The organism is Blautia sp. HCP3S3_H10_2 (genome assembly GCF_052122375.1).
Taxonomy (GTDB): Bacteria; Bacillota; Clostridia; order Lachnospirales; family Lachnospiraceae; genus Blautia_A.
The window spans coordinates 230,686-346,028 of the sequence record NZ_JBQKCL010000001.1; the positions used below are offsets into that span (position 1 = coordinate 230,686).

The 115,343-nt window shown below is 43.3% G+C and carries 108 protein-coding genes and 3 pseudogenes (2 of these 111 only partly in view); 96 read left to right on the forward strand and 15 right to left on the reverse strand.

What is annotated here, in order from left to right:
- From ACTQWB_RS01070 to ACTQWB_RS01190, 25 genes are all read left to right on the forward strand, one after another.
- Positions 1 to 754 carry the 3' portion of a DnaJ C-terminal domain-containing protein gene (locus ACTQWB_RS01070; protein ID WP_441499950.1) on the forward strand. Its footprint begins 452 nt before the window's first position, so the window shows 754 of its 1,206 coding nt (coding positions 453-1,206); its start codon lies off the left edge, out of view; its stop codon occupies positions 752 to 754.
- 383 nt (positions 755 to 1,137) lie between these two features.
- On the forward strand, positions 1,138 to 1,869 hold the full coding sequence (locus tag ACTQWB_RS01075; RefSeq protein ID WP_441499951.1) for a nitroreductase family protein: 732 nt from the start codon (positions 1,138 to 1,140) through the stop codon (positions 1,867 to 1,869).
- A gap of 182 nt (positions 1,870 to 2,051) precedes the next feature.
- Positions 2,052 to 3,746: an AAA family ATPase gene (locus ACTQWB_RS01080; protein ID WP_441499952.1), complete on the forward strand. Its 1,695-nt coding sequence runs from the start codon at positions 2,052 to 2,054 to the stop codon at positions 3,744 to 3,746.
- 202 nt (positions 3,747 to 3,948) lie between these two features.
- Positions 3,949 to 4,473 (forward strand): MarR family winged helix-turn-helix transcriptional regulator, encoded by a 525-nt coding sequence (locus ACTQWB_RS01085; RefSeq protein ID WP_441499953.1) that lies wholly within the window; start codon positions 3,949 to 3,951, stop codon positions 4,471 to 4,473.
- A gap of 62 nt (positions 4,474 to 4,535) precedes the next feature.
- Positions 4,536 to 5,864 (forward strand): MATE family efflux transporter, encoded by a 1,329-nt coding sequence (locus tag ACTQWB_RS01090; RefSeq protein ID WP_441499954.1) that lies wholly within the window; start codon positions 4,536 to 4,538, stop codon positions 5,862 to 5,864.
- Positions 5,865 to 6,052: 188 nt separating this feature from the next.
- Positions 6,053 to 7,588: a 4-alpha-glucanotransferase gene (gene malQ / locus ACTQWB_RS01095; RefSeq protein ID WP_441499955.1), complete on the forward strand. Its 1,536-nt coding sequence runs from the start codon at positions 6,053 to 6,055 to the stop codon at positions 7,586 to 7,588.
- Positions 7,589 to 7,697: 109 nt separating this feature from the next.
- Positions 7,698 to 8,162 (forward strand): CYTH domain-containing protein, encoded by a 465-nt coding sequence (locus ACTQWB_RS01100; protein ID WP_441499956.1) that lies wholly within the window; start codon positions 7,698 to 7,700, stop codon positions 8,160 to 8,162.
- A gap of 97 nt (positions 8,163 to 8,259) precedes the next feature.
- Entirely contained in the window at positions 8,260 to 9,054 is a 795-nt protein-coding gene (proC, locus tag ACTQWB_RS01105; RefSeq protein WP_441499957.1) for a pyrroline-5-carboxylate reductase, read from the forward strand.
- Between the two features lie 156 nt (positions 9,055 to 9,210).
- Positions 9,211 to 9,786: a DJ-1 family glyoxalase III gene (locus ACTQWB_RS01110; protein ID WP_441499958.1), complete on the forward strand. Its 576-nt coding sequence runs from the start codon at positions 9,211 to 9,213 to the stop codon at positions 9,784 to 9,786.
- 623 nt (positions 9,787 to 10,409) lie between these two features.
- On the forward strand, positions 10,410 to 11,717 hold the full coding sequence (gene tig, locus ACTQWB_RS01115) for a trigger factor (protein WP_441499959.1): 1,308 nt from the start codon (positions 10,410 to 10,412) through the stop codon (positions 11,715 to 11,717).
- A gap of 71 nt (positions 11,718 to 11,788) precedes the next feature.
- Positions 11,789 to 12,370 carry an ATP-dependent Clp endopeptidase proteolytic subunit ClpP gene (gene clpP, locus ACTQWB_RS01120; RefSeq protein WP_441499960.1) on the forward strand — a complete coding sequence of 194 codons (582 nt, stop codon included), beginning with the start codon at positions 11,789 to 11,791 and terminating at the stop codon, positions 12,368 to 12,370.
- A gap of 252 nt (positions 12,371 to 12,622) precedes the next feature.
- Complete coding sequence (clpX, locus tag ACTQWB_RS01125) at positions 12,623 to 13,945, forward strand: ATP-dependent Clp protease ATP-binding subunit ClpX (RefSeq protein ID WP_441499961.1); 1,323 nt, start codon at positions 12,623 to 12,625, stop codon at positions 13,943 to 13,945.
- Positions 13,946 to 13,964: 19 nt separating this feature from the next.
- The gene (gene lon, locus ACTQWB_RS01130) at positions 13,965 to 16,277 is read left to right on the forward strand and encodes an endopeptidase La (RefSeq protein WP_441499962.1); all 2,313 of its coding nucleotides are present in this window, start codon (positions 13,965 to 13,967) and stop codon (positions 16,275 to 16,277) included.
- 16 nt (positions 16,278 to 16,293) lie between these two features.
- Positions 16,294 to 16,911, forward strand: a complete 618-nt coding sequence (gene yihA, locus ACTQWB_RS01135) for a ribosome biogenesis GTP-binding protein YihA/YsxC (RefSeq protein WP_441499963.1) — start codon at positions 16,294 to 16,296, stop codon at positions 16,909 to 16,911.
- 18 nt (positions 16,912 to 16,929) lie between these two features.
- Positions 16,930 to 17,775, forward strand: a complete 846-nt coding sequence (locus ACTQWB_RS01140) for an energy-coupling factor transporter ATPase (RefSeq protein ID WP_441499964.1) — start codon at positions 16,930 to 16,932, stop codon at positions 17,773 to 17,775.
- Complete coding sequence (locus tag ACTQWB_RS01145) at positions 17,766 to 18,653, forward strand: energy-coupling factor transporter ATPase (RefSeq protein WP_441499965.1); 888 nt, start codon at positions 17,766 to 17,768, stop codon at positions 18,651 to 18,653. The genes ACTQWB_RS01140 and ACTQWB_RS01145 overlap by 10 nt, the downstream gene beginning before the upstream one ends.
- A complete protein-coding gene (locus ACTQWB_RS01150) occupies positions 18,650 to 19,453 on the forward strand; it encodes an energy-coupling factor transporter transmembrane component T family protein (protein ID WP_441499966.1) in 804 nt (267 codons plus the stop codon). The genes ACTQWB_RS01145 and ACTQWB_RS01150 overlap by 4 nt, the downstream gene beginning before the upstream one ends.
- Before the next feature lie 138 nt (positions 19,454 to 19,591).
- Entirely contained in the window at positions 19,592 to 20,332 is a 741-nt protein-coding gene (gene truA / locus ACTQWB_RS01155; RefSeq protein WP_441499967.1) for a tRNA pseudouridine(38-40) synthase TruA, read from the forward strand.
- 328 nt (positions 20,333 to 20,660) lie between these two features.
- Positions 20,661 to 21,791 carry a substrate-binding domain-containing protein gene (locus ACTQWB_RS01160; protein WP_441483014.1) on the forward strand — a complete coding sequence of 377 codons (1,131 nt, stop codon included), beginning with the start codon at positions 20,661 to 20,663 and terminating at the stop codon, positions 21,789 to 21,791.
- A gap of 94 nt (positions 21,792 to 21,885) precedes the next feature.
- Positions 21,886 to 23,424 carry an ATP-binding cassette domain-containing protein gene (locus ACTQWB_RS01165; protein ID WP_441499968.1) on the forward strand — a complete coding sequence of 513 codons (1,539 nt, stop codon included), beginning with the start codon at positions 21,886 to 21,888 and terminating at the stop codon, positions 23,422 to 23,424.
- Between the two features lie 17 nt (positions 23,425 to 23,441).
- The gene (mmsB, locus tag ACTQWB_RS01170; protein WP_441499969.1) at positions 23,442 to 24,599 is read left to right on the forward strand and encodes a multiple monosaccharide ABC transporter permease; all 1,158 of its coding nucleotides are present in this window, start codon (positions 23,442 to 23,444) and stop codon (positions 24,597 to 24,599) included.
- A gap of 286 nt (positions 24,600 to 24,885) precedes the next feature.
- A complete protein-coding gene (locus ACTQWB_RS01175; protein ID WP_441499970.1) occupies positions 24,886 to 25,896 on the forward strand; it encodes a substrate-binding domain-containing protein in 1,011 nt (336 codons plus the stop codon).
- Positions 25,897 to 27,399, forward strand: coding sequence for a sensor histidine kinase (locus tag ACTQWB_RS01180; RefSeq protein ID WP_441499971.1), 1,503 nt, complete (start codon positions 25,897 to 25,899; stop codon positions 27,397 to 27,399).
- Positions 27,400 to 27,470: 71 nt separating this feature from the next.
- Positions 27,471 to 29,066 carry a response regulator gene (locus tag ACTQWB_RS01185; RefSeq protein ID WP_441499972.1) on the forward strand — a complete coding sequence of 532 codons (1,596 nt, stop codon included), beginning with the start codon at positions 27,471 to 27,473 and terminating at the stop codon, positions 29,064 to 29,066.
- Positions 29,063 to 30,118: a substrate-binding domain-containing protein gene (locus ACTQWB_RS01190; RefSeq protein WP_441499973.1), complete on the forward strand. Its 1,056-nt coding sequence runs from the start codon at positions 29,063 to 29,065 to the stop codon at positions 30,116 to 30,118. Before ACTQWB_RS01185 ends, ACTQWB_RS01190 begins: the two co-directional genes overlap by 4 nt.
- Positions 30,119 to 30,414: 296 nt before the next feature.
- Here the strand turns inward: ACTQWB_RS01190 and ACTQWB_RS01195 are convergent, their stop codons facing one another.
- Positions 30,415 to 31,584: a cation diffusion facilitator family transporter gene (locus tag ACTQWB_RS01195; protein ID WP_441499974.1), complete on the reverse strand. Its 1,170-nt coding sequence runs from the start codon at positions 31,582 to 31,584 to the stop codon at positions 30,415 to 30,417.
- A gap of 179 nt (positions 31,585 to 31,763) precedes the next feature.
- Here ACTQWB_RS01195 and ACTQWB_RS01200 point away from each other — a divergent pair, with 179 nt between their 5' ends.
- From ACTQWB_RS01200 to ACTQWB_RS01250, 11 genes and pseudogenes are all read left to right on the forward strand, one after another.
- The gene (locus ACTQWB_RS01200) at positions 31,764 to 31,847 is read left to right on the forward strand and encodes a DUF6783 domain-containing protein (RefSeq protein WP_441500104.1); all 84 of its coding nucleotides are present in this window, start codon (positions 31,764 to 31,766) and stop codon (positions 31,845 to 31,847) included.
- A 331-nt stretch (positions 31,848 to 32,178) separates the two neighbouring features.
- Entirely contained in the window at positions 32,179 to 32,607 is a 429-nt protein-coding gene (gene rplM / locus ACTQWB_RS01205; protein ID WP_117853326.1) for a 50S ribosomal protein L13, read from the forward strand.
- 17 nt (positions 32,608 to 32,624) lie between these two features.
- Positions 32,625 to 33,017: a 30S ribosomal protein S9 gene (gene rpsI / locus ACTQWB_RS01210; protein ID WP_226822858.1), complete on the forward strand. Its 393-nt coding sequence runs from the start codon at positions 32,625 to 32,627 to the stop codon at positions 33,015 to 33,017.
- Positions 33,018 to 33,949: 932 nt separating this feature from the next.
- Positions 33,950 to 34,763, forward strand: a pseudogene (locus tag ACTQWB_RS01215) (VirD4-like conjugal transfer protein, CD1115 family); the annotation flags it as partial.
- A gap of 215 nt (positions 34,764 to 34,978) precedes the next feature.
- Positions 34,979 to 35,114: pseudogene (locus ACTQWB_RS01220) on the forward strand (Maff2 family mobile element protein); the annotation flags it as partial.
- A gap of 722 nt (positions 35,115 to 35,836) precedes the next feature.
- Positions 35,837 to 37,723, forward strand: coding sequence for a group II intron reverse transcriptase/maturase (gene ltrA, locus ACTQWB_RS01225; RefSeq protein ID WP_441499975.1), 1,887 nt, complete (start codon positions 35,837 to 35,839; stop codon positions 37,721 to 37,723).
- Between the two features lie 267 nt (positions 37,724 to 37,990).
- The gene (locus ACTQWB_RS01230) at positions 37,991 to 38,470 is read left to right on the forward strand and encodes a TnpV protein (protein WP_441499976.1); all 480 of its coding nucleotides are present in this window, start codon (positions 37,991 to 37,993) and stop codon (positions 38,468 to 38,470) included.
- A gap of 406 nt (positions 38,471 to 38,876) precedes the next feature.
- Positions 38,877 to 40,865: an McrB family protein gene (locus ACTQWB_RS01235; RefSeq protein ID WP_441499977.1), complete on the forward strand. Its 1,989-nt coding sequence runs from the start codon at positions 38,877 to 38,879 to the stop codon at positions 40,863 to 40,865.
- Positions 40,866 to 40,884: 19 nt separating this feature from the next.
- Entirely contained in the window at positions 40,885 to 42,198 is a 1,314-nt protein-coding gene (locus tag ACTQWB_RS01240; protein WP_441499978.1) for an McrC family protein, read from the forward strand.
- Positions 42,199 to 42,238: 40 nt separating this feature from the next.
- A complete protein-coding gene (locus ACTQWB_RS01245; protein ID WP_441499979.1) occupies positions 42,239 to 43,459 on the forward strand; it encodes a DnaB-like helicase C-terminal domain-containing protein in 1,221 nt (406 codons plus the stop codon).
- 14 nt (positions 43,460 to 43,473) lie between these two features.
- Positions 43,474 to 44,445, forward strand: coding sequence for a hypothetical protein (locus tag ACTQWB_RS01250; RefSeq protein ID WP_441499980.1), 972 nt, complete (start codon positions 43,474 to 43,476; stop codon positions 44,443 to 44,445).
- Between the two features lie 224 nt (positions 44,446 to 44,669).
- Here ACTQWB_RS01250 and ACTQWB_RS01255 read toward each other — a convergent pair whose 3' ends face one another.
- Genes ACTQWB_RS01255 through ACTQWB_RS01265 form a run of 3 tightly spaced genes read right to left on the reverse strand, consistent with a single transcriptional unit; the run spans position 44,670 to position 47,526 of the window.
- Positions 44,670 to 46,124 carry an aldehyde dehydrogenase gene (locus tag ACTQWB_RS01255; RefSeq protein WP_441499981.1) on the reverse strand — a complete coding sequence of 485 codons (1,455 nt, stop codon included), beginning with the start codon at positions 46,122 to 46,124 and terminating at the stop codon, positions 44,670 to 44,672.
- Between the two features lie 30 nt (positions 46,125 to 46,154).
- Positions 46,155 to 47,357, reverse strand: coding sequence for an iron-containing alcohol dehydrogenase (locus ACTQWB_RS01260; RefSeq protein ID WP_441499982.1), 1,203 nt, complete (start codon positions 47,355 to 47,357; stop codon positions 46,155 to 46,157).
- Between the two features lie 10 nt (positions 47,358 to 47,367).
- Positions 47,368 to 47,526 (reverse strand): DUF6783 domain-containing protein, encoded by a 159-nt coding sequence (locus ACTQWB_RS01265; protein ID WP_441499983.1) that lies wholly within the window; start codon positions 47,524 to 47,526, stop codon positions 47,368 to 47,370.
- Positions 47,527 to 47,685: 159 nt separating this feature from the next.
- Here ACTQWB_RS01265 and ACTQWB_RS01270 point away from each other — a divergent pair, with 159 nt between their 5' ends.
- The 6 genes from ACTQWB_RS01270 to ACTQWB_RS01295 all read left to right on the forward strand — a co-directional run bounded on the left by ACTQWB_RS01270 (position 47,686) and on the right by ACTQWB_RS01295 (position 56,246).
- Positions 47,686 to 50,475 (forward strand): NYN domain-containing protein, encoded by a 2,790-nt coding sequence (locus tag ACTQWB_RS01270; RefSeq protein ID WP_441499984.1) that lies wholly within the window; start codon positions 47,686 to 47,688, stop codon positions 50,473 to 50,475.
- Between the two features lie 195 nt (positions 50,476 to 50,670).
- The gene (locus ACTQWB_RS01275; protein ID WP_441499985.1) at positions 50,671 to 51,174 is read left to right on the forward strand and encodes a CarD family transcriptional regulator; all 504 of its coding nucleotides are present in this window, start codon (positions 50,671 to 50,673) and stop codon (positions 51,172 to 51,174) included.
- A 171-nt stretch (positions 51,175 to 51,345) separates the two neighbouring features.
- Complete coding sequence (gene greA, locus ACTQWB_RS01280) at positions 51,346 to 51,846, forward strand: transcription elongation factor GreA (protein ID WP_441499986.1); 501 nt, start codon at positions 51,346 to 51,348, stop codon at positions 51,844 to 51,846.
- A 416-nt stretch (positions 51,847 to 52,262) separates the two neighbouring features.
- A complete protein-coding gene (locus tag ACTQWB_RS01285) occupies positions 52,263 to 54,032 on the forward strand; it encodes a Na/Pi cotransporter family protein (protein ID WP_441499987.1) in 1,770 nt (589 codons plus the stop codon).
- Positions 54,033 to 54,228: 196 nt separating this feature from the next.
- On the forward strand, positions 54,229 to 54,915 hold the full coding sequence (locus tag ACTQWB_RS01290) for a response regulator transcription factor (RefSeq protein WP_441499988.1): 687 nt from the start codon (positions 54,229 to 54,231) through the stop codon (positions 54,913 to 54,915).
- Positions 54,912 to 56,246, forward strand: coding sequence for an ATP-binding protein (locus ACTQWB_RS01295; protein ID WP_441499989.1), 1,335 nt, complete (start codon positions 54,912 to 54,914; stop codon positions 56,244 to 56,246). The genes ACTQWB_RS01290 and ACTQWB_RS01295 overlap by 4 nt, the downstream gene beginning before the upstream one ends.
- Positions 56,247 to 56,278: 32 nt before the next feature.
- Here ACTQWB_RS01295 and nagB read toward each other — a convergent pair whose 3' ends face one another.
- Positions 56,279 to 57,004: a glucosamine-6-phosphate deaminase gene (gene nagB, locus ACTQWB_RS01300; RefSeq protein WP_441500105.1), complete on the reverse strand. Its 726-nt coding sequence runs from the start codon at positions 57,002 to 57,004 to the stop codon at positions 56,279 to 56,281.
- 206 nt (positions 57,005 to 57,210) lie between these two features.
- Here nagB and ACTQWB_RS01305 point away from each other — a divergent pair, with 206 nt between their 5' ends.
- From ACTQWB_RS01305 to ACTQWB_RS01340, 8 genes are all read left to right on the forward strand, one after another.
- Positions 57,211 to 58,134, forward strand: coding sequence for a sugar phosphate nucleotidyltransferase (locus ACTQWB_RS01305; RefSeq protein WP_441499990.1), 924 nt, complete (start codon positions 57,211 to 57,213; stop codon positions 58,132 to 58,134).
- Between the two features lie 233 nt (positions 58,135 to 58,367).
- On the forward strand, positions 58,368 to 59,384 hold the full coding sequence (gene galE, locus ACTQWB_RS01310) for a UDP-glucose 4-epimerase GalE (protein ID WP_441499991.1): 1,017 nt from the start codon (positions 58,368 to 58,370) through the stop codon (positions 59,382 to 59,384).
- A gap of 37 nt (positions 59,385 to 59,421) precedes the next feature.
- Complete coding sequence (locus ACTQWB_RS01315) at positions 59,422 to 60,030, forward strand: HAD family hydrolase (protein WP_441499992.1); 609 nt, start codon at positions 59,422 to 59,424, stop codon at positions 60,028 to 60,030.
- Positions 60,031 to 60,139: 109 nt separating this feature from the next.
- Positions 60,140 to 61,057, forward strand: coding sequence for an NAD(P)/FAD-dependent oxidoreductase (locus ACTQWB_RS01320; RefSeq protein WP_441499993.1), 918 nt, complete (start codon positions 60,140 to 60,142; stop codon positions 61,055 to 61,057).
- Between the two features lie 90 nt (positions 61,058 to 61,147).
- Positions 61,148 to 61,450 (forward strand): thioredoxin, encoded by a 303-nt coding sequence (gene trxA / locus ACTQWB_RS01325; protein ID WP_441499994.1) that lies wholly within the window; start codon positions 61,148 to 61,150, stop codon positions 61,448 to 61,450.
- A gap of 5 nt (positions 61,451 to 61,455) precedes the next feature.
- A complete protein-coding gene (locus ACTQWB_RS01330; protein WP_441499995.1) occupies positions 61,456 to 63,123 on the forward strand; it encodes a B12-binding domain-containing radical SAM protein in 1,668 nt (555 codons plus the stop codon).
- A gap of 132 nt (positions 63,124 to 63,255) precedes the next feature.
- Positions 63,256 to 63,918, forward strand: a complete 663-nt coding sequence (locus tag ACTQWB_RS01335) for an AIR synthase-related protein (protein WP_441499996.1) — start codon at positions 63,256 to 63,258, stop codon at positions 63,916 to 63,918.
- 6 nt (positions 63,919 to 63,924) lie between these two features.
- A complete protein-coding gene (locus ACTQWB_RS01340) occupies positions 63,925 to 64,425 on the forward strand; it encodes a tRNA (cytidine(34)-2'-O)-methyltransferase (protein WP_441499997.1) in 501 nt (166 codons plus the stop codon).
- Between the two features lie 374 nt (positions 64,426 to 64,799).
- Here the strand turns inward: ACTQWB_RS01340 and ACTQWB_RS01345 are convergent, their stop codons facing one another.
- Genes ACTQWB_RS01345 through ACTQWB_RS01355 form a run of 3 tightly spaced genes read right to left on the reverse strand, consistent with a single transcriptional unit; the run spans position 64,800 to position 69,389 of the window.
- The gene (locus tag ACTQWB_RS01345) at positions 64,800 to 66,263 is read right to left on the reverse strand and encodes an ATP-binding protein (protein WP_441499998.1); all 1,464 of its coding nucleotides are present in this window, start codon (positions 66,261 to 66,263) and stop codon (positions 64,800 to 64,802) included.
- Entirely contained in the window at positions 66,260 to 66,961 is a 702-nt protein-coding gene (locus ACTQWB_RS01350) for a response regulator (protein ID WP_441499999.1), read from the reverse strand. The genes ACTQWB_RS01345 and ACTQWB_RS01350 overlap by 4 nt, the downstream gene beginning before the upstream one ends.
- Positions 66,962 to 67,007: 46 nt before the next feature.
- A complete protein-coding gene (locus ACTQWB_RS01355; RefSeq protein WP_441500000.1) occupies positions 67,008 to 69,389 on the reverse strand; it encodes an endonuclease MutS2 in 2,382 nt (793 codons plus the stop codon).
- Positions 69,390 to 69,685: 296 nt separating this feature from the next.
- Here ACTQWB_RS01355 and ACTQWB_RS01360 point away from each other — a divergent pair, with 296 nt between their 5' ends.
- The 3 genes from ACTQWB_RS01360 to ACTQWB_RS01370 are packed head-to-tail and all read left to right on the forward strand — an operon-like array spanning position 69,686 to position 73,904.
- On the forward strand, positions 69,686 to 70,633 hold the full coding sequence (locus ACTQWB_RS01360; RefSeq protein WP_441500001.1) for a 3'-5' exoribonuclease YhaM family protein: 948 nt from the start codon (positions 69,686 to 69,688) through the stop codon (positions 70,631 to 70,633).
- A gap of 5 nt (positions 70,634 to 70,638) precedes the next feature.
- Entirely contained in the window at positions 70,639 to 72,018 is a 1,380-nt protein-coding gene (gene rlmD, locus ACTQWB_RS01365; protein WP_441500002.1) for a 23S rRNA (uracil(1939)-C(5))-methyltransferase RlmD, read from the forward strand.
- Complete coding sequence (locus ACTQWB_RS01370) at positions 72,015 to 73,904, forward strand: DUF6020 family protein (protein ID WP_441500003.1); 1,890 nt, start codon at positions 72,015 to 72,017, stop codon at positions 73,902 to 73,904. Before rlmD ends, ACTQWB_RS01370 begins: the two co-directional genes overlap by 4 nt.
- 29 nt (positions 73,905 to 73,933) lie before the next feature.
- Here ACTQWB_RS01370 and ACTQWB_RS01375 read toward each other — a convergent pair whose 3' ends face one another.
- Positions 73,934 to 74,464, reverse strand: a complete 531-nt coding sequence (locus ACTQWB_RS01375) for a PadR family transcriptional regulator (protein ID WP_441500004.1) — start codon at positions 74,462 to 74,464, stop codon at positions 73,934 to 73,936.
- A 576-nt stretch (positions 74,465 to 75,040) separates the two neighbouring features.
- Here ACTQWB_RS01375 and ACTQWB_RS01380 point away from each other — a divergent pair.
- From ACTQWB_RS01380 to ACTQWB_RS01445, 14 genes are all read left to right on the forward strand, one after another.
- The gene (locus ACTQWB_RS01380) at positions 75,041 to 76,270 is read left to right on the forward strand and encodes an L-lactate MFS transporter (protein WP_441500005.1); all 1,230 of its coding nucleotides are present in this window, start codon (positions 75,041 to 75,043) and stop codon (positions 76,268 to 76,270) included.
- A 204-nt stretch (positions 76,271 to 76,474) separates the two neighbouring features.
- Positions 76,475 to 78,421, forward strand: coding sequence for an oxidoreductase (locus ACTQWB_RS01385; RefSeq protein WP_441500006.1), 1,947 nt, complete (start codon positions 76,475 to 76,477; stop codon positions 78,419 to 78,421).
- 688 nt (positions 78,422 to 79,109) lie between these two features.
- A complete protein-coding gene (locus tag ACTQWB_RS01390) occupies positions 79,110 to 79,775 on the forward strand; it encodes a hypothetical protein (RefSeq protein WP_441500007.1) in 666 nt (221 codons plus the stop codon).
- An 81-nt stretch (positions 79,776 to 79,856) separates the two neighbouring features.
- On the forward strand, positions 79,857 to 80,270 hold the full coding sequence (locus ACTQWB_RS01395) for a sensor histidine kinase (RefSeq protein WP_441500008.1): 414 nt from the start codon (positions 79,857 to 79,859) through the stop codon (positions 80,268 to 80,270).
- A gap of 61 nt (positions 80,271 to 80,331) precedes the next feature.
- Entirely contained in the window at positions 80,332 to 81,351 is a 1,020-nt protein-coding gene (locus ACTQWB_RS01400; RefSeq protein ID WP_441500106.1) for a response regulator, read from the forward strand.
- 172 nt (positions 81,352 to 81,523) lie between these two features.
- Complete coding sequence (locus ACTQWB_RS01405; protein WP_441500009.1) at positions 81,524 to 81,799, forward strand: hypothetical protein; 276 nt, start codon at positions 81,524 to 81,526, stop codon at positions 81,797 to 81,799.
- 103 nt (positions 81,800 to 81,902) lie between these two features.
- Positions 81,903 to 84,056 (forward strand): DUF4135 domain-containing protein, encoded by a 2,154-nt coding sequence (locus ACTQWB_RS01410; RefSeq protein WP_441500010.1) that lies wholly within the window; start codon positions 81,903 to 81,905, stop codon positions 84,054 to 84,056.
- A gap of 152 nt (positions 84,057 to 84,208) precedes the next feature.
- Entirely contained in the window at positions 84,209 to 84,715 is a 507-nt protein-coding gene (locus ACTQWB_RS01415) for a GNAT family N-acetyltransferase (RefSeq protein WP_441500011.1), read from the forward strand.
- A gap of 81 nt (positions 84,716 to 84,796) precedes the next feature.
- A complete protein-coding gene (locus ACTQWB_RS01420; protein ID WP_441500012.1) occupies positions 84,797 to 85,807 on the forward strand; it encodes a LacI family DNA-binding transcriptional regulator in 1,011 nt (336 codons plus the stop codon).
- A 365-nt stretch (positions 85,808 to 86,172) separates the two neighbouring features.
- On the forward strand, positions 86,173 to 87,450 hold the full coding sequence (locus tag ACTQWB_RS01425; protein ID WP_441500013.1) for an ABC transporter substrate-binding protein: 1,278 nt from the start codon (positions 86,173 to 86,175) through the stop codon (positions 87,448 to 87,450).
- A gap of 102 nt (positions 87,451 to 87,552) precedes the next feature.
- Positions 87,553 to 88,440 (forward strand): carbohydrate ABC transporter permease, encoded by an 888-nt coding sequence (locus tag ACTQWB_RS01430; protein WP_441500014.1) that lies wholly within the window; start codon positions 87,553 to 87,555, stop codon positions 88,438 to 88,440.
- On the forward strand, positions 88,437 to 89,279 hold the full coding sequence (locus tag ACTQWB_RS01435; protein WP_441500015.1) for a carbohydrate ABC transporter permease: 843 nt from the start codon (positions 88,437 to 88,439) through the stop codon (positions 89,277 to 89,279). Before ACTQWB_RS01430 ends, ACTQWB_RS01435 begins: the two co-directional genes overlap by 4 nt.
- Positions 89,280 to 89,320: 41 nt before the next feature.
- The gene (locus ACTQWB_RS01440) at positions 89,321 to 90,994 is read left to right on the forward strand and encodes a glycoside hydrolase family 13 protein (protein WP_441500016.1); all 1,674 of its coding nucleotides are present in this window, start codon (positions 89,321 to 89,323) and stop codon (positions 90,992 to 90,994) included.
- 142 nt (positions 90,995 to 91,136) lie between these two features.
- A complete protein-coding gene (locus ACTQWB_RS01445; RefSeq protein WP_441500017.1) occupies positions 91,137 to 93,128 on the forward strand; it encodes a TIM-barrel domain-containing protein in 1,992 nt (663 codons plus the stop codon).
- A gap of 209 nt (positions 93,129 to 93,337) precedes the next feature.
- Here ACTQWB_RS01445 and ACTQWB_RS01450 read toward each other — a convergent pair whose 3' ends face one another.
- Complete coding sequence (locus ACTQWB_RS01450) at positions 93,338 to 94,624, reverse strand: O-acetylhomoserine aminocarboxypropyltransferase/cysteine synthase family protein (protein WP_441500018.1); 1,287 nt, start codon at positions 94,622 to 94,624, stop codon at positions 93,338 to 93,340.
- 242 nt (positions 94,625 to 94,866) lie between these two features.
- Here ACTQWB_RS01450 and ACTQWB_RS01455 point away from each other — a divergent pair.
- Positions 94,867 to 95,676, forward strand: a pseudogene (locus ACTQWB_RS01455) (aldo/keto reductase); the annotation flags it as partial.
- Between the two features lie 9 nt (positions 95,677 to 95,685).
- On the opposite strand, the gene ACTQWB_RS01460 reads toward ACTQWB_RS01455, so the two are convergent.
- From ACTQWB_RS01460 to ACTQWB_RS01475, 4 genes are all read right to left on the reverse strand, one after another.
- Positions 95,686 to 96,306 carry a stage V sporulation protein AA gene (locus ACTQWB_RS01460; protein ID WP_441500019.1) on the reverse strand — a complete coding sequence of 207 codons (621 nt, stop codon included), beginning with the start codon at positions 96,304 to 96,306 and terminating at the stop codon, positions 95,686 to 95,688.
- Between the two features lie 45 nt (positions 96,307 to 96,351).
- Positions 96,352 to 96,708 (reverse strand): stage V sporulation protein AE, encoded by a 357-nt coding sequence (gene spoVAE / locus ACTQWB_RS01465; RefSeq protein ID WP_441500020.1) that lies wholly within the window; start codon positions 96,706 to 96,708, stop codon positions 96,352 to 96,354.
- Between the two features lie 246 nt (positions 96,709 to 96,954).
- Positions 96,955 to 98,040, reverse strand: coding sequence for a stage V sporulation protein AD (locus tag ACTQWB_RS01470; protein WP_441500021.1), 1,086 nt, complete (start codon positions 98,038 to 98,040; stop codon positions 96,955 to 96,957).
- Positions 98,037 to 98,507, reverse strand: a complete 471-nt coding sequence (locus tag ACTQWB_RS01475; protein WP_441500022.1) for a SpoVA/SpoVAEb family sporulation membrane protein — start codon at positions 98,505 to 98,507, stop codon at positions 98,037 to 98,039. Before ACTQWB_RS01475 ends, ACTQWB_RS01470 begins: the two co-directional genes overlap by 4 nt.
- A 220-nt stretch (positions 98,508 to 98,727) precedes the next feature.
- Between ACTQWB_RS01475 and ACTQWB_RS01480 the strand changes: the two genes are divergently transcribed.
- The gene (locus ACTQWB_RS01480) at positions 98,728 to 99,735 is read left to right on the forward strand and encodes a helix-turn-helix domain-containing protein (RefSeq protein WP_441500023.1); all 1,008 of its coding nucleotides are present in this window, start codon (positions 98,728 to 98,730) and stop codon (positions 99,733 to 99,735) included.
- 128 nt (positions 99,736 to 99,863) lie between these two features.
- Here ACTQWB_RS01480 and ACTQWB_RS01485 read toward each other — a convergent pair whose 3' ends face one another.
- Positions 99,864 to 100,283 (reverse strand): stage V sporulation protein AB, encoded by a 420-nt coding sequence (locus ACTQWB_RS01485; RefSeq protein ID WP_441500024.1) that lies wholly within the window; start codon positions 100,281 to 100,283, stop codon positions 99,864 to 99,866.
- A 187-nt stretch (positions 100,284 to 100,470) separates the two neighbouring features.
- Between ACTQWB_RS01485 and murB the strand changes: the two genes are divergently transcribed.
- The 27 genes from murB to secY all read left to right on the forward strand — a co-directional run.
- On the forward strand, positions 100,471 to 101,382 hold the full coding sequence (gene murB, locus ACTQWB_RS01490) for a UDP-N-acetylmuramate dehydrogenase (protein ID WP_441500025.1): 912 nt from the start codon (positions 100,471 to 100,473) through the stop codon (positions 101,380 to 101,382).
- A gap of 14 nt (positions 101,383 to 101,396) precedes the next feature.
- Positions 101,397 to 102,275, forward strand: coding sequence for an RNase adapter RapZ (rapZ, locus tag ACTQWB_RS01495; protein ID WP_441500026.1), 879 nt, complete (start codon positions 101,397 to 101,399; stop codon positions 102,273 to 102,275).
- Positions 102,276 to 102,292: 17 nt separating this feature from the next.
- Positions 102,293 to 103,252 carry a DNA-binding protein WhiA gene (gene whiA / locus ACTQWB_RS01500; RefSeq protein WP_441500027.1) on the forward strand — a complete coding sequence of 320 codons (960 nt, stop codon included), beginning with the start codon at positions 102,293 to 102,295 and terminating at the stop codon, positions 103,250 to 103,252.
- On the forward strand, positions 103,249 to 103,503 hold the full coding sequence (locus ACTQWB_RS01505) for an HPr family phosphocarrier protein (protein WP_118581220.1): 255 nt from the start codon (positions 103,249 to 103,251) through the stop codon (positions 103,501 to 103,503). Before whiA ends, ACTQWB_RS01505 begins: the two co-directional genes overlap by 4 nt.
- Before the next feature lie 31 nt (positions 103,504 to 103,534).
- Entirely contained in the window at positions 103,535 to 104,605 is a 1,071-nt protein-coding gene (locus ACTQWB_RS01510) for a hypothetical protein (protein ID WP_441500028.1), read from the forward strand.
- 466 nt (positions 104,606 to 105,071) lie between these two features.
- Positions 105,072 to 105,389, forward strand: coding sequence for a 30S ribosomal protein S10 (gene rpsJ / locus ACTQWB_RS01515; RefSeq protein ID WP_117852518.1), 318 nt, complete (start codon positions 105,072 to 105,074; stop codon positions 105,387 to 105,389).
- Between the two features lie 80 nt (positions 105,390 to 105,469).
- Positions 105,470 to 106,102, forward strand: a complete 633-nt coding sequence (gene rplC / locus ACTQWB_RS01520) for a 50S ribosomal protein L3 (protein WP_441500029.1) — start codon at positions 105,470 to 105,472, stop codon at positions 106,100 to 106,102.
- A 21-nt stretch (positions 106,103 to 106,123) separates the two neighbouring features.
- On the forward strand, positions 106,124 to 106,744 hold the full coding sequence (gene rplD / locus ACTQWB_RS01525; RefSeq protein ID WP_441500030.1) for a 50S ribosomal protein L4: 621 nt from the start codon (positions 106,124 to 106,126) through the stop codon (positions 106,742 to 106,744).
- A complete protein-coding gene (gene rplW / locus ACTQWB_RS01530) occupies positions 106,744 to 107,043 on the forward strand; it encodes a 50S ribosomal protein L23 (RefSeq protein ID WP_441500031.1) in 300 nt (99 codons plus the stop codon). Before rplD ends, rplW begins: the two co-directional genes overlap by 1 nt.
- 196 nt (positions 107,044 to 107,239) lie before the next feature.
- The gene (rplB, locus tag ACTQWB_RS01535) at positions 107,240 to 108,085 is read left to right on the forward strand and encodes a 50S ribosomal protein L2 (protein ID WP_441500032.1); all 846 of its coding nucleotides are present in this window, start codon (positions 107,240 to 107,242) and stop codon (positions 108,083 to 108,085) included.
- Between the two features lie 15 nt (positions 108,086 to 108,100).
- Positions 108,101 to 108,382 (forward strand): 30S ribosomal protein S19, encoded by a 282-nt coding sequence (rpsS, locus tag ACTQWB_RS01540; protein ID WP_015526921.1) that lies wholly within the window; start codon positions 108,101 to 108,103, stop codon positions 108,380 to 108,382.
- Between the two features lie 98 nt (positions 108,383 to 108,480).
- Positions 108,481 to 108,870, forward strand: coding sequence for a 50S ribosomal protein L22 (gene rplV, locus ACTQWB_RS01545; RefSeq protein ID WP_441500033.1), 390 nt, complete (start codon positions 108,481 to 108,483; stop codon positions 108,868 to 108,870).
- 11 nt (positions 108,871 to 108,881) lie between these two features.
- Positions 108,882 to 109,538, forward strand: a complete 657-nt coding sequence (gene rpsC / locus ACTQWB_RS01550; protein ID WP_117852529.1) for a 30S ribosomal protein S3 — start codon at positions 108,882 to 108,884, stop codon at positions 109,536 to 109,538.
- On the forward strand, positions 109,538 to 109,975 hold the full coding sequence (gene rplP, locus ACTQWB_RS01555; protein WP_117852531.1) for a 50S ribosomal protein L16: 438 nt from the start codon (positions 109,538 to 109,540) through the stop codon (positions 109,973 to 109,975). The genes rpsC and rplP overlap by 1 nt, the downstream gene beginning before the upstream one ends.
- Positions 109,965 to 110,174, forward strand: coding sequence for a 50S ribosomal protein L29 (rpmC, locus tag ACTQWB_RS01560; RefSeq protein ID WP_118581208.1), 210 nt, complete (start codon positions 109,965 to 109,967; stop codon positions 110,172 to 110,174). Before rplP ends, rpmC begins: the two co-directional genes overlap by 11 nt.
- A gap of 21 nt (positions 110,175 to 110,195) precedes the next feature.
- A complete protein-coding gene (gene rpsQ / locus ACTQWB_RS01565; protein ID WP_072521747.1) occupies positions 110,196 to 110,450 on the forward strand; it encodes a 30S ribosomal protein S17 in 255 nt (84 codons plus the stop codon).
- Between the two features lie 14 nt (positions 110,451 to 110,464).
- The gene (rplN, locus tag ACTQWB_RS01570; protein ID WP_022067326.1) at positions 110,465 to 110,833 is read left to right on the forward strand and encodes a 50S ribosomal protein L14; all 369 of its coding nucleotides are present in this window, start codon (positions 110,465 to 110,467) and stop codon (positions 110,831 to 110,833) included.
- A gap of 11 nt (positions 110,834 to 110,844) precedes the next feature.
- Positions 110,845 to 111,156 (forward strand): 50S ribosomal protein L24, encoded by a 312-nt coding sequence (rplX, locus tag ACTQWB_RS01575; RefSeq protein ID WP_441500034.1) that lies wholly within the window; start codon positions 110,845 to 110,847, stop codon positions 111,154 to 111,156.
- A gap of 22 nt (positions 111,157 to 111,178) precedes the next feature.
- Positions 111,179 to 111,718: a 50S ribosomal protein L5 gene (gene rplE, locus ACTQWB_RS01580; RefSeq protein ID WP_441500035.1), complete on the forward strand. Its 540-nt coding sequence runs from the start codon at positions 111,179 to 111,181 to the stop codon at positions 111,716 to 111,718.
- 73 nt (positions 111,719 to 111,791) lie between these two features.
- Positions 111,792 to 111,977: a type Z 30S ribosomal protein S14 gene (locus ACTQWB_RS01585; RefSeq protein WP_117852543.1), complete on the forward strand. Its 186-nt coding sequence runs from the start codon at positions 111,792 to 111,794 to the stop codon at positions 111,975 to 111,977.
- A gap of 202 nt (positions 111,978 to 112,179) precedes the next feature.
- Positions 112,180 to 112,581, forward strand: a complete 402-nt coding sequence (rpsH, locus tag ACTQWB_RS01590) for a 30S ribosomal protein S8 (RefSeq protein WP_117852545.1) — start codon at positions 112,180 to 112,182, stop codon at positions 112,579 to 112,581.
- Positions 112,582 to 112,785: 204 nt separating this feature from the next.
- The gene (gene rplF / locus ACTQWB_RS01595) at positions 112,786 to 113,325 is read left to right on the forward strand and encodes a 50S ribosomal protein L6 (RefSeq protein ID WP_118581196.1); all 540 of its coding nucleotides are present in this window, start codon (positions 112,786 to 112,788) and stop codon (positions 113,323 to 113,325) included.
- A 17-nt stretch (positions 113,326 to 113,342) separates the two neighbouring features.
- Positions 113,343 to 113,711: a 50S ribosomal protein L18 gene (rplR, locus tag ACTQWB_RS01600; RefSeq protein WP_118581193.1), complete on the forward strand. Its 369-nt coding sequence runs from the start codon at positions 113,343 to 113,345 to the stop codon at positions 113,709 to 113,711.
- An 18-nt stretch (positions 113,712 to 113,729) separates the two neighbouring features.
- Positions 113,730 to 114,239, forward strand: a complete 510-nt coding sequence (gene rpsE, locus ACTQWB_RS01605) for a 30S ribosomal protein S5 (RefSeq protein ID WP_117852552.1) — start codon at positions 113,730 to 113,732, stop codon at positions 114,237 to 114,239.
- A 14-nt stretch (positions 114,240 to 114,253) separates the two neighbouring features.
- Positions 114,254 to 114,436 carry a 50S ribosomal protein L30 gene (gene rpmD, locus ACTQWB_RS01610; RefSeq protein ID WP_117852555.1) on the forward strand — a complete coding sequence of 61 codons (183 nt, stop codon included), beginning with the start codon at positions 114,254 to 114,256 and terminating at the stop codon, positions 114,434 to 114,436.
- Between the two features lie 21 nt (positions 114,437 to 114,457).
- Positions 114,458 to 114,898: a 50S ribosomal protein L15 gene (gene rplO, locus ACTQWB_RS01615; protein WP_118581190.1), complete on the forward strand. Its 441-nt coding sequence runs from the start codon at positions 114,458 to 114,460 to the stop codon at positions 114,896 to 114,898.
- Between the two features lie 13 nt (positions 114,899 to 114,911).
- Positions 114,912 to 115,343: the beginning of a preprotein translocase subunit SecY gene (gene secY / locus ACTQWB_RS01620; protein WP_441500036.1), read on the forward strand. Its footprint extends 885 nt past the window's final position; only the first 432 of its 1,317 coding nucleotides appear in the window; its start codon is at positions 114,912 to 114,914; its stop codon lies off the right edge, out of view.

A 115,343-nucleotide genomic window follows, 5' to 3' on the forward strand; every position in this document is an offset into this window, starting at 1 on the left:
TGGTTCCGGAAATAGTTCGGGCAGAGCCGGCTCAGCACATGGATTCAAAGGACATGGATTCAGTAGCTATGGATTTGGAAAGAGCGATTCTTTTGGAGGCGGTTTTAGCGGAAATGCCGGTTTCGGAGAGGATTTTGGCACCAGTGGATTTGGTGGAAACGGATACGGAAATGGCTTTGGTGGCAATCATCAGCAGAAAGGCCAGGATCTGAACGCTGAGATTTCCATCACCTTCAATGAGGCCGCATTTGGCTGTGACAAGCTAATCAATCTTTCTGGTGCAGATGGCAATGGCAAACAGACGTTGAAAGTTCACATTCCAGCCGGAATTGATAATGGTAAGACTGTTCGTCTGAGAGGCAAGGGAAATCCTGGCTATGGTGGAGCCCCGGCAGGAGACCTTCTGCTGAAGGTTCAGGTTGGAGAACGCCCTGGCTTTGAGAGAAAGGGCACTGATGTTTATACTACTGTGAACGTGCCGTTTATTACAGCTGCACTTGGGGGTGAAGCGAGAGTCCAGACCTTGAACGGACAGGTAATGTGCCGCATTCCGGAAGGCACCCAGTCAGGCAGTAAGATCCGTCTGAAAGGAAAAGGAATCCAGCAGATGGGAAAAGCCGGTGTCTATGGAGACCTGTATGTGACCGTACAGGTTCAGGTACCGCGGAACTTAAGCGAGGAATCCAAGCGGAAACTCCGTGAGTTTGATACCAGCACCAGGATGTCAGGTGCAAGAGGCAGCAGAACTGCATAAAACTGCATGAATTTCACCGGTACATCATGAGTGATGCTGATGAACAAAAAAGTGTTTAATGAAAAAAAATCGAAAAAGAGATTCCCTCATAGATGAGATAAATAAAACCCTGGATAGCAGAATGAATCTGTTACTCCAGGGTTATTTTTTGTAGGATAGTCCATTAAATAAAATGTTAAATTGCTACTGGTTGCTTTTGAAACTAAATCGTTATACACTGTTAGATAAAAAAGGAAGTAATTGTTTAGAGCCTACCTTTAAAATATTTTGGGGTTCGATGATATGACTATAAGCAGTTATAAAAAAGTAAGATGGATAACTCTTTACTGACTGCGAGAGATATTAGCTATAAATATATGGTATTAGAAAGAGGAAAAAAGAAAATGAACGAAATTTTACAAAGCCTATACGATCGAAAATCAATGCGTGTGTATGAGGAAAAAACAATTCCACAGAACATGAAAAAAGCAATTCTGGAAGCTGCATTCCAGGCGCCTACGGCAGGATGCCAGCAATTATATACGATTTTGGATATTACCGACGAGAAGCTAAAAACAGCATTGTCAGAAAGCTGTGATCATCAGCCATTTATCGCAAAAGCACCTATGGTTCTGGTATTTTGTGCCGATTGTAAGAAATGGTATGATACCTATATGGAGGCTGGATGCAAGCCAAGAAAACCAGGAGTAGGAGACCTTATGCTTGCTGTGACTGATGCCGTGATTGCAGCCCAGAATGCAGTTGTAGCTGCTCAGAGTTTGGGAATCGGTTCCTGCTATATTGGAGATATTATGGAAAATTACGAAGAGCAAAGAAAGCTTTTAAATCTTCCGGAATATGTATTCCCGGCTGCAATGCTGGTATTTGGATGGCCAACGCAGCAGCAGAAAAAACGTCCCAAGCCCAAGAGAGCAGATGCAAAACATATTGTACATGAGAATACCTACCGCAGCATGGATGGAACAGAACTGCGGGAAATGTTTGCTTACCAGTGTGGCAAAAATACCTTCGAGGATTGGACAAAAGCGTTCTGTGAACGGAAATATAATTCTGATTTTTCCAGAGAGATGACACGTTCAGTGGGCAGGTATCTGACGCAGTATGAAACGGAATAGTCGGGATACTGTTCACAGGCAATATTCCGCAAGGCATGTTGGGGAAACTGTTCGAAGAAAATAGTGTGAAATCAGTAGATAATATCTGCACAGAATGATATAATCAATATACCTATAAATGCAGAAAGTTATAAGCAAATGGAAACATGAAAGGCATGAAAAAAGCAGGAGCGTGAACAGCCATGAACCAGGTAATCAGTATCGGAAAACAGGATTACGCGTCCCTAAGAGAGGAAAACTATTTTTTTATTGACAAAACAGATTTTATAAAAAAATGGTGGGAAGCAGGAGATGAAATTACATTAATTGCCAGACCAAGACGATTTGGCAAAACTCTGAACATGAGTATGCTCAATTGCTTTTTTTCCAATAAATATAAGCAAAGGGCAGATCTTTTTCAAGGTTTATCAATTTGGAAAGAAGAAAAATATCAGAAACTTCAGGGAACTCGTCCGGTAATTTTTCTCAGTTTTGCAGATGTGAAACAGACAAATTATCTGGATGCAGTAGGCAAAATAAAAAGAATAATCGCCACTGTTTTTCAACAATTTAAAGAGCTGTTCCAGACAGAACTTTTATCAGAACAACAGAAGGCGCAGTTTAAAAATGTGACTCCGGATATGGATGATGTGACTGCTCAGAGCGCTTTACAGGATCTTTCCTGCTATCTGTCTCTTTATTATGGAAAAAAGGTGATTATTCTTCTGGATGAATACGATACTCCTATGCAGGAAGCGTATGTAAATGGTTATTGGGAAGAGTTTACTGCATTTATCCGTGGACTTTTTAATTCCACATTTAAAACCAATCCCTATCTGGAAAGAGCAGTTATGACTGGAATTACCCGGGTATCTAAGGAGTCCATATTTTCCGATCTGAACAATCTGACAGTGATCACAACTACTTCTGAACGCTATTCAGATTGCTTTGGCTTTGCCGAAAAAGAAGTATTTCAGGCGCTGGACAATTTTGGAAAAGGCGACCAGAAGGAAAATGTTAAAAAATGGTATGACGGTTTTACCTTTGGAAAGCAAAAGGATATTTATAATCCGTGGTCTATTACGAATTTTTTGAAGGAAGGGTATTTACGCCCTTATTGGGCTTCTACCAGTTCCAATGGTCTTATAAATAAAATGCTTCAAAGTGCATCACCGGAGATCAAAACAGAAATGGAAGTATTGCTGTCAGGGGGAATGATTGAAGCAAATTTTGACGAACAGATCGTGTTTGAGCAATTGGAAAAAGATGAAAATGCAATCTGGAGTCTGCTTCTGGCAAGTGGCTATCTGAAGGTGGAAGAAATCGAATACAGGGGAGAGATGCTGGATCCGTGGTATCATCTGAGTATTACGAATCTGGAAACCATGAGCATGTTTTCTAATATGTTTAAAGGGTGGTTTAGTGGGAGTCTGTCTGAGTATAATGGATTCGTTAAGGCTTTATTAATAGGGGATGTGGAGGCTATGAACCATTATATGAATGAGGTTGCATTGGCTACTTTTAGTTATTTTGATACAGGGAAAAGTTATTCGGAAAAGGAAGCACCAGAGCGTTTTTATCATGGATTTTTATTAGGGCTTATGGTGGAGCAAAGGGAAAATTATATCATACATTCCAACCGAGAGAGCGGATTTGGACGTTACGATATTATGATGATCCCCCGCGAGGGAAAAAGCAGTAAACTGCCAGCTATTGTATTGGAGTTTAAGGTTCATAATAAGAACCGGGAAAAAAGTCTGGAAGATACAGTGGAAGCGGCATTGCAGCAGATCATAGACAAAGCTTATGACCGAGAGCTCATTGAGATGGGATTTGTGAAAGAGCAGATCCGTCACTATGGATTTGCATTTGAAGGAAAAAAAGTACTGATAGGATAGGGGCCGTAAAGGAAGAAAATTATATATCAGCGTTATATATTAGACACACTTGACAATAATCCGAAATCGGACTATACTAACGAAAGTCCGATTTCGGATTATTTTGCGTTGGATCGAAGATACAATATTATGAAAGCGAAAATGAGGTTGGTAATTTTACGCGATCTGAAAACGAAAACACAGAAATGAGGTGAAGAACATTATGAAAGAAAGAGAAAATCAGGAAGAAACTTCAGAAACAATGCGGGCTGAGAAAGAAATAGAACTTTCCGAAGAAATAACTTTTAAAGAATTCTTTAAAGAAGGAAACAATATCTACAAGAAAAACTGCGCGGTCTATTACAAACTGGCTTCCCATTATGGGCTTACAGAAACAATGTTCGATATTTTGTACTTTGTCCGGGAAAATAAAGCAGGCTATACTCAGGCACAGATTTGCGAGAATCTGTACTTAAGGAAACAGACTGTGAATTCAGCATTAAAGAAGCTGGAAAAAGAAGGCTATATTTACCTGGCCAAGGACGCCGGAAATGGGAAGAGCAAAACCATTCATTTTACGGAAAAAGGGGAAGAACTGGCCAGAAATACAATTGATCATGTTTACGAAGTAGAAAAAAGAGCATTTGAAAGACTGTCTCCAGAGGAAAGATGGGGAGTCCTTTATTATGGACTGAAGCAAATTGAGATATTGGAAGAAGAGACAGATCGCTTTATACAAGAAAGCTAAAACTTAAAAAAACGATAAGAAATTAAAGAAAGATAGAATCGAAAAGGAGCAAAAATATATTTATGCAGATCAGATTATCCGATCATTTTACTTATAAGCGCCTTCTGCGCTTCACCTTACCATCTGTGGTTACCATGATCATTGCATCTATTTACAGCGTGGTGGATGGACTGTTTGTATCCAACCTGGTAGGAGCAATGGCACTTTCTGCAATTAATATCGCGTTTCCGGTAACCATGATCATCGGAGCAGTGGGCTTCATGCTTGGAACTGGAGGCAGTGCCCTGGTGGCGAAAACCCTTGGCGAGGGTAAACGGGACCTGGCGAATCAGTATTTTTCCATGCTGATTTACAGCATTATCGGAATTGGTGCGATATTGACTGTTTTATCATTGATTTTTGTACGGCCGATTATGCGTCTGGCAGGGGCAAGCGACCTCCTTATGGAGGACTGTGTCATTTATGGGACTATTCTTCTGGCTGGCAGTGTCCCATTTATGTTACAGGTCAGCTTCCAGAATTTCTTTGTAGTAAATGAAAAACCAACTTTAGGTCTGGTGTTGTCAATTGCTTCTGGTGTTACCAATATGGCACTGGATTACATGTTTATCGCAGTTTTCAAAATGGGGGTAGCCGGAGCAGCACTGGCAACGGTTATGGGATATGTGGTAGGCGGTGCATTTCCGCTGCTCTATTTTGCAAAGCGACGTGAACATGGATTGCAGCTGACCAGAACAAAGTTTTATGGAAAACAGCTTTTGCAGGCCGCATCAAATGGTTCTTCCGAGTTATTAAGCAACATTTCCGCATCTCTGATCAGTATTCTCTATAATATTGAGCTGATGAAGGTAATCGGGGAAATGGGCGTTGCCGCATATTCTGTAATGATGTATGTGGATTTTGTTTTTCTGGCAGCATTCCTTGGATTTTCTTCTGGAAGTGCGCCGGTAGTCAGCTATCGGTATGGAGCCGGAAATCATAAAGAATTAAAAAGTGTCTTCAGAAAAAGCATAACGATCATCGGGATTACGTCAATTGCCATGGTGATTGTTTCCGAGGCGGTAAGCTATCCGCTTTCTGCTGTTTTTGTGGGCTATGATAAAGAGCTTCTGGATATGACAGTGCATGGGTTCCGTATTTTTGCACTTGGCTATCTGCTTAGCGGAATTAATATATATGCATCCTCCTTTTTCACCGCATTGTGTAACGGTGCGCTTTCGGCATTCCTTTCCTTTAGCAGAACCTTGATTTTCAGAGGTGGAATGGTACTTTTGCTTCCAATGATCCTGGGACTGGATGGTATTTGGGGCGCGATTGTAGTAGCAGAGGGGCTTGGACTGATCTGCTCGTTAACCTGCCTGGTGAAAAACAGGAAAAAATATCATTACTAGAGCCTGTTTGAAAAAGGCTCTAAGCCATCTGACTTTGAATAGACAGAAAATGTACTATGTTTCTTGAAAAAGTGATATTGAATTTACACCCTGGTCTGTGGCATCATACATTTATGTATGTTAAACTACGAGAAGTAGAACAATACAGGTTAGAGCCTGTTTTAGGATTTTTGATCAGGGAGGAAAATATGGGAAATCAGAGAGAATGCGGTGTGCTGCTTCCAATCAGCAGCCTGCCGTCCAAATATGGAATCGGTTGTTTTTCAAAAAGTGCCTATGAATTTGTAGACCAGTTAAAGGCAGCAGGGCAGGGCTGCTGGCAGATTCTGCCTCTTGGCCCCACCAGCTATGGGGATTCGCCTTATCAGTCTTTCTCAACTTTTGCAGGGAATCCTTATTTTATCAGTCTGGAGGATCTGATCGAAGAAGGCGTGCTTACGGAAAAAGAGTGTGACGCTGTAGATTTTGGCACCAGGGAAGACGACATTGATTATGAAAAAATTTACAAAGGACGTTATAAACTCCTTCGGAAAGCATATGAGAGAAGTGACATTTCAAAGAATCCGGAATTTGTTAAATTTCAGCAGGAGCAGGCTTACTGGCTGAAAGACTATGCTCTGTTTATGGCTGTAAAGGATCGTTTTGGCGGAATTCCGTGGACAAAGTGGGCTGAAGATATCCGCCTTCGCTGGAACAATGCGCTGGATTATTACAGAAAAGAATTGTATTTTGAAATTGAATTTCAGGAATACATGCAGTTTAAATTCTATGAGCAGTGGGCGAAGCTGAAAGCTTATGCAAACAGAAGAGGTATCCGTATTATTGGAGATATTCCCATCTATGTTGCAATGGACAGTGCAGATACCTGGGCAAATCCGGGGCTTTTCAAGCTGGATGAGAACAATGAGCCTACACAGGTGGCAGGATGCCCACCAGATGGTTTTTCCGCTACCGGCCAGCTGTGGGGCAATCCTCTGTACAGATGGGATGTGCACAAAAATACAGGCTTTGATTGGTGGATAAAGCGCCTGGCTCATTGCTTTAATATGTATGATGTTGTCCGTATCGACCATTTCCGCGGATTTGATGAGTATTATGCCATTCCATATGGCGATAAAGATGCGAAGCGTGGCTGGTGGGAAAAAGGACCTGGCATGGATCTTTTTTGCACAGTTTCCCAGAGACTGGGGCACAAAGATATTATTGCAGAAGACTTGGGCTTTATGACAGATTCTGTAAAGCGTCTTGTGGAGGAAAGCGGTTATCCGAATATGAAGGTAATCGAGTTTGCCTTTGATGAGCGTGATACGGGAAATGCCAGCGATTATCTGCCGCATAATTATACCAATAACTGTGTGGTTTATACAGGAACACATGATAATGAGACCTTGCTTGGCTGGTATGCAGATATCACTCCGGAAGAACGCCATATGGTCCGTGAATACCTGTGGAATTTCCATGATGATGAGAAGGGTATTTGCAGAAATATGATCCGTCTTGTAATGGGAAGTGTTGCGGGAAGATGTATCATTCCGATTCAGGATTATCTACAGCTGGACAATACAGCACGAATTAACCAGCCGTCTACTCTTGGAATCAACTGGAGATGGAGACTGAAAGAGGGACAGTTCAGTAAAGAACTGCAGAAAGAAATGCTGACACTGGCTACCAGATTCGGAAGAAGAAACTGGACTCCCGATCCTGTGGAGGAAGAAACGAAATAATTTAATATGTAAATTTAATATCAAATAGCAGTTGCGGAAAAAGCTGTGTGAGAGTAAAATTGAGGGCAAGGGTATTTGCCCTCAATTTCGTATATATGGAGGAAACAACGTGGAAATTGAGAGAAAGTTTCTTGTAAAAAAAGAAAATCTCCCGGAAAATCTGGAGCAGTATCCGTGTAAGGAGATTGAGCAGGGGTATTTGTGCACAGAGCCGGTAGTGCGGATCCGGAAATCAAATGATAAGTATTATCTGACTTATAAATCAAAAGGCTTGCTTGCAAGGGAAGAATACAATCTGTCGCTGACAAAAGAGGCTTATGAGCATTTAAAATCTAAGGCAGACGGGATCGTGATTTCAAAGGTGCGTTATGTGATTCCGGAGAAAGATGGGCTTTCTATTGAACTGGATGTGTTTAGAGCGCCTTATGAGGGACTTCTTCTTGCTGAGGTGGAATTTCCAACAGAGGAAGCTGCGTTGACTTATCAGCCTCCGCAGTGGTTCGGGGAAGATGTAACGTATTCTACTAAGTACCATAACAGTACTTTGAGCAAGGGCAAAAATGACATATTGTAAGTCACGTGAATGGATGAATTCCGTGATCATAAAGGATGTTGACGCAAAGATTGCGAACAGTAATGTTTGCTAGAAGAGTACGAGAGGAGCCGGAAATATGAAAATCGGATTTATCGGATGTGGAAATATGGGTTCTGCAATGATCGGTGGAATCCTGAAAAAAGGTATATTTGAGAAAAATGAGATTATTGTTTCAAATCTTACAGAAGAGGGAAGCCGAAGAAGCAAGGAAAAACTTGGCGTTGTTACTACTTTGGATAACTGTGAAGTCGTAAAAAATGCAAAGATTGTTATATTGGCAGTAAAACCTCAGTTCTATGAAGAAGTAATAGGTGAGATCAAAGAGTATCTGACCACAGAGCATATGATCGTAGGAATCGCTCCTGGCAAAACACTGGCATGGCTGGAAGAAAAATGTGGACAGCCACTGAAGGTAGTGCGTCTTATGCCAAACACACCTGCACAGGTAGGGGAAGGTATGACTGGCGCATGTGCCAATGAGCGTGTGACGAAAGAAGATATGGAACAGATACTGGCTATTACAAACAGCTTCGGACGCACTGAAGTAGTACCAGAGAGATTGTTGGATGCGGTGGGTGCAGTCAGTGGATGCTCCCCGGCTTATGTGTTTATGTTTATCGAGGCAATGGCAGACGCAGCAGTAGCTCAGGGAATGCCAAGAAAGCAGGCTTACCAGTTTGCTGCCCAGTCCGTACTTGGAAGTGCGAAAATGGTTCTGGAAACAGGCATGCACCCGGGCGAATTGAAGGATATGGTCTGCTCTCCGGCAGGAACTACCATCGAGGGCGTTCGAATTCTGGAGAAAAACGGATTCCGCAGTGCCGTATTTGAAGCACTACAGGGGGCTGCTGATAAAGGTAAAAGAATGTAAAATAAAAAGTTATTAAATTGCACTGAATTAATAAAAATACAGATATAAATGATAACTTTGTTATAAAATTGATGAATGACATAATAAGGAAGAAGTAAGTGCGTAAATGAAAAGTTAAGCAATATAAATAAGCTGCATAAATAAGAAGGAGTTACCATGAGCAAAAAAGTATACATTTTTCTCGCTGACGGTTTCGAGGATATCGAAGGCTTAACCGTCGTTGATCTTATGAGAAGAGCAGGAATCACGATTACCACAGTTTCCATTAAAAATACAAAACAGATCACTACATCCCACGGAATTACCATGCTGACAGATACCACTTTCCGTGAAACTGATTTTTCTGATGCAGATATGCTGGTTCTTCCTGGCGGACAGCCCGGAACTACTTATCTTGGGGACTTTGAACCACTTACAGATCTTATAAGAAACTTCTATAATAATGGTGGTAAAATCGCAGCCATTTGTGCTGCGCCTACCGTTTTTGCAAAAATAGGACTTTTACATGGAAAGAAAGCCACCGCATATCCATCCTGCATGGATGGTCTTGGAGATGCCCTTCGGTTTGAAGATAAGATAGTAATCGATGGAAACATCACAACAAGCCGTGGCCTTGGAACTGCAATTGACTTTGGCCTTTCCCTGATTTCCCAGCTTCTTGGACAGGAAAAAGCAGATCAGATCGCAGAATCCGTAGTATATTACTATGAAAGTCCTGTGCAGCAGCCATGAATCCAGCATGCTTGCATGTTGGATTTATGGATATTGCACAGGCTAGACTGTATGAGTAAGTAGGGCGATAGCCCGGATTACGAATACAGTCAGCGATTGTGGGAGCGCCATAGGCGCGGAGCAATCGACTTTCATTTATGGTGATGTCTGCGTAAGCAGACATGTCCGTTTAGTATGAAAGTCCTGTGCAGCAGCCATGAATCCAGCATGCTTGCATGTTGGATTTATGGATATTGCACAATTTAGTGGAAAATCCATTTGACAGATAGACCATACCAACGAAATGGGGCGCATTTTGGAGGTTGTCTCTGAACAGATACGCTTTTTAGGAATTACATGGAAAACAATAAAAAAACACTGGCGTTTTTTATTTGGTTGTGTTATACTTCTACAATGACTGTAATAATAGGGGGAAACCCTGCGCATTTACAACCGCAGGATAACTGACTTTCACTCATGTGATGCCTACAGAAGCAGACACCATATGAGTGAAAGTCAGAGCAGCCCGGAATTTCCGGGACATGCTGCGGTATCATAAAGAAATGGACAATGTCTATCCGCTATGCACATGCGGCTGCATTGGACCTGACATTTTACCTGAAATATTAAGGAGGAACACGAAAATGAGTTTACAGGTGGAGAAATTAGAGAAAAACATGGCGAAACTTACCATCGAAGTTTCCGCTGAAGATTTAGACAAGGCAATGGAGAAAGCTTACCAGAAACAGAAAAGCAGAATCAGCCTTCCGGGATTCCGTAAAGGAAAAGCTCCTAGAAAGATGATCGAGAGCATGTATGGTAAGGGCGTATTCATGGAAGACGCTGTTAACTCTCTTGTACCACAGGAGTATACAAAGGCTCTTGGCGAGTGCGACCTTGAGATCGTTTCCCAGCCAGAGATCAATGTTACACAGATGGAGCCAGGTAAGGCACTTATCTTTACTGCTGATGTAGCTGTTAAACCAGAGGTTACTCTTGGAGACTACAAGGGAGTAGAGGTTCCGAAGTCTGACATCACTGTAACAGACGAGGAAGTTGACGCAGAGGTTAAGAAAGAGCAGGATAAGAACGCAAGAACAGTTGCAGTTGAGGATCGTGCAGCAGCAAATGGCGATATCACAACAATCGACTTCGAGGGATTTGTTGACGGTGTTGCATTTGACGGCGGCAAAGGAACTGACTATGCACTTACACTTGGATCCGGTACATTCATTCCAGGCTTCGAGGATCAGCTTGTTGGAGCAAACACAGGCGATCATGTAGAAGTTAAGGTTACATTCCCAGAGGAATACCAGGCAAAAGAACTTGCTGGCAAGGAAGCTGTATTCCAGTGTGACGTTAAGAAGATTGAGACCAAAGAGGTTCCGGAGCTTGACGATGAGTTCGCTAAAGACGTATCTGAGTTTGATACTCTTGCAGAGTACAAAGAAGACGTTAAGAAGAAACTGACAGAGAAGAAAGAAAAAGAAGCAAGAACTGCAAAAGAGAATGCAGCTGTAGATAAAGCAATCGAGAATGCACAGATGGATATTCCGGAGCTTATGACAAAAACAGAGTGCCGTCAGATGATGGATGATTTCTCCAGAAGAATGCAGCAGCAGGGATTATCCATGGAGCAGTACTTCCAGTTCACAGGCCAGAGCATGGACAAGATGATGGAAGATATGAAGCCACAGGCTCTTAAGAGAATCCAGACAAGACTTGTTCTTGAGAAAGTAGCTGAAGCTGAGAAGATTGAAGCATCTGAGGAAGAAATCACAGAAGAGATCCAGAAGATGGCAGACGCTTATAAGATGGAAGCTGATAAGATCAGAGAAGCTATCGGTGAGAGCGGACTTGAGCAGATGAAGAAAGATATGGCTGTTCAGAAAGCTGTTACTCTTATCGCTGACGCAGCTGTTGAAGTTGAGAAAGCAGCAGACGCTGAGTAATCAGAAAGAATGAAAGGCTCTCCTGTATCGCAGGATCAGGAGAGCTTACCTGATAAGAAAAGAGGGAATATATGAGTTTAGTGCCTTATGTCATTGAGCAGACAAGCAGAGGGGAGAGAAGCTACGACATCTATTCAAGGCTTCTGAAGGACAGAATCATTTTCCTGGGAGAGGAAGTAAACGATGTAAGTGCCAGCCTGGTAGTTGCAGAGCTGCTTTTTCTGGAAGCAGAAGATCCTGGAAAGGATATCCAGCTTTATATTAACAGCCCGGGTGGTTCCGTGACAGCTGGTATGGCTATTTATGATACCATGCAGTATATCAAGTGCGACGTTTCCACCATTTGTCTGGGAATGGCTGCCAGCATGGGAGCATTCCTTCTTGCTGGTGGTACAAAGGGCAAGAGATTTGCACTGCCGAATTCTACGATCATGATTCATCAGCCTTCTGGCGGAGCCCAGGGACAGGCTACAGAGATTCAGATCGTGGCAGATCACATTGCCAAGACAAAGAGAACATTAAATGAAATTCTGGCCGCAAATACCGGACAGCCGCTTGAGGTTGTTGAGAAGGATACAGACCGTGACAATTATATGTCAGCCCAGGAAGCTCTGGCTTATGGTCTGATCGATGGTGTTGTGATCCACAAATAAGGAATGCTGCCTGATGGCGGTATCCCCCATAACTGAAAACAAAAGAAACCCCTGGTGGAGTTTTCTTTTGCATGCTACTGTAAAAAAAGACTCCTGGGCTAACAGGAGTCTTATCTTGTAAAATGGGATAATTTTGCAAAATAGGTATATTTTAAAGAATAATTCCAAATTTTAATAAATAAAGAAATCTTTTTTCAGAATAGCTCTGAAGAAAAAGAGAGCTTTATGCAAGAAAGGAAAAAGTAAAGATTCATGGCTGAGAAGATAAGAGAGGGAAAAGTAAGATGTTCCTTTTGCCAGAAAACCGAGGATCAGGTCCGCAAGCTGATCGCAGGTCCGGATGGTGCCTATATCTGCGATGAGTGTGTAGGAATCTGCTCGGAGATCATGGAAGAAGAATTTGGAGGATATGATCAGGATGAGGTCTTCGGATCGGAAATCAATCTGATGAAACCTGAAGAAATCCACGCAATTCTGGATGACTATGTAATCGGACAGGATGAAGCCAAGAAAGCACTTTCCGTTGCTGTATATAACCATTACAAACGTGTTACTGCCTCCAGAAATCTGGATGTAGAGCTTCAGAAGAGCAATATTCTTATGCTGGGACCGACTGGTTCCGGTAAGACACTTCTTGCTCAGACACTGGCAAGACTTCTGAATGTGCCGTTTGCCATTGCAGATGCTACTACACTGACAGAGGCCGGATATGTAGGAGAGGATGTTGAGAATATTCTTCTGAAAATCATCCAGGCTGCTGATTATGACATTGACAGGGCACAGTACGGAATTATTTATATAGATGAGATTGATAAGATCACAAGGAAATCCGAGAATGTTTCCATCACCCGCGATGTTTCCGGCGAAGGTGTGCAGCAGGCACTTCTGAAAATTCTGGAAGGAACGGTTGCAAGTGTGCCACCGCAGGGCGGCAGAAAGCATCCTCATCAGGAGTTTATCCAGATTGATACCACAAACATTCTGTTTATCTGTGGCGGTGCTTTTGATGGTCTGGAGAAGATCATCGAGGGCAGACAGGATACCAAGGCAATCGGATTTGGGGCTGAGGTTACTTCCAAGAAAGAGCAGAATGTGGGAGAGCTGTTTAAAAAGGTAATGCCAGAGGATCTGATCCGTTACGGTCTGATTCCAGAGTTTGTGGGACGTGTTCCGGTACTTGTAACACTGGATGGACTTGACGAGGAGGCACTCCTTCGTATCCTTCAGGAGCCGAAGAATGCACTGACCAAACAGTACCATAAGCTGTTTGAGCTTGATGGCGTAGAGCTTGACTTCGAAGATGATGCACTTCGCGTGATGGCGAGAAAGTCCATGGAGCGTAAGACTGGCGCCAGAGGACTGCGCGCGATCATGGAGAGCACTCTTATGGATCTGATGTATAGGACTCCATCTGATGATACCATTCGTAAATGTATTATTACAAAAGAAGCTGTAGAGGGAACTGGTGAACCTCAGATCGTTCACGGGGAAGCTCCTGCGATTCCGGCAACTACGGGAAATGCAGGCAGGAGAAACCAGCGTGCGCGTAAGAAGGGCACTCCTGAAACAGCCTGATGAAGGGATTTAAGAATAAATGAGTGAACCGATCAATGTACTTCCTGCTCTTGCATTACGAGGAGCTACCATCCTTCCGGGAATGATCATTCATTTTGATATAAGCCGGGAACGTTCCAAGAAGGCAATTGAAGCTGCGATGCTGAATGATCAGAAGATTTTTCTGGTCACGCAGAAGGATCCGCAGATAGAAGATCCAGTCCTGACACAGCTTTTTCAGGTGGGAACGATTGCATATATTAAGCAGGTAGTGAAGCTTCCGGATAATCTGATCCGTGTTCTGGTGGAAGGCACCACAAGAGCAGAGCTTCTTGGACTGGAACAGGAAATTCCGTATCTCAGAGCCCAGACGGTTCTGATCCAGGAAGAGAAAGAAGAACTTCCACAGGCAATGCTGGAAGCAATGCACAGGAGCATCAAGGAACTGTTTCACACCTATTGCAGCAAAGGCGGCAAAATCGGAAAAGAACTGGCAGCCCAGATCATGAATACAGAAAAGGCTCCGGAACTGATCAAGCAGGTTGCTGTGAACCTGCCATTGTCATGGCAGAGCAGACAGAAACTTCTGGAAGCTGTGAATTTGTCTGACAGGTATGAGCTCCTTGGAGCTATTCTCAGCAACGAGATAGATGTGCTGGATATCAGCCATGACCTGCAGCAGAAGCTGAAAAAACGGGTGGATAAGAACCAGCGGGAATATATTTTAAGAGAACAGCTGAAGTTGATCCGCGAGGAACTTGGAGAGGATAATACGGCTGATGAGGCAGAGGATTTCCGGCGAAAAGCAAAAGAGCTTACCGCTTCCCAGGAAGTAAAAGACCGTATTTTGAAAGAAATCAGCCGCTTTAAAATAACCAATACAAATGCAGCTGAGAGCAGTATTTTAAGAGGGTATATTGAGACCCTTCTTTCCCTTCCCTGGGATAAGTGTTCTGAGGATTCTGAGGATCTGAAAGCTGCATGGAAAATCCTGGAAGAGGGACATTACGGCCTGAAAGATGTAAAAGAGCGGATCATGGAGTTCTTGTCTGTGCGCAAGCTGACCCATAAGGGAAAATCCCCGATCCTCTGTCTGGTAGGACCTCCTGGAACAGGTAAGACTTCCATAGCGAAATCAGTTGCAGAAGCTACCGGTAAGCGCTATGTCCGTATCTGTCTGGGGGGTGTGCGGGATGAAGCTGAGATCCGCGGACACAGGAAAACTTATGTAGGTGCCATGCCAGGAAGAATCACGGTTGCCCTGCAGCAGGCGAAGGTCGCCAATCCGCTGATGCTTCTGGATGAAATTGATAAGACCAGCAGCGACTATAAGGGAGATACCTCCTCTGCACTTCTGGAGGTGCTGGATCCGGAGCAGAACAGCCATTTCAACGATCATTATGTGGAGCTTCCCCAGGATCTTTCCGAGGTACTGTTTATTGCAACGGCAAATGATATTCAGGGAATCCCAAGCCCCCTTCTTGACCGAATGGAGGTCATTGAGATCAGTGGCTACACCGAGAATGAAAAAGAGCATATTGCGAAAGAACACCTGATTCCGAAGCAGATGGAAGCCAATGGAATTGAAAAAGGCAGGCTTTCCATTCAGGGTGGTGCACTTCGTAAGATCATCAACAATTATACAAAAGAAGCCGGTGTCCGTAATCTGGAACGACTGATCGGGCAGATCTGCCGTAAGACAGCCCGTCTGATCATGGAAGAGGGAAAAGAAAAAGTCACTGTTACAGGAAAGAATCTTGAAAATTTCCTGGGACAGGCGAAATATGATTATCTGATGGCCAATAAGAAGGATGAGGTTGGTATTGCGCGTGGCCTTGCATGGACACAGGTGGGCGGCGATACCCTTCAGATCGAAGTGAATATTATGCCTGGCAAAGGAGAGTTTGTGCTTACCGGTCAGCTGGGAGATGTGATGAAGGAGTCTGCCCAGGCTGGCATCAGCTATATCCGTTCAGTAGTTTCTAAGTATGGAATCAGCCAGGTGTTTTTCCAGGAAAATGATATTCATGTACATATTCCGGAAGGCGCTGTTCCAAAAGATGGCCCGTCAGCCGGAATTACCATGGCGACGGCCATGTTTTCCGCAATTATTGGGAAACCGGTACGTGCAGATCTGGCAATGACAGGTGAGATTACATTGAGAGGCCGTGTCCTTCCAATCGGAGGACTAAAAGAGAAGCTTCTTGCTGCAAAATATGCCAAGATCAAAGAAGTACTTGTACCGAAGACAAATAAGCCGGATATTAAAGAACTGGATGAAGAGATCACAGATGGACTGAAGATCACATTTGTAGAGAATATGAATGAAGTGCTGGAAAGAGCACTTGCCTGAAACGAGAGGACAAAAAATGGTAATTAAAAATGTTTCACTGGATATCGTTTGCGGTATCACCAGCAAGCTGCCGGATACAGGGAGACCTGAGATCGCTTTTGCAGGAAAATCAAATGTAGGAAAATCCTCCCTTATCAACGGCCTTCTGAACCGCAAAGCACTGGCAAGGACAAGCTCCCAGCCCGGTAAAACACAGACTATTAATTTTTATAATGTAAATGATTTTATGTATCTTGTGGATCTTCCGGGATATGGATATGCCAAGGTTCCGGAGACAGAGAAAGCGAAATGGGGAAAGATGATCGAGCGCTATCTTCACACCTCGCAGACTCTGAAGGCAGTATTTCTGCTTATCGATATCCGCCACGATCCTTCAGCAAATGATAAGCTGATGTATGACTGGATCGTAAATAACGGATATAATCCGATCATCATTGCGACCAAGCTGGATAAGCTGAAAAGAAGCCAGGTACAGAAGAATGTAAAGGCGATCAAAGATGGACTGAAGCTGCGCCCGGGAAGCAGGGTCATTCCTTTTTCTGCTGAGACCAAACAGGGAAGAGATGAGATCTGGGCATTGATGGACGAGTTGACCGGTTTTGCACCGGCAGCTACGGCCGAGACTGAAAACTGATACTACGAGGAAAAAAATATGGGAATTATCAAGGCGTTCAAGCTGGGATTTGACTATCTCAAGTATGATGAGGACGGCAACGTAGAGGCAACACAGCGTGCCGTCAATGATGTAAACCTGGACATTGAAGCCGGCGATTTTGTGGCCATTCTGGGGCACAATGGTTCCGGGAAATCCACACTGGCGAAGCACATGAACGCGCTTCTGATCCCTTCGGAGGGAACTTTGTGGGTGGACGATATGGACACAGCCAAGGAACCGGAATTATGGAAAATCCGCCAGAGAGCAGGAATGGTTTTCCAGAATCCGGACAACCAGATCATTGGTACGGTTGTGGAAGAGGATGTAGGATTTGGACCTGAGAATATGGGCGTTCCTACAGAGGAAATCTGGAAGCGTGTGGATGACAGCCTGAAAAAGACAGGAATGACAGCATACCGCTATCAGTCTCCTAACAAGCTTTCCGGAGGACAGAAACAAAGAGTTGCAATCGCGGGTGTTGTAGCAATGCGTCCCCGATGCATTGTTCTGGATGAGCCCACTGCAATGCTTGATCCAAATGGCCGGAAAGAGGTATTGGAGGCTGTTTCCGAACTGAACAAAAAAGAAAACATAACAGTTATTCTTATTACCCATTATATGGAAGAAGTGATCCATGCCAATAAGGTTTACGTTATGGATCGTGGAAATGTGGTAATGCAAGGAACTCCAAAAGAAATTTTTTCCCAGGTAGAGACACTGAAGAAATACCGGCTGGATGTACCACAGGTAACGCTGCTTGCACATGAACTTCATAAGTCTGGCGTTGACATTCCAGAAGGAATACTGACAAAAGAGGAACTGGTAGGTGCATTATGTCGATAGAGCTTAAGAACGTGACTTATACTTATAGTCAGGGTACTGCATACGAAAGTCATGCCCTGAAAGACATTAATCTTGTGATTCCGGATGGACAGTTTATTGGTGTAATCGGTCATACCGGAAGTGGAAAGTCAACCCTGATCCAGCATTTTAATGCATTGATCCAGCCTACCAGTGGGCAGGTCCTTTATAATGGTGAAGATGTATGGGCAGAAAAATATGACCGCCGTGCTCTTCGAAGTGAGGTGGGACTGGTATTCCAATACCCAGAGCATCAGCTGTTTGAGAACACCGTATTGGCAGATGTGTGCTTTGGGCCTATGAACCAGGGACTTTCCAGGGAACAGGCAGAAGAAGAGGCGAAAAAAGCTCTTGCTCATGTTGGTGTAAAAGAAGAAAACTTTACCAAATCTCCTTTTGAGCTTTCCGGAGGACAGAAAAAAAGAGTTGCGATTGCGGGAGTTCTTGCAATGAATCCGAAAATCCTGATTCTGGATGAGCCTACTGCGGGACTTGACCCCCAGGGACGGGATGATATCCTGGATCAGATCGCAGCGCTTCACAAAATGAGGGGAATTACGATTATTCTGGTTTCCCATAGTATGGAAGATATTGCGAAATATGTGGAACGCCTGATCGTAATGAATCATGGCGAAATGGTATTTGACGATACTCCAAAGAATGTATTTGCCCATTATAGGGAACTGGAAGAAATGGGACTTGCAGCGCCGCAGATCACTTATATTATGCATGCTCTTTCAGAAAACGGACTGGATGTGGATACTACAGCAACTACTGTAGAGGAAGCGAAAGAGACAATTCTGGAAGCATTGAAGAAACAAAAGCCTTCACTTTTTAAGAAGGGAGGCAGCGAAGAATGATCAGAGATATTACAATTGGACAATATTATCCGGCAGACTCTGTGATTCATAAGCTGGATCCGAGAACCAAGCTGGTTGGAACGATTGCATTTATTGTATCAGTATTTTTGTTTCATACATTTCCAGGATATGCAGTAGCAACCATTTTTCTGGCAGGAATGATCTTTTTGTCAAAGGTTCCGGTGAAATTTATTTTTAAGGGTCTGAAGACCATTTTCATGCTGCTTCTGATCACCATATTCTTTAATATGATACTTACGCCCGGTGAGGTAGTGTGGAAGCTTGGCTTTATTAAGGTGACAAAGGAAGGTCTGGTTCTTGCAGGAACCATGGCAATCCGACTGGTTTATCTGGTAATCGGTTCTTCCATTATGACACTGACGACCACTCCGAACCAGCTGACCGATGGTCTGGAGCGTCTGCTCCGCCCATTAAATAAGCTTCATGTACCAGTACATGATATTGCAATGATGATGTCCATTGCCTTACGTTTCATTCCGATTCTTTTGGAAGAAACGGATAAGATTATGAAAGCCCAGATCGCCCGTGGCGCAGATTTCGAAAATGGAAACCTGATTCAGAAAGCGAAGAACATGGTTCCTCTTCTGGTACCCCTTTTCATTTCTGCATTCAGAAGAGCAAATGATCTGGCTATGGCAATGGAAGCAAGGTGCTACCACGGTGGCGATAACCGGACACAGATGAAGCCGCTGACTTATAAGAAGAGAGATCATGGGGCTTATGTGATTCTGGCGGCATATCTGGCTGTTGCAATCGGGTTCCGGGCAGCTGGAATCTGATGGGAAATTTTTCAGCAATCTGAATGTCCCATTTTGTAATAGATTTTGCTTTTGGGTGCGTAGTAGTTTAAAATATTTATACAGTTCCCTCACCTGCACGAAATGGCAGGTGAGGGAATTTTAACAAGGAGAAAGATTATGAAACGAATTGGACTTGTTGTAGCATACGATGGAACCAATTACTGCGGCTGGCAGACGCAGCCTAATGGGATTACAGTACAGGGAGTACTGAACGATGCCCTTTCTGAACTTTTGGGTGAAAAAATTGAGACCATCGGTGCAAGCCGTACGGACGCAGGGGTACATGCTCTTGGAAACGTGGCAGTATTTGATACCAACACCCGCATTCCCGGCGAAAAAATTTCATATGCTTTGAATCAGCGCCTTCCAGAAGACATTCGTATCCAGATGTCCGAAGAAGTGGAGCCGGATTTTCACCCAAGATACTGTGACAGTGAGAAAACCTATGAATACCGCATTCTGAACCGTAAATTCCCGGTTCCCACAGAGCGCCTGTACTCCTATTTTTATCACTATAAATTAGATGTAGATAAAATGCGTGAGGCGACATCTTATCTGATCGGCCGCCATGACTTTGCCAGTTTCTGCGGTTCCGGTGCCCAGGTAAAGACCACCATTCGTACTGTCACTGGAATTGAAGTTTTCCGTGATGGCGATATGGTTACCATCCGCGTTTCAGGAACGGGATTCCTCTATAATATGGTCCGTATCATTTCGGGCACGCTGATCGAAATCGGTAACGGCCAGTATCCGCCGGAGCGCATGCAGAAAATCCTGGATGCCAAAGACCGTTCTGCCGCCGGTCCAACTGCACCCGCGCAGGGACTCACCCTGATGGGAATACAGTTCTTCGAGTAAACTATATAATTGCTGTTTAATGTGCTGAGAAACCGCGTACGGGAAACATGAATCAGCACATTAAACAGCAACTTTTAAAGCGCGTCTGTGTAATACACACTTTTTTGTAGTACTTCATATTCTCAAAATGTCAATAGCACATAATTATAATCCAGCAAAATCCCACAACAAAAATGTCCAGTCCAGCACAAAATTGTGCACATACTAACACAAAAATTGAAAGAGTAATCAAAAATTAGTCCATTTTACACAAAACCCCTATATGATATTATAATCCCATCAGAAAGCTATACGAAATAGCAAATAAAAATGATACGGGAGGTTTATCATGAAGAGAAAAGTAGCAATGGCAATGGTAGCAGCAATGGCAGTTGGTTCACTTGCAGTTCCGGTAATGGCAGAAGACGGAGCAGCTGGCGGCGGAAAGATCGGTATCTCAATGCCTACACAGTCTCTGGAGCGTTGGAATCGTGATGGTTCTTATCTGCAGAAACAGTTCGAAGATGCTGGATACGAAGTAGAGCTTACATACTCTGACAACGAGACAGACCGTCAGGTAAACGATATCCAGAACCTGATCTCCGACGGAGTTAACTTGTTAGTTGTAGCAGCTATCGATGGCGAGGCTCTTAATACAGTTATGGATGAAGCAGCAGATGCAGGAATCCCGGTTATTTCCTATGACCGTCTGATTAAATCTGACGCTGTTTCCTACTATGTATCCTTTGATAACTATACAGTTGGTACCCTTCAGGGACAGTACGTTGTAGATACTCTGGATCTTGACAATGCTGGTGACAAGACATACAATATCGAGTTTACAGCTGGTGATCCTGCTGATAACAATGCCGGATACTTCTTCAATGGTGCATTTGATGTATTAAAACCATACATTGATGCAGGAACCTTAAATGTAGTTTCCGGACAGACTGATTTTGATTCTGTTGCAACACCTGCATGGGATACCCAGACAGCACTTGAAAGAATGCAGAACATTCTGGCATCCTACTATGCAGACGGAACACAGCTTGACGTAGCTCTTTGCTCCAACGACTCCACAGCACTTGGTGTAACACAGGCAATCGAGTCTGACTATGCTGGTGATAACACTGTTCTGATCACAGGACAGGATGGTGACGAAGCAAACCTTGCAAACATCGTTGATGGAAAACAGTCCATGACCGTTTACAAAGCAGTTGCCAATGAGGCAGTCGTAACACTTGACCTTGCAAAAGCAATGCTGGCTGGAGACACAATTGATGAGTCCCTGATTGAAAAATCTGGTTGGGATTTCGATTGTACTTATGATACAGAGTCCTATGAGACTTCTGACGGAAACAAATGCCCATCTTTCCTTCTGGTTCCTACAGTTGTAACAAAAGACAACCTTCAGGAAGCACTGGTTGACCCAGGATACTATACAATGGACGATGACGGATATCTTCATCCGGCAAACTAATTGAAGCTGAACTAAAACGTCAAATCAAAAATGAAGTTGTAAATGTGGGCGGGGTGAAAAGCCCCGCCTGCTTTATGGGAAAGGGGGCGCCATTTTGGCTGACAATATTTTAGTAATGGAACACATTACGAAGGAATTCCCCGGTGTCAAAGCTTTGGATAACGTTAACCTTGAAGTTCAGCGTGGCGAGATTCATGCGCTGATCGGTGAGAACGGTGCGGGAAAGTCCACATTGATGAACGTATTAAGTGGTCAGTATCCATACGGCAGCTATACTGGAACGGTTACCTACGAAGGTGAAGAGTGTAAGTTTAAAAAGCTTAATGACAGCGAGGCAAAAGGTATCGTTATTATTCACCAGGAGCTTGCATTGATCCCACTGCTTTCCATCGGTGAAAACATGTTTCTTGGAAACGAGATCAAAAATAAAAGAGGAGCCATCGACTGGGATAAAACATTCAGCGAGGCTGAGAAACACATGGCTCAGGTAGGTCTTCACGAATCTGCCCAGACCCTGATCAAAGATATCGGAACCGGCAAACAGCAGCTGGTAGAAATTGCAAAAGCTTTTTCAAAGAAAGTAAAACTGCTCATCCTGGATGAGCCTACTTCATCCCTGAATGATGAAGATGCAAAGATGCTTCTGGATCTGCTTATGGAATTTAAGAAACAGGGACTGACATCTATTATTATCACACATAAACTGAATGAGATCATTTACTGTGCAGACCGTTGTACCATTCTTCGAGACGGAAGCACGATCGAGACACTTACAAAAGGCGTGGATGACTTAAGTGAGGACAGAATCATCAAAGGAATGGTTGGACGTCCTATGGAAGACCGTTATCCGAAACGTGAACATAATGTAAGTAAAGAAGTGATGCTGGAGGTTAAGAACTGGACGGTTCATCATCCTCTGTATCCGGAAAAAATTGTAGACGACAATATTTCCTTTAAAGTACATAAAGGTGAGGTTGTTGGTTTCTCAGGACTGCAGGGTGCAGGCCGTACAGAGCTGGCAATGTCCATCTTCGGTAAGAGCTATGGAACAAATATCTCTGGCGAGTTGTACATAAAGGGTGAAAAAGTAGATTTGAAGGATCCTCGTGCAGCAATCCAGCATGGTCTGGCATATGTAACTGAGGATCGTAAAACAAACGGACTGATCCTTGATGAATCCATCCGTTTCAACACAACACTGGCCCGTCTTTCCAAAGTCTGTGATAAAGGAATCATCAATACAGACCTTGAAGTACAGCTGGCAGAAAAGATGACCCAGGAAATGGGCACCAAGACACCTTCCAATGAACAGCGTATCGGTAACCTGTCTGGTGGTAACCAGCAGAAAGCCCTCCTTGGAAAGTGGATGTTTACAGAACCGGATATCCTGATTCTGGACGAGCCTACCCGAGGAATCGATGTAGGTGCAAAATATGATATTTACTGTCTGATCAACCAGATGGTAGAACAGGGAAAATCTGTTATCATGATTTCCTCTGAAATGCCTGAAATCCTTGGTATGTGCGATAGAATTTACATTATGAACGAAGGCAAGATGGCCGGAGAACTGGAAGCAAAAGAAGCTACCCAGGAAGGCATCATGGCACATATCATGCAGAATCAGAAGAAATAATCAAGGGGGAAAACGATATGAATTCCAAAATTAAGGACTTTTTAAGAAAATATACGATGGTCATTGCGCTTGTAATCGTATTTATTCTGTTCTGTGCTCTGACTGATGGACGACTTCTTTACGCGCAGAACATGTCAAACCTTATGCTCCAGAACGGATATGTACTGGTTCTTGCATGTGGTATGTTACTTTGTATCTTAACTGGTGGTAACATCGATCTTTCTGTTGGATCTGTTATCTGTTTTGTAGGCGGTGTTGCAGCTGTCCTCATTGGCAACAAGGGCTTCAACCCATTTGTAACTATTCTTCTTTGCCTGGTAATCGGTCTTCTGGTTGGTATCTGGCAGGGCTACTGGATTGGTTATAAGAGAATCCCTCCATTCATCACTACACTTGCTGGTATGTTCATCTTCCGTGGATTTGGACGACTGGTACTGGACAACAAGACTGTATCTATCCAGGATAAATCTTTCCTGAATGTATTTACTTCTTACATCAATATTCCTGGTCTGGATGATGGAAAGAAATATTCTGCATTGATCGTTGGTGTTATCATCGCATGTTATATTATTTTCTCAACTATGCGTTCAAGAGCCAACAAAGCGAAAAAAGGCTATCGTCAGAATACAGCAGCTTCTGATTACAGCAGAGCAGCCGTAATCGCAGTTGTTATTCTCTGGTATTGCTACAAGCTGTATCAGTACAAAGGTATCTCTGTAATGCTTGTATGGGTTGTTGTAATCTGCATGATCTACAACTTCATCACATCCAAGACAGCATTTGGACGTTATTTCTACGCAATCGGTGGTAACGAGAAAGCTACACAGCTTTCCGGTATTGATACAAATAAGGTTTACTTTATTGCATACGCAAACATGGGCTTACTTGCTGGCCTTGCAGGTCTTCTCTGCGCGGCACGTGTAGGTTCTGTAAACGGTAGTACAGGTACTTCCTTCGAGATGGATGCAATCGGTTCCTGTTTCATCGGTGGTGCTTCTGCATACGGTGGAAGTGGTACTGTAGGCGGTGTTGTAATCGGTGCTCTTCTTCTTGGTGTTATCAACATGGGTATGTCTATCATGGGTATCGGTGATTCCTGGCAGTACGTTGTAAAAGGTGCCGTACTTCTGATTGCAGTTGTATTTGATGTTATCTCTAACAGAAAATCTAACTAACAATCAGAATTGAAAAATGAACAAAACTGCTGTGAATGCAAATAGCAGTAAAAAGGCTGTTGCCAAAAAAATGGCAATGGCCTTTTTGCAACCTGTCACATTATTGCTCTTGCAGGTTATTGCTTATGTTATTCATAGTAACACGTTTTGCGCAGTAACTTTTGCATATATCAGTTGATTATGTTAAACTACTACATAAGGAATTAGGAATAAAAGCTATAAGAAGTCCAAAACAATAGCTTTATTGTGGCAGGATTAATATGTGAATACAAGGAAACTGTAAACTATGAAAAAATCTACACTGACCGTTTTTTTTATTCTGGCAGGCTGTATGCTGTTTCTTTCCGGAATCTGGATCTATTTCCAGAAAACCCTGGATAAGGTCGATCTGGGGGAAAGAGAGGGAGCAGCCAGTTACGAAAAACATTATCTGATGATCTCAGGTGAGGAAAATACCCTGATGTGGGATTCTATTTATAAAAGCGCCAGCGCTGCAGCAAAGGATGCAGATGCTTATGTGGAGCAGATCACACTAGGGCATGATTCAGGTTATACGAAAGCGGATTATCTGCAGATCGGAATTGCATCCAAGGTGGATGGCATCATTCTGGAAGCAGATGGAAGCAGCGAAGAGCAAAAGCTGATCCAGGAAGCCACAGATCAGAATATTCCAGTGGTTACCGTTCTTACAGATGATTCCTCCAGTGCAAGAATCAGTTTTGTGGGTCTGAACAGCTATCAGCTTGGAAATGCCTATACAGAGCAGATACTGGGACTTTTGAAGAAACATGAGACTACCCAGGTGCTTCTTTTGTCCAATTCCCAGTCAAAAACACAGGAGACCAACTTGGTCTATTATCAGATCAAAAAAGAACTGGAAGAGAAAAAGAAGGACTACCAGTCTGTCAATATTTCAGAATACAGCATTGACAGCAGCTCCGACTTCGATACAGAGGAGTTTGTCAGAGATATTTTCGTAAGTGGAGAAACCCTTCCGGATGTGCTGGTATGTATGGACGAGGTTGTGACTGAGTGTGTTTATCAGGCTCTTGTAGATTACAATGAAGTGGGAAATGTAGATGTAGTTGGCTTTTATTATTCGGATGTAATTCTTGACGCGATCAGTAAAGGTATTATTTCTTCTGCGATTGCCCTGGATATGGAGGAAATCGGGCGTTACAGCATTAATGCGTTGGAAGAATACTCATCCCTTGGACACACAAGCAGTTATTATAGTGTCGGACAGCATGTGATCACAAGAGGAAATGTAGGCATCTACAGAACGGAGGGGAACTAGATGAAAGAGAAAAAAGTGAGCCTTTCCGTACAAAATTCCATCCAGACAAGACTTAGTGCCGCTATGGTTCTGGTAATGGTTTTCGTAATGTGCATTAATTTTTTTATTTTTGAACAGATTCATACCGGTGTAGACCGGATAGATGCTGTTTTTTCCAGTAACGCTGCGATCAATGATCTATCTGATACTTTAAATAAGCTGGAAAGTACGGTGTATGAGTATCTGAATACAAAGGGAACCAAGTCCCTGGAAAATTATTACAGGTATGAGCAGGACTACAGGCAGCTTCTGGACGAATTAAATGACCGGAATGTGGATAATGAAGGAAAAATGCTGGAAAAAAATATCCGCAGAATGTCAGAAAGCTATCTGGATCAGACCAGTGAGACAGTTCAGGCAAAACGAGGCAGAAATATAGAAAAATATAAATCTTCTTATGAAAAAGAAAGACAGCTTTATGATTATATTAATTCTTACATTTACAGGCTGAACAATCTGCGCTTCCGGATAAATTCCTCTAACTACCAGATTCTTCTTTCTTCCATGGATGTACTGTACAGGCTGGCTCTTGTTGTGATTTCCATTGTTGCGGCTGTTGGGGTGGCGATCATCATATTGGTTGTGCGTTCCATGATCCGTCCTCTTACCCAGCTTTCCAACACTGCCCATGAAGTGGCAATGGGAAACCTGAATGTGCCGGTTCTGCCTGTTGTATGTGAAGACGAGGTCGGGGTGGTAACAAGAGGTTTTAACCAGATGCTGGACAGCATCCGTCTTCATATTAAGCAGCAGAGGGAAAATATGGAGAAGCAGGCGCAGATGAAGGAACGTGAGCTTCTTATGGAAACACATCTGAAAGAAGCACAGCTGAAATATCTGCAGGCACAGATCAATCCTCATTTTTTGTTTAACTGTTTGAATGCAGGTGCCCAGCTTGCCATGTTGGAGGATGCAGAGCGTACAGGTGTTTTCCTGGAAAAAATGGCAGACTTTTTCCGGTATAATGTGCGGAAAATGGAGGATGATGCCATGCTCTGGGAAGAAGTGGATGCTGTAGACAACTATATTTATATTCTGAATGTCAGATTTGCGGGAGATATCCATTATGAAAAAGACGTGGATGAAGGAATCGGGGATTTCCGTATTCCAAGTATGATCCTGCAGCCTTTGGTAGAAAATGCAGTGCAGCATGGAATTCACGACTGTATGGAGACTGGAATGATCCGGATGTCCATTCACAAGGATGGAGATGACCTGGAAATTACAGTCAGTGACAATGGGGCCGGAATGACGCAGGAAATGATCGATTCAGTAATGGCTGGAAAAGCCCGGAATAATGGGGAAGACCGTTATTCTACCGGAATTGCTGTGGGTAATGTTATTGACCGCCTGGAATTGTATTATAAACAAAAAGGACTTCTTACCATCGAAAGTGATGGACTTGGATTGGGCACCAGTGTGCACATAACGCTGCCTGTGGAGGCGGAAGGAGACCGTGACTAGAGCGTGCCCAAAAAATCATTCCTGCAATAAGCGATACTCTGAAAAAGAAATAGAAACCAAGAGGTGTAAAAATGTACCGTATTCTGATAGCTGATGATGAAGGAATCATGCTGGAAGCCTTTAAAAGCGTGATCCTGGCTGAATTTAAAGACCAGTGCAGTGTGGAGACTGCAAAGACCGGAAGAGTGGTGATCGAGAAGGCAGAGACCTTTCACCCGGATGTTGTATTTATGGATATCCATATGCCTGGAATCAATGGAATCCAGGCAATGAGAGAAATTCGGAAATTTAACAATTCTGCTTTGTTTTATGTAGTCTCTGCCTATGATAAGTTTGATTATGCAAAAGAGGCAATAGATCTTGGGGTGGAAAAATATCTGACGAAGCCTATTTCCAAGAGTAAGATCATTTCGGTTGTGGAAGAAGCTACGGCTAAGGTGGATAAAGTCCGTGATCAGAGAAGTAATCTGTTGAAAATCCAGGAAAAGCTGGAGACCGTTATTCCTGTTGTGGAAACCAGTTATGTAAACTCCCTTCTTTTCCAGAAGGAGATGCAGGCAGCAGACTATTATCAGCAGCTTCTGGATATCGAATACGGACAGGGCTATGTCATGGTGATACAATTTGGTCAGAGCTATGAGAATGGAAGGCTGGTAAGTCCGGTGGGGATGAATGTGAAAGCCCAGAGCTTTTATCCAGAGCTCCGGGATGTGATGAAATCCACCTTTTCCTGTGTAGTTGGAAATATTATGTCAAACCGTATTCCAGTGGTGATTCCGTGTGAAGTTTCCCAGAATCCTTACGAGGATCGTATTGATCTGGTGGAAAAAGCCAGGGAGCTTGTGGCAAGGCTGGAGAGCCGCCTGGATGCAAAATTCCGCGTGGGAATTGGAAGAGTGTGGGAAATGGCAGAACTGGAGCGCTCTTATCGGGAAGCTCTCCGTGCGCTGAATGGAAGTCTGAGCCGTGTGATACATATCGAGGATCTTTCCCAGAATGGTGTGTATGACGAGGCTTTCCCAGGAAACAACGAAAAGAGGATGTTCCGTTTTCTGGGCGAGGGAAACGAAGAGGGCATGCTGCAGGAGCTGAACACTTTTTTTGACTGGATGGTGGAACATTACTCACAGGATATGAATAATATCCGGCTGAAAGTGCTGGAATATATTATCTGGGGAGAAAAGCTGGCTTTCGAAAGTGGCGCGATCAACTATGGCTTCAGCTACAGGAGAGACTATCTTGATATTGCCATGTCTTTTCCCACTTATGAGGAGCTGCGCAAATGGTTTGAGGAAAAAATGGTCAATATATGCAGGGCAATTCGTGACCAGAAGGAAGACCAGTCCAATTCTGCGGTAAAGAAGGCTATGTTTTATATTCAGAAAAATTACAGCAAAGATATTTCCCTGGACGATGTTTCCAGCCAGGTAAATATCAGCCCTTATTATTTTAGTAAGATTTTCAAGGAAGAGACTGGGAAAAATTTTATCGAGTATCTTACCAGGGTCCGTATTGATAAAGCGAAGGATCTGCTGGTGGATGCAAACGTAAGTGTGAAAGAAGCTGGAATCCAAAGTGGCTATTCGGATCCCAATTATTTCAGCAGGATCTTTAAAAAGCAGATGGATATGACTCCAAGTGAATATAAGGCGAGGTATGGAAAATGAAAAAGAAAAGCGGGCTGTTTTTCTTGGCACTTTTGCTTACGGTTATTCTCACTGGTTGTGGGAGAACACAGCAGGAACCGCAGAAAAGTAAAAAAAAGGAAGAGGACAAGCTTCAGATCGGACTTAGTTTTGACTCCTTTGTAATCGAACGGTGGCTCAGGGATCGTGATATGTTTGTTTCTACGGCACAGAGTCTTGGAGCAGAGGTAAATGTGCAGGTTGCCGGGGGAGTTGTGGAGGAACAGGTTTCCCAGATCGAGTATTTTATCAAGAAAAATATGGATGTGATCGTGGTGATCCCAATTGATGGCGAGGCTCTTTATGATGTACTGAAAGAGGCGAAAGATAAGGGAATTTATGTAATCTGTTATGATCGTATTGTGGAAAATATAGATGCAGATCTGTATATCACTATTGATAATGAGAAGGTTGGAACACTTATGGGAGAGGCGCTGATTAAGGCTTGCCCGGAAGGTGGAAATATTTTCGCAATCAACGGTTCTCCTACAGATGGAAATGTGGAAGAAGTGGTGAAAGGCTTTACCAAGGCGATTGAGGGCAGTAAGCTGAATGTAGTCTACACAGGATACTGTGATAACTGGCTGGCTGAACTTGCTGGCGGTCATGTGACGAAAGGATTGGAAGTGACCAGAGATATTGTGGGAATCATGTGCGGAAATGATGATCTTGCAAGTCAGGCTGTGAAGGTGTTGTCAGAGAACCGGCTGGCAGGAAAAGTGGCAGTTGTTGCCCAGGATGCAGATCTGGCCGCCTGTCAGAGAATTGTAGAGGGTACCCAGGAAATGACGGTGTACAAGCCTATTGAGCAGGAGGCAAATACGGCGGCTGAATTTGCAGTAGCTCTTGGAAAAGGGGAGGATATTACTTCTGGTGCTGGGGAATATAAGGCGAAAGAGACATTTTATGATGGCACTTATGAGATTCCGTATTATAAAATTGATCCGGTGGCAGTGACGGCGGATAATATGGATGAAGTGATCATTGATGGGGGATTCCATACGCGGGAGGATGTTTACCTGAATATACGTTAGGAGGGGGAATCGCTGCGGGGATGATTTGCTGCTGTTTAATGTGCTGGGGATCGATTCTCGTACGCTGTCTGGCAATGTATATTCACCGCCGTGCGGAGCAACGTTCCGGCAAGCTAATGACTAACTACGACTAAGACGCTCAGGAGAGCCTTCGCGCCTAAGTCTCCGTAAGTCATGGATCTCGCTTCCACTAAAACCGCTCCTGAAATGCACGGCTACGTGAATATACATTGCCAAACCGCTGGCTATCGACAACTGGTTAGAACCGAGATTTTTCAGCACATTAAATAGCAATGTTATGCGTACACACGGTCAATCTGGATCACGGCGCAGAAATTGCCATCGTCCATATTCCGGATGCGCTCTTTCAGAAGATTGGTCACCTCAACATTGGTGAGTTTACACTCAAATGGGACTGCCACATCAAAAATCAGATTGGTGTGCGTAGACCCTTCTACCATACGGAAATCATGAATGGAAAGACGGTGGTCAAGATTTTTTGCAACTTCTTCGATCTGTGTCCGCATTTCATTGACTTCTTTATTATCGGTGACGATAGGATCAATATGGATAGTGGCGGAGCAGTTCAATTTATTCTGGAGCTCGTGCTCAATATTGTCGATCTCATCATGGATGATCAGAAGGTCACCATGAGCGGGGACTTCAGCATGAAGTGAGATGATCAGACGTCCGGGACCGTAATCATGGACGATCAGATCATGCATGCCGTGTACCAGAGAGTGGGAAAGGACGATTTCCTCAATTTCTTCTACCAGATTTTTCTCTGGAGCCTGCCCGAGAAGCGGGTCGATGGTATCCTTCATGGTTGTGATTCCGGTATAAAAAATGAAGATGCCGACCAGCACACCAAACCAGCCATCCAGGATAAGACCTGTAAGCTGGCTGATGATGGTTGCCAAAAGAACCAGACTGGTGGCAATGGTATCACTTAAGCTGTCGCCAGCGGTGGCCTGCATGGCTGCGCTGTCAATTTTATGACCAATGGTACGGTTGTAATAATACATATATATTTTTACCAGGATAGATGCAACAAGGACACCGATGATGACCGGGCTGCATTCAATGGGCTCAGGAGTCCGAATCTTGGCAATGGAAGAGCGGATCAGCTCGAAGCCCATGATCAGAACGGCAACAGAGACAAGAAGTCCGGATATATATTCCATACGGCCGTGCCCGAAAGGATGCTCCGGATCAGGCTTCTGTCCGGAGAGCTTGAAGCCAACCAGGGTAATGACGGAGGAACCGGCATCGGATAAGTTGTTAAAGGCATCTGCTGTGATCGCAATGGAGCCGCTTAAAATACCGGCAAGCCATTTCCCTATAAATAGGAAAATATTCAATCCAATTCCTACAGCACCACAGAGCATGCCGTATGTCTGGCGTACTTTGGGTGAACTGTAGTCATTGTGATGTTTGATAAAAAGACGGGATAAAAATGTTATCATAAAACCTCACCTCAAAAAAAGAAAATAGGTAACTGCTCTGAACAGTTACGAAAATAGTAAAAGCAGTTACTTGTAAATGTGTTTCCCACAACTATAGCATTTTGCGAAGAAAAAAACCAGTGGAAAATGACACAAATCCAAGAGAAAATTCTGTGTATTTTGCATGAGATACTTGCAGCATGTTTGAAAATAAAAATCATTTCTGCGATTTGCACAGCCTGCTTTGTGATATATTTTACCTAAATTCGGTTCTTGTGGCTTAAGAACCATGTAAAAGTAATCTATGTGAAAATTGGTGGAAAGAATTTTTTGCATTGTGGAAAAGGAGGGTAATAATTCTTATAGACTGTGGAAAACTTTTTGAAAAAAAATCTGGAAATATGGGGAAAAAGTAGTTGACAGGAGCAAAGGGTTATAATATAATTACTCAATGTGACGTAGTGCGAGATACTTTAGCCAATAGCCCCGGCGACAGTATTTATCAGCGGTTTCGGACATTTCCGCAGTAATTGCACCATCGTTTCCATATTACTAACATATGCGAGATATCGCATTTATACAAACAATCGTTGATAAATAACAGGAGGTAAAACCATGCAGACTTATATGGCTAATCCAGATAAAATCGAGAGAAAATGGTATGTAGTTGACGCTGAAGGCTGCACCCTTGGCCGTTTGGCTTCTGGCGTAGCAAGCGTTTTAAGAGGAAAGAACAAACCTCAGTTTACACCACACGTTGACACAGGTGATTATGTAATCGTTGTTAACGCTGACAAGATCAAAGTTACAGGTAAGAAAATGGATCAGAAGATCTACTACAATCACTCTGATTATGTAGGTGGAATGAAAGAGACTACATTAAAAGAGATGATGGCTAAGAAACCTGAGAAAGTTGTTGAGCTGGCAGTTAAAGGTATGCTTCCAAAAGGACCATTAGGAAGAGAAATGTATACAAAACTTTTCGTTTATGCCGGACCTGAACACAAACATGCGGCTCAGAAACCGGAAGTTTTAACATTTTAATTAGGAGGTAGAAAACATTGGCTAGCGCAAAATTCTACGGAACAGGAAGAAGAAAAAAATCAGTAGCAAGAGTTTACCTTACCCCAGGTACTGGTAAAATCACTATCAATAAAAGAGACATTGATGAGTATTTTGGATTAGAGACACTTAAAGTTATCGTTCGTCAGCCACTGGCTGCTACCGAGACTGAAGGCAAATTCGATGTACTTGTAAACGTACACGGTGGCGGATATACAGGACAGGCTGGTGCTATCAGACATGGTATCTCCAGAGCACTCCTTGAGGCAGACAAAGAGTACAGACCAGTTCTTAAAGCAGCTGGATTCCTTACTCGTGATCCTCGTATGAAAGAGCGTAAGAAGTACGGTCTCAAGGCAGCCCGTCGCGCACCGCAGTTCAGCAAGCGATAATCGACTGCTCAGACTATATCAAAATGGTTCAAAAACCCCGGAAAATCAAGGCTTTCCGGGGTTTTACTATATCTAAACGGGCTGATATGGTTTGACCAAATTTGGCAAAACGAGAGCCGTTTTCACCCAACTTTTAGTGGTTAAATATAGGACAACCGGCAAAAAGGGAGTCAAAAAACAGCCTTAGTGGTTAAAAAATAGGATAACCAGAGAGCAATTTCGGGGGTATTTTGTGGGGGATTTTAGCCCTCTTGGACCTCTGATTTTTCGATGGAGAGTTTGGCATAATTTGACCAAATCTGAACAATTAAATATGAATCTAATGCAGGCACTCAGTATCAAATGACTGGGTGCCTTTTTCATTTCAGGGGAAAAGCTTCCGGCATTAGAAAGGGCCGTCACTTTATGATTTTGAAGTGGCGGCTTTTTCTATTTCCAGAAACAACAGCAACTATCAGAAATGCGTCATTTCTTCCGGCATTTTTCTTTGCAGTTCATTAAATCGTATAGGGCCGTCAGTTAACAGATGATTCGTACATAAAATAACCTCCATGAAATAAATGTGGTAATAACAATAGTAACTACCCATCATGGAGGTGCATTTGCAAAATAAAACTGCTTGTGTAAGCAGCCTAAAGATGATATTCTTTTCATAGGCAGTTGTTGGGACTAAGCCCGTGTTTGAAGTTTGTTATTGGTGGTGCTTTAACAATACTATCTTGGGACAATCCTGTCACTGCCTTTTTTAGAAAAAGTAAAAAGCTGCGCCACAGCCTTGACAGGCCATCGCGCAGCGATTTTGTTCACTTTCAGTTTGTAGAATTCAAAAATTTAATATGAAATGTGAGATAGAGCGTATGGAATTAAACTATACGTTCTATTTTTTGCCTTTTTTGAAAAAGTGATTAAAAAACTATTGATATTTTGTTACTGGAAAAACAGCCAAGTCGATCCTTATTTCCTGCGGTGCGCGTCTTGCCGTATTTGATATTGCAGAGCTGCGAGAGGTTACATCTTACGATGAGCTGGAACTGGATACGCTGGGAGACCGGAAAACGGCTTTGTTTCTGATTATGAAGTGATACGGACGACAGTTTTAACTTTCTGATTTCCATGTGCTATACCCAGTTGTTCAACCTGCTCTGTGAAAAGGCAGATGATGTGTACGGCGGCAGACTTCCGGTTCATGTGCGCTGCCTCATTGACGAGTGCGCTAACATCGGTCAAATTCCAAAGCTGGAAAAACTGGTTGCCACCATCCGAAGCCGTGAGATCTCAGCCTGTCTGGTGTTGCAGGCGCAGAGTCAGCTCAAGGCGATTTATAAGGACAACGCCGATACCATCATCGGAAACATGGATACGTCTATCTTCCTGGGTGGTAAGGAGCCAACCACTCTCAAAGAATTGGCTGCGGTGCTTGGCAAGGAAACTATCGACACTTACAACACCGGAGAAAGCCGTGGGCGGGAAACCTTCCACTCGCTTAATTATCAGAAATTAGGAAAAGAGCTGATGAGCCAGGACGAACTGGCAGTTATGGATGGCGGCAAGTGCATCTTACAGCTGCGCGGTGTGCGTCCGTTTCTTTCGGATAAATACGACATCACCAGACACCCTAATTTCAAATACACAGCTGATGCAGACAAGCGGAATACCTTTGATATTGAAGCATTTTTGTCTGCCAGACTGAAACTCAAGCCCGATGAGGTCTGCGATGTATATGAAGTAGACACAGAGGGGGTGTAATACCGTTCCGCTGAGAAAGGAGTGATCGCATCTATTCGCTGCAACTGCCTCTATCGAGGTCATTGGCGTACAAAGCGGGAAATCATCAAAAAATAATGAAAAAGGAGGACAGCCGGAATCAGGCTCTCGTATATCGAGGGCAGATTGTTCCGGCTTTTGTGCGCTTATGAAACAAACTTAACCAATCATTCAAATGGTTCCGGCTAATAGTATTTATGGCATTTTTTGAACAGGCAATCACTGTTCTTCAGACTCTCGTTATCGCTCTGGGCTCTGGGCGCTGGCCTTGGTATCTGGGGTGTTATCAACCTTCTCGAAGGTTACGGCAACGACAATCGTGCGACACGTTCGTAAGTGAAAAGCTTACGCACAAAGTCGAAGGGCAATTGTAGCCCGAAACTTTGGAGAACTGATATTCCGATGGGTGAAATGAGGGGGTAACGTCCCGAAGCGCCACCCTAATACTCCGAATGGCGGGGAGCATGCAACGGCTCTCTCCAAAAGTTTATAGAGCTCGGTGAAGTCGGCAGAGAGCAATCGTAAGACTGGTTTTCAGACCAGACACGAAAGCTGTCCAGAGGTGGATGGTGTTGCCTATATGCCGGGGGTCGGATATCCATGGTGAGAATGTATGAAAATACTGACGAAATTCCGAATGTACGAGTCTAAACGTTGATGCTGTCGAAAGGCAGTACACCTTTCATGGTGGTATCTGTGGGCGAGTAAAATTGGTTGTTATGAAAGTCCATGCATCGTTACAGGCGGTGCGGTTATGCATGACCAGATACAGGCTTAGAGGAAGAACCTAAAGATATCCAATGATAGGAATATCGGAACGTGGAAAGCTGGGAACACGGAGGCGGTTGCAGGCCAGTGATGTGGTGGATGGGAATACCTTCGCGAGAGGGCAATAACCATTCTTTATTCCAGTGAGAGTAGTGGCACAGTACCTATGAAGCCGTGAATAAGTAAACGGTGGAGGGATAGCCACAAGTCGAATTCAGCAATGAAAATGAAAACACAACAAACACAGCTTCGAGTATGACAAAGAAAATCCAAACCGAAGGGAGAGGATGCCTGTGTTGACTTCGGGGCAGCAAGAAAGGAAAAGTAAACAGAGAAAAATCCGCAACTCAGAGTATTACGACATGGAAGGTACTTTTGACAGGCTGTATGCAGAAAGTAAGAAAGATAAAACCTTCAACCATCTGATGGAAATCATCGAGAGTGAAGAAAATATCAAGCTTGCATACAGAACGATAAAGAAGAATACAGGAAGTGATACTTCGGGAGTGGATAAAAGGACGATAGCCGACCTTGCAAAGTTAAGCGAGGAAGAATACGTCCGTCTCATACGGAAACAATTCAGTAATTATCATCCACGACCCGTAAGGCGAGTGGAAATACCAAAGCCCAATGGAAAGACCAGACCGCTGGGAATTCCAACTATCGTGGATCGGATCGTACAGCAATGTATTTTGCAGGTCATGGAGCCGATATGTGAAGCAAAATTCAGTGAGAACTCCAACGGGTTCCGCCCGAACCGTTCCGCTGAGACTGCTATTGCGCAATGCATGAGGCTGATACAGGTACAGCATCTGTACCATGTGGTTGACCTCGATATTAAAGGCTTCTTTGATAATATCAGCCATACAAAGCTGATGCGTCAGATATGGGCATTGGGAATTCGGGACAAAAAGCTGCTATGCATTATAAAAGAGATGTTGAAAGCACCTGTTGTTCTGCCAAATGGGGAGAAAACATATCCCACACGGGGTACTCCGCAAGGCGGTATTTTGTCTCCATTGCTTGCAAATATCGTATTGAATGAACTGGACTGGTGGATTGCTTCCCAATGGGAACAGATGCCAACAAAGACAAAATTCAAAACGAGGAGCAATGCGCAGGGAACAGAGATTAAGAGCCACGCTTACAGGGCTCTGCGCCGGAGCAGATTAAAAGAGATGCATGCAGTTCGGTACGCAGATGATTTTAAAATTTTCTGCGCATCACATGAGGATGCCGTCAGAGCATACAAGGCAACAGAGTTATGGCTAAAGGACAGGCTGGGGCTGGAAATCAGCCCTGACAAATCCAAAGTAGTTAATCTCAAAAGACAGTATTCTGATTTTCTCGGGTTCAAGCTGAAAGTCCGTAAAAAGGGTAAGAAATATGTGGTTCGGTCTCATATGAGCGATAAAGCATACAAAAAGGCTCATGATAAAGTCTCGGAAGAAGTAAAGGAACTGGCTCATTCGTCAGATGATAATGCTCAGTTCATGCAGCTTCAGAAATACAACTCTGTAGTTGCTGGACTTCATGAATACTATTGTATTTCCACAGAAGTATCTCATGACTTCAGCAGACTTGCTTTTAGTATCAACAAACAGCTCAGAAACAGACTGAAAGGCGACTTATCCAAAAAGGGACAGCTCAGAAATGGGTTCATCAAAGAAAAGTATGGAGCAAGCAGACAAATGAGGTTCCTTCATGGACGTCCGGTGGCTCCACTGGGATATGTCCAGCCGAAGAATGCCCAGCATAAAAGGAAATCCATCAATAAATACACGGTCAAAGGTCGGGAACAGATTCATAAGAATCTTGCAATCGACACAGCGACGATGTTATGGCTGATGAGAAATCCTGTAAAGGGCAGAACCATTGAATATGCGGATAACCGTATTTCTTTGTATGCGGCACAGTATGGTAAATGTGCAGTGACGGGAATTCCTATGAACTCCCACGATATTCACTGCCACCATAAAGTGCCGGTAAGCAATGGTGGTTCGGATGAATACGCAAATCTAATTCTTGTCAGCAAATCGGTTCATATCCTTATCCATGCTTCCTCAGAACCCACGATTGAGAAGTACCTGAAATCCTTAAATCTTGACGATAAACAAATAGAAAAGCTTAACAAACTTCGTACTATGGCAGAAATGCCACCTATTATTCTTTGAATTTAATGCTGTAACGAAGTGTGTAAGTTGTGTTTAAAACCCTGGACGGCTGAATTCGATGGAGCGCCGTGTGCGGTGAAAGTCGCATGCACGGTGTGGAGCGGGGGAAAATCTGGAGATAACTTCAAAGGATTACCTATCGCTATCCGGTGCAAAGTCTCAGGGTATGAAGCACTTAATGTCTTCTATGTGAAAAGATTTTAAAGGAAAAACGCACATCCTACGCAGATAACATGACAATTTCATGAAAAGCGAAAGGAAATCATTATGAAAATCGAATACACAAAAGTGGGAGACTATTATTTACCGAATCTTTACTATCCGGAGGAAACTAGACCGATTGGATTCTGGGGAATGCTTCGGAAGGAATATCTGAAAGAACATAAGCCTGGAACTTATACATATCTTCTTCTAACCGCCAGACTGGACAGCTATCTGGTAGATCTGAATGAACAGGCACAGGAATGCTTTGAGCTGATTGAAGCTCAAATGCAAAGTACGGAGGGAGTTACCGAGGAACTGAGGAGACAGAATCCTATGGAATGGGTACGCCACTGCAACAATATCCGCAACCGGGCTGCTGAAATCATCGAACTGGTTTGGATGCCCGAATCTGAACTGTACAAGGGAGAGAATTCATCTGGCAGCCATGCTTGCAACGGATGCAGAAATGAAAAAGAATCTTTACAAGGTATGCAGATTCCTCGCAAGAGAAGAAATCGCATATCGGTATTCAATCATGTATGAAATGATTCGGAAAATGTTTTCGCCGGATGATACCAATCCACCGGAAGCATGTAAAGGAGTATATTGACCCGTTTACGGGTGAGCCAGTAATCAAAAGCAACAAGAAAAAGTAAGTCCAAGGGACTTTGCAAGTAACTGATGTTGCGGCTGGCGAGCCTTTCGATGAGTCTTTAGACTCCAGCGCCGGAAACGAACCCTTATAGGGCGGAGAACAAACCACCGGCTTAGCCGGTGGTTATGATTATATATTTTTTTATTGCTTTTGGGAAAATCAGTCTATATAATTAATTTATCAGACTATTATAACGAAATGGTAAACGATATAATCTGTGTGAAAATATAGTGTATAGAAAGTATCTGGAAAAATGCACAGATAAATAATACATAGAAAAAAGAGGACAATGAAATGTACAGAGCAAACAGTTACCTCCCCTTGCTGGAATATGTAAATGGTGGCCAGGACCGGGCTACATTAATGGAAGACAAGGAGTTTGAAAAAAAGCTTAATAGTGCTTTTTTTAGAATTGTTGACGATATCAGAGATGAGTTTCCGGGGTTGGTTTATAACAACCATAATGGATATAAGATAAATAAAGAAAACTTTGATCTCTGTTTGAAAGACGAAAACTATAAAAAGGATCCGAAAAGTATCTACCTTTATTTTGAAAAAGAACCAGGTATGGAAAGTGCCTGTATTTATGTATGCCTGAGTATTAATCCTACAGTTCTTGCACAGAAAGAAGAGTGCGATAAGTATTACAGGTTCCTGGATTGTGGAATTGACAGGGATTACTTGCGATATGTGATGCATTATAATATGGGACATAGAAAATGGAACGTTAAAAGATATCATGAAATAAATACAGAGGACATCACAGATAAAGAGCAGGCATACCAGTGGCTTGAAAGAGAAGGCCAGAATTGTAATATTGAATTATGTTATCTTGTAGTATTTGATAAGAAAAAAAAAGAAGAGGAAATTTCAAATGAAGTAAGAAAAGCTGTAAAAATGCTGCTTCCATATTATGAGTATGTACTTGGAATCAAAAGTCTGGAAGAGACGAGAGAGATAATTGCGATTAATGATGTGGAAGATAGTTTTTTTACTGAATCAGAGAATGTTCCGGAAAAAGAAATGGTTCCAGAAGGGGAAGAAAAGACTCTTGAAGAAGAGAACAATCTGAAGGAAAAAAACATTTCAAAATCAGAAGATCTGGAATCAGAAAATCCAGAATCAAAGGATTCCGAATCGGAAAAGCGATCATCCAGAGAAAGCCAGTTTGACCATAACCTTATTTTATACGGCCCGCCAGGAACTGGAAAAACCTATAAAACAGTCACTTATGCAGTTGCAATCTGCAATGGCGAGGATGTAAAAAAACTGGAAACCTATGGGTATGAGAATATTAAAAGTCGATATGACAGCTTGAAAAAAGAGAACAGAATCTGCTTTACAACCTTCCATCAGTCCTACAACTATGAAGATTTTGTAGAGGGAATCCGTCCGGTGCTGGATGAAGATCAGGCATCGGGAAAGAAGGATGACGATTCGGTTGCAGGGAATAGCTCCAGTCAGATTAAATATAAGATGGAAAAAGGCATTTTCCGTAAATTCTGTGAAGAATATGCCGCAAAACACAGAGAGAAAAATTTTGTTTTCATCATAGATGAGCTGAACCGGGGGAATGTTTCCCAGATTTTTGGTGAGCTGATGACATTGATCGAGACCAGTAAAAGAGATACAGCCTCTGTGGTTCTTCCAGGTTCAAGAGTGGAATTTTCTGTTCCTTCCAACGTATATATTATCGGCACCATGAACACTGCAGACCGTTCACTGGCGGCGCTTGACGCGGCATTCCGCAGACGTTTTTCTTTTAAAGAGATTATGCCAAGGCCGGAAACCTTACGGGAAATGAAAGCAGATAAGGTGGAATATGAAGATGAAAATGGGCAGACTGGTGTGATTGATATAGTAGAAATGCTGAAGCTGATAAATAGGAGAATCGAATTTTTGTACGACAGGGATCACACTATCGGACACGCTTATTTCAATGAAATGTGCGGTGAAAAAGCCACAATGGAGAATCTGGAAAAAGCATTCCGAAATAAGATATTCCCTCTTTTGCAGGAGTATTTCTTTGATGATTATGCCAAAATACATATGATTCTTGGGGATAATGGCAAGCCTTCTAAGTATCAGTTTGTACAGAAAAAATATCTGAAAAAGAGTGGTACACCACAGGCAGATGAATATGAAAATCCATTCCTGGATGACTATGACAGAACTGGTTACACAGAAGATATTTATGAGCTTCCAGAAGTTTATTATGAGATAAACTGGGAAGCGTTTGGAAATCCACTTAGTTATCGGCATATTTACGAAAAATATATTTAACAAATTAGAAAGCATAGTTATGGAAAAATTACTTGAAATAAGAGAGTATGATAAGATCACCTGTTCCGAAAGATACCGGAATTCCGCTGCTTATAAATTTCTGGAACCAGAAGTTTATCAGGAATTACATGATTATGTAGAAAAAGTGACCAGAAACCAGAAAAAAGAGAAATCTCCTTTTATGCTGATACACTGGGAAGCTGGTGTGGGGGAAGTAATAGAAGCCAGGAATTTTGTTGGTCTGGTTCAACTGGAAAGTGGAATAAAGATTCAGATTGTGCCCAAAATGGAATTGGCTCCAGAGGAAAATAAAAGCAGAAAAGTTCTTCTGAACATGCTTAAAGAGATGAAGGATTTCTCTGGCTGGAATCTGCCGGAAGCCAGAGTAATAAGCGGTTCAACCAATCTTTATGACATTTTTATAGATATGTACATCAGGGAAGCGAAGACGCTGGTGAAGAGGGGGATCCGTTCGGATTATGTTGAAAAAGAAGGAAATCTGACCAGTTACAAGGGAAAATTGCTTGTTGCAAGACAGATCCGGGAAAATATGGTCCATCAGGAACGGTTCTATGTGCGTTACCAGGAATATAGCCAGAACAGAGCGGAAAACCGTATTATAAAAACCACATTAATGAAGCTGAAAAAAGCAACTTCCAATGGAAAACAAACGCAGGAAATCAAAAAGCTTTTGTCAGCTTTTGAGGAGATTCCGGTATCTTCTGATATCAAAAATGACTTTGCGAAAGTGAGGACAGACCGGAATTCCAAAGAATATGAACAGATCCTGAAATGGTCAAGAGTGTTTCTGGAAAATGAAAGCTTTGGCTGCTTTGCGGGAGAAGAAAAGGCGAGATCCCTGCTTTTTCCAATGGAAGAACTGTATGAAAATTATGTTGCCTGCAGACTGAAAAAGCATCCGGAAAATACCTGGAAAGTGTCTGTTCAGGATGGAGGACATACCCTGTTTGATACACCTAAAATGTTTAAAATACGTCCGGATATTGTGCTCCGGAAAGATGGAAGATGTGTAATCCTGGACACGAAATGGAAATTGCTAGAGGGAAGCAGATGGAATAATTACGGAATAAAAAGTGCAGATATGTACCAGATGTATGCCTATTCCAAACGCTATAAGGCACAGGATATCTGGCTGCTTTATCCACAGACAGAGTGGATGCGGAACCAGGAACCGGTACTGTATGATTCTGGAGAAAACGACGCAGGTTTTCCTACAAGAATCCATATATTCGGCGTGGATGTAACAGATATCAATGCCAGCCTGGCACGATTATTAGAAAAACTGGAAGTGGATGCTGGAAATGGCATATGAAAACAGAAAAAAATCAATAGAAAGAGAAGTAACCTAAAAAGTGCTGCCAGAAGAAAATAATACAGAAAATAGAAACACAAAAGATCGCAACACAGAAGATAATAACACAGAAAACAATAACAGGCAGGGAGCAAAAAGCAGCTCGTATATCGCTATATCAGAGAAGCTAAAAAGCTTCCGCCCAGGAGCAATAAAAACAGTAAAGCATTATCCAACAGGAATCCGGGAACTGGATAAAAAACTGGGCGGCGGTCTGTATCCTGGGCTGATTTTTCTTGGTGCCCGGCCTGGTATGGGAAAAAGTACTCTTGCGCTTCAGATCGCTTCTGAGGTGGCAGCAGGAGGCACATCTGTGCTGTTTTATTCCCTGGAAATGCCTTCAATCCGAATAGAGTCCAAGATACTGAACCGGGCTGTCCATATGAAAGAACCAGATCTGGAAATCACATCAGACTGGCTCCTTCGGGCAGAGAATAAGGATAAGGAAGAAGAATGGGAATTTGTGGAAGAAGTGCAGGAAGAAGTTGGTCCCAGATATAAAAAATTATATGTAAAAGAACGGGAAAAGATTATTTTTTCAGCAGAAGATATCATTAAAGATGTGGAGAAATTTATAGATGAAACGAATGAAAAACCAGTGGTCTTTATAGATTATCTTCAGATTCTGTCAGCATGCAGCTCATCAAGAAACATGACAGAGAAGCAGAAAAATGATGAAAATATAAATGTTCTCAGCAGCCTTTCCAATAAGCATGATCTGGTTGTTTTTGTGATCAGTTCCTTAAACAGAGAAGCGTATAAAAATGCCCAGAAGCCCATGCAGATGGATTCCTTTAAGGAGACTGGAGGCATCGAATATTCTGCCAGTGTGATCCTGGGATTGCAGCTGAGAAATGTTCAGCTGGCAGGAATTGACCATGAAGGAGAAATGTCAAAGGCAGCAAGAAAACTGGAACTGGTTTTTCTGAAACAGCGCTATGGGGTAACTGGAAGCGGTGCAAATGTGTCTCTGGATTTTTATCCGGCATGGGATCTTTACAAAGAGTGCGATGCAGATAAGAGTTCAGATGATAGTGGGATTGATACAAAGCAGTCTGTTTCCGGGGAAGGGAAGCGCTTTATTAAAGCTACAGAAATGCCGTTGGAAATGCCGTTAGAGGTGCGCGAAAAAACAGAAACAGGACAGAACGAATTCGTTCCGGAAGACGAATACAGTAGGGGCTTGTTTGAGAAATTTTTAAGTATGCCGGATGAAGAATAGAAGGAGTAACTATTATGTGGCTGCCTGCAAATACATACATTAATATATGCAAACTGGCACAGGAAATATTTAAAAATCATTATAAAACAGGGTGCAGAAATACCATAGAGGTTGGAAGCCGCAACCGGCCGATGACCTGTACCTATCTTCTGGATATGCCGGAATCTGTAGCGCAAAAAGGCTTTACTTTTTATGACAGTGTGGTTCATGATGCCATTTATACACTGCAAAGATATGGGAAAGAACGGATCACGCTTACGGATATCCTGCGGATCATGGCATATGATGATAAACTGCGCCTTTTTTATCAGAAAGATACCCCGCAAAAAAGAGAACTGCGCCTGCGGGAAGCAGTGGAGAAGCTGATGAGTACAGGAATTGCCATTGATTTCAGGGAAGAAGTGAAAAAAAGAAACCTTGTTGATTCAGAGGGGAAACTTATTTCCGGAATCCTGGCAGATAAAATGGTGCCTCTTGAAGCCGATGAAGATGGAAAAACATTCTGGTTTATTGAGGGGAAAAAGCTTCCGGTTTTTCAATATGCAGAGTACATAAAGCAGATTATCTGTGTGCCTGGGACATTGATGACACCTGAAAAATATCCCTTTTCCAATACAGATGAAGTGATCCTTCTGAAACGGATCCTGATACAACGGCTGGAGATTATGGCTAACGAAAAGAATCATCTGAAGAGCCAGAAAATCCGGTATTATGGGGAAGGAAAAGAGGATGGAATCTTACCTTTGATCGGAATTAAAAAAGAAAATTTTGCCCAGGAAGAGGTGCATCAAAGAAAAACTTCCCGGGTCAGATATGAGAGCAGGGGATGGAAAAATAAGGTGCATGACCTCGATAAAAAAGTACAGATCATACTGGAAGCCTACAAAAAATGCGGCTATATCGAGGACTATGTACCTTTGAGAAATGGCCCGAGAGAACTGGTAAGAGGAGTTGAAATCCTCGGAGAAATACACCGGGCAAATTAATTAACATCCAATGTTAAACATTTTGCAGATTGCATTAAATAACTCAGTACAGCTATTAAAATTAAAACACATAGTTTGGACCTCCTTATTGTTTTATGTATCAGCTGATTACAAATAAGATTGTAATATATTTGTAACAATTAAACAATAGGAGGTCACTGGGAGCTCTTCCAGATTCTGGAAATAGTGATTGTTCACTCTGTGCCGGTAACTGGAATGGGCGGTTATTTCAAAAATAAATGGATCAGTTTATCATAAATTCTTCGATAAGGCTGGTACCTCATAGGCAGGTCAATCCAGGTCTTCTTATCTACAATACTCTTATAATGGGAAAAAGTTTCAAACCCTTTTTCACCATGATAACTTCCCATACCACTTTCTCCAAATCCGCCAAATGGCATTTCGCTGGTGGCCAGGTGAATGATCACATCGTTGATGCATCCACCGCCAAAACCACATTCTGAGGTAACTTTTTCACAGACAGACTTGTTCTGCGAAAAAAGATAAAGTGCCAGAGGATGGGCCATGGAATTGACCTTGTGAATCACATCGTCTATAGAGTCAAACGTAAGTACCGGGAGAACCGGTCCGAAAATTTCTTCCTGCATTACTGCATCGTCAAAAGTCACCTGATCCATAACAGTAGGTTCAATCTGTAAGGTCGTGGGATTTAGATTGCCGCCGCAGATAACTTTGGCTGGATCAATCAGTCCCTGAATGCGGTTAAAATGCTTTTCATTGATGATTTTTCCATAATTTTTATTATCAAGGGGAGACTTTCCAAACTGTTTCCGGATCTGTTTCTGAATCTGCTTCAGAAGCTCTTCCTTCACATTCTTGTGGCAGTAAATGTAGTCTGGTGCTACGCAGGTCTGACCACAGTTCAGGTATTTTCCGAAAACGATACGCTTGGCAGCAAGCTTGACATTTGCCGACTGATCCACAATACAAGGGCTTTTTCCGCCAAGCTCCAGGGTGACTGGTGTCAGATGTTCGCTTGCGTGACGCATAACTTCTTTTCCTACAGCCTGGCTGCCGGTGAAAAAGATATAGTCGAAGTGTTCCTGGAGAAGACAGGAATTTTCCTCACGACCGCCCATGACGACAGCAACATATTCCTCGGGGAAGCATTCCCGTACGATCTCGCAGATGATCTGGCTGGTGGCAGGTGAATATGCGCTGGGTTTCAGGACAGCAGTATTTCCGGCGGTGATGGCATCTACCAGTGGCTCAAAAGTGAGAAGAAATGGATAGTTCCAGGGGCTCATGATCAGGGTAACGCCGTAAGGAGATGGTTTCATGTAGCTTCTGGAATGGAACTGGGCAAGTGGTGTGTGCACGGTCTTTTCCCTGGAAAGGGAACGGATGTTTTTCAGCATGTAAGTGATTTCGCTGAGGACAAGACCGGATTCACACATATAACTTTCGAAGCTGCTTTTTCCAAGGTCTGTATGCAGGGCGGCGTTGATCTGCTCCTGATGGGACTGGATGGAGGTTTGCAGTTTTTTTATGGCATTGATGCGAAAATCAATGTCTAAGGTAGCACCTGTGTAAAAATAGGTTCGTTGTCTTCGGATGATTTCCTGGATTGCTTCCTGGGTCATAAGAAAGTCCTTTCTGATTGTGTGGTGGTTGATTGTGGGAGCGCCAAGGGCGGGGCACAATCGACTTTCATTCATGGTTGTGTCTGCGTAAGCAGACCTGTCCTTTTAATTAGGCATCAGCATATAGTAGAATTTTTCAAGCTCCTTCGCATCCATCAGGACAGGAACCGGATACAGTGGATTGGCTTCTTTGTCTGCATAATGGGATAGCTTCGGAATATCTTCTTCCTGGATTTCCGGGATGGTGTCGCCGATCCCGAAGCGGGCCTTCATGTCTTTGATAGCCTGGATAAAGCTTTGGGCAGCTTCTTTTACCGGTGTTTCTTTGGTAGCAACGCCTGCTGCAACGGCAAGGGCTGCCAGCTTTTTATAAATGGTTTCTCCGTAAGCTTCCAAAACATAGGGAAGCAGTATGGCATTTGCAAGTCCGTGAGGTACATTATACTGTCCGCCAAGGGAATGGGCAACTGCGTGTACATAGCCGACATAGGATTTGGTAAAGGCACATCCGGCAAAATAGGAGGCACGGAGCATATTCCGGCGGGCTTCTTTGTTAGAACCGTCTGTATATGCGGTGTCCAGATTTTCGAAAATCAGTTTGACCGCATCAAGAGCGTTCTTTCGGGTGCCTGGTGTGGTGGAATTTCCGATATAAGCCTCTACGGCATGGGTCAGTGCGTCCATACCTGTGGTGGCCGTGATAAATGGGGGAAGACTTAAGGTCACTTTGGGATCCAGAACTGCATAGCGCGGAATCAATGGGAAATCATTGATAGCGTATTTATGCCTCGTATCGGCGTCCACAATAACAGCTGCCAGTGTGGTTTCACTTCCGGTTCCTGCTGTAGTGGGAACCGCAATAAGAAGGGGGAGCTTTTTGTGAACTTTCAGAATCCCTTTCATTTTTGCCAGAGACTGGCGTGGTTTGGCAACTCTGGCGCCTACGGCTTTGGCACAGTCCATACTGGAACCGCCTCCGAAGCCAATGATAGCACTGCAGTTATTTGTGTGGTAAAGTTCCAGTGCCTCTGCTACATTCTCTGTGGTAGGATTAGCCACTGTTTTGTCATAAAGGATATAAGAAATGCCATTGTCTGTCAACGCTTTTTCCAGGCGCTGGGTAAGGCCAAGCTTATGGATACCGGCGTCGGTGATGATCAAAATATTCTCACATTTCTTCTTTTTCAGAATGTCTGGAACTGCCTTCAGGCTGCCAATGATTTCCGGATTTCGGTAGGGCAGGAAAGGAAGGGCAAATTTAAATACATTCTGGAAAATTCTGCAGTAAATTTTCTTTATTGGATTCATAAATGGTTTCTCACTTTCTAGAGCGTGTTTGAAAAAGGTTTTCTGCAAGATGTGCGTCAAAATTTGTGGGAGATTTTGTCTGATTGCGGGAATGATTTTTTTTCCACGCTCTGGGACTGTAAATTATTGTACAAATTTTATCACATATGAAATTATAACATGGAATCAAATATTGTAAAGGTAAAATATTTTTAATATCAAGATATTATGAGGCCAGGGGAAAAAGCAGATACTCGACTGATTTGGATTCTTGTGTTATACTAAAAAAAATATTCCTGCGCATGTTTTAAACAGGCTTTGGAGTGTGTTTCAAATGAGGAGGCATTTTATGAGTGAACAGTCAGAGGAGAAAAAGGGAAAGAAAAATATCTGTATGGGGCTGCTGGCTCATGTAGATGCAGGAAAAACTACATTGTCAGAAGCTCTTTTATATTTAAGCGGGAAAATCCGCAAGCTGGGAAGGGTGGATCACAAGGATGCATATCTGGATACTTCTCCTTTGGAAAGGGAGCGGGGAATCACCATTTTTTCCAAGCAGGCAGTGCTGGAATTTCCAGAGACCAGAGTGAACATTCTGGATACGCCTGGGCATGTGGATTTTTCTGCTGAGATGGAACGTACCTTGCAGGTACTGGATTATGCAGTTTTGCTGATTAACGGAGCGGATGGTGTACAGGGACATACTGTGACGTTGTGGAAGCTGTTGGAGCGTTATGAGATTCCCACATTTATTTTTGTGAATAAAATGGATCAGGATGGAACTGATCACGATGCACTTCTGAAAGAACTGAAAAAGCGGCTGAACGAGAATTGTACGGATTTTTCAGAAGTAGGAAAGACAGAAGAATTTCTGGAAAGCATTGCCATGTGCGATGAGGCACTTTTGGAAAAATATCTGGAAACAGGGGAAGTGTCAGCGGAAGAAATTACGGAGTTGATTGCCGGACGAGAGATTTTTCCATGCTATTTTGGTTCTGCCTTGAAAATGGAGGGCGTAGAAAATCTGATAAGGGGGCTGGATACTTATACCAGACGTCCCATGTATCCGGAAACTTTCGGTGCAAAGGTTTACAAGATTGCCAGAGATGATCAGGGAAGCCGCCTTACCTATATGAAAATTACAGGGGGAACCTTGAAGGTAAAAGATCTTCTTACGACCAGCAAAGGAAATGTGGCAGCAGGAGATGAAATCTGGGAGGAAAAAGCAGACCAGATCAGGATTTACTCTGGAGCAAAGTTTGAGCTGGCAAAGGAGGCACCGGCAGGGACTGTCTGTGCAGTGACCGGTCTTAGCCATACTTTTCCAGGACAGGGACTTGGCGTGACCGAGAACTCCAATATGCCGGTGCTGGAGCCGGTGTTGAATTACCAGATCATATTGCCTGAGGGATGCGATGTACACCAGATGCTGAAAAAGCTGAAAGAGCTGGAGGAGGAAGATCCGCAGCTTCACATTGTCTGGGATGAGCAGCTTGGGGAGATCCATGCCATGCTTATGGGAGATGTACAGATCGAGATCCTGAAGCGACTGATCTGGGAACGTTTTCATGTGGCGGTGGATTTTGGTGCGGGAAACATTGTATATAAGGAAACAATTGCATCACCAGTGGAAGGTGTGGGACATTTTGAGCCCTTGCGTCATTATGCAGAGGTGCATCTTCTTCTGGAACCGGGAGAGCCTAGAAGTGGACTGCAGTTTTTTACAGCCTGCAGCGAAGATGTGCTGGACCGGAACTGGCAGCGTCTGATCCTTACCCATCTGGAGGAAAAAGAGCACAAGGGAGTGCTGACCGGTGCTCCGGTTACGGATATGCAGATCACCTTATTAACTGGACGGGCACATCTGAAGCATACAGAAGGCGGAGATTTCCGCCAGGCTACTTACCGCGCAGTGCGTCAGGGGCTGAAAAAGGCAAAAAGTATTCTTCTGGAGCCGTATTATGAATTCCGGCTTGAGGTCCCTGTGGACACGGTAGGTCGTGCCATGACCGACATTCAGAAAATGCAGGGAAGCCTTTTGCCTATGGAAACAGAAGATACCACTGCGATCCTGAAAGGGAAAGCCCCTGTTTCGGCTATGCGGGATTACCAGAAAGAAGTGATTTCCTATACAAGAGGAATGGGCAGGCTGTTTTGCAGTCTGAAAGGTTATGAGCCTTGCAGAAACCAGGATGAGATCGTAGAAGCGATGGGGTATGATTCTGAGCGCGATCTGGAGAATCCTACCGGTTCTGTGTTCTGTGCCCATGGGGCTGGCTTTGTAGTGCCCTGGTACCAGGTGGAAGAGTATATGCATCTGGAAACAGGAATTATGACAGAATTTGATGATGACCTAAGTGAAGAGGAAGGAAATTCAGCGGGAAATGATGTGCAGAGACAGAAGGGTGATGGAACAGACCGGATGGCAGCTGGTAAAGGAAGAAGTAGTTACCAGCCTCCGGAATCTGCCTACCGTGACAGCTACGAGGATGACAAGGAGCTTCAGGCGATTTTTGAACGTACCTTCGGCCCGGTAAAAAGAGACCGGATGTCTTCCTATAAGAAAGTGGTGAGTGCACCGTCTTATTCTGGCAGCGGTTCATCCAGAAAAAAGGATCAGGAAGAATATCTTCTTGTGGACGGATATAACATCATTTTTGCATGGCCGGAACTGAAAGAACTTGCGGATGCAGATGTCCGTGCAGCACAGACGAAGCTGATGGATATTCTCAGTAACTATCAGGGATATAAGAAATGCACGCTGATTCTGGTATTTGACGCATATAAGGTTGAAGGGCATCAGGAAGAGGTGTTTGCTTATCATAATATTCATGTGGTTTATACCAAAGAAGCGGAAACGGCAGATCAGTATATTGAGAAAACAGTTCACAAAATCGGCCGGCAGCATCAGGTGACCGTTGCAACTTCAGATGGTCTGGAGCAGATCATCATTATGGGACAGGGGGCAAACCGTATTTCTGCAAGGGGACTGAAAGAAGAAATCGAAGAGACCGGAAAGCAGCTCCGCCAGGAATGGCACCAGCGCCGTCTGTCCAGCCATACCTATCTGTTTGACCATGCAGATGAGAAGACCGCAAAGCTGATGGAAGATGTCCGTCTTGGCAAAAAGAAATTGTAATTTTTCACAAAAAATGATGAAGATACATTTGGCTATTTCTGACAAAAATAATTGATAATCAAACTTTCTTTTTGAAATAATCTGAAAAATATGATATTATTTAACTAATATGAAACTCCTTGACCGTGACTGATTGAGATAGGCAAGGAGTTTTCTATTTGGTTATTATGTATGGTAGAAAGGATGTGAATCAGATTGTTTGCAACAGGAGAATATGTGATTTATGGAAGTGCAGGAATCTGCCAGGTGGTAGATGTAACGACAATGGAGATGGATGGTGTCCCTAAAGACCGTCTGTACTATGTGCTTCGCCCGGAAAATGGCAATGGAGGCACGATTTTTACACCGGTAGATCATACCAAGGTAGTGCTTCGCAGAATGATGACGAAAGAAGAAGTGGAAGATCTTCTGGGGGATATGCCGAAGCTGGAAACGCTTCAGATCTCCAATGAAAAATTAAGGGAGAATGCGTACCGGGAATGTATGAAAAGCTGTGACAGCCGTGAACTGGTTCGGATGATCAAGACCATATACCTGCGGAAAAAAGAACGTATCTCTTGTGGAAAAAAAGCAACAGCCACAGATGAGCGCTATCTGAAACTGGCAGAAGACAGTCTTTATTCTGAATTTTCCCATCTTCTTGGAATCCCCAAAAATGAAATGGTAGACTATATCCAAAAGAAAATAGAAAGTGAATAAAAAAGGACAGCCAGCTGCAATTTGACAAAAAGTACATCATCTGATAAGGTAATGGACAAAGAGAATGCTGTTCACAGTAAAACGGCAAAGAACTGTTGACCAGCGTGCAGATTACAGGAATGACATCTGGGGCACGCATTAGGGCGGCAGTGATAAAGGAGATGTGCAGAAATGAGAGAGAAGCTCACACAGAAAGATGTGGAGAAAATCGAGCAGGAAATTGAACACCGCAAGCTGGTTATCCGTAAAGAAGCTATTGAAGCGGTAAAAGAAGCCCGTGCCCAGGGAGATTTAAGCGAGAATTTTGAATATTACGCTGCCAAGCGTCATAAGAACCAGAATGAGAGCCGTATCCGTTACCTGGAGAATATGCTGAAGACGGCTACCATTGTTTCTGATAAATCAGGAAATGACGAGGTAGGAATGGATGATATTGTAGAAGTGTATTTTGAGGAAGATGATGAAATCGAGAAATATAAGCTGGTTACATCCATTCGTGGAAATTCCATGGAAAACCGGATCAGTATTGATTCCCCAATTGGTATGGCATTAAAAGGCCACAAGGTTGGCGACCGGGTGGAAGTTAAGGTCAATGACAATTACAGCTATTTTCTTGAAATCCGTTCCATTGACAAGACACATTCCGAGGAGGAAGAAATCAGAGGATTTTAATTTTGCAGAAAGCCCGAGATTTGCGGCGCGAAATCATGTGAATGCATGATTTTTTGTGCATCGCAAAGGGGTTACTGTGCACGGAGTGAACAGTAACTATTGGCATATAGATTCCCCATGAATCATGTTAAGAGATTTAACAATTATTTTAACATGGTTTGTGGGGATTTTTTTACATAATAATTCCGAAGAAACCCAGCAAAATCAATTATCAAACAAAAATTTTACATTTCTAACCGTCCGATTTTACATTTCTCTCATAAAGAAAAATTCCCATTTGTAAAGTATTTTACATAGATTTAACATTACCCTCACCTGAAACTTTACATAGCTCACTTATATTGAATTCATAACCAAAAGACAAAAGAACCCAATGAAATAAACAAAAAAGAGGATAAAAAAGGAGAGGAAACGAAATGGATTTTTTTAGTATTCTGACAATGGTCGGAGGATTGGCAATGTTCCTGTATGGAATGCAGGTCATGGGTGACGGTCTGGAAAAATTATCTGGCGGTAAACTGGAAAAGATTCTGGAAAATCTTTCATCCAACCGTGTGAAAGCGGTTCTGGTTGGCGCAGCAGTTACTGCCATCATCCAGTCATCATCAGCAACCACTGTTATGGTAGTTGGTTTTGTAAACTCAGGTATTATGCACTTATCCCAGGCTGTTGGATTTATTATGGGAGCAAACATCGGTACTACTATTACTGCATGGATTCTCAGTCTGGCTGGAATTGAGAGTTCCAATTTCTTTGTAAGACTTTTAAATCCAAGTTCATTTTCCCCAATTCTGGCACTTATAGGTGTGATTTTTATTGTCTTCCTTCATGATGAAAAGAAGAAAGATATCGGAAATATTCTGGTCGGATTTGCAGTATTGATGTTCGGAATGAACACCATGAGTGGCGCTGTGAAGCCTCTCGCTCAGGTTCCGGAATTTACGAACATTCTGTTGAAATTCTCCAATCCTGTTTTGGGTGTGCTGGCAGGTGCACTGCTGACTGCAATTATCCAGTCTTCTTCAGCATCTGTTGGTATTCTTCAGGCGCTTTGCGTAACAGGAGCTGTTCGTTATGGTACCGCGCTTCCGATTATTATGGGACAGAACATCGGAACCTGTATCACAGCCATGCTTTCTTCCATCGGTGCAACGAAAAATGCAAAACGTGCTGCAATCGTTCATCTGTACTTTAATATTGTAGGAACTGTTGCATTTATGATTGTATTTTATGTGCTTAACGGATTTTTACATTTCTCATTTATTAATGAAGTGGCAGGACCTGCCGGAATCGCAGTGATCCACAGTGCATTTAACATCATTGCAACTGTAGTACTTCTCCCATTTGGAGATTTACTTGTAAAAATGGCATGTGCAACTGTCCGTGATACAAAAGAGGAAAAAGCGATTTCTGCAGAAGATCAGGAATTTATGATTCTGGAATCCCGTTTCCTTAGCAACCCTGGTATTGCTATTGAACAGAGCAAAACTGCCGCGAAAAAAATGGCTGAACAGTCAAGAAATGCTTTGAACCTTTCTTTCGGACTTCTTGATAAATTCGATGAAGAAACAGCTTTCCGTGTAGAGAAAATCGAAGCCAAGGTTGACCGTTACGAGGATGAACTTGGAACTTATCTGATTAAATTAAATCAGAAAGATCTTTCTCTGGAAGACAGCCACAGTCTGTCTATTATGCTTCATTGTATTGGAGATTTCGAGCGTATTTCCGACCATGCTCTTAGCATTATGAAATCTGCAAAGGAAATTGCAGAGAAAAATACCAGCTTTTCCGATAAAGCGGTGCAGGAACTTCATGTTATGGAAAAAGCTGTGGCAGATATTGTTGATAAAGCCTACAATGTTTTTGCAAATCAGGATTTAAGGCAGGCAGAAGAAATTGAGCCATTGGAAGAAGTGATCGATGAGCTTAGCCATGAACTGAAAAGGCGCCATGTAAATCGTCTTCGTGCAGGAGAATGTACCATTGAAATGGGATTTGTCCTTTCGGATATTACAACCAGCCTGGAGAGAATTGCAGACCACTGTTCCAACATTGGTGTCTGTGTTACCCAGGTGCGGGAAGATCTTTACGATACCCACAGCCATCTTGATACTGTGAAAAACGCTCCGGGAGAACATTTTCACCATGAAATTGAGGTTGCCCGTGTGAACTATATGCTTCCGTAACCGGAAGGACAAACGTTGCCAGCTGCTGTTTATTGGGGAAGATCCTGTAAATGGCAGCTGGTAACCTGATTTTTACCATGACTTTACCTGCATGTACTTGTACAAGATTAAAAAAAAACGTATACTGAAAAATAATATAGGAAAGCGGATGCCAGATACTGGCACGGGAATACTCATGGGAGGAGAGAACTGGAAAATGATTTTTTGTGTTGAAGATGATAACAATATTCGTGATCTGTTAGTATATACATTGGAGACGACCGGATTTCATGCAAGAGGACTGGTAGACTCCCAGGAATTATGGAAAGCTCTTGCGGAAGAGGAACCGGAGCTGATCCTTCTGGATATTATGCTTCCAGGTGAGGATGGCTATTCCATTCTGGATAAGCTGAAGAAATCTAGTGGAACCAGAGACATTCCGATTATTATGGTAACAGCTAAGGAAGCTGAATTTGACAAGGTACGTGCCCTGGAATCAGGGGCAGATGACTATATTACCAAACCCTTTGGAATGATGGAATTTATTGCCAGAGTGAAAGCAGTCCTTCGCCGCAGCAGCCGTCATGGAGATGACAGGGAGCTTCGCTGTGAGGAACTGAGCATTTTTCCGGGACGTCATCAGGTCTACTGTGGTGACCAGCAGGTGGAACTTACCCGGAAGGAGTTTGAGCTTCTTCTTTACCTGATGGAAAACAGGGGAATCGTTATGACCAGGGACCAGATTCTGTGCCATATATGGGGCTATGATTTTGACGGCGAGACCAGAACTGTGGATGTGCATGTGCGAACCCTCCGTCAGAAGCTGGGGGATACTGGCAGACTGGTAGAAACTGTCCGTGGTGTAGGTTATAGAATGGCAGACAAGGGAGGCAGTCAGGGATGAAAAAGAAAATCCTAAGTCATACCAGTATCATGATCATTCTCACCGTTATCCTCACCTTTATAGCTGCCAGCTTCGTAATGTATGACAAGTTTGACAGCGCCATGAAAAAAAGTGTCCGTGATGAAGCTGAATATGTAAAAGTGGGAATGGAAGAAGCGGGAGAGGGCTATTTGAATGAAAATGTAGGGAAAGCAACCGGAACCCGTATTACTCTTACAGATGAAGTGGGAAATGTTCTTTATGACAATGAAGCAGATGCGGCAAAGCTTCCTAACCATAGCGACCGTCCGGAATTTGTAAAAGCCATGGAAGACGGACAGGGAGAAGTTGTCCGCTATTCAGAGACACTGGCCAAGCAGACATTTTATTATGCAGTAAAGCTGTCAGATGGGAAAATTCTTCGTCTGGCAAAAACTACGGACAGTGTGTTCCATACCCTGCTAAGCAGCTTTGTCTGGCTGGGGCTTTTGATGATACTGATCATTCTGGTGGAAATCGTGCTGGTACAAAAGCAGACACAGAATCTGATAGAGCCGGTGAACAATCTGGATCTGGAGCACCCTCTGGATAACGTATGCTATGAAGAACTTCGGCCTCTGCTTATGCGGGTTGATCAGCAGAATAAGCAGATTGCAAGCCAGCTGGAGGAATTGAAGAAAACAGAGGCTGTACGAAGGGAATTTTCCGCAAATGTGTCCCATGAGCTGAAAACTCCGTTGATGTCCATTTCTGGTTATGCAGAGTTGATGATGAATGGAATGGTGCGCCCGGAGAATATAGCAGATTTTTCCGGACGTATTTATAAAGAAGCGAACCGATTGGGAAATCTGGTGGCAGATATCATCCAGCTGTCCCGTCTGGATGAACAGCAGGATCAGGTGGTTTCCATGGAAAATGTGGATCTGGATGAACTGGCAGAGGATGTGGTAAACAATCTTAGGGATCATGCCAAAAAGAAGGATATTTCCATAGAATATCATGGTGTGCCGGTTACCATCCAGGGCGTACGTCACGTTCTCTACGAGATGCTGTACAATATAGCGGACAATGCGGTGCGGTATACCAATCAGGGGGGACACATTCATATCTATGTGGGAAAAAAAGGTGGAAGGCCTTTCTACCGTGTGGAGGATGACGGAATCGGAATTCCGAAAGAGGAACAGAAGAGAATATTTGAAAGATTTTACCGGGTAGATAAAAGTCATTCCCGGCAGACCGGAGGAACCGGTCTGGGTCTGTCTATCGTAAAGCATGGCGCAACACTGCATCATGCACAGATCAATGTAGACAGTGACCTTGGAAAAGGTACAAAAATGGAGCTGCTTTTTTAAGCGGCTCCTTTTGTACGCTTTAAATAAACATTTTAAACTTCACTCAGGGCATCCTCATCAGCCACAATGATTGCATTGGGATGGAACTGAAGGATGGAAGCCGGACACTTAGGCGTAACAGGTCCTTTGATGGCAGCAGCGAGAGCTTTTGCTTTATTTTTGCCATTGGCAACAAGAAGGATTGTCTTCGCACTCATAATGTTGCCAATTCCCATGGAGTATGCTTTACGCGGGACGTCAGCCTCGCTTGCAAAAAATCTTTTATTGGCCTGGATGGTAGCTTCCGTAAGGTCTACACAATGTGTACCAGCTTCAAAGTGATCATCAGGTTCGTTGAATCCGATGTGACCATTTGGTCCGATTCCGAGAAGCTGAAGATCTACAGTACCGATATTCTGAAGCAGGGTATTGTATGCTTCACAGCAGGCTGTTGCGTCAGAATTGGTGCCATCTGGAACAAAGGTATTCTCAATGGAAATGTTTACTCTGCTGAACAGATTTTTATTCATGAAGTAGCGATAACTCTGATCATTATTGCCATCCAGTCCCACATACTCATCCAGGTTTACGGATTTTACATGGGAAAAATCAAGAATTCCTTCTTCATACATTTGAACCAGCTGATCATAGGTACCAACTGGGGAAGAACCGGTAGCAAGTCCGAGGATGCAGTCTGGTTTCGATAAAATAACGCCGGCGATGATCGTTGCGGCAGTACGGCTCAGCTCATCGTAATTTTTTACTTTTATAATTTTCATCATTCAGATCTCCTTTTGCCTTTTATTTTCAAGACACTATCAGTATATCGTAAATTGAAGGGAAACGCTATAAATATTTCTGCTGTTTTTTGGATTCATATGTTTAAAATTGACAAGAATGGAATAGTCTGTTACGATAAATCATATGCAGTTTGGTAATATCTGTTAAAAAATTTAATATACAGAAACCAGGAGGTAAAAGTGATATGAAAAAGCCAGCATTAGTAGTAATGGCAGCCGGAATGGGAAGCAGATACGGCGGTCTGAAACAGATCGATCCTGTTGACAAAGATGGAGATATTATTATCGATTTTTCCATCTATGACGCTGTTCAGGCGGGATTTGAGAAAATCATATTTATTATAAAGAAAGAAAACGAAGCTGATTTCCGTGCAGCTATCGGTGATAAAGTGAGCAGACATGCGGAAGTTGTATTTGTGTTCCAGGATCTTTATAATCTGCCAGAAGGCTTTAAAGTTCCCGAAGGCCGTGTAAAACCATGGGGAACTGGCCATGCGATCATGAGCTGCATAGACGTGCTTGACGGATCTTTCGCAGTGATCAATGCAGACGATTATTATGGCCGCCACGCATTTAAGATGGCATATGATTTCCTTACCCAGAACCAGGAGAAAGATGGTATCTACCAGTATATGATGGTAGGATACAAGCTGGAGAATACTCTGACGGATAATGGGCATGTATCCAGAGGCGTTTGTGTGACAGATGAAGAAGGATATCTGAAGGACATTAACGAGCGGACCCATATTGAGAAGAGAAACGGCGGCGCAGCCTATACAGAGGATGACGGTGCTACCTGGAACGCGCTTCCGGTGGATGCTACAGTATCAATGAACATGTGGGGATTTTCTGCAAGCATCCTGAAGGAGCTAAAAGACAGATTCCCTGTATTTTTGAAAGAAAACATTGAAAAAAATCCTTTGAAATGTGAATATTTTCTTCCCTTCGTTGTGGACGAACTTCTCTGTGAGAAGAAGGCAACCGTCAAAGTGCTGAAATCTATGGATAAATGGTACGGTGTTACCTATAAAGAGGATAAGCCGGTTGTTGCTGCTGCTGTCCAGAAGATGAAAGATGATGGTCTTTATCCACAGAAGCTGTGGGATTAATAAGAAAAATTATGAAATGTGACCAATAAGTTCACAGGTAACATTAATAATGATTCAATAGTGAAAGTTGAAATCTATTGTAGAAAAATATAAATAGTGTTATGCTAGGTATAGTACTGGATTATGTTTGAAAATGTTTTCTGCAAAATCTCCCACAAAGTGGGACGGGTAGATTGCAGGAATGATTTTGAGGACACGGTCTGGAGCAGGTGTAAAAAGAGGAGGAAAATATTATGGCAATTTTAGTAACAGGTGGTGCAGGATATATTGGAAGCCACACAGTTGTAGAACTTCAGAATTCCGGTTACGACGTGGTAGTTCTGGATAATCTGTCCAATTCCAGTGAGAAGGCACTTGACAGAGTTTCCAAGATCACAGGGAAACCGGTGAAATTCTATAAAGCAGATATCCTTGACAGAGAAGCACTTAATGAGATTTTTGATAAAGAAGATATTGATTCCTGTATCCATTTCGCCGGACTGAAAGCAGTAGGCGAATCTGTAGTGAAGCCGTGGGAATATTATGAGAATAATATTGCAGGAACCCTGACTCTTGTAGATGTTATGAGAAAGCATAATGTAAAGAATATTATTTTCTCTTCTTCTGCAACTGTATACGGAGATCCGGCACAGATTCCGATCACAGAGGAATGCCCGAAGGGACAGTGCACCAATCCATATGGATGGACCAAATCCATGCTGGAGCAGGTTCTTACAGATATCCAGAAAGCAGATCCAGAGTGGAATGTAATGCTTCTTCGTTACTTTAACCCGATTGGTGCCCATAAGAGCGGAACGATCGGTGAGAATCCAAATGGTATCCCGAATAACCTTATGCCATATATCACACAGGTTGCTGTTGGTAAGCTGAAAGAGCTTGGTGTATTCGGTAATGACTATGACACCCCGGACGGAACTGGTGTGAGAGATTATATCCATGTAGTTGATCTTGCAAAGGGTCATGTAAAAGCTCTGAAGAAGATTGAAGAGAATCCAGGACTTGCGATTTATAACCTTGGTACTGGTAAAGGTTACAGCGTTCTTGACATTGTGAAGAATTTTGAAGCTGCAACTGGAGTGAAGATTCCATATGCGATCAAACCGCGTCGTGCAGGAGATATTGCAACCTGCTACTGTGATGCTTCCAAAGCAGCTAAGGAGCTGGGCTGGACTGCAGAAAATGGTATCCGTGAGATGTGCGAGGATTCCTGGAGATGGCAGAGCAATAATCCAAATGGATATGAAGATTAATATTGGATAGGAAGAATAATATAAAGGAATAATACATATGATTCAGAATCTGATTTTTGATGTGGGAGATGTATTACTGGAATACCGCTGGTTTGAGATGCTGACAAAGGATTACGGACTGTCAGAAGCGGAGGCCCGGCGGATTGGCGGGGAAATGTTTGACAATGAAATCTGGGTGCAGGGAATGGATGGTGGAAGAATTAGTCTTGCAGAAGCCATCTCCCGATATGAGAAGAAGTATCCAGAGGATGTAGAAGTTATGAGCTGGTTCCTTGGCAATGGAGAGCAGATGGCGGTGAAACGTCCGGAAATCTGGGAAAAGATCGCAATGCTAAAAGAAAAAGGATACAGAATATATATCCTGTCTAATTATTCTGAGGAATTATTCCATATGCATACCAATGGAGCTGCATTTCTTGATCTGTTAGATGGAGGCATAGTTTCTTATCAGGTGCATGCATTGAAACCGGATCGCGAGATTTATGAGATCCTGCTTGCCAGATATGATCTGGTGGCAGACCAGTGTCTGTTTTTTGATGACCGTGCTGATAATGTGGAAGGTGCCCGGAAAGTGGGAATCCATGCGATACAGGTTACATCAAGACAGATGTTGAATGAAACTTTAGATAAAATGCTTGCAGAATAGAATGAGTCGTCCCTCCGGGGGCGGCTTTTTCCAATCAATTATACATGCCTTGCTTTTCACATATAAGAATGTTAGAATGGCAGTATCCTGAAGAAAGGCAGGTGAATGTATGGAAAAAGTAATCATTATCGGTGCCGGACCAGCGGGGATTTCAGCGGCTTTGTATGCAGCGCGCGCAAACATGGATCCACTGGTGATCAATAACGGCATCGGAGCTTTGGAAAAAGCAGAGAAAATAGAGAATTATTATGGTATGGAACATCCGGTTTCCGGGAAAGAATTATTTGAGCGGGGAATTGCCCAGGCGAAGGCTCTTGGAGTTCGGATCCTGGAAGCCCAGGTCCTTGGAGTCGGAGGCTTTGACACCTTTCAGGTGAAAACCACGGTAGGTAACTTTGACACCATCAGTGTGATCCTGGCAACAGGAAGTAAGAGGAAAACTCCTGCAATCCCGGGGATCAAGGAATTCGAAGGAAGAGGAGTAAGCTACTGCGCTGTTTGTGATGCATTCTTTTACAGAGGCAAGGATGTGGCAGTACTTGGAAATAGTGATTTTGCCCTCCATGAAGCGGAAGAACTGGCACCTATGGCAGGTTCTGTGACCATCTATACAGATGGAAAGGAGCCGGAGTTTTCCAAAGAAGCTTCTTTTACAGTCAATACGATGCGAATCCAGTCCGTAGAAGGTGATGAGAAGGTAACAGGGCTGCGTTTGGCATACGAGCCGGAAAAAGAACCAGATCTGGCTGCCAGCTCAGAGGATTTGTCACAAGAGGCATTTGCCAGGGCAGATGGAATTTTCGTAGCACTGGGAACGGCTGGAAGTGCGGAAATGGCAAGACAGATGGGTGCTTCTCTTACCGAAAAAGGGAATATCAAAGTAAACGAAAAAATGGAGAGTACCATTCCAGGGCTTTTTGCAGCCGGTGACTGTACAGGAGGACTTCTGCAGGTTTCAAAGGCTGTTTACGATGGAGCCCAGGCCGGAATCAGTGCCAGCCAGTATGTAAGAAAAAAGCAGAGATAATCCAGAAGGCAGTGATTTATGTAGTAAATCGGAGGATTTAAAATCATTGAACTGAATATCAGTTATCAAAATAGAAAGGATGATAAATTTATGGCAAAAGTAATTACAACACAGAATTTTGAAGAAGAAGTATTAAAATCCCAGAAGCCGTTTCTCCTTGATTTCTGGGCAACCTGGTGCGGTCCGTGCATGCGTCAGGGACCAATCGTGGAAGAACTGGCAGAGGAAGGCTATGCAGTAGGAAAGCTGGATGTGGATCAGAATATGGAGATTGCGCAGCAGTTCCGCGTTATGAGCATTCCTACTCTGATCATTTTTAAGGACGGGGCAGAGGCACATCGTCTGGTTGGCCTGACAGACAAAGAAGATTTAAAGAAGCTTCTGGATGAGTAAGACAGATGAAGATATTACTTGCAGCTTGCAATGCAAAATATATACACTCCAATCTGGCTGTCTTTAACCTGAAAGCATATGCAAGAGAATATGACAGTCATATTATCCTTAGGGAATATACTATTAACCAGCAAAAGGATGATATTCTGAAGGATATTTACCGCAGTCATCCAGATGTGGTATGTGTATCCTGTTATATCTGGAATATTACCTTTGTAAGGGAGCTGATGCAGGATCTGAGAAAGATCCTGCCAGAGGTTCCATTCTGGGCCGGAGGCCCGGAAGTATCCTATGATGCAGAGGAATTCCTGAAAAAGAACCCGGCATTTGCTGGCGTTATGGTTGGGGAAGGGGAAGAGACATTCCTGGAGCTTGTGAAGCATTATGTAGATGGAACGGTTTCCCTGGAAGAGACCACAGGTCTTGTGTACCATAAACCGGACGGTACTGTCATAAATAACGGATGGCGCCAGACCATGGATCTGAGTAAGGTTCCATTTGTTTACGAAGACCTGAAAGATTTTGAAAACCGTATCATATATTACGAAAGCAGCCGTGGCTGTCCTTTTTCCTGCAGCTACTGTCTGTCCTCGGTGGATAAGAAGCTTCGTTTCCGGGCTCTTGAACTGGTCAAAAAAGAATTGCAGTTTTTCCTGGATCATAAGGTACCCCAGGTGAAATTTGTGGACAGAACCTTTAACTGCAGGCATGATCATGCAATGACAATCTGGCAGTATATCAAGGAACATGATAACGGAATTACCAATTTTCACTTTGAGATCTCAGCAGACCTTCTGAGAGAGAATGAACTGGAGCTTATGAGCACCATGCGCCCAGGATTGATTCAGCTGGAAATCGGCGTACAGTCTACAAATCCGGACACCATTCGTGCCATCCATAGAACGATGAATTTCGGGAAACTGGCAGAGATCGTAGACCGGATCCATAGTTTCCAGAATATCCACCAGCATCTGGATCTGATCGCAGGTCTTCCATATGAAGATTATGACAGCTTCCACCGATCTTTTAATGAGGTATACGCACTGCGTCCCCAGCAGCTTCAGCTTGGCTTTCTGAAGGTTCTGAAAGGCTCCCATATGCAAGAAATGACGAAAGCGTATGGAATCGTACATAAAGAACTGGAGCCATATGAAGTATTAGGAACCAGATGGCTGCTTTATGAGGATATTTTGCGGCTGAAAATGGTGGAAAGTATGGTGGAAGTGTATTATAATAGTGGACAGTTCCAGAACACCCTGTTATGTGTGGAGCCGATGTTTGGGGATGCTTTCACGTTATATGAGAAACTGGGACAGTTTTATGAGAAAAAAGGGTATTCCGAGATTTCTCATTCCAGAATGCGTCGTTATGAGATCCTTCTGGAGTTCGTGAAGGAAGAACTGAGAAATGCCAACACGGGCAGAGTAACGTGGGAAAAGGTGGCAGACAGTATAATCTACGATTTGTATCTGCGTGAGAACCTGAAAAGCCATCCATCTTTTGAATATGACCAGAAGCCATATGAGAAGGCAATCTGGGAGTACAGACGTCAGGAAAAAATACCGAAGACAGCTCATATTGAGGTGTTCCGCGATGGAAGAATACTGTTGTTTGATTATGAGAACCGGGACCCACTGCTTCACAATGCGGCAGTGAAGGAAATCCGGATATAAAGAGAGGTTTTATATTATGGGAATGTTTGATCCAAAGAAAAGAAAACTTGTGACTGCGATCATTGCTGTGATTCTTGTTCTGGCAATGGTGGTACCTACTGTTATTTCGCTGCTTCTGTAAGGAACATAAAGATGAGACTTGGAAAAGAGGCAATGGAAGCCCTGCAGGCAGAAATCTGCGGGCTTCTTGCGCCTGGAAATGAACTGGTTGTGGCAGGTGCTGTTGCCCTTAAGGGAACAGCACGGATCGCAAAAGAAAAGTATGATATTTTAAGAGAACATTTCTCAGAGAGCTTTCTGCGGGAAGCCAGGAATCTGGAAGTACTTTATGGAATTTCTGCGCTGGACCAGGTGAAGGGGCAGCCATTTGAAGAAGGTACTGTCTGGAAAGCTGCAAGGGCAGCCGGTGCCACTGCAATGTATGCCATGGGAGATGGGGGATTTTTAAGTGCCCTTTGGAAAATGGCAGAAGCCTCCCAGGTTGGCCTGGAAATGGAGTTTACCAAGGTTCCCATACGGCAGGAGACCATTGAAATCTGTGAGATCTTTGATCTTAATCCCTATAAGCTGGATGCGGGCGGCGCGGTTCTCATCGGTATTCCGGCTGGTGAGGCACTGGTGCAGGAATTGCGAAGAGAAGGAATCATGGCAGCAGTGATCGGTCAGACGAACCCAGGAAATGACAGAATGCTTTATTACAATGGAAATGGCAGATACCTGGAGCGTCCAGGAAAGGATGAGCTTTATAAGGTTTTGCCTATGCAGGCTGGAAGAATACAAAACAGGAGAACATAAAAGTAAATGGGAACATTAAACATTGTACTTCATGAGCCGGAGATTCCGGCAAATACAGGAAATATCGGACGTACCTGTGTTGCCACAGGCACCAGGCTTCATCTGATCGAGCCTCTTGGCTTTTCTTTAAGTGAGAAAGCCTTGAAGCGTGCCGGAATGGATTACTGGAAAGATCTGGATGTGACTACCTATCTGGATTATGAGGACTTCCTTGAGCGGAATCCAGGGGCCAAGATCTATTATGCGACAACAAAGGCGCCGCAGACATACGCAGATGTAAAATACGAGGATGATTGCTTCATCATGTTTGGAAAAGAGAGTGCCGGTATTCCAGAGGAAATATTAAGGGATAACCAGGAAACCTGTGTCCGGATTCCTATGTTCGGGGAGACCAGATCCTTGAACCTGAGTAATTCTGTGGCGATTATCCTTTATGAAGCTTTCCGTCAGCATGATTTTGCACACCTGAAGCTGGAAGGGCATCTGCGTAAATATGACTGGAAATAAAATATTGATAATCATCAAAGACTGGCAAGCATAAAGATCGTAATTAAGAATATCTGTAACATTAAAAGACCTGCGCATAATAGAAACTTTCTTCTTAGAAGATTTCTGCTATGCGGCAGGTCTTATTTGCTATGAAAGTCCTGTGCGGCAGCCATGAATCCAGCATGCTTGCATGTTGGATTCATGGATATCGCACAGGCTAGACTGTATGAGTAAGTAGGGCGATAGCCCGGATTACGAATACAGTCGGTGATTGCGGGAGCGCCAAGGGCGCGGAGCAATCAACTTTCATTTATGGTGATGTCTGCGACAGCAGACATGTCCGTTTAGTTACGAATTATGTACAAGCCAGGTAAAAAAGCAGAAAGTCTTTTTCAAATACGTTCTAGTTTCCCTGCTTTTTTTAAAGTAAAAATAAATTCTGTCCCAACACCTTCCGTGCTGATCACATTAATATTCTGATCGTGGGCGTTGATGATCTCTTTCACAATGGAAAGCCCAAGCCCGGTACCTTTCCGGTCTTTTCCGCGGGAAGGATCTGTTTTGTAAAAACGGTCCCATACCTTGGAAAGGCTTTCTTTGGGGATTCCGATTCCGTGATCTTTTACAGAAACGAACACTTTTCCATTCTTTACGGATGTTTCAATATTGATGGAAGAATTATCGTTACTGAATTTGATTGCATTGTCCAATAAATTGTATAGTACCTGCTGAATCTGTTCCATATCTGCTTCCACGTAAAGCTCTTTTCCAAAAAGAAGAAGCTCCAGATCGATATTTTTCTTAGAGCAGGTACCTTCGAAAGTATTCGCAGTATTTTTGATCACATCATTAATATCAAAACGGCGGATGTTCATCATCCGTTTCTTTTCATCCAGATCATTGAGAACCAGAAGACTGCGTGTCAGCTTCTCCAGACGGTCTGCTTCATGGGAAATAATATTCAGGTATTTATCCTGCATTTCCGGTGGAATGGTGCCATCCAGGATTGCCTCCACATAACCCTTGATGGAGGTAAGGGGAGAGCGGAAATCATGGGACACGTTGGCAATAAAGGTGCGCTGGTATTCCCCGTTCTGGTTGATCTTATCTGCCATATAATTCAAAGTGTTGGCAAGATAACCCATTTCATCCTCGGATTTTACCGGAATACGGTAAGTCAGATCTCCGTTGGCATATTCAGATGCCCCTTTGATGATCTGCTGCAGGGGAAGATGAATCCATAACTGATAGCATATGATAAGCAGCCCACACAGCAGGTATACCACAAGGAAAACCATCTGAAGGATTCCAAGAAGTCCGCTTCGTTTCTGATAAAGCTGCTGCATATCATAATGAAAAGTGACATAACCAATGGCTGCACTGGAAGATTCCACTGGAACAGCTATGTTTAAGTGAAGACCGGAAAAATAACCATAAAAGCTGCTGATGATATACTGGCGGTTTTTCCAAAGCTCTGGGTCAAATCCTGAAATCTGATATTCCGTATAGGCCTTAGCAGCACCATCTGTAACCGGTTGGGCTGAGAAAGAATCGGTAATGTCAGAGGATTGAACCAGGATATTGGAATTTTTATCCAGAACCAGGATGTCTATCCCTTCACCTGAAGCAAGAAGATCCGTGATCTTTTGCAGTCCTTTTATGTCCCTGTCTGTTATCTGCTGTATGGTGGTTTCTTCAGAAGCAAATTTTTCTGCGCTTTCATATAATCTGCTTCCTACTTCGTCTTCCAGATAATTTTCCACAGAGTGGGAGCCGCCGGCTGTAGCAAAGAGAAAGCTGAGGATTCCGATGAGAATATAACAGCCGATCAGTTTACTGTGAACTGTTTTTCTCATTCGCTTTTTACCTCAAATTTGTAACCGATTCCCCAGACGGTAGAAATGGACCAGCTTGGATGATCCTTGATCTTTTCACGGAGACGTTTGATGTGGACGTCTACGGTTCTGGTATCACCAATGTACTCATATCCCCAGATATGATCCAGAAGCTGCTCCCTGGTAAATACCTGGTTTGGGGAAGAGGCAAGGAAATAAAGCAGTTCCAGTTCCTTAGGCGGCATGTCTACCTGTTTTCCCATATAAGTAACCGAATAATTGGTAAGATTTACGGTAAGATCCGGGTATGTGGCACATTTCTCATCGTTTACAACGGCAGTCTGTTTCGGCTTAAAACGGCGGAGTACTGCGCGTACACGGGCAACAAGTTCTTTGGAGTCAAAAGGCTTGATAATATAATCATCTGCCCCAAGCTCCAGGCCAAGAACCTTGTCGAAGGTTTCTCCCTTGGCAGAGAGCATGATGATGGGCACATCGGAAGTATGGCGGATCTCCCGGCATACCTGATAACCGTCTATGCCTGGAAGCATCAGATCCAGAAGAATCAGGTTCGGACGGAAGGTCTGGAACTCCTTCAGTGCCAGTTCACCGTCGTTCACGATCCGGGTTTCAAAACACTCTTTTGTAAGATACAGAGAAATCAGCTCTGCAATATTATTGTCATCATCTACAATCAGGATTTTCTGTTTAGCGACCATAGTTTCTCCTTCATAACAAAGATATCATTTAATTTGCTCTGGACAATTATTTCTTAAATTCTACAATGGTAACGCCGGCATCACCCTCGCCAAATTCAGCAAGGTGGAAATCTGCCACATGCTTCTGGCGGCGGAGATAGTTATGCACACCTTTGCGGAGTGCGCCTGTTCCTTTTCCATGGACGATACGCACGCTTCTTAAGTGAGCCAGATAAGCGTCGTCCAGGTATTTATCCAGCTCTGCAACTGCCTCATCCACAGTTTTTCCAAGAAGATTGATCTCAGTGGAAACGCTGGAAGATTTGGACATGCGGATCTTGCCTGCCCCGGTGCGGGAAAGTCCCGGTGACTTGATCACTGGCTCGTCGATCAGCTCAAGATCGGAAATATGGACCTTGGAGCGGATAATTCCCATCTGGACAAAAAGGAAGCCCTTGGAATCCGGATGGCTGCTGACAGTTCCCTTCAGATTCATGCTCAGCACCTGGACGGCATCGCCAAGAGAAAGATCTTTGGCTGTCAGCTCTTTCTTTGGTTTCTTTACAGGTGTGTTCATAGACATACCTTTTTCTGCCTTGTTCATACGGTTTCTGAGATTCTGGCGTTCTTTTTCTATGGCAGCAGTATCCACATGGTCCTTCTGGAATTTGTGGAACATTTTCATGGTCCGGTCTGCATATTCCTTTGTATCCGCAAGGATTTTGCGGGCCTCTTCATTGGCTTCGCGGAGAATCCGCTCTTTGCGCTCATCCAGTTTCTCCTGCTTGGATTCCAGCTCCTGTTTCAGAGAGGCGATTTCGGCTTTGTAGCGCTCGACCTCCTGCCGTTCATTTTCGATGATTACACGGCTGTTTTCCAAAGAGGCAAGTACGTCCTCAAAGGATTCGTCCTTCTGGCTGATCTGCTCTTTGGCACGTTCGATGATAAAATCAGGAAGGCCAAGCTTGGAGGAGATGGCAAATGCGTTACTTTTTCCCGGAACACCGATCAGCAGGCGGTAAGTAGGACGCAGGGTCTCCACATTGAATTCACAGCAGGCATTTTCCACACCATCGGTAGAGAGGGCGTAAACCTTCAGCTCACTGTAGTGGGTAGTTGCCATGGTACGAATTCCCTGTTCATGCAGGAAGGATAAAATGGAGATGGCAAGTGCAGCACCTTCGGTGGGGTCCGTACCTGCTCCCAGCTCATCGAAAAGTACCAGGGAGTCCTGGTCTGCTTTCTTAAGGAAAGATACCACATTGGTCATATGGGAGGAAAAGGTACTTAAGGACTGCTCAATACTCTGTTCGTCACCGATATCGGCATAAACCTCATGAAAAACGGAAAGCTCAGAGCGGTCCAGTGCAGGAATATGAAGTCCTGCCTGTCCCATCAGGGTGAGAAGTCCTACTGTTTTCAGGGAAACGGTTTTACCACCTGTGTTAGGTCCTGTGACAACCAGAAGATCGAAATCTTCTCCCAGACGGATATCGATTGGAACAGCCTTTTTTCTGGAAATCAGTGGATGCCGTGCCTGTTTCAGGTGAATGCGCTTCTCTGTATTAAAAATTGGTTCTGTAGCGTTCATATCCAGGGCAAGAGAAGCTCTTGCAAAAATGAAATCCAGCTGGATCATAATGTCAAGGTCTGCACGGATGGCATCGACATTCTGGGCGGTCTGCTCGCTTAAGGTGGCGAGAACTGCCTCGATCTCTTTCTGTTCCTGCAGCTCAAGCTCGCGGATATCGTTATTCAGCTTCACGATGGCGAGAGGTTCGATAAATAAGGTGGAACCTGTGGAGGACTGGTCATGGATCATACCAGGAACCTGTCCTTTGTATTCTGCTTTGACTGGGATACAGTAGCGTCCGTTACGCATGGTGATAACGGAATCCTGCAGATAATTGCGGGCGCTTCCATTTACCAGGGAAGCCAGCTGTGTGTGAATGCGGTCATTGGCAACCTTCATACTGCGGCGCACATGCATAAGCCCGGCACTGGCATCGTCGCTGATCTCATCCTGGGAAAGAATACAGCGGCGGATCTCGGAAGAGAGAAGAGTCAGCGGCTCCAGACTCTCAAACATGCCATCCAGGGAATCTTCCCGTGCATCCCCACGCTCATTCCGGGAGTATGCTTTTACCCGGTTGGTATTTTCCAGAAGTCCGGCAATGGCAAGAAGCTCGGAAATTCCCAGGGAGCTCCCAATCTCCAGACGCTTCAGGGAGCCGCGCACATCCTTTACACTTCCAAAAGAGATATTCCCCTTCTGGAAAAGCCGGGTGAGGGCATCCTTTGTCTGGGTCTGCATATGGCGGATCTCATAAATATCTTCCGATGGCAGAAGGTGCCTGCACAGGTCTTTTCCCATCTGGGAAGAGGCTTTTTCTGTCAGCTGGTCGATAATTTTATAATATTCAAGTGATTTTAAAGCTTTCTGATTCATAGTGTCTCCTGAACTATTTCGTAATTTATTATGAAAGTCCTGTGCGGCAGCCATAAATCCAGCATGCTTGCATGTTGGATTTATGGATATCGCACAGGCTAGACAACATAATTTGTTAAATTACAAATCTGTAAACAATATTTACTGCACCCCTTATTGTACATGATTTACAGGAACTTGAAAAGGAAAAAGTGGGGCAATATTCATAAAATGTTCATAAATATTTGCTATGATATAAAAGATTTGGATTCTTTAAGCAAACAAGTTACATCCATTTTTAGAAAGGGAAGGAATATATGCGTTTTTTAAACGAGTTACACGAAGGTGACCGTATCAGCGGCATTTATCTGTGCAAGCAGAAGCAGCCGGCTGTGACGAAGAACGGAAAGCCTTATGAAAATATTATTCTCCAGGATAAGACTGGAGTGATGGACGGCAAGATCTGGGATCCCAATTCCCTTGGAATCGATGATTTTGACGCACTGGATTATATTGAAGTCATGGGAGATGTGACCAGCTTCGCAGGAGCCATGCAGCTGAATATCAAGCGTGTGCGCAAAGCGGGAGAGGGTGAGTACAATCCGGCAGATTATCTTCCGGTAAGTGAGAATAGCACAGATGATATGTATACCCAGCTTGTAGCTATGATCGGTACGGTTAAGAACACTTATCTGAACACACTTCTGAAGAAATTATTTGTAGAGGATAAGGAGTTTCTGAAAGCCTTTGAAGAGCATTCCGCAGCGAAGACGGTACATCACGGATTCGTCGGAGGGCTGATGGAACATACTTTAAGTGTTACAAAGCTCTGCGATTATATGGCTGGCGCTTATCCGGTGATCAAGCGTGACATGCTGATCACAGCAGCGCTTCTCCATGATGTGGGCAAGACGAGAGAGCTTTCCTCTTTCCCATTGAATGATTATACAGATGAGGGGCAGCTTCTGGGACACATTGTGATCGGTGCGCAGATGATCCATGATCTGGCGAAGGAGATCCCGGATTTCCCACAGGATCTGGAGAACCAGCTGGTACATTGTATTCTGGCGCATCACGGCGAGTTGGAATATGGTTCTCCGAAGAAGCCGGCCATGGTAGAGGCAGTTGCCCTGAATCTGGCAGATAATACAGATGCTCGTATGGAGACTCTTACAGAGATTTTCGCAGCTGATAAGAGTAAGAAAGACTGGCTTGGATTTAACAGATTGTTTGAATCAAACTTAAGAAAGACAGGAGAATGGTAATCTTTATGGAATATCGTAAGAATGATATTGTTACGTTAGAGATTGAAGATTGCGGAATTGACGGTGAAGGTATCGGAAAGGCTGATGGCTTCACCGTTTTTGTCAAAGATGCTGTGATCGGAGACACAGTTCGCGCAAAGATCATGAAAGCGAAGAAAAATTACGGTTATGGAAGACTGGAGGAGATCATAACTCCATCTCCTGACCGTGTACAGCCAAGGTGCCAGTTTGCAAGACAATGTGGTGGCTGTCAGCTGCAGGCTCTTTCTTATGAGAAGCAGCTGGAATTTAAAACTGCCAAGGTACGGGGACATCTGGAGCGGATCGGCGGATTTACCAATCTTCCCATGGAAGAAATCCTGGGAATGGAGCAGCCATTTCATTACAGAAATAAGGCGCAGTTTCCTGTTGGCAGATCAAAGGATGGCAGGATCATTACCGGATTTTATGCTGGCCGCACGCATAGTATCATCGAGAATCGTGACTGCGCGCTTGGAGTCGCACAGAACAAAGAGGTTCTGGATCGTGTGATCGCCCATATGGAGAAGTATCATATCCAGCCTTATGACGAAAACACGGGCAAAGGACTGGTGCGTCATGTACTGATCCGTTACGGTTTTTTTACCGATGAGATGATGGTCTGTCTGATCATCAATGGGGAGAAAATTCCGGGCGAAGAAGCTCTTGTGAGATCTCTTCGGGAGATTCCCCAGACAGTCAGCGTAATGGTAAATATAAATAAGAAACGGAATAATGTGATCCTTGGGGAAAAGGTACGTCTGCTCTGGGGACAGCCTTATATTACAGATAAGATCGGGGAGATTTCCTATCAGATCTCACCATTGTCCTTTTTCCAGGTGAATCCATACCAGACAGGGCGGCTTTATGCAAAGGCTCTGGAATATGCAGGACTCTCCGGGGATGAGACTGTATGGGATCTGTATTGTGGAATCGGAACCATTTCCCTGTTCCTGGCGCAGAAAGCGAAGATGGTCAGAGGCGTGGAAATCATTCCGGCAGCTATTGAGAATGCCAGAGAGAACGCACGGCTGAACGGGTTTGACAATACAGAATTTTTCGTCGGAAAAGCGGAAGAAGTACTCCCAGAGCAGTATGCCCGCACTGGGGAGCGTGCAGATGTGATCGTAGTAGATCCGCCGCGAAAGGGCTGTGATGAGACTCTGCTGGCTACGATTATTGAAATGCAACCGGAGCGTGTGGTCTATGTAAGCTGTGACAGTGCCACACTGGCAAGAGATCTGAAGTACCTTTGTGAGAGAGGCTACGAATTGAAGCAAGTCTGCCCGGTTGATATGTTCCCGAATACGGTTTCGGTAGAGACTGTGGCGAAGCTTGAAAAGAAGAAAGGAGCCAAAGCGCAGTGAAAAAAATATTAAAAAGCAATTTTGCAATTGCTATATATGCGCTTTTTACCAGTCTTTTTTTCACTTTTACAGTGAAATCAGGTTCGATTATATTCTGGAATGGAAAAAGAAAGGCTGTTATCGGTCTCGGAGTTTTCCTGGTATCCTGTGTATTTTATTATCTGGTTGTTCATAGAATTGAGGCCAGATATAAGACGGGATTTTTTCTCCTGATGTTTATAGTATGTGGTTTCTTTTCCTTTGCTTCGGTGATGGGAGTGTTTTATGCTTCTGGAGAAAGAAATGGAGCCAGAATTGATTTTGGAGATGTTTTCGGAGGAGGATGTGGTTCAGTCCTGAAATTTGCCATTGTATTTGTCGGAGGTGTGATATTTTTTTATCTGCTGGCAGCCTGCCTCGGAGTCCTTAGAGCCTATCTGCAAAACCATTCCAGGTGGAAAGAAACCTTCAAGCGCATGGATTCTTTTATGATGGAAAAAAACAGTTTCCTGAAAAATGGTATTTTTATAGCTGCTTTTTGGATACCGCAGTTTGCAGTCCGCTATCCGGGGGTTACAGTTGTGGACAGTATTACCTGTCTATACCAGTATTATGGAATGGCTTCCTATACCACACAGCATCCGATTATTTATACGCAGCTTCTGGGAAGATTTGCTGACCTTGGAAGCAGAATGGGCAGTGTAAGTGCCGGACTATTTTTATTGATCCTGCTGCAGGGGGGAGTACTATTGCTGGTACTTTCCTATCTGCTTGACACCCTGAAGAAATTCGGGGCACCAGGATGGCTGAGATGGATTTCTCTTGTACTGTTTGCCGTTGCACCGGTTTATGCAGGATATGCTACTGTATTTCTTATAGATATATTCTACTGTGCATTTATACTTCTTCTGGTCATTGAGCTGATCTGGTATTTATTTGAGCAAGAGCATTACATAAGCAGCTGGAAGCATCCGGTTTTGACAATGCTTGCAGTTCTGGGGATGTTTTTCCGACATAATGGAATTTATGTGGTGACCGTTACTGTCCTTTTTATAGGACTAAGAGAAGCTTACCTGCTGATCAGAAGAAAGCAGAAAATCCAGGTAACTGCATTGATCCTTGCAGTTTTACTGATCCCACTTTGTGCTGGTAAGGTAAATGAGTCTGTACTGTACAAAAAGTATAACGTTTCCCATACTTCCGCCAGAGCAATGCTGGCCGTTCCTCTTCAGCAGATCGGCAGGTATATGCTGAATAACAGCGAAGACCTTACGGAAGAGGAAATTCAGGATATACAGGCGGTTATGTCTTATACTCCTTTGGAATACGGGGAAAAGTACCGCCCCTATAATATGGATGGTGTGAAATGGGGATTTAAGAATGATGCTTCCAAAGAAGATATGCAGCAGTTCTGGAAAGCCTGGTTTCGTCTTTTGAAAAAGCATCCTGGGACCTTTATAGGGGCAACACTGAACCAGAATTATTGTCTGTTCAGCCCTTTGGCAGATAATATAAAATATTATGACAGTACAAAGGAGAAGCTGGCCGAAATTGATGCTGTGGATTTTTCAGAAGTATATGAAAAAATAAATTCTGAAGGAATTTTGAAAAAGCTTTTACGTGTTTATTATAAAAAGTTTTCAGATATTCCATTGGTCGGATTTTATGTAAATCAGGGAATCATGGACTTTTTGCTGCTTGCGATATGTATCTACAGCCTGTTTGACAAAAATGGAAAGCTTTTGCTGGCAGCACTGCCGATGCTTCTGACACTGGCAGTTACTTTTGTAGGACCGGCAGCTATGGGACACCCAAGATATACATTTCCGATTATTTATTCCATGCCACTGTTAGTTGGAATTTTCCTGAATGGCAAGGATTCAGGAAAAAACAGTGTTCCACAATAGAACGAACGTAATCCATTTCACTTGCTTTATTAAAGCAGTGAAATGGATTTCTTCAGCCACTCAATCATCATTTCTTCACGCATAATTGCTCCCATGAGTACCAGATAGTCTCCGAATTCGTCGGATGCGCTATCTGGTACCTGGGAGAATTTTTTTTGGTTATTTTGCAGATGATTCAGACGGGCAGTGTGTCTGTGTACCTGTTCCTCCAGCATGAATTTCCGTTCCTCGGGAGAAAGACAGCTGCAGAAAAAAATCTTCAGCCGGGAGATATCTTTGGGAGTGGGCTGGGCTGGGGTTTCTGAGGAAAGCCAGGCCATGAAATCTTTCTGCCCTTCCGGGGTGATATGGTACAGCTTTTTTTCCAGACCATTATCAGAGGATTCCTGTCTGTAGGTGATGCTGCCTTCTTCTGTAAGCTTCTTTAATTCCGGGTAGATCTGGCTGTGTTTGGCAGACCAGAATTCGCATAAGGTGGATTCGAACTGCTTCATCAGATCGTATCCGGTCATTTCTTTTTGATTCAAAAGGCCAAGAATGGCGTATTTTAATGTTCTCATATAAATTCTCTTTCGTAATGATAGATTTCTGTGATCTGACAGTTACTATCATATCATATTAAAAAAAATTTCCAACCTTTTCCTATGCATTTTTTAACACGTTTTACTATGAAAGTCCTGTGCAGCAGCCATGAATCCAGCATGCTTGCATGTTGGATTTATGGATATTGCACAGGCTAGACTGTATGAGTAAGTAGGGCGATAGCCCGGATTACGAATACAGTCGGCGATTGCGGGAGCGCCATAGGCGCGGAGCAATCGACTTTCATTTACGCGAGCAACGAGCCAAAGTTCGTGCTTGCACGAAACCTTGGCGACTGCCGCGATAATCATAAGAAACTCGCAATGCGTGTTTCTTATGATTTATGGTGATGTCTGCGTACGCAGACATGTCCGTTTAGTATCTAAAAACAGTCAGTGAAATACATTTTGTAAGCAGTGCCTAAAAAAGACGTGAAAATATTGTTAAAAATTACATGTAACAATTTATATGTCTATATTTACATATGAAAAAAGATGTGATAATATAAACAAGCATTGACAAAATAATAACAAACAGAGAAAAGGAGAGACAAGATGAACTTAACCAGAAAACGGTGGAGAACATTGATCGCATGTTGTTTTATCAATTTATGCCTGGGGTCCATTTATGTATGGAGTGTATTCGCAGCTTCCATGGCTGAGTTCTTAAGTGCCAGAAATGGCGTAGCCTTAACGACAGCTGATCTTGCAATCGTCTATACCATTGCCAATTCAGTTGGACCGATCACAATGATCACAGGTGGATACTTTAATGATAAATTTGGACCGAAGAAGGTAATCCTTACAGGCGGAATCATGGTCGGTGTGGGAATGATCGCTTCCGGATTTGCAACAAGTGTAGGAACACTGGTGGTTACCTATGGCCTGATCTTCGGATTAGGACTTGGCATGACTTATGGAACAGCAGTCAGCACCTGTATGAAATTCTTCCCGGACAAGAGAGGTCTGATCGGCGGAATCACCACTGCAATTTACGGCCTTGGTTCTGTAATCCTGCCGCCGATCGTAACGGAGATTGTATCTGTTACAGATGCACCGGCAGCTTTTAAAATTGTAGGAGCAGCGTTCCTTATTATTATCTGCGGATGTTCTTTCTTTATGGAACAGTGTCCGGCAGATTTTATTCCAGAGGGATGGACACCTCCGGCAGCAGCATCTAATGGTGTGGAAAATAAAAACTGGAAGGAAATGATAAAAACACCAGTGTTTTATGTAATGCTTCTGTTATTTACCTGCGGGGCATTCAGTGGAATGATGGTTATTTCACAGGCGTCAGCAGTTGCTACCAATATGGTAGGAATGACCGCACTTATGGCAAGTACCGCTGTTTCTGTTCTTGCCGTGTTCAATGCAGCTGGACGTATTCTTGCGGGACTGTTATCTGACAGAATCGGAAGAATCAGCACCTTGTCTGTGGCAAGCGTGCTGGGCATTATCGGGCTTCTGCTTCTGTATATGACTGGAGAGGGTGGCTATACAACATTTTATATGGGAATCGCAGGGGTTGGTTTAAGCTTTGGATCCTTCATGGGCGTATATCCGGGATTTACAGCTGACCAGTTTGGACCAAAGAATAATAGTGTAAACTATGGAATCATGTTCATTGGCCTGGCAGCAGCCGGTTACTTTGGGCCTTCTGCGATGAGACATATCTATATGGCAGAGGGGACTTACCATGGGGCGTTTTTAGTGGCATGTGCCTTTGGAATTGCTGGATTTGTACTTACCTTTGTGTACCGCTTTTTGGCAAAGAAGAAAGCGTAAAGTTGCTAATGTAACTATACAAGTAAAATTATTGTAACTGTTCAGAGCCAACCTCCAAAATGCGACCCATTTCGTCGGTGTGGCGTATCCGCCAAATGGATTTATGTGCAAAAGTGTTCATTCATGCAAGCATGATTCACACTTTTGTACATAAATCCGCTTGGCTCTGAACAGTTACCAATTATTATAGAAAGGGATTTCACTATGGAAAGAAAATATCCACATTTATGTCAGCCTATCACATTAGGCAATGTAACCTTCCGTAACCGCATGTTCGCCTCCCCCATCGGAGCAACGGATATTGACAAAGACTGTGTTCCGGGAAATCGAACACAGGCTTTTTATGAGCTTCGCGCAAAAGGCGGTGCAGCTGCTGTAACCATGAGTGAGCTTGTAGTACATCCCGAGACAGATGGTTCCCACATGCTTCACCTGGATCTTGCAACAGTTGGTTCTCTTGCTGCCTTTACTTTTACAGCAGATGCCATCAAGAGACATGGTGCAGTTCCAAGTGTAGAATTTTCTCACTCCGGACAGTATGCCGGAACCTACATGGCAGACAAGAATAAAAAGCAGGGGCTTACACAGTATGGTCCAAGTGATGGAGTAAGACCAGATGGGATGAAAGTGACGGCTCTGACAAAAGAGCAGATTGCTGATATTGTAAAGCGTTACGGAGAGACAGCAATCCTTGCGAAGCGCGCAGGCTTTGAGATGATCATGATCCATGGCGGACATACCTGGCTTCTGAACCAGTTTATTTCCCCATACTTTAATCATAGAACAGATGAATATGGTGGAAGCTTTGAAAACAGAATGCGTTTTACCATTGAGGTACTTAAGGAAGTCCGCAATGCAGTAGGTCCTGTGTTCCCAATCGAGTTCAGAATGAGTGGTTCCGAGCTGTTTGAGGGTGGTTATGACCTGGATGAGGGTGTAAGGATTGCCCAGGCAGTAGAGCCATATGTGGATCTGATCCATGTATCTGCCGGTTCTTATCAGTTCGGATTTTTCAGAACCCATCCGTCCATGTTTGCTGAGCATGGTGTGAACGTTTATCTTGCAGAGGAAATTAAGAAGCATGTAAGTAAGCCTGTAGCGACCATCGGTGCATTAAATGATCCGGCGCAGATGGAAGAAATCATTGCTTCTGGAAAAGCTGATGTGGTTTACATGGGACGTGCTCTTCTGGCAGATCCATACCTTCCACAGAAAGTGGTTTCCGGAAATGATGATAAGATCGTGAAATGTCTCCGCTGCTTTGCATGTATGGCAGAAAGACCTACCACACAGACTAGAAGATGTACAGTTAATCCGCTGATCGGAAGAGAAATCGAAGGTACGGAGGTGCTTCCGGCAGCTGTGAAGAAAAAAGTCCTGGTTGTTGGCGGCGGTGTAGCCGGCTTAAAGGCAGCAGTGACAGCAGCGCTTCGTGGACATAAGGTTATACTTTGTGAAAAGAGCGACAAAGTAGGGGGAATCCTGAAATGTGAGCAGGCAATTGATTTCAAACAGGAAATGTATCAGCTTGGACTTTCCCTGGAAGCCCAGGCAAAAGAGGCTGGTGTTGAGATCCGCTGCAATACTGAGGTAACACCGGAGTATGCCGAAGCACAGAAGGCTGACGTGATGATTCTGGCTGTTGGCTCCAATCCAATCGTTCCATCTCTTAAAGGCATGGATGGTGACAATGTAGTTGTGGTGAACAACTATTATCTGGAAAAAGAAAAGGTTGGCGATTCGGTTGTAGTACTTGGCGGTGGTCTTGCTGGATGTGAGGCGGCCATCCATCTGGCACAGGAGGGCAAAAAAGTGCACCTGGTTGAGATGAGACCGCAGCTTGCTCCAGATGCAAACATCCGTCATCGTCCGATCCTAATGCAGATGATCGACAAATATGTGGAAGCACATACACAGTATCAGGGAATGGAAGTCACGGCAGATGGTGTGATCTGTAAGGATGCAGATGGAAAGGAAGTTCTGGTTCCTGGAAAATCTGTGATCTGTGCAGTTGGACAGAGAGCAAACAGGAGTGTTGTGGATCAGCTTCGTGATTGTGCGCCGGTAGTTCGTGAAATCGGGGACTGCGTCCGTCCAAGTAATATTACAAATGCGATTTATATGGGATATCACGCTGGGTTAGATGCGTAAAAAGTGTTGGGCACTCTGTTTTGGGCAGAGTGCCTTTTGCTATTTTGTGTGTTAAAAGTCCTTCAGGAGAGACGCATTCGGACAATGGAGATTGCTCACTCGCTGGCGCAACGCTACAATGAACTAATCGCTAACTACGACTAATGCGTTCGGGAGAGCCCTCACGCATAAGTCTTCGTAAGCGCTGGATTTCATCTACGCTAAGAACGCGCCTGAAATGGCTCGCTAGAGCAATCTCCATTGCCCGAACGCTGTGTACTGGCTAGAACTGGTATATAGGAACTTTTTATCTGGAGGGGGCTTTGTGCGTTGGTTTCCCTATAATTTGTTGGCAACGATAGTTTTTGAATTTTCCCCTTGCCTGTATCCAGCGGTCTGGCAATGTATATTCACGTAGCCGTGCATTTCAGGAGCGGTTTTAGTGGAGGCGAGATCCATGACTTACGGAGACTTAGGCGCGAAGGCTCTCCTGAGCGTCTTAGTCGTAGTTAGTCATTAGCTTGCCGGAACGTTGCTCCGCACGGCGGTGAATATACATTGTCAGACCGCGTACGGGAAACCAATAATTAGCACATTAAATAGCAATTTAACGTACCCCGCCAGCTGTCGTATAATAAAAACAGAACTAAAAAAGTTTTGAAACTTAAAAACCAACATAAAAAAGAGAGGATAACCAGCCGGATAAAATATGAGAAAAATTCTGAAAAAAGTAAAAGAAACCCGTCTATATGGCGGCCTGGAAAAAGAGCAGTACCGGGCAATTGCTCCGGAAATAGACGAGGCCAACAGAAAAAGCATCATAATCCTGTCTCTGGCCTGCATGGCGATTCTGACTGTACGTCTGAGCCTTCAGTATTCAGAAGTACCACATACAAATAAAGTGGTATTCATTCTAGCAATCATACTGTTCGGCTGTATGGCAGCTGCAAACGCCCTGCTGAAAAAAAGCCGCCTGATCGTACACTGTTCAGCTTATTTATACATAGCATTTTATCTCTGGGTAGGCATTCTTTCCTCCATCGGGGAAGGCAGCATCCATGAGAGAACCACCTTATACCTGGTATTCCTGATGTCTGCACCTTTACTTTATGCCTTGAATGCAGTAGAACTGGCAGCAGCAATTGCTCAGGCAGAGATCGCTTATCTGATCCTTATTGGCAAATATCAGTCAGCCTATCCGGTATATGCCACTAATAAAGGCAATTCCATGTTTTTTTCTATCATTGGGCTTGGACTTGGAATTTATATGGCGAACATGAAATTTACAGGTATTTACAATGTTCATATGAATGCGCGAATGGAAGAAATTCAGGCACTGAACCAGGAACTGGAACAGAACAGGAAGGAACTGTAGATTGCTCTTGCCTCTGCGGAACATGCAAACCGTGCCAAAACTACGTTCTTGAATAACATGTCCCATGATATCCGTACCCCTATGAATGCAATCATCGGATTTACTTCTCTTGCCGCGACTCATATAGATAATAAAGAGCAGGTAAAAGACTACCTGGGAAAAATTATGACCTCCAGTCAGCACCTTTTGTCCCTGATCAATGACGTGCTGGATATGAGCCGTATTGAAAGCGGAAAAGTCAAAATTGAGAAAAAATCATTATTTCTGCCTGATGTGATACATGATATCCGGACAATCATACAGGCAGGAGTAAATGCGAAACAGCTGGAGCTTTTTATTGATACGGAAGATGTATATAATGAAACGATTGTGGGAGACAGCCTCCGCCTTCACCAGATTTTGTTAAATATTCTGGGAAATGCCATCAAATTTACACCTGCGGGTGGATTTATCAGTCTTCGTGTTGTGGAAAAGCAGACTGCACTGGAGGGCTAGGCAGATTATGAATTCCAAGTAAAAGACAGTGGAATTGGTATGAGTAAGGAATTCCAGGAGCATATTTTTTGAAGCATTTACAAGGGAAAATACGGCTACGGTAAGCGGCCTTCAGGGAACCGGCCTTGGAATGGCAATCACAAAAAATATAGTGGATATGATGGGCGGAACCATTCAGGTAAACAGTGAAGAAGGCAAAGGAACAGAGTTTATTGTTTCCCTTAGGTTTGGGCTGGATGGAAAAGCAGTCCGCTATGAGAAGATTCCGCAGCTTCAGGGAATGCGTGCCCTGGTGGCAGATGATGACACAGATGCCTGCCGCAGCGTGAGTAAGATGCTCCGTGAGATTGGTCTGCGGCCGGAATGGACGATTTCCGGTAAAGAAGCTGTTATCCGTGCCCAGGATGCCATGGAAATGGGAGATGAATTCGGAGTCTATATAATCGACTGGCTGATGCCGGATATGAATGGAATTGAGACAGTACGGAGAATCTGGCGCGTAGTGGGAGAAAAGAAGCCGATTATTATTCTTACGGCCTATGATTGGGCAGATATTGAGCAGGAAGCAAGAGAAGCCGGGGTTACGGCATTTTGTTCCAAGCCATTGTTCCTGTCAGAATTCCGAGATATTTTATCACAACCATTTTATATGAAGAAAAAAACTATGGAGCCACAGTTCCTTCCAGACGAGAGCTTCCAGGGGAAAAAGATCCTGCTGGCGGAAGATAATGAACTGAATGCGGAAATCGCAAAAGCAATTCTTGGAGTTCATGGATTTGTGATTGATCTGGCAAGAGATGGTACGGAAGCTGTTGACAAAATGGAAAAGCAGGAAGGCTGTGAATATGATCTGATCCTGATGGATATTCAGATGCCAGGCATGAATGGTTATGAAGCTACCAGAAGAATAAGAAAATTAAAGAATCCTGCAAAGGCAAATATTCCGATCATAGCCATGACAGCGAATGCGTTTGAAGAAGACCGTCAAATGGCGTTGGATGCTGGGATGAACGGACATATTGCAAAGCCTATTGAGGTGCCGAAATTACTTGAAATTCTGAAAAAAGTATTAACAAGTTGAGAAATCATTGCGCCGGATGGGAAATCCCATTTATTTCGTGTCCTATGCTTGCATTTTGTTCTGTAGAAACGTAATAGATTCTTTTTTTGTATTATAATTTGTCAGTAAGGGATATTAATTAAATACAGTTCTCTTTAGAGAGTGTCTGAGAAATTTTAAGTAGGATATTGCAATGAAGACAATTGAAGAACTTTACAATGAAGTTATGGCAAGTGAGGAATTGAAGAAGGAATTTCTTACACTGAAACCAGAGGAAATCGAGAGCTTTGCCGAAAAACATGGCTGCAAGGCAACATTCGATGAGATTAAGGCATTCCTGACTGAGAAAAGTACCGCTTCAGGTGAGCTGTCTGATGATGAGCTGGAGCAGATTGCAGGTGGAAAGATGAAACCAGACGATGTATTAGGCTCTGTAATTACATTCGGAGCCTCTTGCCAGAAATGGTAAAAATGTGAAAACAAAACACTATTTAACAAAGGAAGACTGCTGCATAGAAAAGAAGTATTATTCGGTTCTGATCCATTTTGTACATAAATGGGAGGAGCGTTTTTTGGATGATGACAAGATCGAACAAAAACTTCTTTCGGGTTCTGCGAAATTCTATGCGGGGCTTCTTTTATTTGGAGAATACAGTGAGATTGCTGCCAACACATTGGATTATCTTTACACGCAGGAATTGATAAGAATAAACCCGATGCTCGGATGGAATACAGCACTTGCAACACAAGAGATAAAGAAAATGGCTGCAGGCTCCCTGCTTGAAAAGCTTGAGGGGAATCCGCAGCTGTTATTTGATGTATCACCACTATTAAGTGAGCGATTGGAAACTTGTACGAAGCAGTTTGAGGATGCGCTGCAGGAAATGCTCATTCGGATACGGAAAGACCGTCAGGAAATCCAGAATGCTTTCTTTAGCGGAAGTGATTTTGGAAAGATCATTAAATTTGACAGCAGTGGTGCAGACCGGCACCAGACTGGAAGATTTACTAGTATAATTATCACAGAGCATGGCAAATTTCTCTATAAACCGAGAAAAATGGAAGCAGATACGGTGCTTTTCCACCTTGTATCAGATTTGTTCCCAGATGTCTTTATCCTGACAAAGGCTTTGGACTTTGGTTCCTATGGCTATGCTGAATTCCTTGTGGATGAACCAGCCAGGACAAAGGAAGCTGCCGAAAAATTCTTTTACCGTCTCGGTGGGGCATGTGCGATTTTTCAAGCGTTTGGAAGTTGCGATTTTCATTGTGAAAATATTTTGGAAAAAGGTGAATTTCCAGCGATTGTTGATCTGGAGACCTTCCTTGGAATTCCAATTTTCTCCAATAAGGAAAATGTAGATTTGTTTCAAAGAGATCTTCAATATTCTATTTTTTATAGCTTCATTTTACCAAAAAGAAGTGAGGGATATGAACTGTCCCCTTTGCTGTACAAAGACAAAAATTCGATTCTGCCATTGATTGAAGGGAAAAGAGAGGATGTTCGAGGGTATTTACCTTGTTTTGATGCAGGATTTCAGGCAATTTATCATCGCTGTATGGAAAATAAACCTTATCTTTTAACGTATCTTGAACGCTTTTCCAATTGTTCTTTTCGTTGTCTTCTCAGAAATACAAATGACTATGCAAGAATGCTTCAGGGGCTGTATTCGGTGAAGCTTCTATTTTCAAAAGCCTGTTGTAAGGAACGAGTGGAAGCGCTTAGGACAGTACTTAGCTGTCTGGGACAGGAAATTGCGGATGAGGAACTGATCGCATTGCTTCGTGGAGATGTTCCGAATTTGGAAAAGGAGAATGGAGAAATGCTGCGGGTTGACAGATTGTATTTGCTACAATATATGATGATACTTCCAAATGAATGGCATAGCCCACTTGCTGATCACTATATGAAAATGGCAGATTCTGAATCAGGCAGGGCATTTCTTCTCAGTGATAATGATAGGCCCGTGGCATATGCAGTTCTGAATAAAGAAAATGCAGGGTGGGTTCTTAACTATATTGATACCGATAAAGAGAAAAGGAGAAAGAACTATGCTTCCTATCTGATTCGAAAGATTGTTCTTCAAATGGACCAATATGTGCGTGTGCATCTGGTTCACTCTCATCCTTATTATGATGCAGTAACCTCCTGCCTTGATAAGCTTGGGTTCATCGTGAATGACACAAGCAGTGTCTACGCTGTATCAGTGGGAGAAAGTATTTGGAGACATATGGATGAATTGCAGCTTCTGCGTATGAAGGAATTTCTGCTAAGAGACGGTTCAAAGTGTATTCCATTTTGTAAAATGGGCAGCGGCATAAGAGAACAGCTTATAAAGTCTTCCTCAAATCACTTTTCCAACTCTTTAAATCCAGAAGGCTTTTTGAAAAACAGTGTTGAAAATGTGGACCTGGAGATCAGTAATGTTTTGGTAAGGGATAAGGAACTTGAAGCATACACTCTGATTACGCGTCCAAGGGTGAATACGGTGTCAATAGAACAGATAGCAGAGGCGCAAAGCAAAATTGGAAGTGGAAGGATTGTTGCTCCTCTTTGTGCCTCGCTTGAGGCAATCCGAAATTGTCCTGAGATTACAATGATGAAAATGACCATAAGTGATCAAAACACAAGATCCTATCGCTTTGTGATGGAAATCCTGAAGGGTCAAAAAATGAATGTGACTAAAAACAGCAGCTATATCGTAACAGCAGCAATGCTGAAATGATGAGATTGTCAGCTTTACCACAAACCCGCTTGTCCTATCCCGAACAGTTTGGTACAATGTAATTATGTGAGCGCATTTTCGTATTTTTTTGCGTGTGACTAAACGAAAATGTTTGCTAACCCGTATGTCACAATAAATGAGAGGTAGAAAAAATGATTGAAAAGTATGAATTTAGAAATATATATCCAGAAGAGGCAGAGCAGGCGGTGGAAATCGAGCAGATCTGTTTTCCGCCAAATGAGGCTTGCTCTGCAAAGAATATGAGGGAGCGGACGATTCATGCATCAGATACGTTTCTGGTTGCAGTTGATAAAGAAACCGGGGAAATTGCCGGATTTTTAAATGGCGTTGCAACAAATGAAACCGTGTTCCGTGATGAGTTTTTTACAGATATTAGTCTTAATGATCCAGATGGTAAAAATATCATGCTTCTTGGACTGGATGTGTTGCCAGAGTATCGACACCAGGGACTGGCCCGCGAGATCATGAACCAGTACGTGAAAAGGGAACAGGCAAAGGGCCGTGAGTGCCTGTATCTGACCTGTCTGGAAACAAAAGTTGAGATGTATAAGAAAATGGGTTATACGGATGATGGAATCTCTGGCTCTGTGTGGGGTGGGGAAGAATGGCACGATATGAGTAGAAAGATAAAAGTATGATTTTACGTACATCGCGAAGCGTGTTGCTGCGAACGGAGTGAACAGTAACCATTTTTGCAAGTATGTATAAGGGGGGAAAAAATGATTCGGCTTCAGGATATCGCAGATCTGGCAGGAGTAAGCAGAACGACTGTATCCAACGTAATAAATGGCAATACAAAAAGGGTTTCCCAGGAAACAATTGACAAAATAACGGCAATTTTGAAGGAACAGAACTATGTGCCCCATATGGGATCTGTTATGCTCTCTGGGCATGGCTCCAGAATTATCGGTGTTGTGCTTGGATTTGCCAAGGCACATGGAATGCAGTCTCTCCAGGATTCTTTTGTTGGTGAGCTTGTAGGAACCATTCAGAAGGAAGCGGAAATGAAAGGCTATTATATTATGCTCATCGGCGGGGAAAATATCCAGAATGTGGTGGATATTGCGTCCAGATGGAACGTGGAAGGACTGATCATTCTTGGGTATAACGATGAACGGTATCGGAAATTGTCCAGGAAGCTGAATAAGAAAATGGTTCTCGTAGATGCTTATCCGGAAGGAGAATATTTCTTCCAAAATGTAGGTGTTGATGATTACTCTGGTGGATACCAGATTGGACGCTATCTTTATTCCTGCGGTTATGAAAAGGCGTTGTTTGTTGCAGAAACGGATATTGACAGCGATTACAGCCGATGGCTGGGGTTTAAGCAGGCGATGGAAAAAGATGGAAAATTCTGCAGCCGGACTCGTCTGCTCATTGTACCAGGTGAAAAGAAGCATCGTTTGCAGAAATACAAAGAGCTTCTTCCACATTTTTTGCAGGTAAAAGCAGTGGCATTTTCTTCGGATTATGCGGCAATTGAGGCGATGAATTTCTTTTTTGACCAGGGAATCAAGGTACCGGAGCAGATTTCTATTACCGGATACGATGATAGTATTTATGCCCAGATGGTCCGTCCTAAGTTGACTACTGTTCACCAGGATGTAGGTCTGAAAGCGCATCTGGCATTAGGCCGTCTGCTTCGAATGGTGGCAGGGGAACAGCTTAAGGAATTTAATGTAAAAAGTCCGGTTTATCTTGTAAAAAGAGATTCAGTAAAATGTAATTAGTGTAATTCAAATATTTTTGAAACATTATTTTGAAGCAGTCTGGCTGTAAAAAGGTCAGGCTGCTTTTGTGTAACAGAACTCTTTCTTATCTGGCAAGTGCATGAAAATTTTGTTAGTTGGAGAAACTTGTAGGATAGGCTGTGTTTTATGAAAAGGTTTCGTCATTTATAAATTATACAACCTGCACAAAATGAAAAATAAAAGTTTGGCAACAATTTAAGTTTCTCGCGAAACCTATTGATTTTACTGGAAAGCTGCGATATTATGAAGCCACCGAAGGGAAGCAGGACAGACGTGTCCGGGGAAGCTTTCACAAACAAAAGTGCTGCGCAGACTTCATTTAGAAAATGATGGAGGAAAGAATTATGAATAAGAAGCTTATATGCACATTAATGGTTGGTACACTGCTGGCTGGTACAGTTACCGGATGCGGCGGCGCCGCTGATGGAGATGCTTCCGCAAAAGACAGCTCCAAAGGAACAGAACTGGAACTGTTCTCCAGCAAGGCCGAGAATAAAGATATTCTTCAGAAACTGGTAGACAAATTCAATGAGACACATGAGAACGTGACAATCAAGATTACCGCTCCGGCAGATGCAGGAACTGTATTAAAGACCAGAATGGCAAAGAATGATATGCCAGATATTGTAGCAATGGGGGGCGATAATAATTACACAGAAGTGGAAAGTGCAGGAATGCTGGTGGATTTAAGTGATGAGGAATATATTTCCAACATCCAGGAGTCTTATCTTCAGATGGTATATGATGTAAATAAAGATAAAGAAGAGAAAGCATACGGTATTCCTTATGCAACAAATGCGTCCGGTGTTATCTACAATGTTGACAAATTTGAAAAGTATGGAATTGAGATTCCAAAAACATGGGATGAATTCATTGATGTGCTGGATAAATTGAAAAAAGAAGGCGAGCAGCCCCTTCTTATGACGTACAAAGATGCATGGACAAGTAACTGCCCGTGGAACAGTATTGCATCTGATCTTGCTCCGGAAGGCTTCAATGATGACCGTAAAGCAGGCAAGACGACATTCGTTGGAACTCATGAGGAAATTGCAGAAAAATATCTGAAGCTTCTTGATTATGCACAGGATGATTTTATGGGACTTAGCTATGATGATGGAAACAAAGCTTTTGCAAATGGAGAAGCGGCAATGATCATCAATGGAAACTGGGCAATCAACCAGTACAAAAACTCCAACGCAGATATCCATGTAAATATGTTTGCCTTTCCGGCTTCCAATGTTGAATCCCAGAATTATGTAACCTCTGGTGTGGATGTACTTCTCGGAGTATGCAAAGACAGTACCAATGAAGAACTGGCAAAAGAATTTGTTTCCTTTATGCTTGAACCGGAAAATGCTCAGATGTATATTGAAGATCAGTTCGCATTTTCTGCAGTAAAAGGCGTAGAACAGGAAGAGGAAACAGTAGCAGGTGTTAAAGAAGACATTGCAGCCGGAAAGGTGGCAAACTTCCCAGACCATTATTATCCCTCTGGATTTGATATGTCTGCACTTCTTACTGAAATGTGTCTGAATTATACAAATGGAATGGATAATGAAGAAAACATAAACCAGTTCCTTTCACAGAGTGATGAGAAATATGATATTGCAAATGTAGACTGATTTATGTGACAGACCGACCAGAAGATACAGGCAAAAGGGTAAGCTCATATAGGAGATGAAACCTTTTGCTTGTATGAAGTGAATGAAATGAGGGAGGAGCCCATGAAGAATAAAACACCACGGAAAAAAACTGTTGTCAACCGGGTTTACTATATTTATGTAGGAATTCTTGCAATTCTCTTTTTCATATTTCATACCATACCATTCTTAAAAGGTGTTATGTACAGCTTTACAGACTGGCGGGGATATGGAGAGTGGAATTTTGTAGGCCTTCGAAATTATATCCATATGTTTTCTGATGCAGATACAGGAAATGCATATTTGTTTACATTTAAATTTGCTGTGATTACAACAATTCTGGTAAACGTGATCAGTCTGATCCTGGCATGTGCATTAAATGCAAAAATCAAGTTTAAAAATACGATTAAAGCTTTTTATTTTCTTCCATATATGCTTGGAAGCCTGATCGTAGGTTTTATTTTTAACTATATTTTTGCAAATTTGATTCCACAGCTGGGAAAAACTCTTGGAATTAAAGCTTTAAGCGTGAATATTCTTGGAACTAATAATGCAATCTGGGGAATCATTGCTGTATCTTTGTGGATTGGATGCGCGTTTAACACTCTGATTTATATTGCAGGACTTCAGTCCATTGACACAGATGTGTATGAAGCGGCTGATCTGGATGGTGCAACCGGATTTAAAAGATTCAGTAAAATTACATTTCCACTTCTTGCTCCGTCTTTTACCATTAATATGGTGCTTTCAGCAAAGGGATATCTGATGGTTTACGATCAGATTATGGCTATGACGGATGGTGGTCCGGGAACAAGCACTACCTCCATTGCAGTATTGATCTATAAGAAAGGTTTTGGAGGCGGACAGTTTGCTTACCAGTCAGCCAATGCTGTAACGCTTTTCATCGTAGTGGTACTGATTTCTGTGTTCCAGCTGCGTGTACTTGAGAAGAGGGAGGAAAAATTAGGATGAAACAGAATACAGTAAAAGTAAAAGAACGTTATAACTGGCCTGTTACGATCCTTCTGATCATTGGGATTGTGTTGGTGATTCTCCTGCCTCTTTATATGGCTCTGATGATCGCAATCAAAGATCCTGCAGACATGAATAATATCCTGGCATGGCCAAAAAAAATCAGACTTCAGAACTTTGTGGATGCATGGGTAATGACAGATTTTCCGAGGAAATTTTTTAATACAGCTTTTATTACGGTAGTGAATCTGTTTTTTACATTGATTACCAATTCATTTGCAGCTTATGCGATCACAAGAAACCGTAAGAAGAGTAAATTCTTTTCTCTTATGTACTATTACTTTATCAGCGCCATGTTTATTCCATTTCAGGTAATTATGCTTCCATTGGTGGTACAGGCAAATACGTTCCATTTGGATAATATTTTTGGAATCACTTTCCTGTATGTTATTTTTGGTCTTCCAATGAATATCTTCCTTTATACAGGAGCGGTAAAGGCAATTCCGGAAGCTCTTGATGAAGCTGCAATGATTGATGGGGCAAATCCCATTCAGACTTTTTCCCGGATCATCTTCCCGGTTCTGAAGCCAACTACAGCTACAGTAGCGATTCTTTCCTTTATGTGGACCTGGAATGACTTTACCATGCCGCTGGTACTGTTAAGTGATGAGAGCCAGCAGACATTACAGCTTGCTCAGTATGTGTTTAAGAAACAGTTCTCTGTTGATTATAACCTGGCATTTGCATCTTATCTGCTTGTTCTGTTTCCGGTATTGATCGTGTATATTTTCTGTCAGAAGTGGATTATGAATGGTGTAGTTGCAGGAGCTGTGAAATAAAGAAAAAATCTGTAAAGGAAAATCAGGAGGGCTTTTAGGAAATGCAGAAGAATTGGTGGAAAGAAAGTGTTGTATATCAGATTTATCCCAAAAGCTTCAATGACAGCAATGGGGATGGAATTGGTGATATCAGAGGAATCATAGAGAAACTGGACTATTTGAAAGAACTTGGCGTAAATGTTTTGTGGATTTCTCCTATGCTGGAATCCCCTCAGGATGACAATGGCTATGATATTTCTGACTATTGCAAAATCTATAAAGATTATGGAAGCATGGAGGATTACGAAGAATTGCTTTCAAAGGCTCATGCCCGCGGAATTAAAGTGTTGATGGATCTGGTGGTAAATCATACCTCAGATGAGCACCGGTGGTTCCAGGAAAGCAGAAAGTCCAAGGACAATCCATATCGCGATTATTACATCTGGAGAAATCCGGCAAATGGAAAAGAGCCAAACAACTGGGGCGGTGTGTTCGGTGGTTCGGCATGGGAGTATGACAATGAGACACAGATGTATTACCTGCATCTTTTTTCAAAAAAACAGCCTGACCTGAACTGGGAAAACGAGAAAGTGCGCCAGGAAGTTTATGATATGATGAAATTCTGGTGTGACAAGGGAATTGACGGATTCCGGATGGATGTGATCAGCATGATCTCAAAAGACCAGAGTTTTCCGGATGGAGAGGTAAGAGGCGGCTTGTATGGCGATTTCGGACCATATTGTGTGCATGGTCCAAGAATTCATGAATTTCTTCAGGAAATGAACCGTGAAGTTCTTTCCAAGTATGATATAATGACAGTCGGTGAAACTTCCGGTGTTACTATTGAAGAGGCACAGAAATACGCTGGAGAAAACAGGGGCGAGCTGAATATGGTATTTCAGTTTGAACATGTGGAGGATAGCGCCCAGCATGCGGAGTTTGGCAAATGGACCACAGCCCGATATGATTTTAAGGCATTTAAGAAGACTATGATTAAGTGGCAGGAAGAGCTTCAGGGAAAAGCCTGGAACAGCCTGTTCCTTGGAAACCATGACCAGCCAAGATGCGTTTCCAGATTTGGAAATGATAATCCGGCTTACAGAGAGAGTTCGGCGAAAATGCTGGCAACCTGCCTTCATATGATGCAGGGAACTCCTTACGTCTATCAGGGCGAAGAACTGGGAATGACAAATGCTTATTTTGATAAGCTGGAGGATTATAAGGATATTGAAAGTATTCAGTATTATACGGAGCTGACAGATGCCGGGCTTATGAGTCCTGATTATATGATGAAATGTCTCATGCTCAGAAGCCGTGACAATGCAAGAACACCGATGCAATGGAATGCTTCAGAAAATGCAGGCTTTACAGAAGGGAAGCCATGGATTAAAATAAATCCGAATTATAAGGAAATCAATGCTGCCAGCCAGCTGGAAGACCCGGATTCCATTTTTTACTATTATCAGAAGCTGATCGCACTTCGAAAAGAGCTGGATATTGTTGTATATGGTCAGTTTGAGCCGTTATATCGCGAGGATGACCGGATTTTTGCATATATGAGAAAACTGGACGAAGAAAGGCTTCTTACAGTGTGCAATTTCAGTGAGTATCCGGCTGAGTTTGAGGTTCCGACTGAATTCAAAGCTTCCCGGTGTCTGATTACAAACCTTGGGAGAAATGTATTTGAAGGGAAAATCGTGTTGAAGCCTTATGAAGCATTTGTGCTTTATAAATAGGAACATCGTAATATGATAGTATAAAAAACAGGTGCAAGGATGCATTCCGATAAGGAACATTTCAGGCACCTGGTTTTGATAAACAGATATAGAAATAGTTTTAGAAGCTGAATAAGTATAAAGAATGAAAGGGAAAAGGGACATGATAACAAAGTACAGATATGGCACTCCTTTTGACACAGAGGCATTAGTGGAAGAAATTTCCACCACAGAAGGCGATTTTCCATATGGAAAGATCTGCCTGGAAAATGGATTTGAGTTTACATACATAATGGATGAGGCTGATATTGTGTACGGCCTTGGTGAGGCAAACAGGGGAATCAATAAAAGAGGGTATTGCTACATCAGCGATTGTACCGATGATCCCAATCACACAGAGGATAAGCGTTCTTTGTATGGTGCGCATAATTTTATTGTTGTAGCAGGAAAGCACACATTTGGTCTGTTTTTTGATTATCCGGCAAAACTCGCCTTTGATATTGGTTATACCAGAATGGACGCCTTGAAGGTATCCTGCGAAAATGCAGATCTGGATGTGTATGTGATTGAAGGAGAATCTGCATATGACATTGTGAAACAGTTCCGTCATGTGATCGGCCGCAGCTATATTCCGCCGAAATTTGCTTTTGGATTTGGACAAAGCAGATGGGGCTACACCACAAAGGAAGATTTTCGCAAGGTTGCAGCAGGGTACCGTGAAAATCATATTCCCCTTGATATGATCTACATGGATATTGATTATATGGATTCCTACAAGGATTTTACCCTGAATCCAGAGAATTTCCCGGATTTTCCGGAATTTGTAAAAGAAATGAAAGACCAGGAACTTCGCCTGATTCCCATCATTGATGCTGGTGTAAAAGTGGAAAAAGGATATGAGGTTTACGAAGAAGGTGTGGAAAATAATTATTTCTGCAAGAGAGCGGATGGAAGCGATTTCGTGGCGGCAGTATGGCCGGGAGATACCCATTTTCCGGATGTGTTGAATAAAGATGCCAGAAAGTGGTTTGGAGATAAATACCGCTTCCTGATCGATCAGGGAATTGAAGGCTTCTGGAATGATATGAATGAGCCTGCCATTTTTTATTCCTCAGAAGGAATGGAAGAGGCGAAGAGGCTTGCCGGTGAATTTTCCCAGGACAAAGAAGGAAAGGTTCATATCTGGAAGATGCAGGGCGAGTTAAATGGTCTGGCAAATAACCCGGAAGATTACCGTAGATTTTACCATAATGTAAATGGCAAAAAGATCCGTCACGATAAAGTACACAATCTGTTTGGTTACAATATGACAAGGGCTGCCGGAGAAGCCTTTGACCGTACCTGTCCGGACAAGCGTTTTCTTATGTTCTCCAGATCCTCCTATATTGGAATGCACCGCTATGGTGGAATCTGGATGGGCGATAACAAATCCTGGTGGAGTCATATCCTTCTGAATCTGAAAATGCTGCCATCCTTAAATATGTGTGGATTTTTATATACAGGAGCAGACCTTGGGGGATTCGGGGCAGATGCAACCAGAGATCTGGTGCTTCGGCATATGGCACTTGGAGTATTTACCCCACTTATGAGAAATCATGCTGCGCTTGGAACGAGAGAACAGGAGTGCTACCAGTTTGAGAATATAGAAGATTTCCGTAGTGTAGTAGAAACAAGATACCGTCTGATTCCTTATCTGTACAGTGAATACATGAAAGCAGCTTTAAATGATGACATGTATTTCAAGCCGCTTGGTTTTGTGTATCCGGATGATAAAATGGCAGTGCGTGTGGAAGATCAGCTGATTCTTGGAAATGAAGTGATGATCGCACCTGTATATGAGCAGAATGCAAGAGGACGCTACGTCTATCTTCCGGAAGAAATGATATTTGTGAAATTCCTGCCAGATGGGCAGATTTCTGAAGAGATTCTGGAAAAAGGTGTTCATTATGTGGAAGTGGCTTTAAATGAAGTCCCCTTGTTTATCAGAGGTGGCAAATGTATTCCGATTGCAAATGCAGCAGAATGTGTAAAGGATATTGATACTTCTTCCCTTACACTTCTTGGTTATAAGGGCAGCAGCTATACCTTGTATGAGGATGACGGGATACATAAGGATTATGAGAAAAAAGAACATTACAGAAAATTGACAAAATAGCAGTGACTTTCCCTTACAAAATTTTAGGTGGCGAAGTTGGGAGATATTTGCCAGAGTATATGCTCCCATTAGGAGAAAGAGCGATGGCTTATAATGGATTTGAGTAGAATCCAACAGGCGGCAGGAGAGTATCCTGCCGCCTGTTGCACATTATATGAAATTACATGGTATTAATCCTGCTATTTACAGCATAGAAAATGGCTGGCTTTTTATTTAATGGCATCCAGTGCATTGGAAATATCTGCGATCAGATCCTCTTTATCCTCAAGTCCCAGGCTGATACGGATCAGCTCGGCAGGAACACCAGCCTCGATCAGCTGCTCGTCAGTCATCTGTCTGTGAGTGGAGGTAGCCGGGTTCAGGCAGCAGGTTCTTGCATCTGCTACATGGGTTTCAATTGCTCCAAGCTTTAAGTTCTGCATGAAGGTGGAAGCAGCAGCGCGTCCTCCCTTCAGACCGAAGGATACTACACCACATCCGCCGTTTGGAAGATACTTTTTCGCTCTTTCATAATATTTGTTAGAAGGAAGTCCGGAATAGTTTACATAAGCTACCTTCGGATGTTTTTCAAGGAATTCTGCTACAGCCTGTCCGTTCTCTACATGTTTTGGCATACGGACATGTAAGGACTCCAGCCCAAGGTTCAGGATAAAAGCACTGTTCGGGGACTGCATGGAACCGAAATCACGCATAAGCTGTGCGGTACATTTCGTGATGAAAGCTCCCTCTTTGCCGAATTTCTCTGCATAGGTGATTCCGTGATAGCTTTCATCTGGTGTGCAAAGTCCCGGATATCGGTCTTTGTGTGCCATCCAGTCGAATTTACCACCGTCAATAATAGCACCGCCAAGTGCAGCACCGTGTCCGTCCATGTATTTGGTTGTAGAGTGGGTGACAATGTCAGCACCCCATTCAATAGGACGACAGTTCACAGGTGTCGGGAACGTGTTATCTACTACAAGGGGAACACCGTGTGCGTGAGCAACCTTTGCAAAAAGTTCAATATCCAGGACAGTCAGTGCCGGGTTGGCAATAGTCTCGCCGAACATAACCTTTGTGTTAGGTTTAAATGCTGCATTTAGTTCTTCTTCTGTTGCATCGGGGGAAACAAAGGTGGCTGTGATTCCCATTTTCGCCATGGTTACAGAAATCAGATTAAAGGTTCCGCCGTAAATGGAGGAAGAAGCCACAATGTGGTCTCCGCACTCACAGATATTAAACAGTGCCATGAAATTGGCAGCCTGTCCGGAAGAAGTAAGCATAGCTGCCGTACCGCCCTCCATGGCAGCAAGCTTGGCTGCTACATGATCACAGGTAGGGTTCTGAAGACGGGAATAGAAATAACCATCTGCTTCCAGGTCGAAAAGCTTTCCCATATCCTCGCTGGTATCGTATTTAAAAGTTGTTGACTGAATGATCGGAATCTGCCTTGGCTCCCCATTTCCTGGCTTATATCCTGCCTGGACACATTTTGTCCCCATTTTGTAATCGTTCATTATGTACCTCCTCATCTGGTAAAATAAGCTCTATGTGTCCGAAAGGCTCACACAGAGCTATCATATGAAGATATAGTATCATTTTTCAAAAGAATTTGCAATTTCTAATATATTTAAAAATTGATGAATGCCTGTCAGGCATTTTGAAGAATGTAAAATAAGTATTAGACACAATTAAAAGTAATCTATAATATGAAAGATATTGAGAGATACTTGTTATTATATAAAAAAGAATTATTAGGGAAAAATATCTGGGAAAGGCAATCAGAAACAATATTGCGCGGGATAAGGTTGTGATCGCTTCCAAGGTTTATTTTAACGAAGGCCGCCTTTCAAGAAATGCTATCAGGCGGGAAATTGACGGTTCCCTGAAACGCCTTCAGACAGATTATCTGGATCTGTATATCATTCACCGCTTCGATTACGAAACCCCAATAGAAGAAACCATGGAAGCGCTCCATGATCTTGTAAAGGTTGGAAAAGTCCGTGCAATCGGAGCTTCTGCAATGTATGGCTATCAGTTCTATAATATGCAGCAGACTGCGAAAGAGCATGGCTGGACACAGTTCTCTACTATGGAAAATCATTATAACCTGCTGTATCGTGAGGATGAACGGGAGCTGATCCCGATCTGTAAACAGATGAATGTATCCCTTATGCCATACAGTCCACTGGCCGCAGGACACCTGGCACGTCAGTCCTGGAAATCGGACAGTCTTCGTGGAAAAACAGACCGTGTAGCCATGGGAAAATATGACCGGATGGAGGAAGCTGACATGCAGATCGTAAAGCGCGTCCACCAGCTGGCCGAAAAGTACCAGTGTAAAATGTCACAGATCGCGATTGCATGGCACTGGGCAAAAGGGGTGTCAGCACCGATCATCGGAGCAACGAAAGCTGCCTATCTGGATGATGGAGCAGAAGCACTGAAAATTAAGCTTACAGAAGAAGATGTTGCATTTCTGGAAGAACTGTATGTGCCTCATCCAATTGTGGGGGCGATCAATAAAAATCCGGAACAGGGTGTTGTGTTGCTGGATGAGAAGAAATAAAAAGTCCTGTCACGGTTCTTCCTTATTTGCACGTGAGACATCTTCGATAATAGTAGTGTTTACATCATCTTCATACAACCGCATCTGTACCTGCATAGGCGTTGGATCATCGGTAAGCTTCATTCTTCCGAAATGATTGAAGAAGAACAGAACTCCAAATCCGATTCCAATGGAATAGGAAATTTCCAGAGCTGTAAATCCATCCGTTTTAAGCCCTGTGACCTGGGTGTAGATCTGTTCAAAGAGAGCGGGGACATCTACGTCATTGTTGAATGTCATAATAGAAAATCCGGCACCGAAAAAGGTGGCAAGGCAGACAAAGAAAACCTTACACCACCTTATAACAATATTGATAGTGCCCTCTTTTTGATAGGTAAGGATAAAAGTTGGCTCTCCAATGTGTGTAATGTCAAGCTCAGGCTCTCTTGGCTGGATATCATTGATAAGATCCATAACAGAAATGACATACCGTCCTGGCTTATCAGGTTTTAGGTTTGCTACGGGCAGGACCCTGAGCCGGTTTAAAATTTTAGAATTGCTGCAGGAAAGCTTGGCAATATCCTGGAGATATACGTGGGGGTGATGAACCTCCACGTTTTTTTCGGTCTGAATGTAAAGCGTATCACTCATAAAAGGTTACCTCATTTATTATTGCTATATTGAATGGTCTGTTTTCTATTCTTTCATTTTTGGTTTAAATACCCAGCTTGCCAGATAAGAAAAGATCAGTGCGGCAGAAACTCCGGCTGCGCAGGCTGTAAATCCTCCTGTAAAAAGTCCGATGAAGCCATCTGTGTCGATGGCTTCTTTTAATCCTTTCCAGAGGGTATTTCCAAATCCAAGAAGTGGTACAGAAGCTCCTGCACCTGCGAAGTCGATCAGTGGCTGGTAAATGCCCACAGCTCCAAGAATAGAGCCGGTACATACCAGAAGAACCATGACACGGCCTGGCATAAGCTTTGTTTTGTCAAGTAAGATCTGGACCAGGGCACAGATCAGGCCTCCTACCCAGAATGCGTTGAAATAATCCATTGTAAAATCTCCTTGTATAAGATATCTTGTAATTATTCAGTAGGCAGTATTCCGCGAGGCGTTTTGGCATGAATATGCCAAAATCCCGAGACATACAAGCCAAAATGCCATCACAGCAGGTGATTTGGAATGCATTTTGGCTCGTAACTGTGAAGGTACTGAACAGTTACGATATCTTGAAAAACAGTGTGTAAAGAACGGTTTATTGTGTCTGAAAAATAAGGATGCCTGTATGAGGAAAGAAAATCAGCTGGGTATCGGGGTATGCTCAAGCACTACTGCATGGGCAATTCCTGGAATGGAATCCCCTTCATTAAAGCTTGTTTTGGAAAGCAGTGCGCCTGTAGGAACAAAAAGAATCCGATTCCACGTACCTTTTGCCAGTTCAGGAAGAATATAGGCTGTCAGAACAGAAGCACTGCATCCGCATCCGCTTCCTCCGGAATGGGTATCCTGGGTTTCTCCATCGAAAATTAAGAGCCCACAGTCCTGATAAATGGACTCGATGTCATATCCTTTTTCTGCAAGCAGATCCAGCAGAATCCTTTTCCCTACTGCCCCCAGATCTCCGGTGAAAATAGCATCATAATCATTAGGGGTTCTGTTAAAATCGCAGAAATTCTGGTAAATAGTGTCGCAGGCAGCAGGTGCCATGCATCCGCCCATATTCAAAGAGTCTTTAAGTCCATAGTCAACCAGCTTTCCAGTAGTAAGTCCCGTAATCTGTACACAGCCATCAGATACAAGAAGTGGCTCTGTTTTCTGGAAAATTTCCTGTGTGGGCGGTGTACCGGAAAGAACACAGGCCCCGCTTCCGGTCACTGTCCAGGTGGCAGAGAGTGGGCGCTGGTTTCCATACGCCAGTGGAAAACGAAATTCTTTTTCGGCACTGGCAAAGTGACTGGAAGTAGCACAAAGGATATGCTCTCCATATCCGGCAGCAATGGACATGGCTCCAAGGGAAAGGGATTCTCCCATAGTGGAGCATGCTCCAAAAAGTCCGTAAAAAGGGATGCCCATGCCTGCGATTCCAAAAGAGGAAGCGGTTGTCTGTGCCAGCAGGTCTCCTGCAAAAGTCATGCGGATATCGCCAGTGGTAAGTCCGGCTTTTCCAAGAGCCAGAGAGGCTGCTTCTTTTTGCATGGTACTTTCTGCTGCTTCCCAGGTATCTTCACCAAACATGGGATCCTCACAGATGAGGTCAAATTTATCTCCAAGAGGGCCTTCGCCTTCTTTTTTTCCAACCACAGAAGCACAGCTTGTGATATAAACCGGATTCTGGAAAAGCATACTGGCAGAGCCGGTAAGTCTGGCTGGTGTCTGTTTATTCATGAAATCACCCCCATTATTTTTAAAAGATAGTAAATCACTCCGGCGGCCCAGGAACTCATAATTCCATATAAGATGACCGGACCTGCAATGGTGAAAATCTTACATCCGATTCCAAAAACCTGTCCCTCTGCTTTATATTCAATAGCAGGCGCGGCTACGGAGTTGGCAAACCCGGTGATTGGAACCAGGCTGCCAGCGCCCCCGAATTTTCCGATCTTTGGATAAATATTAAATCCGGTGAGAAGGACACTGATCAGAACCAAAGTGACGGAGCACCAGGTTCCAGCCATATCCTGATCCAGCCCCTGGGCTTTTGCAAAATTTGTTATAATCTGTCCAAGAACGCAGATAAGACCACCTGTGAGAAAGGCCTTTGCCATATTCAAGGGAAGGCTGTGTGTGGGGGTGATGTTTTTTACGTAATTGGCGTATTTCTTCTGTTGTTCTTGCTGCTTCTGGTTATTCATAAGAACCTCCTTTTGTACAAATGATGCGTATGTGGATATAAAACACGCTGACGGAAACAGAGAAAGCGGTAGTTTTTAATTGCGGACAATGGAAGCAGGAACCTCTTGGCAGTTAGTATGTGAAAAAATATGTAAAATATACTTCCTTTTTCGGCTGACTTATAATATTATGATAGCATTGTTATGATATCAGGATCAAACAGAAGAAAAGAGGTAGCTTATGGAAAAGTATTTTATAGGTAAGGGTGCGCAGCTTCTTACGGAAGATTCAGAAGAAAAAGCCAGAATTTACAAGCTGGAGCTGCTTCAGCCTGAATTTGGACATATGCCCTGTATGAAAGGAAAGGCGTTTACTTTTATACTGGCAGAAGAAGGAGAAATGCAGTGCCAGGTAAATCAGGAAAAGGTGGATATGGAGGCTGGGGAGGCATTGTTTATCAATGCAGGACAATCCTATCGTCTGAACAGAAGTGAGACAGAGAGATGTACGATTTACATAATTGAGATCGCAGAGGAATATCTTTTTGCAGGAGATGAATGCCTTAGGGACAAATATATCACTCCGGTTGCACAGGCAGAGGCGTTTCCTTATTGTAGATTTATGCCATCAGCGGAAGAAGATACAGATGAGGACATTCTTCTCCAGGCTCTTCTGGCAGCAGCGCAGACTGCTGAGGGAAGAGATATGGCTTATGAGCTGGATATGAAGAGCTGGATGTTTACTGCCTGGGGAAGCCTTTACAAGAAGTTTGTACAGCTTGCACCAGAGTGTAAGAACGCAGTACTCCGGGAACGGGCGAAACTGAACCGCATGACCGGATATCTGTCAGAGCATTGCAATGAGAAGCTGACGCTTGCCGGTATGGCAGAAGCATGCCAGGTAAGTACCGGGGATTTTTGCCGTTTCTTTAAGAAGCATATGGAAATGACACCATTTGAATATCTTCAGAAGTGCAGAATCTGGAACAGTATGGATGCAGTTCTTAATAAAACTGCATCTATGGGAGAGATTGCCATGGCAAATGGTTTTGCAGGAGCTAGTTATTTTTCCGAAACGTTCCGTAAAGAAATGGGGTGTTCTCCGGCTGATTACAGAAAATGGTACCGTGGTCTGGAAAGTGAGTGCCCGGTGCTTGCTGTGAAAAATGAGGAAGAAGATGGACCTCAGACTGGTGAAAAGGGAAAAACATCCAAAACGGGCAAAAACGTTCCTTCCTATTTATTATGATAAAACTGGGTGAAAGCTGTGGATGCACCATGTCTGGAATCTGCGTCTAAAGGACGATTGGGGAAATCTGTATGCCTGGCTTTGCAGGAAATGTTGCTCTCGTTTAGTTTAGCATACTTTGCATGAATTCATGGAAACCAGCGCTTAAAGAAATAATAAAGAGATCCCAGTGTTTTTCCCAGTGCGACCGCGATCACAGCCAGCCGGATTCCATTGGTCAGCTTGATCCGCCTGGAAAAAATGGGAAAAACGTCTGCCATTTCTGCCAGCGCCATGATCCAGCCGCCCAGGAAAATGCCGGAGAAAAGCCCATAAAGTATCAGGAAAAAAGTATTGCCTGGAATATGCCATCCATAAAGAAAAAACAGATTACCACACATAATGCCAAGAAAGGTAATATCTTCATATAATAATATGTGTTTTCCTGTATGGGTGACACCAGCGTAGCGTGGGACAATGGAAAGGCCGATGAGCAGGCCGACTACACCACCTGCGATGATGATTCCGGAGCAGAAGCCGATTATGGATAGGAAAATTTGCTGCAGCATAAATGAAAACTCCTTTCACTTTCAGAAGTAGATCTGAACTATTATTCAGTATGGAAAGAATGTTGGAAAATATACGTTTTTCCTGTACAATTTTGCAGTTGGATAGTATAATAAAAAGATGCGGCAATGGCAAAGATAAGATTGCTGCAGATGTTATTTTATGTAGAAAGATAGAGGATGTAAATCTGTGAATGTAAATATAAAACAACGTTTCCAGGAAATCCTGGGAAATGACCGGGTTCTGGAAAATGAGCCTATGAGTAAGCACACTACATTCCGGATCGGTGGACCGGCCGATTTATTTATAATGCCTGAGACCATCGGTGAAATAGCGCAGGTGATAGCGGTTTGTAAAGAAGAGAAAGTTCCTTATTTCATTCTTGGAAATGGAAGTAATCTTCTTGTAAGTGACAAAGGCTACCAGGGTGTTGTTGTGCAGTTGTACCGCAGCTTTGGAAAGATCACACTGGAGAAAAATGAGATCCACGCCCAGGCTGGCGCACTGTTATCTGGAATCGCTGCAGCTGCGCGTGAGGCATCACTGACAGGCTTCGAATTTGCCGGAGGCATCCCGGGAACCTTAGGCGGTGCGGTTGTGATGAATGCAGGCGCCTATGGCGGGGAGATGAAGGATGTGATCAAAGAGGTTACAGTGCTGACTCCGGAAGAAGAGATTATCACTTTGCAGTCCGACGAACTCCAGATGGGGTATCGCACCAGTATTATCAAGAAATCCGGATATATTGTTCTGGAAGCTGTTATTTCCCTTCAGAAAGGAAATCAGGAAGAAATCAGGAGCCGTATGCAGGAGCTGGCAGGTATGAGAAGCAGCAAACAGCCGCTTTCTTATCCAAGTGCCGGAAGCACCTTCAAAAGACCCGAAGGCTATTTCGCCGGCAAGCTGATCATGGACAGCGGACTTCGCGGGTATCAGGTAGGCGGGGCCCAGGTTTCAGAGAAACACTGCGGCTTTGTTATTAATGCAGGAAATGCGACGGCTGAAGATGTGACAACTCTTATGAAAGACGTTCAGCGGATCGTTAAGGAGAAATTTGGCGTGATGCTTGAACCGGAAGTGCAATTTCTTGGTGAGTTTTGAACAGGAGATAAATTATGCGATTTGTAATAGTTACAGGCGTTTCAGGTGCTGGCAAATCTACAGTGCTGAAAATGCTGGAGGATGCACACTATTTCTGTGTGGATAATCTTCCCATTCCGTTAGTTGAGAAATTTGCATCCCTGATGCTGGAAGTGCATGAAGAGGGGGTCCAGAATGCAGCACTTGGTATTGATGCCAGAAGTGGACGCTCTCTGGAAGAGCTTGCCAAGGTTCTGGACCATATGAAGGAAGCTGGCTATGACTTTGAAATCCTTTTTATGGATGCTGAGGATTCAGTGCTGGTGAAGCGCTATAAAGAGACAAGACGAAGCCATCCTCTGGCAAACAATGGCAGGGTTGATGACGGAATCCGGCTGGAACGTGAGAAAATGGATTTCCTTCGCAAAAGAGCAGATTATATTATTGATACCAGTCATTTGCTTACAAGGGAACTTCGCCAGGAGATTGAGAAGATTTTTGTAAACGATGAAAAATTCTGTAATATGATGGTCACGGTATTGTCTTTCGGATTTAAATATGGGATTCCGGCAGATGCAGACCTGGTATTTGATGTGCGTTTTCTTCCAAACCCATATTATGAGGATGATCTGAGGCCGCTTACGGGGATGGATGAAAGTGTCTTCAATTATGTAATGGATAATGAAACTGCCAGGATTTTTGCAAATAAACTGGAGGATATGATCGAATTTCTGATTCCCAAATATTCCCAGGAGGGCAAAACAAGCCTTGTCATCGCCATTGGATGCACCGGTGGTAAACACCGCTCTGTTACCATTGCCAGAGAGCTGTACAGCCGCATTGCCAGAAATGGTGAATATGGGTTCCGGCTTGAACACAGGGATGTGGATAAGGACCGGTTACTGAAGAAATAGAAAGAGGAGATCAGGAAATGTCTTTTTCAGGGATGGTGAAAGAAGAACTTTCCAGGCATATAGGTTCCGGAAGACATTGCAAGATTGCGGAACTGGCTGCAATCTTCACTTTTTGTGGCAGCCTGGACACTGGAATAAAAGGGGAAAAATCCCTTCATATCCAGACAGAAAATGAGGCACTTTCAAGAAAAAGCTTTACATTATTGCAAAAAACATTTAATATAGAGACAGATGTATCAAATTCCCGGATAGACTGTTTCAGGAGGGGGAATCTTTATTGTATTTCCATAACAGACCTTGATCTGATAAAGGAAATATTAGATTCTGCCAAGCTGGAATTTTCGGGGATAAGCGGAGGAATGCCTCTCGTATCCAATTCCATTGTGTATCAGCGGGATTGCTGCAAAAGGGCGTTTGTACGCGGTGCTTTTCTCTCGGCAGGATCTATCAGCGATCCCCAGAAGGGGTATCATTTCGAAATCGTGTGTCCAAGCCAGGAGATAGGCGGGCAGTTGCAGGAGATCATCCGTAGCTTTCATATAGATGCCAAGATTGTATTACGGAAGAAGTCATATGTGCTTTATGTGAAAGAGGGTGCGCAGATTGTGGATATGCTGGCCATTATGGAAGCGAACGTTGCCCTGATGGATCTGGAGAATATCCGTATTCTGAAGGAAATGCGTAATTCTGTGAACCGGAAGGTTAACTGTGAGACTGCAAATATAAATAAGACGGTTAATGCAGCAGTGAAACAGATCAATGATATCAGACTTCTTGAAGAAAAAGTGGGTCTGGAGAGTCTGAATGAAGGACTGGAGGAGATCGCCAGATTACGGCTGCAGTATCCGGAAGCAACACTTAAAGAATTAGGATTGATGTTGAACCCACAGGTGGGCAAGTCCGGAGTAAATCACCGGCTTCGTAAATTGAGCCTGCTCGCGGATGACCTGAGGGAAAACAAGGAGGAATTATTATGATTAAAAAGCCAATCACCATTCACCTGTCCACAGGACTTGAAGCCAGACCCGTTGCACAGTTAGTACAGGTGGCAAGTCAGTTTAACAGTGAGATCTATGTAGAAGTAGGCAAGAAGAAAGTAAATGCCAAGAGTATCATGGGTATGATGACACTGGGGCTGGATGCTGGTGAGGAGATTACACTTTCAGCTAATGGTGAAGATGAAGAAGCTGCCATGAGCAGTATTGAACAGTATTTGAGCAACCAGTAAAGGCTGCCATAAAAAGTGAGGATGGTTACCAATGTCTAAATTTTTGAAATTTATAGTACATTTCGTTGTAATATGCACCATACTTTGTGTGATTGCATTGGCAGTACCTCCGTTCTTCGGGGTGACTACCGAAATAAGAGATGACTCCACAGTCAAGTCAAATCTTGCCATGGGATCTGTTACATATGCAATTCCGGTTAAAACAGAAGAAGCAGCTCTGGGTACACCGATCCTTGTAAATGATGAGAATGACGCAGTATACCGTTACACTCTTGCAAGTGCAGATGTGGCAAACGGCACAGGAACTGCCATGGATCCTACTGTTTCCCAGGGACAGCCGATCAATGTAGCGATTGGAAGCTACCTTCCTAAGATTGTAGTGACAATTCCGTTCATTGGTTATCTGATGGCTGCCACCAAGAGCATTGAAGGACTGATCGTTCTGGGACTTAGCGTTTTGTTCCTGATCATTCTTTATGTGATCGCAGAGCTTTGGAAAAGAGATCCTGATGACTATGATGATGACTATCCGGAAGATACAGAGCCTGGATATGTGAAGAGCCGCAAGGAACTTAAAAGAGAAGAAAAACGCAAAGAACGTGAGTACCGTGATGAAGAGCGCGAGATTAAGGCACAGGGCAAGCGTAACAAGAAAGAGAAGCGTAAGATCCGTACAGGCGGTTTTGTAGATGAGATCGATGAGGATGATTTTGATACAGAAGAGGAAGAGCGTCCACAGAGAACTGTACAGAGTGCTACAAGTGAGGCACATGAGCTTCTGAAGAAAGAGGTTGCCGCAGCTACAGCCCAGACACGTAAGCCGGCTAAGAAATCTGCTAAGCCAGCAGCCCAGGCTAAGAAAGCTGCCCCGAAGAAAAAGGCAGAACCGGAGATCATGGAAGATGAGGATGAACCAGTAGAAATCAAGAAACTGGCAATACCGAGATATTCACCGGCACAGCTTGCTGCGAAAGCAAAGAAAGAGGGAGATGCTCCTGATATTGTAAAGGATGAGATCACTAAGGTTACCTTATTTGATTATTCTGATATCTTTGCTGACGAAGAAGAGGATGATGATGAATATTACGATGATGAAGATTGATTCTTCATTATAATAAGAAAGAAGAGGCATCGGCTGATGTCTCTTTTTCTTATTATAAGTGCCTGGATTTATTCTGAGATAAATTTCAATCTAAAAGGAACCTTGAAATATGAAACATCGTTCACTGAAATTATACAAAAATTGTATTTAAAATAATACAATAAAACATCGAAAATTTTTGAAAAAAATACTTGCAATTTGCAGAACGTTTGTGTATAATCATATCTGCTGTGACATGATAGCGATGAAGCGTGAGGTTGCTGCCCAGCCAGGCAGGTTTTCCGTGGAGCGAATGTCAAGTTAGGAAACTGACGACAAGTCACTGTACAAGTTCAATAGCCATCTAGGGATGGGACGTGTGAGATAAGAGTTCGAGACAAGAAGATGTTTTAGGACACACACGGAGATGTGTACAGTCGCCGCTTGTCGTACTGATAGTGAGTACGAATAGGAGGAGACTTTTTTTATGGCAAATCAGGTAATGAGAATCACATTAAAAGCTTACGATCATCAGTTAGTAGATGCATCTGCTGCAAAGATCATCGATACTGTTAAGAAAAACGGTGCAACAGTTAGCGGACCGGTTCCGCTTCCAACTAAGAAGGAAGTTGTTACAATCTTAAGAGCTGTTCACAAATACAAAGATTCCAGAGAGCAGTTCGAGCAGAGAACACATAAGAGACTGATTGATATCATTGCTCCGACCCAGAAGACAGTTGATGCACTGTCCAGACTGGAAATGCCTGCTGGTGTTCATATCGACATCAAGATGAAGGCAAAATAATTAATCTTGTAAATGCATAAGCATTTAGCTATTTATTATATGATTACCCGCAAGGGCAATCCGCTATAGGAGGAAGAAAGATGAAGAAAGCTATTTTAGCTACCAAAGTCGGAATGACTCAGATCTTCAACGAAGATGGAATGTTAATTCCGGTAACCGTTTTACAGGCTGGTCCATGTGTCGTAACTCAGGTTAAAACAGAAGAGAACGACGGATACACAGCAGTTCAGGTTGGCTTCGGCGACATCAGAGAGAAACTGGTGAACAAACCGGAAACAGGCCACTTTGCAAAAGCAGGCGTTGCAGTTAAGAGATTCGTTAAAGAATTCCGTTTCGAGAACGCTGCTGAATATGAAGTAGGACAGGAAATTAAAGCTGATATCTTCGCAGCTGGAGATCACATCGATGCAACAGCTGTTTCCAAAGGTAAAGGCTTCCAGGGCGCAATCAAGAGACATGGACAGTCCAGAGGACCTATGGCTCACGGTTCCAAATATCATCGTCATGCAGGTTCCAACGGTGCTTGTTCTGATCCGAGCAAGGTATTCAAAGGAAAACACATGCCAGGTCATATGGGAAGCGAGCAGGTTACTGTTCAGAATCTTGAGATCGTACGCGTAGATACAGAGAATAACTTACTGTTAGTTAAAGGTGCTGTTCCAGGACCTAAGAAATCCTTGGTTACAATCAAAGAGACAGTAAAGTCCTTATAATAAGAAAGGAGGAGCACACAAATGGCAAACGTAACTGTTTATAATATGGAAGGCAATGAAGTTGGAACAATGGAGCTGAACGATGCAGTGTTTGGTGTAGAGATTAACGAGCATCTTGTTCATCTCGCAGTTGTTCGCCAGCTTGCAAATAAACGCCAGGGTACTCAGAAAGCGAAAACTCGCTCTGAAGTAAGCGGTGGCGGAAGAAAACCTTGGAGACAGAAAGGAACCGGTCATGCAAGACAGGGATCCATCCGTGCTGCACAGTGGACAGGCGGCGGTGTTGTTTTCGCACCAACTCCAAGAGATTATGATGTAAAAATGAACAAGAAAGAAAGAAGAGCAGCTCTTAAATCCGCTCTGACTTCCAAAGTTCAGGACAATAAATTCGTAGTTGTTGATAGCCTTGCACTTGCTGAAGCTAAGACAAAAGAAATGCAGAAGGTTCTTACAAACCTGAAAGCAGAAAAAGCTCTTATCGTAACAGCACAGGAAGACAAGAATGTAATCCTTTCTGCAAGAAATATCGAGAACGTACAGACTGTAGCTGCTAACGGCATCAACGTATATGATGTTATGAGCCACGGTACTGTAGTAGTAACTAAAGACGCTGTAGCATCCATCGAGGAGGTATACGCATAATGGCAGATATTAAATATTACGACGTGATCAAAAGACCAGTGATCACTGAAAAATCCATGGCTGCTATGGGTGAGAAGAAATATACTTTCCTTGTTCATCCGGAAGCAAACAAAGCTCAGATCAAAGAAGCTGTTGAGAAAATGTTCGAAGGAACAAAAGTTAAGAGCGTAAATACCATGAACCTTGATGGTAAGAAAAAACGCCGTGGAATGGTAGTTGGAAAAACTGCTAAATCCAAAAAAGCTATCGTAGCCCTTACAGAGGACAGCAAAGACATCGAGATCTTCGAAGGTCTTTAATTGATAGCATTGCGATACGTACGAGTGCACCTCGGAAGTTTTGCTTCCTCGGTCGCGTTGCACGCTTTCAAGTCTTCATAAGAATCCGGTCTTACATGCAAGCATGACGACCTGCTTCTTCTGAATCCTTGGCACTCTGAATATCGCGGATATACGCATTCAAAAGCGTGAGAACAAATTTGAAAGGAGAAAAGAAATGGGAATCAAAAGTTATAACCCATATACCCCGTCTAGAAGACATATGACTGGTTCCGACTTCTCTGAGATCACTAAGACAACTCCAGAGAAATCCCTTACCGTGTCTTTAAAGAAAAACGCTGGACGTAATAACCAGGGTAAGATCACTGTAAGACATCAGGGAGGCGGAAGCCGTAGAAAATATAGAATCATCGACTTCAAGAGAAGAAAAGATGGAATCCCGGCAGTAGTTAAATCTGTTGAGTACGATCCAAACAGAACAGCAAATATCGCACTTATCTGCTATGCAGATGGCGAGAAAGCATACATTCTTGCTCCAGAAGGACTTAAAGTTGGACAGAAAGTTATGAACGGACCGGAAGCTGAAATCCGTGTAGGTAACTGCTTACCGTTAGAGCTTATCCCGGTTGGTACTATGGTTCATAACATTGAGCTTCACCCAGGAAAGGGCGGACAGATGGTTCGTTCCGCTGGTAACGGCGCTCAGCTTATGGCTAAAGAAGGCAAATACGCTACACTTCGTCTCCCATCTGGTGAGATGAGAATGGTTCCGATCATCTGCCGTGCTACAGTTGGTATCATCGGAAACGGCGATCACAACCTGATCAACATCGGTAAAGCTGGTCGTAAGCGTCACATGGGAATCAGACCTACAGTTCGTGGTTCTGTCATGAACCCGAATGACCATCCACATGGTGGTGGAGAGGGCCGCGCTCCGGTTGGACGTCCAGGTCCGTGTACACCTTGGGGCAAACCTGCTCTTGGTCTGAAGACAAGAAAGAAAAACAAAGCGTCCAACAAGCTCATCGTAAGAAGACGCGATGGAAAAGCTTTAAGCAAATAATAAGGAGGATTAAGAATGTCTCGTTCACTGAAAAAAGGACCTTTTGCAGATCAGAGCTTACTTAAAAAAGTAGATGCATTAAACGCTGCAAATGATAAATCCGTAATCAAAACCTGGTCACGCCGTTCCACAATCTTCCCGTCTTTTGTTGGACATACAATCGCTGTCCATGACGGAAGAAAACATGTGCCGGTATATATCACTGAGGATATGGTTGGTCACAAACTTGGTGAGTTTGTTGCTACCAGAACCTACAGAGGACACGGAAAAGACGAAAAGAAATCCGGTGTTCGCTAGTTAGAACTTTACACCAGACTGCCTGATCCGCTATAAGCGGTCAGACAGGACAGGGTGTTTACCTGAATATTGAATATGACGAAAGGAGGCACTTTAAAATGGCAAAAGGACATAGAAGCCAGATTAAGAGAGCCAGAAATGAGAATAATAGAGAGACAAGACCGTCTGCAAAATTATCTTATGCAAGAATTTCTGTTCAGAAAGCCTGCTACGTTTTAGATGCAATTCGTGGCAAAGATGTGCAGACAGCACTTGGTATCCTGACATATAACCCAAGATACGCTTCCAGCGTAATCAAAAAGTTACTGGAATCAGCCATTGCAAATGCTGAGAACAATAACGGAATGAACGCAGACAATCTCGTCGTTGCAGCCTGCTATGCAAATAAAGGACCTACAATGAAGAGAATCCAGCCAAGAGCAAAGGGTAGTGCTTACAGAATCGAGAAGAGAACAAGCCATATCACCATCGTGCTGGATGAGAAATAAGGAGGATAATCATGGGACAGAAAGTTAACCCACATGGCCTTAGAGTCGGTGTTATCAAGGATTGGGATTCAAGATGGTATGCAGAGAGCGATTTCGCAGACTATCTGGTAGAGGATTACAACATCAGAACATTCCTTAAAAAGAAATTATACAGCGCAGGTGTTTCCAAGATCGAGATCGAGAGAGCATCTGACAGAGTAAAAGTTATCATTTACACAGCAAAACCTGGTATCGTAATCGGTAAAGGTGGCGCTGAGATCGAGAAAGTTAAAGCTGAACTTGCTAAATATACAGACAAGAAGCTTATCGTTGATATCAAAGAAGTTAAGAGACCAGACAGAGACGCTCAGCTTGTTGCAGAGAACATCGCTCTTCAGCTGGAGAACCGTATCTCCTTCAGACGTGCTATGAAATCTACAATGCAGCGTACAATGAAATCCGGTGCTAAGGGAATCAAAACATCCGTATCCGGACGTCTTGGCGGAGCTGATATGGCTCGTACAGAGTTCTACAGCGATGGAACTATTCCGCTTCAGACACTTCGTGCAGACATCGATTATGGTTTCGCAGAAGCAGACACCACATATGGCAAAGTTGGTGTAAAGGCATGGATCTACAATGGTGAGATTCTTCCAACTAAAGGAACTAAGGAAGGGAGCGATAAATAATGTTAATGCCAAAAAGAGTTAAACGTCGTAAACAATTCCGTGGCTCCATGAGAGGAAAAGCCCTTAGAGGTAATCAGATCAATTATGGTGAATTCGGTCTTGTTGCTACCGAGCCTTGCTGGATCAGATCTAATCAGATCGAGGCAGCCCGTGTTGCTATGACCCGTTATATCAAACGTGGTGGTAAGGTTTGGATCAAGATTTTCCCAGATAAACCAGTAACAGCAAAACCAGCAGAAACTCGTATGGGTTCCGGAAAAGGTGCCCTGGAATACTGGGTAGCAGTTGTTAAACCAGGACGTGTTATGTTTGAGATCGCAGGCGTTTCCGAAGAAATCGCTCGTGAAGCATTACGTCTTGCAATGCACAAGTTACCATGTAAATGTAAAATAGTTTCTCGTGCAGAGTTAGAAGGCGGTGATAACAGTGAAAATTAATAAATTCGTAGAAGATTTACAGGCAAAATCAGCTGCAGAATTAAACGAAGAATTAGTAGCTGCTAAGAAAGAACTTTTCAATCTGAGATTTCAGAATGCAACCAATCAGTTAGACAATACAGGACGAATCAAAGAGGTTCGTAGAAATATTGCCAGAATCCAGACAGTGATCACTGCGAAAGCTAACGCTTCCAAATAGTGAATTTAGGAGGAAATAATCGTGGAAAGAAATCTGAGAAAAACCCGTGTGGGTAAGGTTGTCAGCAATAAGATGGATAAGACCATTGTAGTTGCAATTGAAGACCATGTAAAACATCCTCTTTACAAGAAAATCGTGAAGAGAACATATAAATTAAAAGCTCATGACGAAAACAATGAGTGCAACATCGGTGATACCGTTAAGGTTATGGAGACCAGACCGCTGTCCAAGGACAAGAGATGGAGACTGGTTGAAGTTGTAGAGAAAGTGAAATAAGGAGGATAACCAGTATGATTCAGCAGGAAACAAGACTGAAAGTTGCCGACAACACTGGTGCAAAAGAAATCCTTTGTATCCGTGTTATGGGTGGCTCTACAAGAAGATATGCAAACATCGGCGATACAATCGTTGCTACTGTTAAAGATGCAACACCAGGCGGCGTTGTTAAAAAAGGTGACGTAGTAAAGGCTGTTGTAGTTAGATCCAAAAAAGGCGCTCGTCGTAAAGACGGATCCTATATCCGTTTCGATGAAAATGCTGCCGTAATCATTAAAGACGACTTAACTCCGAGAGGAACACGTATCTTTGGACCAGTTGCCAGAGAGCTTCGTGAGAAGAAATTCATGAAGATCGTTTCCTTAGCTCCGGAAGTATTATAGGAGGGTGCCTAATGTCAGCTATGAAGATTAAAAAAGGTGATACTGTTACAGTAATCGCTGGTAAAGATAAAGGCAAAGAAGGCAAAGTCCTTGCCATCAATGTAAAAGACAATACCGTATTAGTAGAGAACGTTAATATGGTTACAAAACACACCAAACCATCAGCTGCAAACCAGAATGGTGGAATCATCACAAAAGAAGCTCCGCTTCACATCTCCAATGTAATGCTTATGGTAGATGGAAAAGCTACAAGAGTTGGCTTTAAGATGGATGGTGACAAAAAAGTCCGTGTTGCTAAAGCAACAGGTAAGGTTATCGATTAATTGAGAGAGGAGGCAGACATAAGTGAGTAGATTAAAAGAACTTTACACTAATGAGATCATGGATGCCATGACCAAGAAATTCGGATATAAAAACGTTATGGAAGTGCCAAAACTCGACAAGATCGTAATTAACATGGGTGTTGGTGAGGCCAAAGAGAACGCTAAGCTTCTTGATGCTGCAATCGCAGATATGGAGCTGATCACAGGACAGAAAGCAATCGCTACAAAAGCGAAAAAATCTGTCGCTAACTTCAAAATCAGAGAGGGAATGCCGATCGGATGTAAAGTAACATTAAGAGGCGAGAAGATGTATGAGTTCGCTGATCGTCTGATCAACCTGGCACTTCCACGTGTACGTGACTTCCGTGGCGTTAATCCTAACGCATTCGATGGAAGAGGAAACTACGCTCTTGGTATCAAAGAGCAGCTTATCTTCCCAGAAGTTGAGTACGATAAAGTTGACAAAGTAAGAGGTATGGACATTATCTTCGTTACAACAGCAAACACTGATGAGGAAGCTCGTGAGTTACTGAAGCTGTTCAACATGCCTTTTGCGAAATAAGATGAGGAACATTCCAAAGTTGACCGCCGGCAAACAGCCGGGGTCAGCAGATCTGATATAGGAGGAACGATTCATGGCTAAGACAGCAATGAAAATCAAACAGCAGCGTCCTGCTAAATTCTCTACCAGAGAATACAGCCGTTGCAGAATTTGTGGACGTCCACATGCATATTTAAGAAAATACGGAATCTGCAGAATCTGCTTCCGTGAGTTAGCTTACAAAGGACAGATCCCGGGAGTTAAGAAAGCTTCCTGGTAGACCGAGGCCGAAAGCAACTTAATGAGTGCAAGCCGCAAGGCGCCGCACGAATTTAGTGCGAGGTCCATCCCGAGCCTTAGTGAATGCAAGCCGTCAGGCGCAGCATGAACTTAGCTGAGGGATGCAGTTACACATGGTAACACGTAAATCATTCAAATATACACTATGACATGTAAAGTCTGAATATGAGGAGGAAACTAACATGACAATGAGCGATCCAATCGCAGATATGCTTACAAGAATTCGTAATGCAAACACTGCAAAACATGACACTGTAGATGTTCCGGCATCTAAAATGAAAATTGCAATTGCTAACATCCTTGTTGATGAAGGATACATTGCAAAATACGATTTAGTTGAAGATGGTGTTGCTAAAAACATCCATATCACACTGAAATATGGCGAAGACAAAAACGAGAAGATCATCACAGGTTTAAAGAGAATTTCCAAACCAGGTCTTCGTGTTTATGCTGGTAAGGACGAGCTTCCAAAGGTTCTTGGAGGACTTGGAATCGCAATCCTTTCCACTAATAAAGGTGTTATCACTGACAAAGAAGCTCGTAAACTTCAGGTAGGTGGCGAGGTTCTGGCTTTCGTTTGGTAGGCTGAAAGCAACTTAATGAGTGCAAGCCGTAAGGCGCAGTACGAATTTAGTGCGAAGCCCATCCCGAACCTTAGTGAATGCAAGCCCCTGGGCGCAGCATGAACTTAGTTGAGGGATGTGTTACACGGCCAGAAAAGTAAAGAAACTGAAAACAGAGAGGTTCCAGTAACCTCTCCGATAATCTAAGTAAGGAGGACACATAGTATGTCACGTATCGGTAGACTTCCGGTTGCTATTCCGGCAGGAGTTGAAGTATCTGTTGCAGAAGGAAATGTAGTAACCGTAAAAGGACCAAAAGGAACACTTGAAAGAGCGCTTCCAACAGAAATGGAAATCAAAGTTGAAGATGGTCATGTAGTTGTTGCAAGACCAAACGACTTAAAGAAAATGAAATCCCTTCACGGCTTAACCAGAAGCCTTATCCACAACATGGTTGTTGGTGTAAGCGAGGGTTATACAAAGACTCTTGAGGTTAACGGTGTTGGTTACAGAGCAGCTAAACAGGGCAAGAAGCTTACTTTAAACCTTGGATATTCTCACCCGGTAGAAATGGAAGATCCGGAAGGTATTGAGACAAAAGTTGACGGTAACAAGATTATCGTTTCCGGTATCAGCAAGGAAAAAGTTGGCCAGTTTGCGGCTGAGATCAGAGATAAGAGAAGACCTGAGCCATACAAGGGCAAGGGAATCAAATATGATACTGAGGTTATCAGACGTAAAGTTGGTAAGACTGGTAAGAAATAATTAAGGAGAGTGAGAAAATGGTTAATAAAGCATCTAGAGCGGAAATTCGCGAGAAAAAGCATAGAAGATTACGTCATCATTTAAATGGCACTGCAACTACTCCGCGTCTTGCAGTATTTCGTTCCAATAAACATATGTATGCACAGATTATCGATGACACCGTTGGAAAGACTTTAGTATCTGCTTCTACTCTTCAGAAAGATGTAAAAGCACAGCTTGAGAACACCGACGATGTTGCAGCAGCAGCATATCTTGGCACTGTAATCGGTAAGAAGGCAGTGGAAGCCGGCATCGAGGAAGTTGTATTTGACAGAGGTGGATACATTTACCACGGTAAAGTAAAAGCACTGGCAGACGCAGCAAGAGAAGCTGGACTGAAATTCTAATAAGGAGGAGCGAAACACATGAAACGTAATCTTATTGATGCTAGTCAGTTAGAGTTAGAAGATAAAGTAGTATCAATCAAGCGTGTTACCAAGGTTGTTAAAGGTGGTCGTAACTTCCGTTTCACAGCTTTAGTTGTTGTAGGTGACGGCAATGGACACGTTGGTGCAGGACTTGGAAAGGCAGCCGAAATTCCGGAAGCTATCCGCAAAGGAAAAGAGGATGCTATTAAGAAATTAGTAACCGTAGCAAGAGATGAGAATGGTTCCATTACACATGACTTCGTAGGTTCTTACGGAAGCGCTTCCATGCTTCTTAAGAGAGCTCCGGAAGGTACTGGAGTTATCGCCGGCGGTCCGGCTCGTGCCGTTATCGAGTTAGCTGGTATCAAAAACATCCGTACAAAATGTATGGGATCCAGAAATAAGCAGAATGTTGTTCTTGCAACCATCGAAGGCTTAAGACAGTTAAAAACTCCGGAAGAAGTTGCAAAACTTCGTGGAAAATCTGTTGATGAGATTCTGGCTTAAGGAGGAATATTAAAATGGCAAATACATTAAAAGTTACTTTAGTAAAATCTCCGATTGGCGCAGTTCCGAAGCACAAACTTACTGTTAAGGCAATGGGTCTTACCAAAATGCACAAAACAGTTGAAATGCCAGACAATGCGGCAACAAGAGGAATGATTCAGCAGGTACAGCACCTGGTAAAAGTAGAAGAAGCATAATTACAAAAAGGAGGTGCCATAATGGAATTATCAAACTTAAGACCAGCAGAGGGTTCTAAGCACAGCGATAACTTCAGAAGAGGCCGTGGACATGGTTCAGGAAACGGCAAAACAGCCGGTAAAGGCCATAAAGGACAGTTAGCACGTTCCGGACACAAGAAACCGGGATTTGAAGGTGGACAGATGCCTTTATACAGACGTCTGCCTAAGAGAGGATTTACAAACAGAAATTCTAAAGAGATCATTGCAATCAATGTTGATGTTCTGAACCGTTTCGAAGATGGTGCAGAAGTAACAGTTGAGAGCTTACTTGCAAGCAGCGCAATTTCCAAAGCTGGTGACGGCGTTAAGATCCTTGGAAACGGCGAGCTTACCAAGAAACTTACAGTAAAAGTAAACGCTGTAAGTGAGACTGCAAAGTCTAAAATTGAAGCTGCAGGTGGTACAGTAGAGCTGATCTAATAGAGGTGATCAAATGTTTGAAACTCTCAAGAACGTTTTCAGAGTGAAAGAGATGAGACGTAAGCTCCTCTATGTATTATGGATGATTCTTGTCATCCGTGTTGGATCACAGCTTCCTGTTCCGGGAGTAGACAGCGATTTCTTTAAAGAGTGGTTTGCAAAAAACACTGGTGACGCATTCAATTTCTTTGATGCGTTCACCGGTGGCTCATTTACTCAGATGTCAATCTTTGCATTGAACATCACGCCATACATTACATCCTCCATTATCATGCAGCTTCTTACAATTGCCATTCCGGCACTGGAAGAGATGCAGAGAGATGGAGAAGAAGGCAGAAAGAAAATTACTGCCATTACCCGTTATGTAACTGTTGGTCTTGCGTTGTTTGAGTCTGTGGCAATGGCAATCGGTTTCGGTCGCCAGGGTCTGATCCCGAACATGAAC

What these genes read in the sequence shown, in the direction of transcription:
- ACTQWB_RS01075 (WP_441499951.1), top strand. Translation starts at nt 1,138, where the DNA reads ATGAACGAAATTTTACAAAGCCTATACGATCGAAAATCAATGCGTGTG.
- ACTQWB_RS01080 (WP_441499952.1), top strand. Translation starts at nt 2,052, where the DNA reads ATGAACCAGGTAATCAGTATCGGAAAACAGGATTACGCGTCCCTAAGA.
- ACTQWB_RS01085 (WP_441499953.1), top strand. Translation starts at nt 3,949, where the DNA reads ATGAAAGAAAGAGAAAATCAGGAAGAAACTTCAGAAACAATGCGGGCT.
- ACTQWB_RS01090 (WP_441499954.1), top strand. Translation starts at nt 4,536, where the DNA reads ATGCAGATCAGATTATCCGATCATTTTACTTATAAGCGCCTTCTGCGC.
- malQ (WP_441499955.1), top strand. Translation starts at nt 6,053, where the DNA reads ATGGGAAATCAGAGAGAATGCGGTGTGCTGCTTCCAATCAGCAGCCTG.
- proC (WP_441499957.1), top strand. Translation starts at nt 8,260, where the DNA reads ATGAAAATCGGATTTATCGGATGTGGAAATATGGGTTCTGCAATGATC.
- ACTQWB_RS01110 (WP_441499958.1), top strand. Translation starts at nt 9,211, where the DNA reads ATGAGCAAAAAAGTATACATTTTTCTCGCTGACGGTTTCGAGGATATC.
- tig (WP_441499959.1), top strand. Translation starts at nt 10,410, where the DNA reads ATGAGTTTACAGGTGGAGAAATTAGAGAAAAACATGGCGAAACTTACC.
- clpP (WP_441499960.1), top strand. Translation starts at nt 11,789, where the DNA reads ATGAGTTTAGTGCCTTATGTCATTGAGCAGACAAGCAGAGGGGAGAGA.
- clpX (WP_441499961.1), top strand. Translation starts at nt 12,623, where the DNA reads ATGGCTGAGAAGATAAGAGAGGGAAAAGTAAGATGTTCCTTTTGCCAG.
- lon (WP_441499962.1), top strand. Translation starts at nt 13,965, where the DNA reads ATGAGTGAACCGATCAATGTACTTCCTGCTCTTGCATTACGAGGAGCT.
- yihA (WP_441499963.1), top strand. Translation starts at nt 16,294, where the DNA reads ATGGTAATTAAAAATGTTTCACTGGATATCGTTTGCGGTATCACCAGC.
- ACTQWB_RS01140 (WP_441499964.1), top strand. Translation starts at nt 16,930, where the DNA reads ATGGGAATTATCAAGGCGTTCAAGCTGGGATTTGACTATCTCAAGTAT.
- ACTQWB_RS01145 (WP_441499965.1), top strand. Translation starts at nt 17,766, where the DNA reads ATGTCGATAGAGCTTAAGAACGTGACTTATACTTATAGTCAGGGTACT.
- ACTQWB_RS01150 (WP_441499966.1), top strand. Translation starts at nt 18,650, where the DNA reads ATGATCAGAGATATTACAATTGGACAATATTATCCGGCAGACTCTGTG.
- truA (WP_441499967.1), top strand. Translation starts at nt 19,592, where the DNA reads ATGAAACGAATTGGACTTGTTGTAGCATACGATGGAACCAATTACTGC.
- ACTQWB_RS01160 (WP_441483014.1), top strand. Translation starts at nt 20,661, where the DNA reads ATGAAGAGAAAAGTAGCAATGGCAATGGTAGCAGCAATGGCAGTTGGT.
- mmsB (WP_441499969.1), top strand. Translation starts at nt 23,442, where the DNA reads ATGAATTCCAAAATTAAGGACTTTTTAAGAAAATATACGATGGTCATT.
- ACTQWB_RS01175 (WP_441499970.1), top strand. Translation starts at nt 24,886, where the DNA reads ATGAAAAAATCTACACTGACCGTTTTTTTTATTCTGGCAGGCTGTATG.
- ACTQWB_RS01180 (WP_441499971.1), top strand. Translation starts at nt 25,897, where the DNA reads ATGAAAGAGAAAAAAGTGAGCCTTTCCGTACAAAATTCCATCCAGACA.
- ACTQWB_RS01185 (WP_441499972.1), top strand. Translation starts at nt 27,471, where the DNA reads ATGTACCGTATTCTGATAGCTGATGATGAAGGAATCATGCTGGAAGCC.
- ACTQWB_RS01190 (WP_441499973.1), top strand. Translation starts at nt 29,063, where the DNA reads ATGAAAAAGAAAAGCGGGCTGTTTTTCTTGGCACTTTTGCTTACGGTT.
- ACTQWB_RS01195 (WP_441499974.1), bottom strand. Translation starts at nt 31,584, where the DNA reads ATGATAACATTTTTATCCCGTCTTTTTATCAAACATCACAATGACTAC.
- ACTQWB_RS01200 (WP_441500104.1), top strand. Translation starts at nt 31,764, where the DNA reads ATGTTTGAAAATAAAAATCATTTCTGCGATTTGCACAGCCTGCTTTGT.
- rplM (WP_117853326.1), top strand. Translation starts at nt 32,179, where the DNA reads ATGCAGACTTATATGGCTAATCCAGATAAAATCGAGAGAAAATGGTAT.
- ltrA (WP_441499975.1), top strand. Translation starts at nt 35,837, where the DNA reads ATGCCTGTGTTGACTTCGGGGCAGCAAGAAAGGAAAAGTAAACAGAGA.
- ACTQWB_RS01230 (WP_441499976.1), top strand. Translation starts at nt 37,991, where the DNA reads ATGAAAATCGAATACACAAAAGTGGGAGACTATTATTTACCGAATCTT.
- ACTQWB_RS01235 (WP_441499977.1), top strand. Translation starts at nt 38,877, where the DNA reads ATGTACAGAGCAAACAGTTACCTCCCCTTGCTGGAATATGTAAATGGT.
- ACTQWB_RS01240 (WP_441499978.1), top strand. Translation starts at nt 40,885, where the DNA reads ATGGAAAAATTACTTGAAATAAGAGAGTATGATAAGATCACCTGTTCC.
- ACTQWB_RS01250 (WP_441499980.1), top strand. Translation starts at nt 43,474, where the DNA reads ATGTGGCTGCCTGCAAATACATACATTAATATATGCAAACTGGCACAG.
- ACTQWB_RS01255 (WP_441499981.1), bottom strand. Translation starts at nt 46,124, where the DNA reads ATGAATGAAAGTCGATTGTGCCCCGCCCTTGGCGCTCCCACAATCAAC.
- ACTQWB_RS01260 (WP_441499982.1), bottom strand. Translation starts at nt 47,357, where the DNA reads ATGAATCCAATAAAGAAAATTTACTGCAGAATTTTCCAGAATGTATTT.
- ACTQWB_RS01270 (WP_441499984.1), top strand. Translation starts at nt 47,686, where the DNA reads ATGAGTGAACAGTCAGAGGAGAAAAAGGGAAAGAAAAATATCTGTATG.
- greA (WP_441499986.1), top strand. Translation starts at nt 51,346, where the DNA reads ATGAGAGAGAAGCTCACACAGAAAGATGTGGAGAAAATCGAGCAGGAA.
- ACTQWB_RS01285 (WP_441499987.1), top strand. Translation starts at nt 52,263, where the DNA reads ATGGATTTTTTTAGTATTCTGACAATGGTCGGAGGATTGGCAATGTTC.
- ACTQWB_RS01290 (WP_441499988.1), top strand. Translation starts at nt 54,229, where the DNA reads ATGATTTTTTGTGTTGAAGATGATAACAATATTCGTGATCTGTTAGTA.
- ACTQWB_RS01295 (WP_441499989.1), top strand. Translation starts at nt 54,912, where the DNA reads ATGAAAAAGAAAATCCTAAGTCATACCAGTATCATGATCATTCTCACC.
- nagB (WP_441500105.1), bottom strand. Translation starts at nt 57,004, where the DNA reads ATGAAAATTATAAAAGTAAAAAATTACGATGAGCTGAGCCGTACTGCC.
- ACTQWB_RS01305 (WP_441499990.1), top strand. Translation starts at nt 57,211, where the DNA reads ATGAAAAAGCCAGCATTAGTAGTAATGGCAGCCGGAATGGGAAGCAGA.
- galE (WP_441499991.1), top strand. Translation starts at nt 58,368, where the DNA reads ATGGCAATTTTAGTAACAGGTGGTGCAGGATATATTGGAAGCCACACA.
- ACTQWB_RS01315 (WP_441499992.1), top strand. Translation starts at nt 59,422, where the DNA reads ATGATTCAGAATCTGATTTTTGATGTGGGAGATGTATTACTGGAATAC.
- ACTQWB_RS01320 (WP_441499993.1), top strand. Translation starts at nt 60,140, where the DNA reads ATGGAAAAAGTAATCATTATCGGTGCCGGACCAGCGGGGATTTCAGCG.
- trxA (WP_441499994.1), top strand. Translation starts at nt 61,148, where the DNA reads ATGGCAAAAGTAATTACAACACAGAATTTTGAAGAAGAAGTATTAAAA.
- ACTQWB_RS01330 (WP_441499995.1), top strand. Translation starts at nt 61,456, where the DNA reads ATGAAGATATTACTTGCAGCTTGCAATGCAAAATATATACACTCCAAT.
- ACTQWB_RS01335 (WP_441499996.1), top strand. Translation starts at nt 63,256, where the DNA reads ATGAGACTTGGAAAAGAGGCAATGGAAGCCCTGCAGGCAGAAATCTGC.
- ACTQWB_RS01340 (WP_441499997.1), top strand. Translation starts at nt 63,925, where the DNA reads ATGGGAACATTAAACATTGTACTTCATGAGCCGGAGATTCCGGCAAAT.
- ACTQWB_RS01345 (WP_441499998.1), bottom strand. Translation starts at nt 66,263, where the DNA reads ATGAGAAAAACAGTTCACAGTAAACTGATCGGCTGTTATATTCTCATC.
- ACTQWB_RS01350 (WP_441499999.1), bottom strand. Translation starts at nt 66,961, where the DNA reads ATGGTCGCTAAACAGAAAATCCTGATTGTAGATGATGACAATAATATT.
- ACTQWB_RS01355 (WP_441500000.1), bottom strand. Translation starts at nt 69,389, where the DNA reads ATGAATCAGAAAGCTTTAAAATCACTTGAATATTATAAAATTATCGAC.
- ACTQWB_RS01360 (WP_441500001.1), top strand. Translation starts at nt 69,686, where the DNA reads ATGCGTTTTTTAAACGAGTTACACGAAGGTGACCGTATCAGCGGCATT.
- rlmD (WP_441500002.1), top strand. Translation starts at nt 70,639, where the DNA reads ATGGAATATCGTAAGAATGATATTGTTACGTTAGAGATTGAAGATTGC.
- ACTQWB_RS01375 (WP_441500004.1), bottom strand. Translation starts at nt 74,464, where the DNA reads ATGAGAACATTAAAATACGCCATTCTTGGCCTTTTGAATCAAAAAGAA.
- ACTQWB_RS01380 (WP_441500005.1), top strand. Translation starts at nt 75,041, where the DNA reads ATGAACTTAACCAGAAAACGGTGGAGAACATTGATCGCATGTTGTTTT.
- ACTQWB_RS01385 (WP_441500006.1), top strand. Translation starts at nt 76,475, where the DNA reads ATGGAAAGAAAATATCCACATTTATGTCAGCCTATCACATTAGGCAAT.
- ACTQWB_RS01390 (WP_441500007.1), top strand. Translation starts at nt 79,110, where the DNA reads ATGAGAAAAATTCTGAAAAAAGTAAAAGAAACCCGTCTATATGGCGGC.
- ACTQWB_RS01395 (WP_441500008.1), top strand. Translation starts at nt 79,857, where the DNA reads ATGAATGCAATCATCGGATTTACTTCTCTTGCCGCGACTCATATAGAT.
- ACTQWB_RS01405 (WP_441500009.1), top strand. Translation starts at nt 81,524, where the DNA reads ATGAAGACAATTGAAGAACTTTACAATGAAGTTATGGCAAGTGAGGAA.
- ACTQWB_RS01415 (WP_441500011.1), top strand. Translation starts at nt 84,209, where the DNA reads ATGATTGAAAAGTATGAATTTAGAAATATATATCCAGAAGAGGCAGAG.
- ACTQWB_RS01420 (WP_441500012.1), top strand. Translation starts at nt 84,797, where the DNA reads ATGATTCGGCTTCAGGATATCGCAGATCTGGCAGGAGTAAGCAGAACG.
- ACTQWB_RS01425 (WP_441500013.1), top strand. Translation starts at nt 86,173, where the DNA reads ATGAATAAGAAGCTTATATGCACATTAATGGTTGGTACACTGCTGGCT.
- ACTQWB_RS01430 (WP_441500014.1), top strand. Translation starts at nt 87,553, where the DNA reads ATGAAGAATAAAACACCACGGAAAAAAACTGTTGTCAACCGGGTTTAC.
- ACTQWB_RS01435 (WP_441500015.1), top strand. Translation starts at nt 88,437, where the DNA reads ATGAAACAGAATACAGTAAAAGTAAAAGAACGTTATAACTGGCCTGTT.
- ACTQWB_RS01440 (WP_441500016.1), top strand. Translation starts at nt 89,321, where the DNA reads ATGCAGAAGAATTGGTGGAAAGAAAGTGTTGTATATCAGATTTATCCC.
- ACTQWB_RS01445 (WP_441500017.1), top strand. Translation starts at nt 91,137, where the DNA reads ATGATAACAAAGTACAGATATGGCACTCCTTTTGACACAGAGGCATTA.
- ACTQWB_RS01450 (WP_441500018.1), bottom strand. Translation starts at nt 94,624, where the DNA reads ATGAACGATTACAAAATGGGGACAAAATGTGTCCAGGCAGGATATAAG.
- ACTQWB_RS01460 (WP_441500019.1), bottom strand. Translation starts at nt 96,306, where the DNA reads ATGAGTGATACGCTTTACATTCAGACCGAAAAAAACGTGGAGGTTCAT.
- spoVAE (WP_441500020.1), bottom strand. Translation starts at nt 96,708, where the DNA reads ATGGATTATTTCAACGCATTCTGGGTAGGAGGCCTGATCTGTGCCCTG.
- ACTQWB_RS01470 (WP_441500021.1), bottom strand. Translation starts at nt 98,040, where the DNA reads ATGAATAAACAGACACCAGCCAGACTTACCGGCTCTGCCAGTATGCTT.
- ACTQWB_RS01475 (WP_441500022.1), bottom strand. Translation starts at nt 98,507, where the DNA reads ATGAATAACCAGAAGCAGCAAGAACAACAGAAGAAATACGCCAATTAC.
- ACTQWB_RS01480 (WP_441500023.1), top strand. Translation starts at nt 98,728, where the DNA reads ATGGAAAAGTATTTTATAGGTAAGGGTGCGCAGCTTCTTACGGAAGAT.
- ACTQWB_RS01485 (WP_441500024.1), bottom strand. Translation starts at nt 100,283, where the DNA reads ATGCTGCAGCAAATTTTCCTATCCATAATCGGCTTCTGCTCCGGAATC.
- rapZ (WP_441500026.1), top strand. Translation starts at nt 101,397, where the DNA reads ATGCGATTTGTAATAGTTACAGGCGTTTCAGGTGCTGGCAAATCTACA.
- whiA (WP_441500027.1), top strand. Translation starts at nt 102,293, where the DNA reads ATGTCTTTTTCAGGGATGGTGAAAGAAGAACTTTCCAGGCATATAGGT.
- ACTQWB_RS01505 (WP_118581220.1), top strand. Translation starts at nt 103,249, where the DNA reads ATGATTAAAAAGCCAATCACCATTCACCTGTCCACAGGACTTGAAGCC.
- ACTQWB_RS01510 (WP_441500028.1), top strand. Translation starts at nt 103,535, where the DNA reads ATGTCTAAATTTTTGAAATTTATAGTACATTTCGTTGTAATATGCACC.
- rpsJ (WP_117852518.1), top strand. Translation starts at nt 105,072, where the DNA reads ATGGCAAATCAGGTAATGAGAATCACATTAAAAGCTTACGATCATCAG.
- rplC (WP_441500029.1), top strand. Translation starts at nt 105,470, where the DNA reads ATGAAGAAAGCTATTTTAGCTACCAAAGTCGGAATGACTCAGATCTTC.
- rplD (WP_441500030.1), top strand. Translation starts at nt 106,124, where the DNA reads ATGGCAAACGTAACTGTTTATAATATGGAAGGCAATGAAGTTGGAACA.
- rplW (WP_441500031.1), top strand. Translation starts at nt 106,744, where the DNA reads ATGGCAGATATTAAATATTACGACGTGATCAAAAGACCAGTGATCACT.
- rplB (WP_441500032.1), top strand. Translation starts at nt 107,240, where the DNA reads ATGGGAATCAAAAGTTATAACCCATATACCCCGTCTAGAAGACATATG.
- rpsS (WP_015526921.1), top strand. Translation starts at nt 108,101, where the DNA reads ATGTCTCGTTCACTGAAAAAAGGACCTTTTGCAGATCAGAGCTTACTT.
- rplV (WP_441500033.1), top strand. Translation starts at nt 108,481, where the DNA reads ATGGCAAAAGGACATAGAAGCCAGATTAAGAGAGCCAGAAATGAGAAT.
- rpsC (WP_117852529.1), top strand. Translation starts at nt 108,882, where the DNA reads ATGGGACAGAAAGTTAACCCACATGGCCTTAGAGTCGGTGTTATCAAG.
- rplP (WP_117852531.1), top strand. Translation starts at nt 109,538, where the DNA reads ATGTTAATGCCAAAAAGAGTTAAACGTCGTAAACAATTCCGTGGCTCC.
- rplN (WP_022067326.1), top strand. Translation starts at nt 110,465, where the DNA reads ATGATTCAGCAGGAAACAAGACTGAAAGTTGCCGACAACACTGGTGCA.
- rplX (WP_441500034.1), top strand. Translation starts at nt 110,845, where the DNA reads ATGTCAGCTATGAAGATTAAAAAAGGTGATACTGTTACAGTAATCGCT.
- ACTQWB_RS01585 (WP_117852543.1), top strand. Translation starts at nt 111,792, where the DNA reads ATGGCTAAGACAGCAATGAAAATCAAACAGCAGCGTCCTGCTAAATTC.
- rpsH (WP_117852545.1), top strand. Translation starts at nt 112,180, where the DNA reads ATGACAATGAGCGATCCAATCGCAGATATGCTTACAAGAATTCGTAAT.
- rplF (WP_118581196.1), top strand. Translation starts at nt 112,786, where the DNA reads ATGTCACGTATCGGTAGACTTCCGGTTGCTATTCCGGCAGGAGTTGAA.
- rplR (WP_118581193.1), top strand. Translation starts at nt 113,343, where the DNA reads ATGGTTAATAAAGCATCTAGAGCGGAAATTCGCGAGAAAAAGCATAGA.
- rpsE (WP_117852552.1), top strand. Translation starts at nt 113,730, where the DNA reads ATGAAACGTAATCTTATTGATGCTAGTCAGTTAGAGTTAGAAGATAAA.
- rpmD (WP_117852555.1), top strand. Translation starts at nt 114,254, where the DNA reads ATGGCAAATACATTAAAAGTTACTTTAGTAAAATCTCCGATTGGCGCA.
- rplO (WP_118581190.1), top strand. Translation starts at nt 114,458, where the DNA reads ATGGAATTATCAAACTTAAGACCAGCAGAGGGTTCTAAGCACAGCGAT.